Source organism: Bradyrhizobium sp. Leo114 (assembly GCF_055229415.2).
In genome coordinates this window covers 113,353-228,695 of the sequence record NZ_JBUYEN020000002.1, presented here as the reverse complement: position 1 = coordinate 228,695, position 115,343 = coordinate 113,353, and the positions used below count along the sequence as shown (strand labels likewise).

At 62.0% G+C, this 115,343-nt stretch carries 92 protein-coding genes and 2 pseudogenes (2 of these 94 only partly in view); 64 read left to right on the top strand and 30 right to left on the bottom strand.

Features of this window, described 5'->3' with window-relative positions; genetic code table 11:
- From ACZIRK_RS03350 to ACZIRK_RS03310, 9 genes are all read left to right on the top strand, one after another.
- Nucleotides 1-365 carry the 3' portion of a hypothetical protein gene (locus tag ACZIRK_RS03350; RefSeq protein ID WP_463326959.1) on the top strand. The gene continues 175 nt to the left of window position 1, outside the view, so 365 of the gene's 540 nt are visible here — the last part of the coding sequence; the start codon falls outside the window, past its left edge; it ends in the stop codon at nt 363-365.
- A 75-nt stretch (nt 366-440) separates the two neighbouring features.
- Nucleotides 441-1,058, top strand: a complete 618-nt coding sequence (locus tag ACZIRK_RS03345) for a LysE family translocator (protein WP_028163796.1) — start codon at nt 441-443, stop codon at nt 1,056-1,058.
- Nucleotides 1,059-1,424: 366 nt separating this feature from the next.
- Nucleotides 1,425-1,556 carry a hypothetical protein gene (locus tag ACZIRK_RS03340; protein ID WP_456643856.1) on the top strand — a complete coding sequence of 44 codons (132 nt, stop codon included), beginning with the start codon at nt 1,425-1,427 and terminating at the stop codon, nt 1,554-1,556.
- A gap of 617 nt (nt 1,557-2,173) precedes the next feature.
- A complete protein-coding gene (locus ACZIRK_RS03335) occupies nt 2,174-4,363 on the top strand; it encodes an alkaline phosphatase family protein (protein WP_463326958.1) in 2,190 nt (729 codons plus the stop codon).
- A gap of 656 nt (nt 4,364-5,019) precedes the next feature.
- Nucleotides 5,020-7,224, top strand: a complete 2,205-nt coding sequence (locus ACZIRK_RS03330; RefSeq protein ID WP_463326957.1) for an ATP-binding protein — start codon at nt 5,020-5,022, stop codon at nt 7,222-7,224.
- Nucleotides 7,225-7,444: 220 nt separating this feature from the next.
- Nucleotides 7,445-8,644, top strand: coding sequence for an adenylate/guanylate cyclase domain-containing protein (locus ACZIRK_RS03325; RefSeq protein WP_130226567.1), 1,200 nt, complete (start codon nt 7,445-7,447; stop codon nt 8,642-8,644).
- A 69-nt stretch (nt 8,645-8,713) separates the two neighbouring features.
- On the top strand, nt 8,714-9,421 hold the full coding sequence (locus tag ACZIRK_RS03320) for an ABC transporter substrate-binding protein (RefSeq protein ID WP_130226561.1): 708 nt from the start codon (nt 8,714-8,716) through the stop codon (nt 9,419-9,421).
- A 306-nt stretch (nt 9,422-9,727) separates the two neighbouring features.
- Nucleotides 9,728-9,904 carry a hypothetical protein gene (locus ACZIRK_RS03315; protein WP_165421322.1) on the top strand — a complete coding sequence of 59 codons (177 nt, stop codon included), beginning with the start codon at nt 9,728-9,730 and terminating at the stop codon, nt 9,902-9,904.
- A 1,077-nt stretch (nt 9,905-10,981) separates the two neighbouring features.
- Nucleotides 10,982-16,225 carry a DUF4082 domain-containing protein gene (locus ACZIRK_RS03310; protein WP_463326956.1) on the top strand — a complete coding sequence of 1,748 codons (5,244 nt, stop codon included), beginning with the start codon at nt 10,982-10,984 and terminating at the stop codon, nt 16,223-16,225.
- A gap of 9 nt (nt 16,226-16,234) precedes the next feature.
- Here ACZIRK_RS03310 and ACZIRK_RS03305 read toward each other — a convergent pair whose 3' ends face one another.
- The 3 genes from ACZIRK_RS03305 to ACZIRK_RS03295 form a co-directional block, all read right to left on the bottom strand.
- A complete protein-coding gene (locus ACZIRK_RS03305; protein WP_463326955.1) occupies nt 16,235-17,677 on the bottom strand; it encodes a DUF5107 domain-containing protein in 1,443 nt (480 codons plus the stop codon).
- Between the two features lie 37 nt (nt 17,678-17,714).
- On the bottom strand, nt 17,715-21,050 hold the full coding sequence (locus ACZIRK_RS03300) for an adenylate/guanylate cyclase domain-containing protein (RefSeq protein WP_463326954.1): 3,336 nt from the start codon (nt 21,048-21,050) through the stop codon (nt 17,715-17,717).
- Nucleotides 21,051-21,450: 400 nt separating this feature from the next.
- Complete coding sequence (locus tag ACZIRK_RS03295) at nt 21,451-22,293, bottom strand: alpha/beta fold hydrolase (protein WP_130226558.1); 843 nt, start codon at nt 22,291-22,293, stop codon at nt 21,451-21,453.
- A gap of 315 nt (nt 22,294-22,608) precedes the next feature.
- Between ACZIRK_RS03295 and ACZIRK_RS03290 the strand changes: the two genes are divergently transcribed.
- The gene (locus ACZIRK_RS03290) at nt 22,609-24,219 is read left to right on the top strand and encodes a B12-binding domain-containing radical SAM protein (RefSeq protein ID WP_130226557.1); all 1,611 of its coding nucleotides are present in this window, start codon (nt 22,609-22,611) and stop codon (nt 24,217-24,219) included.
- A 444-nt stretch (nt 24,220-24,663) separates the two neighbouring features.
- A complete protein-coding gene (locus ACZIRK_RS03285) occupies nt 24,664-25,956 on the top strand; it encodes a patatin-like phospholipase family protein (protein WP_245474766.1) in 1,293 nt (430 codons plus the stop codon).
- A 68-nt stretch (nt 25,957-26,024) separates the two neighbouring features.
- Here ACZIRK_RS03285 and ACZIRK_RS03280 read toward each other — a convergent pair whose 3' ends face one another.
- The 3 genes from ACZIRK_RS03280 to ACZIRK_RS03270 all read right to left on the bottom strand — a co-directional run bounded on the left by ACZIRK_RS03280 (nt 26,025) and on the right by ACZIRK_RS03270 (nt 31,751).
- Nucleotides 26,025-29,384 (bottom strand): AAA family ATPase, encoded by a 3,360-nt coding sequence (locus tag ACZIRK_RS03280; RefSeq protein ID WP_130226555.1) that lies wholly within the window; start codon nt 29,382-29,384, stop codon nt 26,025-26,027.
- Between the two features lie 326 nt (nt 29,385-29,710).
- Nucleotides 29,711-30,040: a hypothetical protein gene (locus tag ACZIRK_RS03275; RefSeq protein ID WP_130226554.1), complete on the bottom strand. Its 330-nt coding sequence runs from the start codon at nt 30,038-30,040 to the stop codon at nt 29,711-29,713.
- A 316-nt stretch (nt 30,041-30,356) separates the two neighbouring features.
- Nucleotides 30,357-31,751 carry an aminotransferase-like domain-containing protein gene (locus ACZIRK_RS03270; protein ID WP_130226553.1) on the bottom strand — a complete coding sequence of 465 codons (1,395 nt, stop codon included), beginning with the start codon at nt 31,749-31,751 and terminating at the stop codon, nt 30,357-30,359.
- Between the two features lie 284 nt (nt 31,752-32,035).
- On the opposite strand from ACZIRK_RS03270, the gene ACZIRK_RS03265 reads away from it, so the two are divergent.
- The 7 genes from ACZIRK_RS03265 (at nt 32,036) to ACZIRK_RS03235 (ending at nt 38,875) form a co-directional block, all read left to right on the top strand.
- Nucleotides 32,036-33,340 (top strand): hydroxymethylglutaryl-CoA reductase, degradative, encoded by a 1,305-nt coding sequence (locus ACZIRK_RS03265; protein ID WP_130226566.1) that lies wholly within the window; start codon nt 32,036-32,038, stop codon nt 33,338-33,340.
- A 143-nt stretch (nt 33,341-33,483) separates the two neighbouring features.
- Nucleotides 33,484-34,722 (top strand): CaiB/BaiF CoA transferase family protein, encoded by a 1,239-nt coding sequence (locus tag ACZIRK_RS03260; protein ID WP_245474764.1) that lies wholly within the window; start codon nt 33,484-33,486, stop codon nt 34,720-34,722.
- The gene (locus ACZIRK_RS03255) at nt 34,722-35,480 is read left to right on the top strand and encodes an enoyl-CoA hydratase/isomerase family protein (protein ID WP_463326953.1); all 759 of its coding nucleotides are present in this window, start codon (nt 34,722-34,724) and stop codon (nt 35,478-35,480) included. Before ACZIRK_RS03260 ends, ACZIRK_RS03255 begins: the two co-directional genes overlap by 1 nt.
- 98 nt (nt 35,481-35,578) lie before the next feature.
- Nucleotides 35,579-36,811, top strand: coding sequence for an ABC transporter substrate-binding protein (locus tag ACZIRK_RS03250; RefSeq protein WP_130226550.1), 1,233 nt, complete (start codon nt 35,579-35,581; stop codon nt 36,809-36,811).
- Between the two features lie 107 nt (nt 36,812-36,918).
- Entirely contained in the window at nt 36,919-37,152 is a 234-nt protein-coding gene (locus ACZIRK_RS03245; RefSeq protein ID WP_130226549.1) for a hypothetical protein, read from the top strand.
- Nucleotides 37,153-37,274: 122 nt separating this feature from the next.
- On the top strand, nt 37,275-37,631 hold the full coding sequence (locus ACZIRK_RS03240) for an Mth938-like domain-containing protein (RefSeq protein WP_130226548.1): 357 nt from the start codon (nt 37,275-37,277) through the stop codon (nt 37,629-37,631).
- An 854-nt stretch (nt 37,632-38,485) separates the two neighbouring features.
- Nucleotides 38,486-38,875, top strand: coding sequence for a nuclear transport factor 2 family protein (locus ACZIRK_RS03235; RefSeq protein WP_130226547.1), 390 nt, complete (start codon nt 38,486-38,488; stop codon nt 38,873-38,875).
- A gap of 113 nt (nt 38,876-38,988) precedes the next feature.
- On the opposite strand, the gene ACZIRK_RS03230 is transcribed toward ACZIRK_RS03235, so the two are convergent.
- Nucleotides 38,989-39,786, bottom strand: coding sequence for an N-formylglutamate amidohydrolase (locus tag ACZIRK_RS03230; protein WP_130226546.1), 798 nt, complete (start codon nt 39,784-39,786; stop codon nt 38,989-38,991).
- A 103-nt stretch (nt 39,787-39,889) separates the two neighbouring features.
- Between ACZIRK_RS03230 and ACZIRK_RS03225 the strand changes: the two genes are divergently transcribed.
- Genes ACZIRK_RS03225 through ACZIRK_RS03215 form a run of 3 tightly spaced genes read left to right on the top strand, consistent with a single transcriptional unit; the run spans nt 39,890 to nt 42,026 of the window.
- Nucleotides 39,890-40,786, top strand: a complete 897-nt coding sequence (locus ACZIRK_RS03225) for a transglutaminase family protein (RefSeq protein ID WP_130226545.1) — start codon at nt 39,890-39,892, stop codon at nt 40,784-40,786.
- Nucleotides 40,786-41,595, top strand: coding sequence for a transglutaminase-like domain-containing protein (locus ACZIRK_RS03220; protein WP_130226565.1), 810 nt, complete (start codon nt 40,786-40,788; stop codon nt 41,593-41,595). The genes ACZIRK_RS03225 and ACZIRK_RS03220 overlap by 1 nt, the downstream gene beginning before the upstream one ends.
- Before the next feature lie 32 nt (nt 41,596-41,627).
- The gene (locus ACZIRK_RS03215; protein ID WP_130226544.1) at nt 41,628-42,026 is read left to right on the top strand and encodes a gamma-glutamylcyclotransferase family protein; all 399 of its coding nucleotides are present in this window, start codon (nt 41,628-41,630) and stop codon (nt 42,024-42,026) included.
- Nucleotides 42,027-42,032: 6 nt separating this feature from the next.
- On the opposite strand, the gene ACZIRK_RS03210 is transcribed toward ACZIRK_RS03215, so the two are convergent.
- Nucleotides 42,033-42,587: a chlorite dismutase family protein gene (locus ACZIRK_RS03210; RefSeq protein ID WP_130226543.1), complete on the bottom strand. Its 555-nt coding sequence runs from the start codon at nt 42,585-42,587 to the stop codon at nt 42,033-42,035.
- 169 nt (nt 42,588-42,756) lie between these two features.
- On the opposite strand from ACZIRK_RS03210, the gene dnaG reads away from it, so the two are divergent.
- Together dnaG and rpoD are read left to right on the top strand one after the other, a co-directional pair.
- Nucleotides 42,757-44,748, top strand: a complete 1,992-nt coding sequence (gene dnaG, locus ACZIRK_RS03205; protein WP_130226542.1) for a DNA primase — start codon at nt 42,757-42,759, stop codon at nt 44,746-44,748.
- Between the two features lie 357 nt (nt 44,749-45,105).
- Nucleotides 45,106-47,238 (top strand): RNA polymerase sigma factor RpoD, encoded by a 2,133-nt coding sequence (gene rpoD / locus ACZIRK_RS03200; RefSeq protein WP_028168456.1) that lies wholly within the window; start codon nt 45,106-45,108, stop codon nt 47,236-47,238.
- A 129-nt stretch (nt 47,239-47,367) separates the two neighbouring features.
- Here the strand turns inward: rpoD and ACZIRK_RS03195 are convergent, their stop codons facing one another.
- The gene (locus tag ACZIRK_RS03195) at nt 47,368-48,543 is read right to left on the bottom strand and encodes a DUF5677 domain-containing protein (RefSeq protein WP_463326952.1); all 1,176 of its coding nucleotides are present in this window, start codon (nt 48,541-48,543) and stop codon (nt 47,368-47,370) included.
- Nucleotides 48,544-48,687: 144 nt separating this feature from the next.
- Between ACZIRK_RS03195 and ACZIRK_RS03190 the strand changes: the two genes are divergently transcribed.
- The 3 genes from ACZIRK_RS03190 to ACZIRK_RS03180 are packed head-to-tail and all read left to right on the top strand — an operon-like array spanning nt 48,688 to nt 49,585.
- Nucleotides 48,688-49,059, top strand: coding sequence for a DCC1-like thiol-disulfide oxidoreductase family protein (locus ACZIRK_RS03190; RefSeq protein WP_463326987.1), 372 nt, complete (start codon nt 48,688-48,690; stop codon nt 49,057-49,059).
- The gene (locus ACZIRK_RS03185; RefSeq protein WP_130226540.1) at nt 49,060-49,326 is read left to right on the top strand and encodes a DUF4160 domain-containing protein; all 267 of its coding nucleotides are present in this window, start codon (nt 49,060-49,062) and stop codon (nt 49,324-49,326) included. It abuts the gene before it with no gap.
- Nucleotides 49,319-49,585: a DUF2442 domain-containing protein gene (locus ACZIRK_RS03180; RefSeq protein WP_130226539.1), complete on the top strand. Its 267-nt coding sequence runs from the start codon at nt 49,319-49,321 to the stop codon at nt 49,583-49,585. The genes ACZIRK_RS03185 and ACZIRK_RS03180 overlap by 8 nt, the downstream gene beginning before the upstream one ends.
- A 123-nt stretch (nt 49,586-49,708) precedes the next feature.
- Here the strand turns inward: ACZIRK_RS03180 and ACZIRK_RS03175 are convergent, their stop codons facing one another.
- Nucleotides 49,709-49,945, bottom strand: coding sequence for a hypothetical protein (locus tag ACZIRK_RS03175; protein WP_130226563.1), 237 nt, complete (start codon nt 49,943-49,945; stop codon nt 49,709-49,711).
- 889 nt (nt 49,946-50,834) lie between these two features.
- Here ACZIRK_RS03175 and ACZIRK_RS03170 point away from each other — a divergent pair.
- Nucleotides 50,835-51,134, top strand: a complete 300-nt coding sequence (locus ACZIRK_RS03170; RefSeq protein WP_130226538.1) for a hypothetical protein — start codon at nt 50,835-50,837, stop codon at nt 51,132-51,134.
- Nucleotides 51,135-51,255: 121 nt separating this feature from the next.
- Here the strand turns inward: ACZIRK_RS03170 and ACZIRK_RS03165 are convergent, their stop codons facing one another.
- Nucleotides 51,256-51,627 (bottom strand): hypothetical protein, encoded by a 372-nt coding sequence (locus tag ACZIRK_RS03165; RefSeq protein WP_245474763.1) that lies wholly within the window; start codon nt 51,625-51,627, stop codon nt 51,256-51,258.
- 225 nt (nt 51,628-51,852) lie between these two features.
- Between ACZIRK_RS03165 and ACZIRK_RS03160 the strand changes: the two genes are divergently transcribed.
- Nucleotides 51,853-52,659, top strand: a complete 807-nt coding sequence (locus tag ACZIRK_RS03160) for a lytic murein transglycosylase (RefSeq protein ID WP_463326951.1) — start codon at nt 51,853-51,855, stop codon at nt 52,657-52,659.
- Between the two features lie 988 nt (nt 52,660-53,647).
- Here ACZIRK_RS03160 and ACZIRK_RS03155 read toward each other — a convergent pair.
- The 3 genes from ACZIRK_RS03155 to gspD all read right to left on the bottom strand — a co-directional run bounded on the left by ACZIRK_RS03155 (nt 53,648) and on the right by gspD (nt 57,649).
- On the bottom strand, nt 53,648-54,586 hold the full coding sequence (locus tag ACZIRK_RS03155; RefSeq protein WP_245474797.1) for a hypothetical protein: 939 nt from the start codon (nt 54,584-54,586) through the stop codon (nt 53,648-53,650).
- A gap of 162 nt (nt 54,587-54,748) precedes the next feature.
- A complete protein-coding gene (locus ACZIRK_RS03150; protein WP_130227119.1) occupies nt 54,749-55,279 on the bottom strand; it encodes a tetratricopeptide repeat protein in 531 nt (176 codons plus the stop codon).
- A 12-nt stretch (nt 55,280-55,291) separates the two neighbouring features.
- Complete coding sequence (gspD, locus tag ACZIRK_RS03145; RefSeq protein ID WP_463326950.1) at nt 55,292-57,649, bottom strand: type II secretion system secretin GspD; 2,358 nt, start codon at nt 57,647-57,649, stop codon at nt 55,292-55,294.
- Between the two features lie 296 nt (nt 57,650-57,945).
- Here gspD and ACZIRK_RS03140 point away from each other — a divergent pair, with 296 nt between their 5' ends.
- From ACZIRK_RS03140 to ACZIRK_RS03095, 10 genes are read left to right on the top strand one after another with little or no spacing between them, the layout of a single operon-like run.
- On the top strand, nt 57,946-59,625 hold the full coding sequence (locus ACZIRK_RS03140; protein ID WP_130227118.1) for a GspE/PulE family protein: 1,680 nt from the start codon (nt 57,946-57,948) through the stop codon (nt 59,623-59,625).
- Nucleotides 59,626-59,629: 4 nt separating this feature from the next.
- A complete protein-coding gene (locus tag ACZIRK_RS03135) occupies nt 59,630-60,841 on the top strand; it encodes a type II secretion system F family protein (protein WP_463326949.1) in 1,212 nt (403 codons plus the stop codon).
- Between the two features lie 16 nt (nt 60,842-60,857).
- Nucleotides 60,858-61,373 carry a type II secretion system major pseudopilin GspG gene (gene gspG, locus ACZIRK_RS03130; protein ID WP_245474796.1) on the top strand — a complete coding sequence of 172 codons (516 nt, stop codon included), beginning with the start codon at nt 60,858-60,860 and terminating at the stop codon, nt 61,371-61,373.
- Nucleotides 61,366-61,830: a type II secretion system protein gene (locus ACZIRK_RS03125; RefSeq protein ID WP_130227116.1), complete on the top strand. Its 465-nt coding sequence runs from the start codon at nt 61,366-61,368 to the stop codon at nt 61,828-61,830. The genes gspG and ACZIRK_RS03125 overlap by 8 nt, the downstream gene beginning before the upstream one ends.
- Nucleotides 61,811-62,215 carry a prepilin-type N-terminal cleavage/methylation domain-containing protein gene (locus ACZIRK_RS03120; RefSeq protein WP_028168446.1) on the top strand — a complete coding sequence of 135 codons (405 nt, stop codon included), beginning with the start codon at nt 61,811-61,813 and terminating at the stop codon, nt 62,213-62,215. Before ACZIRK_RS03125 ends, ACZIRK_RS03120 begins: the two co-directional genes overlap by 20 nt.
- On the top strand, nt 62,212-62,937 hold the full coding sequence (locus ACZIRK_RS03115) for a PulJ/GspJ family protein (RefSeq protein WP_130227114.1): 726 nt from the start codon (nt 62,212-62,214) through the stop codon (nt 62,935-62,937). The genes ACZIRK_RS03120 and ACZIRK_RS03115 overlap by 4 nt, the downstream gene beginning before the upstream one ends.
- Nucleotides 62,915-63,826, top strand: a complete 912-nt coding sequence (locus tag ACZIRK_RS03110) for a type II secretion system minor pseudopilin (RefSeq protein WP_130227113.1) — start codon at nt 62,915-62,917, stop codon at nt 63,824-63,826. Before ACZIRK_RS03115 ends, ACZIRK_RS03110 begins: the two co-directional genes overlap by 23 nt.
- Nucleotides 63,826-64,899: a PilN domain-containing protein gene (locus tag ACZIRK_RS03105; RefSeq protein ID WP_130227112.1), complete on the top strand. Its 1,074-nt coding sequence runs from the start codon at nt 63,826-63,828 to the stop codon at nt 64,897-64,899. The genes ACZIRK_RS03110 and ACZIRK_RS03105 overlap by 1 nt, the downstream gene beginning before the upstream one ends.
- A 44-nt stretch (nt 64,900-64,943) precedes the next feature.
- Nucleotides 64,944-65,465, top strand: coding sequence for a type II secretion system protein GspM (gspM, locus tag ACZIRK_RS03100; RefSeq protein WP_245287616.1), 522 nt, complete (start codon nt 64,944-64,946; stop codon nt 65,463-65,465).
- The gene (locus ACZIRK_RS03095; RefSeq protein WP_463326948.1) at nt 65,465-66,097 is read left to right on the top strand and encodes a hypothetical protein; all 633 of its coding nucleotides are present in this window, start codon (nt 65,465-65,467) and stop codon (nt 66,095-66,097) included. Before gspM ends, ACZIRK_RS03095 begins: the two co-directional genes overlap by 1 nt.
- Here the strand turns inward: ACZIRK_RS03095 and ACZIRK_RS03090 are convergent.
- Complete coding sequence (locus ACZIRK_RS03090; RefSeq protein ID WP_245474795.1) at nt 66,094-66,510, bottom strand: prepilin peptidase; 417 nt, start codon at nt 66,508-66,510, stop codon at nt 66,094-66,096. The genes ACZIRK_RS03095 and ACZIRK_RS03090 overlap by 4 nt on opposite strands.
- Before the next feature lie 316 nt (nt 66,511-66,826).
- Here ACZIRK_RS03090 and ACZIRK_RS03085 point away from each other — a divergent pair, with 316 nt between their 5' ends.
- The 4 genes from ACZIRK_RS03085 (at nt 66,827) to ACZIRK_RS03070 (ending at nt 72,115) form a co-directional block, all read left to right on the top strand.
- A complete protein-coding gene (locus tag ACZIRK_RS03085; RefSeq protein ID WP_463326947.1) occupies nt 66,827-67,597 on the top strand; it encodes an EfeM/EfeO family lipoprotein in 771 nt (256 codons plus the stop codon).
- Complete coding sequence (locus ACZIRK_RS03080; protein ID WP_463326946.1) at nt 67,594-68,970, top strand: cytochrome c peroxidase; 1,377 nt, start codon at nt 67,594-67,596, stop codon at nt 68,968-68,970. The genes ACZIRK_RS03085 and ACZIRK_RS03080 overlap by 4 nt, the downstream gene beginning before the upstream one ends.
- Before the next feature lie 256 nt (nt 68,971-69,226).
- Nucleotides 69,227-71,335 (top strand): phospholipase C, encoded by a 2,109-nt coding sequence (locus ACZIRK_RS03075; protein WP_463326945.1) that lies wholly within the window; start codon nt 69,227-69,229, stop codon nt 71,333-71,335.
- A gap of 114 nt (nt 71,336-71,449) precedes the next feature.
- Nucleotides 71,450-72,115 carry a hypothetical protein gene (locus ACZIRK_RS03070; protein WP_245474793.1) on the top strand — a complete coding sequence of 222 codons (666 nt, stop codon included), beginning with the start codon at nt 71,450-71,452 and terminating at the stop codon, nt 72,113-72,115.
- 4 nt (nt 72,116-72,119) lie between these two features.
- Here the strand turns inward: ACZIRK_RS03070 and ACZIRK_RS03065 are convergent, their stop codons facing one another.
- On the bottom strand, nt 72,120-73,550 hold the full coding sequence (locus ACZIRK_RS03065) for a cytochrome c peroxidase (RefSeq protein WP_130227107.1): 1,431 nt from the start codon (nt 73,548-73,550) through the stop codon (nt 72,120-72,122).
- A gap of 291 nt (nt 73,551-73,841) precedes the next feature.
- Between ACZIRK_RS03065 and ACZIRK_RS03060 the strand changes: the two genes are divergently transcribed.
- Nucleotides 73,842-75,635, top strand: a complete 1,794-nt coding sequence (locus ACZIRK_RS03060) for an alkaline phosphatase family protein (protein WP_130227106.1) — start codon at nt 73,842-73,844, stop codon at nt 75,633-75,635.
- A gap of 222 nt (nt 75,636-75,857) precedes the next feature.
- Here ACZIRK_RS03060 and ACZIRK_RS03055 read toward each other — a convergent pair whose 3' ends face one another.
- A complete protein-coding gene (locus tag ACZIRK_RS03055; RefSeq protein WP_474417447.1) occupies nt 75,858-76,262 on the bottom strand; it encodes a response regulator in 405 nt (134 codons plus the stop codon).
- 99 nt (nt 76,263-76,361) lie between these two features.
- Between ACZIRK_RS03055 and ACZIRK_RS03050 the strand changes: the two genes are divergently transcribed.
- From ACZIRK_RS03050 to ACZIRK_RS03020, 7 genes are all read left to right on the top strand, one after another.
- Nucleotides 76,362-77,363, top strand: coding sequence for a chemotaxis protein CheB (locus ACZIRK_RS03050; protein WP_130227104.1), 1,002 nt, complete (start codon nt 76,362-76,364; stop codon nt 77,361-77,363).
- A gap of 9 nt (nt 77,364-77,372) precedes the next feature.
- A complete protein-coding gene (locus tag ACZIRK_RS03045; RefSeq protein ID WP_028162724.1) occupies nt 77,373-77,654 on the top strand; it encodes a hypothetical protein in 282 nt (93 codons plus the stop codon).
- Nucleotides 77,655-77,982: 328 nt separating this feature from the next.
- Nucleotides 77,983-81,150, top strand: coding sequence for a CheR family methyltransferase (locus tag ACZIRK_RS03040; protein ID WP_463326944.1), 3,168 nt, complete (start codon nt 77,983-77,985; stop codon nt 81,148-81,150).
- Nucleotides 81,151-81,897, top strand: a complete 747-nt coding sequence (locus ACZIRK_RS03035) for a Crp/Fnr family transcriptional regulator (RefSeq protein WP_463326943.1) — start codon at nt 81,151-81,153, stop codon at nt 81,895-81,897. It abuts the gene before it with no gap.
- Between the two features lie 306 nt (nt 81,898-82,203).
- On the top strand, nt 82,204-82,698 hold the full coding sequence (locus tag ACZIRK_RS03030) for a YciE/YciF ferroxidase family protein (protein WP_130227102.1): 495 nt from the start codon (nt 82,204-82,206) through the stop codon (nt 82,696-82,698).
- A 160-nt stretch (nt 82,699-82,858) separates the two neighbouring features.
- The gene (locus tag ACZIRK_RS03025) at nt 82,859-84,145 is read left to right on the top strand and encodes a molybdopterin-dependent oxidoreductase (protein ID WP_130227101.1); all 1,287 of its coding nucleotides are present in this window, start codon (nt 82,859-82,861) and stop codon (nt 84,143-84,145) included.
- Nucleotides 84,146-84,154: 9 nt separating this feature from the next.
- Nucleotides 84,155-84,487 carry a c-type cytochrome gene (locus ACZIRK_RS03020; RefSeq protein ID WP_130227100.1) on the top strand — a complete coding sequence of 111 codons (333 nt, stop codon included), beginning with the start codon at nt 84,155-84,157 and terminating at the stop codon, nt 84,485-84,487.
- A 51-nt stretch (nt 84,488-84,538) separates the two neighbouring features.
- Here the strand turns inward: ACZIRK_RS03020 and lon are convergent, their stop codons facing one another.
- The 3 genes from lon to ACZIRK_RS03005 all read right to left on the bottom strand — a co-directional run bounded on the left by lon (nt 84,539) and on the right by ACZIRK_RS03005 (nt 88,731).
- Nucleotides 84,539-86,914 carry an endopeptidase La gene (gene lon / locus ACZIRK_RS03015; RefSeq protein ID WP_130227121.1) on the bottom strand — a complete coding sequence of 792 codons (2,376 nt, stop codon included), beginning with the start codon at nt 86,912-86,914 and terminating at the stop codon, nt 84,539-84,541.
- 9 nt (nt 86,915-86,923) lie between these two features.
- Complete coding sequence (locus ACZIRK_RS03010) at nt 86,924-87,328, bottom strand: Hsp20/alpha crystallin family protein (RefSeq protein WP_130227099.1); 405 nt, start codon at nt 87,326-87,328, stop codon at nt 86,924-86,926.
- Nucleotides 87,329-87,642: 314 nt separating this feature from the next.
- Nucleotides 87,643-88,731, bottom strand: a complete 1,089-nt coding sequence (locus tag ACZIRK_RS03005) for a mandelate racemase/muconate lactonizing enzyme family protein (RefSeq protein WP_130227098.1) — start codon at nt 88,729-88,731, stop codon at nt 87,643-87,645.
- Between the two features lie 189 nt (nt 88,732-88,920).
- Here ACZIRK_RS03005 and ACZIRK_RS03000 point away from each other — a divergent pair, with 189 nt between their 5' ends.
- On the top strand, nt 88,921-89,979 hold the full coding sequence (locus ACZIRK_RS03000; RefSeq protein ID WP_130227097.1) for a catalase family peroxidase: 1,059 nt from the start codon (nt 88,921-88,923) through the stop codon (nt 89,977-89,979).
- Nucleotides 89,976-90,566 carry a cytochrome b gene (locus ACZIRK_RS02995; RefSeq protein ID WP_028162715.1) on the top strand — a complete coding sequence of 197 codons (591 nt, stop codon included), beginning with the start codon at nt 89,976-89,978 and terminating at the stop codon, nt 90,564-90,566. Before ACZIRK_RS03000 ends, ACZIRK_RS02995 begins: the two co-directional genes overlap by 4 nt.
- A gap of 7 nt (nt 90,567-90,573) precedes the next feature.
- Here ACZIRK_RS02995 and ACZIRK_RS02990 read toward each other — a convergent pair whose 3' ends face one another.
- Nucleotides 90,574-91,410 (bottom strand): alpha/beta hydrolase, encoded by an 837-nt coding sequence (locus tag ACZIRK_RS02990; RefSeq protein WP_207231057.1) that lies wholly within the window; start codon nt 91,408-91,410, stop codon nt 90,574-90,576.
- A gap of 197 nt (nt 91,411-91,607) precedes the next feature.
- Here ACZIRK_RS02990 and ACZIRK_RS02985 point away from each other — a divergent pair, with 197 nt between their 5' ends.
- The 9 genes from ACZIRK_RS02985 to ACZIRK_RS02945 all read left to right on the top strand — a co-directional run bounded on the left by ACZIRK_RS02985 (nt 91,608) and on the right by ACZIRK_RS02945 (nt 99,752).
- Nucleotides 91,608-92,393, top strand: coding sequence for an alpha/beta hydrolase (locus ACZIRK_RS02985; protein ID WP_130227096.1), 786 nt, complete (start codon nt 91,608-91,610; stop codon nt 92,391-92,393).
- Nucleotides 92,394-92,522: 129 nt separating this feature from the next.
- Entirely contained in the window at nt 92,523-94,169 is a 1,647-nt protein-coding gene (gene mdcA, locus ACZIRK_RS02980; RefSeq protein WP_456642542.1) for a malonate decarboxylase subunit alpha, read from the top strand.
- A 13-nt stretch (nt 94,170-94,182) separates the two neighbouring features.
- A complete protein-coding gene (mdcC, locus tag ACZIRK_RS02975) occupies nt 94,183-94,500 on the top strand; it encodes a malonate decarboxylase acyl carrier protein (protein ID WP_130228133.1) in 318 nt (105 codons plus the stop codon).
- Nucleotides 94,497-95,435: a biotin-independent malonate decarboxylase subunit beta gene (locus ACZIRK_RS02970; protein WP_130228134.1), complete on the top strand. Its 939-nt coding sequence runs from the start codon at nt 94,497-94,499 to the stop codon at nt 95,433-95,435. The genes mdcC and ACZIRK_RS02970 overlap by 4 nt, the downstream gene beginning before the upstream one ends.
- Nucleotides 95,422-96,144 (top strand): biotin-independent malonate decarboxylase subunit gamma, encoded by a 723-nt coding sequence (gene mdcE / locus ACZIRK_RS02965; protein ID WP_130228135.1) that lies wholly within the window; start codon nt 95,422-95,424, stop codon nt 96,142-96,144. Before ACZIRK_RS02970 ends, mdcE begins: the two co-directional genes overlap by 14 nt.
- A gap of 7 nt (nt 96,145-96,151) precedes the next feature.
- Entirely contained in the window at nt 96,152-96,799 is a 648-nt protein-coding gene (mdcG, locus tag ACZIRK_RS02960; RefSeq protein WP_130228136.1) for a malonate decarboxylase holo-[acyl-carrier-protein] synthase, read from the top strand.
- Complete coding sequence (gene mdcB / locus ACZIRK_RS02955; RefSeq protein ID WP_463326942.1) at nt 96,796-97,683, top strand: triphosphoribosyl-dephospho-CoA synthase MdcB; 888 nt, start codon at nt 96,796-96,798, stop codon at nt 97,681-97,683. The genes mdcG and mdcB overlap by 4 nt, the downstream gene beginning before the upstream one ends.
- Nucleotides 97,684-97,741: 58 nt before the next feature.
- Entirely contained in the window at nt 97,742-98,683 is a 942-nt protein-coding gene (locus ACZIRK_RS02950; protein ID WP_463326941.1) for an acyltransferase domain-containing protein, read from the top strand.
- Nucleotides 98,684-98,849: 166 nt separating this feature from the next.
- Nucleotides 98,850-99,752 (top strand): alpha/beta fold hydrolase, encoded by a 903-nt coding sequence (locus tag ACZIRK_RS02945; protein ID WP_130228138.1) that lies wholly within the window; start codon nt 98,850-98,852, stop codon nt 99,750-99,752.
- Nucleotides 99,753-99,792: 40 nt separating this feature from the next.
- Here ACZIRK_RS02945 and ACZIRK_RS02940 read toward each other — a convergent pair whose 3' ends face one another.
- From ACZIRK_RS02940 to ACZIRK_RS02910, 7 genes and pseudogenes are all read right to left on the bottom strand, one after another.
- On the bottom strand, nt 99,793-100,500 hold the full coding sequence (locus tag ACZIRK_RS02940; protein ID WP_130228139.1) for a hypothetical protein: 708 nt from the start codon (nt 100,498-100,500) through the stop codon (nt 99,793-99,795).
- Nucleotides 100,501-100,581: 81 nt separating this feature from the next.
- Nucleotides 100,582-103,425: an ATP-binding protein gene (locus ACZIRK_RS02935; RefSeq protein ID WP_130228140.1), complete on the bottom strand. Its 2,844-nt coding sequence runs from the start codon at nt 103,423-103,425 to the stop codon at nt 100,582-100,584.
- 339 nt (nt 103,426-103,764) lie between these two features.
- The gene (locus tag ACZIRK_RS02930) at nt 103,765-106,698 is read right to left on the bottom strand and encodes an ATP-binding protein (protein ID WP_463326940.1); all 2,934 of its coding nucleotides are present in this window, start codon (nt 106,696-106,698) and stop codon (nt 103,765-103,767) included.
- A 370-nt stretch (nt 106,699-107,068) separates the two neighbouring features.
- Nucleotides 107,069-108,124, bottom strand: coding sequence for an AraC family transcriptional regulator (locus tag ACZIRK_RS02925; protein WP_130228142.1), 1,056 nt, complete (start codon nt 108,122-108,124; stop codon nt 107,069-107,071).
- Between the two features lie 377 nt (nt 108,125-108,501).
- The gene (locus ACZIRK_RS02920; protein ID WP_474417446.1) at nt 108,502-109,311 is read right to left on the bottom strand and encodes a hypothetical protein; all 810 of its coding nucleotides are present in this window, start codon (nt 109,309-109,311) and stop codon (nt 108,502-108,504) included.
- A gap of 185 nt (nt 109,312-109,496) precedes the next feature.
- Nucleotides 109,497-110,218, bottom strand: a pseudogene (locus ACZIRK_RS02915) (CBS domain-containing protein).
- A gap of 16 nt (nt 110,219-110,234) precedes the next feature.
- Nucleotides 110,235-111,071, bottom strand: a complete 837-nt coding sequence (locus tag ACZIRK_RS02910) for a universal stress protein (protein ID WP_130228144.1) — start codon at nt 111,069-111,071, stop codon at nt 110,235-110,237.
- 167 nt (nt 111,072-111,238) lie between these two features.
- On the opposite strand from ACZIRK_RS02910, the pseudogene phbB reads away from it, so the two are divergent.
- A pseudogene (gene phbB, locus ACZIRK_RS02905) lies at nt 111,239-111,963 on the top strand (acetoacetyl-CoA reductase).
- A 35-nt stretch (nt 111,964-111,998) separates the two neighbouring features.
- Nucleotides 111,999-112,391, top strand: coding sequence for a hypothetical protein (locus ACZIRK_RS02900; RefSeq protein WP_130228145.1), 393 nt, complete (start codon nt 111,999-112,001; stop codon nt 112,389-112,391).
- Nucleotides 112,392-112,661: 270 nt separating this feature from the next.
- Here ACZIRK_RS02900 and ACZIRK_RS02895 read toward each other — a convergent pair whose 3' ends face one another.
- Nucleotides 112,662-113,066 (bottom strand): P-type ATPase actuator domain-containing protein, encoded by a 405-nt coding sequence (locus ACZIRK_RS02895; protein ID WP_463326939.1) that lies wholly within the window; start codon nt 113,064-113,066, stop codon nt 112,662-112,664.
- A 121-nt stretch (nt 113,067-113,187) separates the two neighbouring features.
- Here ACZIRK_RS02895 and ACZIRK_RS02890 point away from each other — a divergent pair, with 121 nt between their 5' ends.
- Entirely contained in the window at nt 113,188-115,005 is a 1,818-nt protein-coding gene (locus ACZIRK_RS02890) for a PHA/PHB synthase family protein (protein ID WP_463326938.1), read from the top strand.
- Between the two features lie 196 nt (nt 115,006-115,201).
- On the opposite strand, the gene ACZIRK_RS02885 is transcribed toward ACZIRK_RS02890, so the two are convergent.
- On the bottom strand, nt 115,202-115,343 hold the end of the coding sequence (locus tag ACZIRK_RS02885; RefSeq protein ID WP_130228146.1) for a bifunctional aminoglycoside phosphotransferase/ATP-binding protein. Its footprint extends 1,409 nt past the window's final position; only the last 142 of its 1,551 coding nucleotides appear in the window; its start codon lies beyond the right edge, outside the window; it ends in the stop codon at nt 115,202-115,204.

The following is a 115,343-nucleotide window of genomic DNA, read 5'->3' as shown; positions in this document are numbered from 1 at the left end:
GAGATATCGAGGTCTACATCCGGCCAAAGCTCGGCTTCTGCAACTGCACGACCGGCGTCGCCGACGATGATGAGGTCGACCGCGTCGCGGATGTCGACTTGATCAGTACGCAGTTTGTACCGCTGCAGGCAGGAAAAGCAGTGCGTGTCGCCGATATGCCCGGACGCATGAGGACGTACGATCTGAAGATTGGCGATGGCGTGCCGCATGGAGCGATCGGCATCGCGGTCTCGCACCGCTGCGATCTCCTGGTGGCGGCGGCGCAGGGCAGGGGAGATGCAGCGGTCGTGCAGCGCGCGGCACTGCAATTGCTGGCATCGGCAGAGACGGCGAGATGGGTAAAATTCGCGATGAACACGCAGTAAGAATGCGCATGCCCGGGCTTGTTCCGGGCATCCATGTCCTTATTATGCAACGAAAGCCTCGAGCCGAGTCCTCCCATGTCCCTGCAAGCCTATCTCGCCTATGTCGCCGCCTGCATTGCGCTCGCTTTGTTGCCCGGCCCGATCGTCACGCTGGTGATCGCCAACGGCCTGCGGCACGGCACCCGCGCAGCGCTGACCAATGTGCTGGGCGCGCAGGCGGGGCTGGCGATCGTGATCGGCGTCGTTGCGGTCGGTCTCACCTCGCTGATGGCGACGATGGGCTACTGGTTCGACTGGGTGCGCTTTGCCGGCGCGGCCTACCTGGTCTGGCTGGGCATCAAGCTGATCCGCTCGCCGGTTGCGGAGGTGAGCTCGGATGAACCGCCGCCGCCACCGCGCGGCGGTTTCTTCCTGCAGGGATTTCTGGTGCTGCTGTCGAATCCGAAAGTGCTGGTGTTCTTCGGCGCTTTCATTCCGCAATTCGTGGACCTGAACAAGGATCACTTCCCGCAAGTGGCGTTGCTGGGGGTGACCTTCATGGTGACGGCGGCGATGAGCGACATGGTCTACGCGCTGCTCGCCGGCCGCGCGCGAAAATTCTTTTCCAAGCGGCGGACGCGCCTGGTCTCGCGCGTCTCCGGCGGCTTCATGATCGGCGGCGGCATCTGGCTCGCGCTGACACGGGCGCGTTAAGAGCCGGCGTCGCGCTCAGGCGAATAAAGAAAAAAGACCGCTAATCGAGGTGGCCTCAAGTGCAGGTCCGTAATCGAAGCTTCGATAATTACTTCTTGCCGTGTTCCTCCATGTGGGCCTTGGCGGCTTCCTCGGAGTGATGCATGGCGTGAAGGGGGTGAGCTCTTTGCCGTATGTGCATGGTGCGTCGCTTTTTCGTGATGTCCGCCTCATGGTGCTTAGCGGCTTCGCGATCCCCGGAATGTCATATGCCTGTCATGAAACGTCGCCATGTCTCGTGGGAATGCCGACACAGGCCGACTGCCGCGACTGCGTTGTGAGCGACGTCGAGCCTGTCTTCGCCGAGATGCTGATATTGCGCGGCGCATGAGTGCAGAGACCGACAGCGAAGATCGCAACATCCTGCTGAGCGAACGCTTTCCCGGTGGATCGTTCAAGGTGGTCGTAGCCCGTGCGCCGCGCGATTTGCACCGCTACCATTTGCGCTCAGACTTCTAGATTAAGTTCCAGTCTGTGGCAGCATGCGGACACTGTGGCGCGTGCCAGAATGCGAACGTCGCACTGAGCCAGCTCAACGATGGCGCTGCCCAATACACAGTTTGTGCCAATGTCCACGCAGCAATATGCGGAGGCGATGGGTTGGCGCGAGCTCGATACCGAAAGCGCAGAAGGCTGCCAAATCCAGACGCGCACTTATTCGAATTGAGATTGTCAGACATCGTCAGAGACCTATCGCATGACCCTGCAGGCACGAACTTGCGGGTGACGCTCACTGGTTGACTGCACCATTGCTCCGAGACTCGCCACCAAGCGTTGCAGACGCGTTCGGCCTCGACGTACGTGGTTCCACTCGAAACAGATTGCGATCCGAACGCTTGCGTTCCCTCGCACGGCAAGGAGCGCTGGTTACTTCTAATATCGACGCGAAAGGCCACGTGCCGACATCATCGTAGCGTTGTCGCCACCACATTACAGGTGTCGCCGAAGCGTCACATGCGCGTCGTTAGCCAAGCCCGATAATCGTTGCGTCGTTTCCGACCAAACCCGCCTAGATTGCGCAGCGAAAATGGGGCGTCCATATGAACTTGAAGAGTTTTCTCTCCTTGATATTGGCAATGTCGCTCGCTGCATCGCTGACCGGCGTTGCGGCGCCGGCGCACGCCGATAACGACGGCGGCAACCGCGACCACGGCGACAACCGCGACCATGATCATGACGGCGATCAGGACGGGAACCATCATGGTCGCAAGTCGCCGCGGGTGGTGGTGATCTCGCTCGACGGCGCGAAGCCCGATTTCATCCAGAAGTTCATCGACGAGGGCGTGTTGCCGCATGACGGCGGCCTGGCGCGGCTGAGCCGCCGCGGCGCGGTGGCGGAGCAGAACGTGACGGCGTCGCCGTCGCTCACCGCGGTGTCGCACATCGAGATTGCCACCGGCTCGACGGCGGTTCACAACGACATCCCGTCGAACACCTTCCAGGCAATCGTCGGGCCGATCTCATCGAGCATCAGCGGATTTGCGGCACCGATCGGCGGCTATCGCGAGAGCCCGCTCGGGCCTTCGCCGCGGCCGACGGCGTTGCCGTTGTGGGTGCAGTTGCGCCAGCAGGGCAAGAAAGTGGTCACCGCGACCTGGCCGGGCGGCGACGGCGCCGACATCTCCATCAACAACACCGTGGTGCAACCGGCCCAGCCGATCCGCGTCACCGACTTTACCGTGCCGTTCGGGGCGTTCGGCGGTATCGGGGCTCAGGGCTTCTCGCTGTCCCGGGGTGATTTCACGTCCGATCCGGCTGTTGTCACGGCGCTCCAGGCGGCCGGCCGTTTCTCGTTTAGCCCGGTGCTGGTAACCTCAGCGCCGATCGAGACGTTCTCGTGTTCGTCGGCGCCATCGGCGACCTGCACCAATGCGGCGACGCTCGACGTTAAATATTCGATCCGGGTGGCGGCGCTCGACACCACCAATGACCGCAAGGTGAATTACGACACGCTGGTGTTCTTTGACGCGACGCGCGGCATTACGGCAGGACCGTTCCACGCGCCGTCGACCGGACCGGCCTACGTCAAGCTCGGCGGCGAGAATGCGCCATTCTTCTTCGAAGGCAGCGGGGCCAGGGTCGGCGCCGCATACTTGGTCTCGGCGCTGGCGCCCGATCTTTCGGTGGTGCGGTTCGCCCGCTACGGAGCCAACTACATCCCGCGCAACGCGGCGGTGCTGGCCGATGTCGATGACATCAACAACAATGTCGGATTCTGGCGTCCGCAGGCTGACTTCCGGATTCCGGAGCGGCTGAGCCCGGGCTTCACCAACTTCCCCGACCTCGAGATCGAGACGATGTTCGAGGACATGGTGAAGACCTTCGTGCGCTACCAGGCTGATATCGGCGAGCGCGCGATCCGGAACTATCCCGACGCTGATCTCGTGATGGTCTACATCGAGCAGCCCGACGGTTCCGAGCATCAGTTCCTGCTCACCGACCGCCGCCAGGGCACCAACCCGACCGATCCGAACTCGATCGGCGGGGGCCAGGATCCGGCCAAGGTCGCGCGGTATGCTTCATATATCCGTTTCGCCTATCAGACGGCCGACAAGGCGGTGAAGCAGATCGCCGATGCGGCGGTCCGTGACAGCAACGTCATCGTGGCGTCGGACCACGGCTTCGCGCCGTTCCACACCTCGGTCAACCTGACCAACGTCCTGCGCAACGCCGGCATCGACACCACCAAGATCGCGATCCGCACTTCGGGTCCGGCGGCCAACATCTACGTCAACCTGCAGAACCGCGAGTTGGGCGGCACCGTCGATCTGGCGGCCTACAAGGCGCTGGTAACGCAGATCACCGACGCGGTGAAGAACGCGGTCGATTCCAACCCGAAGTTCAACTACTCGCTCAAGGACGGGCGGATCTTCACCGTGGTCGAGACCCGGCCGCTGCAGTGCGAGGAAGGGACCGGGGAATGCACCAGCAAGACCATCGGACAGGATTTCGGCGATGTGTTCGCGCTGATGGCCCCGGGCTACAACTTCGACGGCATCCAGAACCCCGGCGTCGCCCGTCTCGGCGATGCGCCGTTCAATGCGACATCGACCATGCTGTCGATGCCTAACTTCTATGGTGCCCACGGCCACGATCCCGAGCTGCCGGTGATGAGCGCGACCTTCATCGCCGCCGGCCCGCAGATCCGCAAGGACGCCACGATCCGCCGCATGCGCAACACCGACGTGGCGCCGACCGTCATGCAGATCCTGGGTGTCACGCCCCACCGCGTCGACGGCGAGGTGCTGCGCGAAATCTTGCGCTGAAAAGTTAGCGCGCGATCCTCAAACTCGTCCGATGGGCGCTGACTAGCGCCCATCGGAACCGGCCTCGTTGTGTCCTGGCTTCTCTTCGCCAACTTTTTGGCCGCTCGCCTACAATCGCAATCGTTTCCCGGCGGACTGAAACAGCTCTGTAATGCGGCCGGTTCAGGCTTTTACGGCAGAAGATTGGTAGCGGGACAGAAGTCAATGAGAATCACTCTATCGCCCTGACGTGCCAAGGGCCAACCCGACCGATAGATCGGCCTCCCTCGTCCGCGCCGAGCCGTGGACCTGCGGGGCCAGTCGACGATCACTAGAGCTCCAGCGATGTCGAGCGCCCAGTCCGAGGACGCTGCATTGGGCCTTAGGGCTCAATGGTTCGTGAGGCTGTTGAATGCTACGCGTGCCGCCATAGGGTCACCTGCCGCCAGTCTTCTCGTCGCTCTGCCATCCCTGGCATCGACATGGGCCAGCCTGTCTTCACGGCCGTGGGTGCCACTTCTCCGCGACGAACTGGTCAATGAAGGCTCGGAATAGCGCCACCGCTTGATGGCGTCGTTTCCGATCGCAGTTCGGAGAACTCTTGATGCAATGGCGCTTGTCGGTGGACTGGGCACGGTCGGTCTGATGCCGCCGATCATGCGTAGGAAAAGGTCGAAATGAGCAGCCTGTTATCACGCTTGTTCGCGCTGGTGGCAGCCGCCATACTGCCGGCAATCGCGATACAGGCGTACAATGAGATCGACCTGCGTCGCACGCGCGAGGTCGAAGTACAGGACGAAGCGCTCGGCCTCGCCAAGCTCGCCGCCGCTGAGCAGCAGCAGATCGTCCAGGGAGTTCGCCAGGCTTTGATTGCGCTCTCGGAGGTTCCGGCGATAAAGGCCAAGGACGTCCAGGAATGCGATGCCTACCTGTCCCGGATCAAGCAACAATATCCGGAGTTCATCTCCTTTATCGTGGTCGACATGAATGCCAGTGCCTTCTGCTCCTCATTCACGGAGCATAGGGTAGCTCCCGTAGTGCATAAGCTCGCTCCCGCCACTGGACGTGCCTACTTCGCGAACGCCGTGAGGACCGGAAAATTCACAATTGGAGAGTTCGCGTTCGGCCGAAATACCGGTCGCAGCGTCCTCCAGTTTGCGCTGCCATTCTACGAGGACGAAAACCACATGGGTGGCGTCGTCATAGCATCTCTCAGCCTTGATTGGCTCGCAGACTATATCGCGAAAAAGGGCGTTCCGGAGGGAGCCGCGCTCGCCATCACCGACCGCAACGGCATCTGTCTCGCTCGCTATCCTGACAATGCCCTGTTCGTCGGCAAGAAGCTGCCTGCCGGCAAAGATCCGACGCTCTCCAACGGGACTGTAGCTGATATGGTGAACGTTGACGGCGTGCGAAGAACTGTCGCATTCGCCGCTGTGGGGGAAGATCTTCTTGTCAGCTACGGCCTCGGCAAGGCGCAGACTTTCACCAAGATCGAACATCGCACGCAGCGCGACCTGTTGTTCATCCTCATGAGCGCCCTGATCGTCTTGATCCTGACGGCGTGGGGCGCCCAACGGTTCATCCAGCGCCCGTTTGCGCAATTGGTTGACGCTGCGAACCGCTGGCGGCTCGGCGAATTCGGCCGGCGTCTGGACATCGCGGGCAATTCGGAAATCGCACGGGTCGCCAGGGCGTTCAACGCCATGGCCGATGCGCTGAAGCACCGTGAGCACGAATTGTCCGAAGCGAGCGAGCAGTTTCATCAGAGCCAGAAGATGGAGAGCGTCGGCCAGCTCACCGGCGGCGTCGCGCACGACTTCAACAATCTGCTCACGGTGGTCTCCGCGAACCTCGAACTCATCGAGGCCGGTGATGATATCGGCAAGATCCGGCACTCCGCCGCGGCCGCGCGGCGTGCTGTCGATCGAGGGGCAAAGCTGACCGCGCAGCTTCTTGCCTTCTCGCGCCGGCAGATATTGAATCCAAGACCGGTCAACGCAAACCAGCTTGTTTCCGAGTTCCAGGGCATCATCCGCAAGGCGGTTGGGGAAGCATGCCGGGTCAAGGTGTGGACCAGCGAAGGATTGTGGCTGTGCCATGTCGATCCGGCGCGGCTGGAGACCGCTCTCCTCAATCTGGCCCTGAACGCGCGCGACGCCATGCCCAATGGCGGCGTGCTCGACATCGAGATGAAGAACGTCGTCGTGGGCGAAGGAGCCGCGGCGGGGTGCTTGCCCGGATCGTATGTCAGGCTGTCCGTCAGGGACACCGGTTCTGGAATGCCTCCCGAGGTGCGGAACCGGGTGTTTGAGCCCTTCTTCACAACGAAGGAGGTCGGCAAGGGCACCGGGCTTGGCCTTAGCATGGTCTACGGCTTTGTCCGTCAGTCCGGGGGACACATTGCCATCGAGAGTGCATTGGGAAAGGGGACCACTGTCGCCCTCTACTTGCCCAAAGCCACGCAAACGCCTGACGTCGAAACTGAAGACGCCCAACCCCAAGCGTTTCCGACCGGTTCGGAGCGCGTCCTGGTTGTCGAGGACAACGACGATCTTCTGGACCTCACGTCGGCGATGCTGACCAGGTCGGGCTATCAGGTTCGTTGCGCTCGGAACGGCACGGAAGCGCTTCGGCTGCTCCGGAGCGAGGAATTTGACCTCCTGCTAAGTGACATCGTGATGCCAAACGGGATCAACGGCATTGAGGTTGCCCGCGAAGCGAGGAAATTGAACAAGGGCATCAAGATTCTGCTTGCGTTGGGCTATGCGGGCGACGCGCTGGACCGCCATCAGGCGGTAGGCGAATTTCCGATTATCGACAAACCGTTCCGCATGTCAGAATTGGCGGCGCGCTTGCGGTCAATCCTGCACGAAGCTTGAGCTGCTCTCGCGCCGTTGCTTCCGGATCGGCAACGGGCCGCTACGGGAGCAGAACGGGCGCTTTTGCGCTACCCTGCGGCCTCCCGCGCCGGACAGGGCGGCAACTCCCCAACAACCCGATGCGCGCGCAAGCAAATTGCGGCGGACTTCGTTGACGCCGCCGGGCAGGGACACGACATATCCTCTGCTGTCGATCCAGGTCACCACCGAGGAACAAGCTATGAACCCGCCGCCAAACATTGATCCCCGCACCGCGTATTCCGACGACGACGTTGTGCACTGGCTGACCAACGACACGCGCGATGAGCGCTTCATCGACAATATTTTCGCCGAGATGTGTATGCGCCTTCAGCGCGCGGGCATTCCCGTCAAGCGGGCGTCGCTTCATATCCTGATCCACCATCCTCAATGGCTCGGCGCCCGGATGATGTGGGTCGACGGAATGCGTGAGGCCAAGATTGAGAGAGTCGATTACGATGTCATAGGGCGATCCGAATACATCGGCAGTCCGGCAAACGAAATTCGCGATGGTGCCCTCGAGGTACGCGAAAATCTCGAACGTGATCCTTCGCTCGGCCGTAAGCACGCCATCTATGACGAAATGCGGGCCAAGGGCCTGACCGACTATGTCGCTTGGCCGCTATATCATACGCTCGGCAAACGGCACATCGTGACCTTCGCAACCGACCGGGTCGGAGGTTTCGACGACGCGCATATCGCCAGCCTGCTAAAACTGTTACCGATTCTGGCGCTGGTCAGCGAAATCCGTATCAAGAACCGGCTGGCGCGAACGCTGCTTGAAACCTATGTCGGGTCGCACGCCGGCGAACTGATTTTGGCCGGCGCCACCAGGCGCGGCAGCGGAACCACGGTACGCGCCGCCATCATGATCTGCGATCTGCGTGATTTCACCAGGATCTCCGATAACTGGCCGCGCGATGATGTCATCGATCTTCTGAACGGGTATTTTGACGCGATGTCGGAGCCGATTGCGCGACATGGCGGGGAAATACTGAAATTCATCGGCGACGGTCTGCTCGCCATCTTTCCGCTCAGCCAGCCGTCGGCCTGCGCAAATCTGTTGCACGCCGTCTCCGAAGCCCGTCAGGCGGTGATTGCCCTGAACGAAAAGAATGGCGAAACCGGTCGTGAACCGCTGAATTACGGTATCGGCGTCCATGTCGGCGACGTCATGTACGGCAATATCGGGTCGCGTACCCGCCTCGACTTCACCGTTATCGGTCCCGCGGTTAACATGGCATCGCGTCTCGAAACCCTGACCAAACAATTGGGTCGAAAGGTGCTGCTGTCCCGCGCGTTCGCCGACTTCGTCAAAAGCGATTTCGATCTCGAACGTGTCGGCGAATATCCGGTGCGAGGCTTCAGCGAGCCAATCGAGCTGTTTGCCTATCATGGCTGAATACAGAGCTATCGCCAGGCGCAAGTCGGCCCGCCTGTCCTTGAGTTTAGCGCAGCAAAGGTCATAGCCGTGTCAACCTTGAGAGTGGGAGCAGCGCTTCCCGATCCGCCATTCGAGTTCTTGACGAGCGATGGCCCGGCGGGATTCGACATTGCGCTGGTGCAGCGCATCGCCGGGATGCTCGGCCGCGAATGGCGGCTGGTCCCGTACACGGGCTCCGATTTCAACGGCATCTTCGCCGGTCTGGATGCCGGCAGATACGACTGCGTCGCCTCTGGCACCACCATCACGCCGGGCCGGGAAGCAAAGGCCGATTTCTGCACGCCCTATGCGATTTCAGGCCAATCACTTGTCGTCGATGTCATCCGCAATCCGGATGTACATGGCATCGCCGATCTCAAAGGTCTGGTCGTCGGAGTGCAGCAGGGGAATACCAGCCAGCCAGTTGCTGAGAAACTGGTCGCGGAAAATCGTGCTGCGCGGGTGCGCGTCTATGCTTATCACGAGATCGAGCAAGCGCTCGATGATCTGACAAGCGGAGGCTGCGACGCCTTCATGAAACTCGCACCCGTCACGGCTTGGTTCGTGCGCGGCCGGCCGAGGCTTGGGGTCGTTCAGACCGGCATCACTGTGGAGCACCTTGGCATCTGTGTCCGCAAAGGAGACATCGCGCTGCGCGATGCGATTGGCGGTGCGCAGGCCGCGCTTGCGGCCGACGGCACATTGGCCTCGCTGGTCAAACAGTGGCTTGGAGCCGGGGCGATGCTGCCATCATGAATATCGTCACATGCTCTCCGCTCGGCCGAGGCTCCCGCGTGTGCACGGCATAGGCGTCATGAACGTCGCGATCCACTGGAACTGGTGAGCTAGTTCACAATGCCCGAGATCATTGAGTGTTAGATAGGTTTCATGCGGAGCCTGACTATGCGCGCCATCATCGTATTTGCTATTCTTTTCGTCATCGTGGCTGCAACGCACCACGGTGCTTATCGACCGTATCCAACTGCTCCAATGCCTGCAGTCAATGTTCCTTGACCGGACTAGCCTGGGTTCGTAAAACATGGCTCTTGAAGAGGAGTTGTAATGGCGAAGAAAAAGAAAGCCACGCGCGTGTTATGGTCGAAGGACGACCTGAAGACGCTCAAGACCATGGCGAAAGAGAAGCGTGGTCGAGACAAAATCGCAAAGTCTCTCAAGAGGTCACCCGCAGCGGTGACCGTGAAAGCATCTGCCCTCGGCATTTCACTGAGCACCAAGTAGCTTGACACTCCTGCTTGCGAGGCTCGCGATGGGAATGCTTGGCCGATTCCGTCTCCGCGCGGTTCGGCCCATATCTTTAGATAGAATCTTTAGATAGATGGCTTCATCGCGTCGAGGCAAGGCGTTCGCGTTAGCGCGCATCCGCCTTGCCTCCGCAATGCACGTCGCTTCGGTCGCGACCAGCACGATCTGGATTCCGCATGCGAGACCCGTCACGCGTGACGGTGTTGTCTCGCGCGTCGAGCGGATCGGCCGGCGTCGAACTGATTAATCCAAAAGACGCACTGGTTCGCGCAGCGATGAGTTGCGCGACCATGCAGCGCATGCCGCCAAGCAGGCGGCGCTATGCAATTCGCATGCGGGCGCTTTGCCTGCTCCATTCAAGCGCAAATTGAATATCTCCTGATTTGAAATCCATTTGTGCCAAGAAGGGAAGTTCGGCTGGATTCAACCCATTAGAAAATCACGACTATCCACTGTCAGTTTGACGAAGATCGGCATCGGGTTGTTCAGCAAGGGCTGGGGTGCGACAGAACAGCAAATTGAATTAAACGGAGATTAATATTTAATTTGGGAGAATTAAATATTTTAAGGCGGTGTCATCGCATGAGGTCGTTATACGAAGATTTTGGTCTGGGCCGCATCGCTCTCGGATTGCAGACGTGGCCACGCACTCTCCTGCGAAGAAATGTCCGAGTTTCAGCTTCAGACCAAGACGAGTCGCTGTCGCTGCTCGCCGCGCGGAATTTGCAGGAGGGCCTGGGTCTGAGCGCCTCAGGTGCCGCGGCGTCGGCATCCGCTGCAACATCGGACGCCGGATTTGCAGCGTTGACGACAGAAGTCCGAGCGCCAGCCTCCGCGGCGGCCGAACCAGCGCCGCCAAATCCTGTGGTCATCCTTGGTCACGTGCCTTCGACTGCGACCCCCAACATTTTCGGATCTTCCACACCTCCAGCAGTCGCGCAGGTTTGCGGCTGCGGCTACTTCATTGCTCCAACACAATTGCTCGATCAGAGAGCAGCCAATGCGGCGTCGGCGCAGTTGCACGGCAGCCGCGTGTCTGGCGGAGCAGATTTCGTGTTGACCGGCCGCGCCGGGGCCATGGGCGCCTCGACCAGTGTCTCCATGTCCTTGGAGAACATTGCGCCGCTCGCAAATTGGAATGCACTACTAGGCGGAGGGGCGAGCTGGCGCACGCTGCCGGGAGGCGGCGAGACTGGTATCGGTACGGGGAAAGGTGAAATCGGAATTCTATCAGGCTCGGTGACGACTGCAGAGCTTTCTCCTGCGGGGCGGCAGGCCAACACAAGTACGTCGCCCAACGCACTCGCGGCCGCCGCGACTTCCACGAACCCAATCGTGCTCGAGAACCAGAAGACGGGAAATCCGCAAAGCGAATGGGATATCGAGGGTGCTGGCAGCTCGAATATCGAAGGTTTTGCCACCGATATCAGCGTGAATCGTGGCAACCAGATCGATTTCAAGATCAACACGGATTCATCGAACTATCGGATCGACATCTACCGCCTCGGCTATTACGGCGGCATGGGTGCGCGAAAGGTCCACACCATCCAGCACACCGGTGTGCAGAACCAGCCGGCGCCGCTGCGTGACGACACGACCGGCCTGGTCGATGCCGGCAACTGGTCTGTTTCGGCTTCCTGGGAGGTTCCTGAGGATGCCGTGTCAGGCGTCTACATCGCAAAGCTCGTACGCGAGGACGGTGTTGAAGGCGCCAATCACATCCCGTTCATCGTCAGGGATGACAGCAGCACCAGCGACGTCATCTTTCAGACCTCTGACACGACCTGGCAGGCCTATAACGGCTGGGGCGGTGCGAATTTCTATGGCGGCAACGGCCCTGCCACAGGTCAAGGTGCGGGACGCGCCTACGCGGTGAGCTACAACCGGCCGATTGCCACCCGCGGCAGCGTTGGAAGCTTTGCAGGTCCGCAGGACTATCTGTTCGGCGCTGAATACGCGGCGATCTACTGGCTGGAGCAGAACGGCTACGACGTCTCCTACATGTCGGGTGTTGACACGGACCGTTACGGCAGTCTGCTCCTCAATCACAAGCTCTATCTCGACGTTGGTCATGACGAGTACTGGTCGGGGCAACAGCGCGCCAATGTCGAGGCGGCCCGCGATGCCGGTGTCAATCTGGCGTTCTGGAGCGGCAACGAGATGTATTGGCGCACGCGCTGGGGCAACAGCATCAGCAGCGACGGCACGGCCTATCGCACCTTGATCTCCTACAAGGAGACCTGGTCACCGGACGCATCGATCGATCCAAGCGACGAGTGGACCGGGACGTTCCGTGATCCCCGCCTCAGCCCGCCGGCGCTCGGCGGAGGAAGCCCGGAAAATGCATTGATCGGACAGATGTTCCAGGTCGATGACGTCGGCCAAGGCAGCGGCCTGCAGGCAATCACAATTCCCTACGACGACGCCAATCTGCGCTTCTGGCGCTACACCAGCGTTGCGAATCTTCAGCCGGGGCAGACAGCGACGCTGACCAGGAACTACCTCGGCTATGAGTGGGACGAAGCGGTCGACAATGGATTCGATCCCGCGGGCCTAGTCCGGCTCTCCTCGACGACGGTTCCGGTCAACAGCTACCTCCTTGATTACGGCAACACGACGGGAAGCGCCATCTCGACCCATAACCTGACGCTCTACCGCGCGGCAAGCAAGGCATTGGTCTTCGCCGCCGGAACGGTCTACTGGGCGTGGGGTTTGAGCGACAATCACGACCTGACGCCAACGCCCACTGACTCGCGCGTGCAACAGTCGATGGTCAACTTGCTCGCCGACATGGGTATTCAGCCGGGAACGCTGCAGCCGGATTTGGTCGCCTCCACCGGCTCCACGGATCAGACCGCGCCGACCTCGAGCGTCAACGCGCTGGCAAACATCAGAGCCGGAGACGTGGTCACGATTTTCGGCACGGCATCGGATGTCGGCGGCGGCGTGATCGCCGGCGTGGAAGTATCGACGGACGGGGGCTTGAGCTGGCATCCGGCGATTGGTGACGAGACATGGTCCTATAGCTGGTCTCCGCAGGTCGCCGGGACCTACACCATCATGTCGCGCGCGGTGGACGACAGCATCAATCTCGAAACGCCTTCCGTGGGGCGCACCGTGACCGTCGAGGCTCCGACTTACGTCTCGCTGTTTCCGGGCTCGGCCACCCCCGACACCGTCAACACCACCGATGCAAGCGCCGTCGAACTCGGCGTGAGATTCCAGACGTCGGTTGCCGGCACCGTGAGCGGCATCCGTTTCTACAAGGGCAGCCAGGATACCGGCACCCACACCGGCCAGCTCTGGAGCAGCACCGGCACCTTGCTGGCAACGGCCACATTCACAAACGAAACCGCCAGCGGCTGGCAGAGCGTGACCTTCTCCAACCCGATTTCGCTGACGCCCGGAGCCACCTACGTCGCCTCCTATCATACGGATGTGGGCCATTACTCCGCCAGCGTGAACTATTTCTTGAGCAATGTGACGAGCGGTCCGCTGACCGCTCTCGGCAATGGCAATGGCGTCTATACCTACAGCAGCAATATCGCGTTCCCGACGAGCACGTTCGCGGCGACGAATTTCTGGGTTGACGTCATGTTCAATCCTTCGGTCACCAACAGCGCGCCCATAGCTGCCAATGACGACGGACCGATTGCGACCCGCGATCTGGCCCTGACGATTGCGGCGTCGTCCCTGACCGGGAACGACAGTGATCCCGATGGGGATGCGGTCAGCGTCATCGCCGTGAGTGCAGCAACACACGGCACCGTCGTGCTCAACGCGCAGCCCAATCCGCAGAACAACACCATCACCTTTACACCCGATGCCGGCTACACCGGTCCGGCGAGCTTCACCTACACGATCTCCGATGGGCGCGGCGGTACGGCATCGGCCACCGTCAGCTTCACCGTGGTACCGCCAGGGGCGGCTCCCGTCAGCCTGTTCAGCGCGTCAAGCACACCGGCTCTGACCGACCTCAATGACGGATCCCAGATCCAAGTCGGGATGAAGTTCACGTCCTCGGTCGCCGGGCAGATTACGGCGCTCAGGTTCTATCGCAGCGCGAGCGACACCGGCATCAACACCCTCGATCTCTGGTCGTCAACAGGCACTCGTCTCGCCACCGCCACCTTTACCAACACCTCAGCCAGCGGTTGGCAGACCGTCACGCTGTCATCAGCGGTTTCGATCGCCGCCAACACCACCTATGTTGCTTCCTATCACACCACCGGCGCCTATGTTGCGACCAACAACTACTTCACCGCGGCCGTTACCAACGGTCCTTTGACCGCGCTGTCCAGCCTTGCCGCCGGCGGCAACGGCGTCTACTCCTATGGCGGCACCAGCACCTCCGGCATCTTCCCGACCAGCTCCTGCAACGCCGCCAATTATTGGGTCGATGTCGTGTTCGCGCCGTCCGGCGGCGCCAGCAATCAGCCGCCGGTTGCCAACAACGACAGCGGCTACAACACCACGCAGAACACGGTGCTGACGATTGCGGCGGCGGCGCTGCTTGCCAACGATACCGATCCGGACGGCGGCACACTGGCAATCACGGGCGCGAGCGGCGCCGTCAACGGCACGGTCAGCTTCGACAGCCAGACCAATACGATCACCTTCACCCCGACCGCCGGCTATGCCGGGCCCGCGTCCTTCAGCTACGCCATCGCCGACGGACAGGGCGGCACGGCAACTGCAACGGTCAGTCTGACAGTGAATCCGGTAGCCAACCAGCCGCCGGTTGCCAACAACGACAGCGGCTACAACGCCACGCAGAATACGGCTCTGACCATTGCCGCATCGGCCCTGCTTGCCAATGACACCGATCCGAATGGCGATCCGCTGACCATCACCGGTGTGAGCGGCGCCGTCAACGGCACCGTCAGCTTCAACGCCCAGACCAATGTCATCACCTTCACGCCGAACGCCGGCTACACCGGGCTCGCGTCCTTCAGCTACGCCATCTCCGATGGGCGCGGCGGCACCGCGACTGCAACAGCCAATTTGACAGTGATCCCGCCGACGGTGAGCTTGTTCTCAAGCTCCGACACACCAGCGATTCTCGCCGATTCTGACACGGCCCAGGTCAATCTGGGGGTGCAGTTCACGTCCTCTGCGGCCGGCACCATCAACGGCATCAAATACTACAAAAGCGCCGGTGACACCGGCACCCACACAGGTTCGTTGTGGAGCAGCACCGGCACGCTGCTGGCGACCGCCACGTTCACGAACGAGACCAGCAGTGGATGGCAGACGGTGACCTTCAGCGATCCTGTCTCGATCACCGCCGGAACCACCTATGTGGCAAGCTTTCACAGCAACGGCCGCTACGCGTCGACCAGCAACTACTTCACGTCTTCACGTGTCAATGGCCCGCTCACCGCATCCGGCAGCAATAACGGCGTCTACACCTATGGCGCGGACAACCTGTTCCCGACCAGCACCTTCGGTGCCACCAACTACTGGGTGGACGTGCTGTTCAGTCCGGCGAGCGGCGCCGCCAATCAGGCGCCCGTCGCGGCCAACGACTCCGGCTTCAGCGCCACTCAGAACTCGCCGATCTCGATTGCAGCCTCCGCGTTGCTTGCCAACGACAGCGATCCGGATGGCGATGTCCTGACGATCACGGGCGTCAGCAACGGCGTCAACGGCACCGCAAGCTTCAACGCCCAGACCAACACCATCACCTTCACACCCAACTCCGGCTATACGGGACCGGCGTCGTTCAGTTACGCCGTCTCCGACGGCCAGGGCGGGATAGCGACCGCATCCGCGTCCCTGACCGTCAACCCAGCATCCGCGAGCATCATAAGCCTGTTCGGCTCCAATCCGACACCGAGCGTGGTGTCAGTCAATGATCCGCAGTCGGTGGAGCTCGGGTTCAAATTCCAATCGTCCAGCGCCGGCGACATCACCGGGTTGCGCTTCTACAAGGGCCCATCGAATACCGGCACCCATACCGCGAATATCTGGAGCAGCACCGGCACCCTGCTTGCCACCGCCACCTTCACCAATGAGACGGCCAGCGGCTGGCAGCAGGTCAACTTCGCTGCGCCGGTCACGATCACTGCAGGGACAACGTATGTTGCGTCCTATCACACCTCAGGAAACTACTCCGCCGATCCCGGCATGTTCAGCTCGGCGGTCAGCAACGGGCCGCTGACTGCACCATCATCGGCTTCGATCGGAGGCAATGGCGTGTATGCGTATGGATCGGGCAGCCTGTTCCCGACCAGCACCTACAATGCGACCAGTTACGGCGTCGATGTGTTGTTCCGTCCACAACTCGCGGCATGAGGAAAGAAGTCAATTTATTGTCGCCTCGGCTGCGATCAGTTCTTTTCCATTGGTGGTCCTGATCGTCAGCTTCACCTGTTCGCCGCTGCTGCCGTCAGGGATCGTTGCCGAAATGCGATTTCCATTTTTCGGGTCGGCCTTCACGATGTCGTCGAACAGTGCCGTGTCGCCGCGTTTCAATGTTACGCGGAGCGGGGCGGCCGGTTCGATGCTGAAGAACTGAACAGCGACGCTAGACGCCTTGGCCGAAAGATTGATCAGGATATTCTCATTCGCATGCGTCACGTTGCTCATGCCGACCGTCGGACTGTAGGTTTCCGGAATCGAGACTTCACCCAGCGCGGGAAAGTCAGCGCTATGGAAAAATTGGTCCGACACGCCTGCCCATAATTCGACGTATGGTCGCCACTCATTCGGCTCCTTGCGGGGATCGGTTTCGCCAGTGAACGAGGGAAATCCCCACGTCCACATTTTCAAGCCCGGCGTCAGCCTGTTGTCCGCGATGCGAAAAATTCCTTCTTCGTTGTCATGGTTGATCACGCCCCAGAAATTCCCGCCCTGCATATCGGGTGCCGCGTAGGCGATGCCCATCGTCGGCCAGTTCTTGAAGAAGCGCAGGTTTTCGAAGCGCCGCCTGCCCATCCCCGCGCTCTCGTCGCCATCTGCCAGATTGGCCGACCAGGCGGGCGTGCTATAAGTTCGGATCGGCGCGATGATTTCGGCGCCGGCGGTCGCTTTAGGGTTTTTCGGATCCGATCCCGGAGCGAGCGTCGTGCATGTCCAGTACTCGTACCGGATCGCCTTGTCGTGCCGATTTTTGAGCACCACGCGCGTATCGAGTGCGGTCCGGTCGGCTTTCAGTGTGACATAGTATGTGGCTTCGATCCCGGTTGAACTCCTGAATTTGCCAGGTCGCGCGGAATAGTCGAAATTGTCTTTAAGCGACATCGCGACCGTCACTTCGCCCGTGCTCTCCTTGACCACCTCAAAGGCCCACGGCTTCAGCCACGTTTTGCCGTGCTCGGCATCCGGGAATGTCGGGAAGATGCCGCCATACACCATCAGCCAGTCGTAGTAGAAATTTCCGGCCTTGATCCCGTAGGGTACGCCGACATCCGTGCGATAGAGTTGTTCGTGGCCGGTCGGCTTGTAGATGATGGAAATAATGCGCCCGCCGAATTCGGGCACGAGTGTTACCTTCAGATATCGATTCTCGAGCACGCGCGCCCTGAACGTGCGGTCGACGATCGTGTTCTTGTCGAGCGACCCGCTGAGAAATCCGTCCTCCGCATCGGTCGCATACTTGACGGTACTCCACGTCATCGCCGTCTCTGCGAGAGACACACTATCTGCCACCGGCGAGGCCGCACGCACGACGTGAAACGCACAGAGCGCCGAAAGTGCTGCTATTCCGAAACAAGAAAGAGCACGCAAGGGAATCCCGACCGGCATCTACGTCGCCTTTGAATGAGCCGAAATGGCAGGCTGACTAATGCGCATGCTCGAGCAGCCCTTCGGCTTCCTTGATTTCGGGGAGATCTTGCCACCCCGCGTCGAATTCAGCGAGGACGGGAGCGAGCACCGAGGATACCGCCTCGGGCCGGCCATTTGTATTGTGCAGGCGCGCAAGTCCAAGTGCGCTGCGTAGCTCGAACGTCCTTGCCTGTTGGTGTCGGGCGATTTCCAGGGCTCTGTTGAAGGCATCTTCGGCACTGGAGAGGTTCGCAGCGTCATGGCGCAACAAGAGCTCACCTTGGACGCGATGCAGTTCGGCATCAAGCCAATGCTGGCCGGATTGTTGCGCCCACCCGATCAATTCCCTCACAGTTTCCAACCCGGCCTCGGGTTGGCCCGCCTCTGCATCCGCCACGGCAACATGCATCCCCCAAAACGGCTCACAGAGGTAGCAGTCATTCTCGTGCAGCAACGTCCAGCCTCGGCGCATTTCCGTGAGCCCAACCATTCGCTCGCCCGCCCGCCACTTTGCTAGGCCGTTCAGATAGGTGCCCGCGGCCACATACAACGGCATCGTATGGTCGCGCGCCAGACCCAAGGCCAGGATCGTCTCTGTTTGCTCCAACATGCCCCCGCATAGCCCGTCGAAAACCGCCCGATGAACGAGCGCATTGGCTTGAGCAAGCGCTCGCTTCTCTCCTGAGCCACTTACTGCTTCTGCAGCGAGCCGGCGTGCGCGATCGATCGCTCCGAGCGGCCAAAGCACCAGGGCAAGAAACCTCATGATAACGAACGGCAGATCGAGCGCGGACGCCCTGAATGTCGCGGGATCCGGCTCGGCACCATAGATCGCGAGTGCCTGCTCAAGATGCATTCGCGCGTTCAAGTACTCGCCGGCGAACCAGCAGGTCACCCCGCTGGTCCAGTGTGCGACAATGGCGGCTATCGGCGACTCCGGTCGTCGGTCGGCGACACCAATGATTGCATCCGCCAACTCCCGCATCGGCGCGATCTCGCCGTGAGTGAGGCATGCATTGAACAAGCCCGAATGGATCGGCGCGAGTTCGACCGGATCATTGGTATCAGCCGCGAACTGTCGGGCGCGCGTCCAAGCGGCCACCGTCTCGGGAGCGCTGTGCCCGAGACTGCCTCGCAACGCGCGGCCATATGCGATTTGAAGATGGAGCCTGCTCAGCATCCGATCAGGCTCTTGAGGCAGTTCATCGGCAATGGCAACGGCCTTGCCCAGATGTGCAATCGCCTCGGAATAGGCCGAGCGTTTCAGCGCCTGCTGGCCAGCCTTTCGCCACCACTCAAGGGCTGTCCCGCTCAACCCCGCTTGGGTGAAGTGATATGCCACGACTTCCGGCTCGGTCTCGGCCATGCCCGGAAACTGATCGCGAAGGACATCGCCAATATGCTTATGCAGCAGTTGCCGGCGGCTCTTGAGCAAGCTCTCGTAAGCCGCTTCCTGGACCAGTGCATGCTTGAAGCTGTAGCTCGCGTCGGGTGGCGTCCCGCGGCGCGACAGAAGTTCGGCCTGTTCGAGCTGCGCCAGCGCCGCGCTCAGCGTCAGCTCATCCCGCCCCGCTACACATCGCAGCAGCGTGTATGAGAAGTCGCGGCCAATGGCTGCGCCGATCTGCGCAACCTCTTTGACCGGCGCCAGCCGGTCAAGCCGCGCCATGAGCGAGTCATGCAGCGTCGCGGGAATGGAGAGCGGCGGTAGCGGATTATCGAGGCGATAGCGCCCGGCTTCTTCCACGAGCAGCCCGGACTCCAGCACCATCTTGGTCAGTTCCTCAACGAAGAGCGGGATGCCATCCGTCTTGTTGATGATCTGGGTCATCATTTCGCACGGCACCTGTCGGCCGACAGCCACCTGCTCGACCAGTGCGCGCGTGTCCTGCCGGTCAAACCGCTCGAGCCGCAGCAGGCTGACGTTGGCAAGGCCCGCCCAAGGCGGCTCGAACTCGGGCCGGAATGTCATGAGCACGAGGATCGGCAGTCCCCTGATCCGATCGACCGCGAGGTCGTACAGCTCGAGCGTCGTGGCGTCAGCCCAATGCATATCCTCGCAGACAATCAGCACAGGTTGCTGCCGTGCCAAGCCCTCAAGTTGGTCGAGGAGCGCGGCGAATGTTTGTCGCCGCTGCTGCGCTGGAGTCAGGCCGAGCGGCGGATAGCGCTCGCCGGTTGCGATCGAAAGAAGCGCGGCAATAAGCGGCGTCACACTCGCCACCTGCCGCGTTCCGAGCGCCAGCATTGCCTCAAGCTTGTCGAGCGTTTGCCCGGGCGTGTCCCGTGGCGTGATGCCGGCGGCCCGTTCGAGCTGGGCGATGAAGGGATGAAGCGCACTGTTGGTATGGTAGGGCGAGCACTGATAGCGCACCCGGCGGTGCGACCCCAGCGCGAGGCTTTCGGCCAGCGTTGCCACAAGGCGCGATTTGCCGATTCCGGCCTCGCCGGAAATCAACACCACTTGACCCTGGCCCTGCCACGCCAGTTGCTGGCGCGAGAGCACGAATTCGATTTCTGCCTTGCGGCCGACAAAGCCGATCGAGCGCGCGGTGCGCACCGCCTCGAAGCGGCTCTCCGATGCGGCTGCACCTTCGACCGCCCAGACCGCGATCGGATCGGAGATACCCTTCACCTCGCGGTCGCCGACATTGCGAAAAGTGAATAGATCGCCGAGCAGCCGGCGCGTTGAAGCGGACACCACAACCACTCCCGGCTCCGCCAGGCTCTGGAGCCGGGCAGCGAGATTCGGTGTATCGCCGACCATCGCCTGCTCCTCCGACGCACCTCCGCTGATGAGGTCGCCGACCACCACAAGACCGGTCGAGATCGCGATCCGCACTTCGACCCGTTCTTCGACGCGCGTTTCGAGCTTTCCCATTGCGGCGGTGATGTCGAGGCCGGCTCGCACTGCGCGCTCCGCGTCATCCTCGTGTGCGCGGGGATAGCCGAAATAGGCGAGGATTCCATCGCCAACAAACCTGGCGATCATGCCGTCATATGCGGCGATGACCCTCGCGCAGGCAGCCCGGTAGGCTCTGATCACCTCCCACATGTCCTCGGGATCGAGGCGTGCCGAGAGCGCGGTCGAGCCCACCAGGTCGCAGAACATAACGGTGAGATGGCGTCTCTCGGCGCCATGCTGACGCGCGGACTGGGTGATGAGTTCGGCTTGATCGAGTTCGGCAATCGCACGGAGCATTTTACGGCGATGGCCGAGCAGGACTCCGAGCCTGTCGAAGTCCTCATCCTTCAGATCGGGAAGAATGCCAATATCGATCCCATTCTCGGCAAAACGCTTCGCGTATTGCCCAAGCCCAAGCTTATCAAGCCAGTCTGCAATCTGCTGCATTGGCACCACCCACCGTCTGGTTGGCGGTTAGCCGAGCTGAATTACCATGCTCCGACCACGATCTGCCTGCCGACTGATCCCGTCAAGTTTGATAGGAACGAAATGTGAGATCGCTGACAATAGGACCGAATTTTCTCTTGCCGAGGTAGAAAGAAAAACTGCCAGCGCGCCCCAGATGAGGGAGGAGGCCGGTCAGCGGGCTCAATCATATCTGTTAGTAGGTCTCGGCCCATTGGCTAAAGGTTCATGAGCGCAGGTGTGCTGAATGGGCGAACCTGAATCGGCTATGCGCAGCATCGTCGCGACCTTTCGAGAATTGGAGGGAACCTCCAGCTCAGTCCAATATCGTTGGAATGGACCGTCCCACCTCGGCGCCTGCGATCGACTGGCGCCACCGCCATCAGGTCTTCGCAATGAACTCCTCAAGGTCATCAAAGAACCGCTGCTCAAACCCCAGCATGCGATGGGGGTGATGGCCGCACTGTTTATATTGGACCACTTCAAGATGGGGGTTGGTCGCCAGCAGACTGCCGGCGTGTTCATCCGAAAATGCTCCTCCGAACCGTTCTTCGCCTCGGACGAGCTTTGCCGGGCACAGGAATGGTCGCTCGGTCGATATCGATGACAACGCCTCTTTCAAGCAGTCATCACGGAGACAACGCGGGTCGAGGCGCTGTATCGCGGAAGCATGGCTGAGCAAATGCCGAGCCGATATGTGGTCCTTGACCACACCTCCCAAGCGGTCAGGCCCATTCGAAAGAAACTCGACATAGGTTGTGAACGGCGGACGCTCCTGCTGCCATTTCGTCAGCCGCAACAGCAAGAGTGAGAACAACTTCGAGAATATCGAGTTGCTCCATTCCTCCAGACGCCCCAGGAACCACGGCGGGTCCTCAAGGAACACGGCTCGGATGTTCGGATTGGTTTGGCTGAGCACACCGGCCACGCATGCGCCCAGCGAATGCCCAACGACGATTGCCGGACGACCAATGGCCGCCAGAGCAGTCTCGGCATCGGAAACATAACCCGCAAGGTTGTAGTTCGGCGCGCGATCAGAGTAGCCGTGACCGCGAAAATCGAGCGTCCAAACGCAATATCGATTGGTCAATCGTTGCTTGGTTTCATCCCACGTATCGCGACTTACGCTTGCCCCATGCAGAAACAGGACAGGCACCGCATCTATCGGGCCATCGACTGATGCGGCAAGTCGTACATCGCCGTTCGCCAAGGTAAGGTCGGTCATGCATTATGCTCCGCGATGCGGATCGTGGACGGCAGATTGCCGCAGGAGAGTGCGAGTTCCAAAATTGAGCCTCAAGAGCTGCTGTATCAATCCTGCGCGAACACAAAAATCGCTCAATTGCGTGCCATTTCTGCCACGTCCTTGGAAAAAGGACCGTACCAATTGCTGGCTCCGGAGCTGGTTGTTGCACCCGTAAGAATCATCAGCTTAGCTCTAGTACGCCCCTGCCGGGGCTAGGTTCGTTTCGTAAGGGAATGGACCGAGACATGGGCTATCTTAGGACACGCCATCTTAGGACACGCCATCTTAGGACACATGGACACACAGCCCCCGTGCAACGTCCTTATGCTCTATCCGCGCTTCGTTGCGGACTCGTTCTGGAGCTTTGGCGAATCCTGCAAGTTGATGGGCGTTCGCCGCCCCGCGGCTCCCCTCGGCCTGATTTCCGTCGCCGCGATGTTGCCGGTCCACTGGACGGTGCGCCTGGTCGACTGCAATACGGCATCGCTCACGGACGATGATCTTGCCTGGGCTGACGTCGTCTTCACGGGCGGCATGTTGCCGCAACAGGCTGACACGCTGCGGCTGATCGAGCTTTGTCGCTCACAGGACAAGCCGGTGGTCGTCGGTGGCCCCGACCCGACGTCCAGTCCGCACATCTATGCCACAGCCGACTTTCAGGTGCTCGGCGAGGCCGAGGGTGTTATTGGCGAGTTCATTGCGGCTTGGGAGAGCGGTGCCCGGTCGGGTGTGTTCACAGCGCCCAAGTTCCAGGCCGACGTCACCAAGACGCCGGTGCCGCGCTTCGACCTGCTCAATTTTGAAGACTATCTTTATCTCGGTGTGCAGTATTCGCGCGGCTGCCCCTTCACCTGCGAGTTTTGCGATATCATCGAACTGTACGGACGGGTGCCGCGGAGCAAGACGACCCCGCAGATGCTTGCCGAGCTCGATGCGCTCTACGAGATGGGATATCGCGGCCATCTCGACTTCGTCGACGATAACTTCATCGGCAACAAGAAGTCGCTCAAGCTGTTTCTTCCGGAACTCGCGGCCTGGCAGCGCGCGCACGATTATCCGTTCGAGTTCTCGACGGAAGCCTCGATCAATCTGGCCGATGATCGGGAACTCCTGGAGATGATGGCCGCGGCCAACTTCTTCGGCATTTTTGTCGGCATCGAAAGCCCGGACCCGGCGACGCTGGCCGCGACCAAGAAGAAGCAGAACACAAGGCGCGATATCGCGGAGAGCATTCACAGGATATACCGCGCCGGGATGCTCGTCACCGCGGGCTTCATCGTGGGCTTCGATAGCGAGAAAGTCTCGATCGCGGACGCCATGGTCGACTTCATCGAGGAGGCCGCCATCCCCGTCTGCATGGTTGGCCTGCTCTATGCCTTGCCGAACACGCAGCTTACGCGTCGTCTTGCCCGCGAAGGGCGGCTGCACCCCAATCACGATATGGGGCCAACCATTGGCGGCGATCAGTGCACCGACGGCATCAATTTCGATCCGACGCGCCCGTTGCGCGACATCCTGATGGACTACAGACAGATTCTGGAGAGCGTCTATCATCCTGCCGCATATGCCAGGCGTGTCGACCGGTTGATGACGATGCTCGACCGTTCGAGGCAACGTCAGGAACTGCCCGTCGGTGACGTCCGTGCCAAGGTGCGGGCGCTGGAGACCGTGCATCGCGTGGTCACCGCCATTCCCGAAGCGCACGATCCGTTTTGGCGAACCTTCCTCAACAGCGCCAAGCGAGACTCGTCCTCGGCGCGGATCGCGGTGGCCATGATTGCGGCCTACGCACATCTTGGGCCTTTTTCGCGCCAGGTCATCAGCGCCATCGATCGTCGTCTGGCCATTCTGGATGGGCCACCAAATTCGACGGCTAACATCGCGATGGCTGCGAACAGAGCCTAACGCCAACGGGAAATGGCGTGATATTTTCGAATGACACGTTCTAGTTTTGGTTGTGTCAAGCGAAAAACGCAGGTAGTTTTACCAGAACATTTTGCAGCGGGTTCACCAGACATTGAGGTGCCCCATCTGTTTCAGTTTCGAGCCAACTGCGGAAGCCGCGATTGGATTATAGGTACTGCGTACTATCGTCAGCGATAAATATCTTGCGTGAACCGGTTCACAGATGGATGGGCCAGAGCGCGATACGCTAATCGCGGCTCCTGCCCGGCGTGCGCCAGTGCGATCAGCATATTCGAGAAAGCGTCGAACATCGACGTCCACCGCTTCGTCGCACACATTCGCAATTCTGGATCTATGAGCCTATCCAAGAACGACTAGTCTCTTCACGCAATTCAGAAATTTGATCGGAGAATAAGCCACACGACAAATTAGATGGAGGAACCAATGGTGAAGAGAGCGATAGCGCTCGGCGGTGGCGGTCCGGCAGCAGGGCTGCACATTGGGGTTCTGGAAGCTCTTGCCGACGCAGATATAACCTTTGATGTGTGGGCATTGTCCTGCATCGGCGCTTGGGTTGGGATCGTCTATAATCAGTTTGATCGAGTTGCGAATAAAGATAGGGCGGAAAAGACTTATCAATTCTTCAAGAATGGCGTGTTTCGGGACGATGAAAGCTATAGGCGCTTTCCCATAAACACCGTGTTCGGCCCGGATTGGGAGAGCATTGGCAAGGCGGTGACCAACTTCGTCACAGATCCCAATACCTACAAGGATTTATGGAGCCCATCCAGCATCATGAATGCCTACAGGGAGTCCATGTCGCTCTGGTTCGATCGACAGCCTGGCACGGACGGCGGGAAGAAGCTCGCGAACCTGGACAGTGGAGACATCAACGGATGGATTCTCAATCAGGTGCTGGCACCTAATCCTGTCGTTCGTTATCTCACGTCCATGATGTATCTGTCCCATGTCACTGGCCTTTCCAGGATCAACTATCCGCACAGCCAGTTCATGAAGAGCATCAATTTCGAGGCGCTGAAAAAGCCTGGAACGCCATGCATATTTCACAACGCCTGGAATCTTGACGCGCATAAGCTCGCGTTGTTTTCCAACCGTCCAATGACCCAGAAAGCCGACGAGAAGGAGTACAAGGGGCCTATCAGCGCATCCAGCCTATGTGCGTGTTCGGCCCTTCCGTTCGTCGAAGAAACCGTACGGATCGACGGAGTTACATACTGCGAAGGAGCGCTCGTCGATACGGTCAACTTCGAGAGCTTGCTCGAGGAGCACGATAAGCCAGACGATCCACTGCACGAAATATGGGTGAGCAGGATCGTCGATGCCAAGCAAGTCCGCAAACCGCAAAACCTTCACGATGCCCTGGCAAATCTCTGTCAATTGTTCGCAGCGACCGTTGGCGAAGATGACGTCAGGCTGTTCAAATACCACGTGCGGTACGACCCACCAAAATCCGGGAACAAGAAGTGGGAAGGCACCCTCGTCGAGATTCGGGTGCCGGGGCACATCAGCTTCAAATGGAATCACAGCAACCTGGATATGGGGCGAAAGTTGGGGAAGGTTGCTACGGAACAAGCAATCAAAGCATACAACAAACACCAAGGACTTCCGGCGCATGCCGGGCCACATTTCATAAATGAGGATCCGAAGAAGAACGACCCGCAGGGGTGGGGGGAGGTGCTGGATACGTATCATGATTGTCAAAAGCGAGCGGCTTAACGCCACGGTAAAGCAGCTTCACGGCCGACTTTCAGAGCCAGGCCACGATATCTGCAGTTCGAGCAGAATTACCGCAGTCGGTCGAGCAATGCCTTTGCTTGCCTGAGATCCTGCGTATCAAGGCCCTCGGTGAACCAGGCGTAGATGGGCGCGAGCAGCTCGAGCGCTTTCTCGCGCCTGCCCTGATCGATCCACAAGGCGGCAAGGTCTACGGCAACTCGAAGTTCGAGGGCCTTGGCGTGCTGGCTCCTTGCAATTGTCAGCGCGTGATCGAGCATTGATTGCGCCTCGGTGCCTGCTTCCGGCACGCCATGGAAGAGCAACACGCGCGCTTTCAGTCGACACAGTTCGGCCTCAAATATCCGTTCGCTGTTACGGCTGGTTGTCGCGAGACCCTGTTCGATAAGCTCCAGCGCAGCTTCGCGTTGATGGCTCGACAACAAGGCCGGACACAGCAGCACGTATAGTGCTGTGATGCCGAGCTGATAGCCCGCGCTGCGATGTTCCTTCATCGCAGTCTGGATTTCCGCGAGCGCGGCGGACGAAGGATCAAGAAAAGTGGCGCTTATCCCGCGGACGGCGCGCGCCAATCCTCGCCATTGCCGGAATCCATGTTCCTCCGACAAGGCGAGACAGCGTTCGGCATAGCGCTGTGCAGTCAGGAACTCGCCCCGAAGAGCGTGGAGAATGGACGCATAATAACATCCATAGGCCTGCGAATGGGGATGATTGATGGCGTCGGCACGCTGAATGGCTGCATTCAGGCGTGCGAGTGCCGTATCGGCGCGGCCCAGCAGCCAGAGTGCCCATGACATCAGAGCAAGGTCGGCCACGCCCGCATCCTGGCCGGCGGCACGTGCCGCCAATCTGTCCTGCTCGCTGCTCGTCTCGAAGGCTTCAAAGGCCCGTTCGATTACATCGTGAGCGCCCGTGAGATGTCCCATGAACAGACGAATCATCCCTTGCCCGCGCATCGCGTTGAGCAATGTCGGTCGATCGCCGCGCGCCTCCGCGAGATCGAGCAGCGCCGAGATCATTTCCTCGGCGGCCGGCAACTCACCACGCATGACGCTCGCGGTGGTCAACCAAAACATGATTTGTAGTTCCTCGGGGGGATCTCCGAGGCGCTGGCACAACTCGCGCGCACGGGCGAAGGTCGCCACCGCGTGTGGCGAAGTCGGCCCTTCGGTGGCGATCAGGCATGGTCCCAGCGCGAATTGGAAATCAAGCTCCCGCCTGTCCTTCGGTGCGCCGTCGGCGGAATGGGCCAAGACCTCGATGCCTTTGCGCAAGTGCGCGATGGCTTCGAGGTTGGCGGAGCGCATGGCCGCCTTCTTGCCTGCCTGGAGCCAGTATTCTCCTGCCTTTTCGAACAGTCCCGCCTCCGTAAGGTGGAGTGCGAGCGTCTCGGGTTGAGTCTCCACGATTTCCGGGAACCGTTGCTCGAAGACGTCTGCGATGGTGGCATGTAGTGCCGCGCGTCGGCTCTTCAGAAGTCCCGCTTCGGCAGCGTCCCGCACCAGCGCATGCTTGAAGCTGTAGACCGCGCGAGGTATCTCGCCTCGGCAGAATATCAACTCCGCCCGAACCAACTGGGCAAGCGCCTCCTCGAGCCTCTGTCTTGGCAACCCGGTAACGGCCCTCAGCAGTTCGTAAGAGAATTCGCGCCCCAGAACTGCTCCGATCTGAGCCACGTCCTTCACCGGGGCCAATCGATCGAGTCTGGCCATCAGCGATGCGTTCAATGTCGTTGGAATCGCCATCGAGGGTAGCGGACGGCTGAGCATGTAATGGTCGTCCCGCTCCTGCAACAGCCCGGTTTCGAGCACGGCCTTGGTCAGTTCCTCGACGAACAGGGGCACGCCATCGGTCCGGGAGAGGATTTGGTCCATGACCTCCTCCGGGAGCGTCTTGCCGGCCGTGATGCGCTCGACCAATACCGCCCCGTTGCGTCGGTTCAGCCGTGTGAGCGAGACCGTCGTCACATGCGCATGACCAGGCCAGGGCGGCGTGAACTCCGGTCTGGCGGTGATCAGCAGCAGCACGCGAAGCCGCGGCATCCTTTCCAGTGTAACCGCAAGCAACTCGAGCGAAGTCGGGTCCGCCCAATGGGCATCCTCAAAGAGGACAAACACTGGCTGCCGCGCCGCCAATGCGTCGAGCTGAGCCAGGAGCGCCGCCAGCGTCATCTCCTTGCGCTTCTGCGGGCTCAGCTCGGGCAGGCGGTAGCGGCCGCTGAGCGGCAGCGACAGCAGGTTGGCCAGAGCCGGCACCACACGGTCTGCGTCTGCGCCAGACCGCAAGAGCAGAGCTTCAAGCTTGGCAAACTTCTCCGTCGGCGTCTCGCCTCGCTCGAACCGGGCAGCACGTTCGAGGTTGGTGATGAATGGATACAGCGCACTGTTGGCGTGGTGCGCCGAGCAGAAATGGCGCACGGTAATGTGTGGTTCGGTCCGGAGCCGCTCTTGAAGCGCCAGCGCGATGTGCGACTTACCGATACCCGGCTCTCCAGTTAGAACCACCACGCAGCCTTCGCCTGACGCGGCGTGCTGCCAGCGCCGCAACAGCAGCTCAATCTCCTCGTCACGCCCGATGAGTGGCGTCAATCGAGTCTTGCGCTGCGCCTCGAAGCGGCTTTGCACTCGGCTTATCCCGAGCACCTGCCAGGCAGGTACTGGCTCCGCCCATCCCTTGAGCGCGATCGAGCCGAGATCGCGATATTCGAAATATCCGGCGGTGAGCTGGTGCGTACTCTCGGAAATCAGCACCGTACCGGGTTCGGCGAACTGCTGCAGGCGAGCAGCCAGGTTCGGTGTCTCACCAATGACCGCCTGCTCTTTGGCGGCACCTTCGCCGGTCAGATCGCCCACCACGACCATGCCGGTGGCGATGCCAATGCGGACTTGCAGCTTGGTGCCGATGTCTGTCTGCAGGTTGGCCACGGCATCGACCAGCGCCAGCCCCGCGCGTGTCGCCTGCTCGGCATCGTCCTCGTGCGCCTGGGGATAGCCGAAATAGGCCAGCACGCCATCCCCCATGTACCGCGCGATGACGCCCTCATTCCGGGTGATCACCTCCGCGATGCAGTCGTGATAGGCGCTGATGACCGAGCGCAAGTCCTCCGGATCCAGTCGGGCCGAAAGTGCCGACGAATCCACCAGATCGCAAAACATGACCGTGAGTTGACGCCGCTCGGCGCTGTCCCGCGGCGCCGGTTTGACGCCCGTTCGGGCCGTTACAGGGACTTCATTCTTGAGTTCTGCAATCGCGCGCAGGATTTTGCGCCGGTGGCCCAGCAGGACGCCGAGATCCTTGAGGTCCTGCTCCGTGAGATCGCTGACGACCGAGAGGTCGATCGCGTTCTCGGCGAAACGCTGGGCGTACTCTCCCAAGCCGATCGATGCTAGCCACTCTGCAATACCCGTCATGGCATACCTATGGCCTCTGCTATGAGAATAGCACATCGGAGAGGGCTGCGAAGGCACATCTGTCGACGGAAGCCCCGATCACCGGACTTCTCGGCCAGTTTAACGCAGTGGCCTGGGCGAATGGTGGACCTGCAAAGCGATGTCTGTGAGGGCAACAGGCGAGATTGAGGTCGCCGCCGCTCCGCAACTACTTCAGGAGGCGCGGCGGCAGCACAGTGTCGCGGTGGTAGAGCGTGCCGATATGCCAGGGACACGCGATCGCGTCATAGTCCGGCGTGAAGCCGTGTCCGGACCATGGCGACTGGCGGCGCAGCTATCCGCACGGATCACCTTCGCCGAGGCGGCAAGCCTCGATGCCAGATTGTCCCATTGTCGAACTGAATGAGCATGCCATCCGGAGAATAGACCGCGCCTTCGTTGAAGGCATCAATCCAGATCCGGCTCGCCGGCGAAAACAAGTCTGGCCATGCGCGTGCAGGCACGCCTGACTCGGTCAGAAGATTCAAGTCATATCCGTTCTGCGTGACATGGGCAGGCAGACTTCCCCGACACTTGTCGACGCACGTATAGATGCCGGTCAGATTAATCGATTGAGCCGATGCGCTGGGAGCCGCGAGCGCGACCAGCACGCCGATGACCAACGATAGACGTTTCACAGAACTCTCCCTTCGAATGGTCGGGCGGACGTGGAAGGGGCGCCGTCCTGTTGGGAAATTGCGCGAAGGGCCCTGCACGCGCTATGCACTTTCGGCAGGTTGATTAGGTATGCGCGGTTGACCTGCGCAGCAGCGATCTCGGCCGGCCTTCAACTCACGTCACATGACTGGCCGAATCTGCATAGTCAGAGGGACCGGGTTAGGCTGCATTTCAAAAGGCGCGGCGTCTGCTGGGAGGCACGAGCCCGCGGTGGGGAGCGTCGTGTCGAAGGCGGCCATGAATTCCACTCCGCCGTCGTGCTCGTGTTCTTCACACCTATCGCATTCGGCGCAACAAAAACTCGTAAAATTTCGGATTGTCGGCTCGCGAAACATTGATCCTTATCGCTTTGGCCAGAGAGCTATTTTTATCCAGGCAGAATAAACTTCCAGGCGCGATAAAGATGCTCTCCTTTGCTCCTTCACGCGCAAGCTTCATGTCGTCCACGCCTTCTGGAAGCAAGAGATAAAGATAATATCCCGTCTTGGTCCCAGAATAGATCTGGTGGCCTGCTCGCAATAGATCGGCTTCGACCCGGCTCAAAGCAGCTTCGGTCCGCTGCCCCAGTCGCTTCAAGTGTCTGTCGTAGTGGCCATCCGCGAGCAATCGATGGAGCAGGCGTTCGACATGCCCCGAGCTGTTTACAGTGGTGAGCATCTTGAGTTCTGCAAGCGTCGCGATGCGGTCGCTGCGGGCGGCGATGAAGCCGGATCGCAGGCTGGCCGACAGAGTCTTCGAAAATGTTCCAATCGATATGACGTTGTTCAGCTGGTCCAGCGTGGCCAATCTGTTGTTGGCAGTCGTCGGAAGGTCGACGAACGGATCGTCTTCGACGATAACGAGGTTGGATCGCGTCGCCGTCTTGAGGATGGCGTGCGCAACAGGAAGAGTGATTGAACCTCCGGTTGGATTATGACCGAGCGACTGCGTGAAGAACAGCTTCGGGCGCTCCGTTTGTATCTTGGCTGCGAGGTCGTCGACGTCGGGGCCATCAGGCATGCGTCGAACGCCCACGATCCGGGCCTGCGCGAGGGTGAGCTTTGCGAACAGGGGATAGTAGCCCGGTTCGTCGACCAGAACGGTGTCGCCAGGAGACAACATCGCTCGGATGATCAGATCGAGCGCATGGTTGGCTCCGAACGTGAGCAGCAGGCTGTCCTCCTTGATCGCAATCTGTTGCGCGCGTAGCCGCAAGGCGATCTGTTGCCTGAGCGGCAAGAAGCCAAGTGCGGACCCGTACGCGTCGGCGTCGGCCGGCAGCATCCGTCCATTGCTGCTTAGGTATCTCTTGATCTCCGAGTGCTCTGTCCACGATGCAGGTGGTCTTCCATCTCCAACGCGTATTTCGAAGTTCTGCGAGAGTTGCGCGTTCAGCAGCGAGGCGATGTCGACTGCTTCCGTGACGTGCCTTGGCCTTCCCTCAGCACCTCCACGAAATGTAATGACGAAACCAGATCCCGCCTTTGCAGTAACCAGGTTGTCCAGCACCAGTCGGTCATACGCTTCGACAATGGTGTTTTTGGAAACGCCAAATTCTGCGGCGGCTTTTCTGATCGAAGGCAGACGGCTGCCTTCCGGTAAAGCACCGGAAAGTATCTGCACGCGCAATCGATTGGCTAACCCGCTGGCGAGCGTCGCTCCGCGTTCGCGGTCATAATGTGCAGGCGCCACGCAATGCCTCCTGGCGGGTACGGTGCCGGACAATTCTTTAAAAGTGTACCTCGGCTTTTACAGTAACAAGATGAGCTCTAACGGTTCAATGGCAAGCTCGCGCAGCAGGAGCCGCCTCCAATCCAGATAACCGGATGCGCATATGGCCGCGCCAGCTACGTGGACCCTCGGTTTTCTGGGAAGGGTACAGTTACGGACAATATTTTGAAATTGTCCCTTTTGATCGCAGTGCGATGGTGCCTAACGTCGCGGCAATCGAAAAACTCTCGACGGGAGGCGCGGCGATGGCCGGAGTGGAAGAACAGCCCAGAAATATCAACTCCCGTTTGGAAAACCTGCGCAACCTTGCGCCCGCCGAGAGGATGGGGCGCGTTGCCAAAGCGACATCGCTGGGTGACGCAGAGAGAGCCGCCTTCAACGCCGGCGCACTGCCGATCGCGCTCGCCAATGGCATGATCGAGAACGTCATCGGTACGTTCGAATTGCCGATCGGCATCGCCACCAATTTCACCGTGAACGGTCGTGACTATCTCGTTCCGATGGCGATCGAAGAGCCTTCGGTGGTCGCAGCGGCGTCGTATATGGCGCGGATAGTCCGCAAATGCGGTGGCTTCCAGACGTCGAGTTCTGCGCCAATGATGCGGGCGCAGGTGCAGGTGCTGGGTGTGACCGATGTGTACGGCGCTCGCGCAAGGGTGTTGAAGGAGCGCACAGCGATCATCGCTGCAGCCAATAGCAGAGACAAGGTTCTGATTTCGCTTGGGGGCGGATGTCGCGACATTGAAGTTCATGTCTTTGAGCACACCCCAGTGGGGCCGATGCTCGCCGTACATCTCATCGTCGATGTTCGCGACGCGATGGGAGCCAACACGGTCAATACGATGGCGGAGACGGTTGCTCCGATCATCGAAAAGATCACGGGCGGCACGGTCCGTCTCCGTATTCTCTCGAACTACGCGGATCTGCGCATCGCCCGAGCCATGGTGTCCGTGACATCAGATGCGCTGCAGACCGACGAGTACAGCGGCGAACGTGTTGCTCAAGGCATCGTCGAGGCTTGTGCGTTCGCGATCGTCGATCCCTACCGGGCAGCAACACACAACAAAGGCATCATGAACGGCATCGATCCGGTTGTTGTGGCCACCGGCAATGACTGGCGGGCGATCGAGGCCGGTGCCCATGTCTGGGCAGCCCGGTCCGGCCGCTATACGTCGCTTTCCAACTGGGAGCTTGACGGCAATGGCAATCTCGTCGGCACGCTCGAAATGCCGATGGCGCTCGGCCTGGTGGGCGGCGCCACCAAGACCCATCCTGCCGCTCGGGCCGCGTTAAAGATACTGGGCGTTCAGAGTGCTCAGGAGCTGGCGGAGGTCACCGTCGCCGTCGGGCTGGCTCAGAACATGGGGGCCCTTCGAGCGCTCGCGACTGAAGGAATCCAGAAGGGGCACATGGCGCTTCACGCCAGAAACATCGCGATCGTTGCCGGAGCTGCCGGCGATGAGATCGAGAAGGTCGCCGCCGCGCTTGCAGCCGATCACGATGTTCGTGTCGACCGCGCCAAGGACGTTCTCGAGAAGCTGCGTTCGTAAAACGTTGAGACCATGCACGCCACTTTGTGCAGGCATTATGCCGCCTCGACGAGCGCGCATGAAAATGTACCTTCGGTGCTCAGGCTCTTGAACGAAAATCACTCGCTATGTCGGCGGGAATTCGTAAGGGATGGGAGGATAACGTGAACAAGGAAGAAAAGATTGGTAGAGCCGAGGAGCGCAGCGGCCCTCTCAAGAACGTAATGGTCCTCGATATAACGCGTGTCGTTGCTGGTCCATTCTGCTCGATGTTGTTCGCAGACCTGGGTGCCACCGTGATCAAGGTAGAGCACCCCGGCGAGCCGGACTATGCGCGGACATTCCCACCGTTCGTTGGCGCGGACGATGAGCAGCTCAGCGCCTTCTTCACGCAATTCAACCGCAACAAGCTGGGAATCACGCTCAATCTCAAATCCGATGACGGCAAGGCATTGCTGAAGAAGCTGGTCCGCAAGGCCGACATCCTTGTCGAGAACTTCCGTCCTGGCACGATGGACAAGCTTGGCCTCGGTTATGACGTCCTGCGGGAGGTCAATCCCAAGCTCATTTACACCGCTATCAGCGGTTTCGGCCGCACAGGCCCCAACTCGTCCAAGCCTGCTTATGACAACACAGGTCAAGCGGCAGGGGGACTGTGGTCCATGAACGGCTACGCCGACATGCCCCCGGTCCGCGTCGGCACGATCATCGGAGATCTCGCCGCCTCGCTCTATGCCGCCATTGGAACGTTGGCGGCGCTGCGCGAGGCCGAGACAACCGGCGTCGGCCAGGTTGTCGATGTCTCTCAGCAGGATTCCGTCCTGACATTGACCGAGAATGCAGTGGTCCGATACACGGCCCAGAAAGAAGTCGCCTCGCCACTGGGCAACGATCATCCATTTGTCCGACCCTATGGCCAATTTGCCTGTAAGGACGGCTACGTCTTCTTCGGTGGCTATACCGACAAGTTCTGGGCGATCACCTGTACCCTGTTCGGCGAACCGGAGCAGGCCACCGATCCGGAAATCGATACGATGGAGAAGCGGTTCGATCGGGTCGTGGCAGAAACCAAAGTCAAGCCGCTGCTGGAGCGTTGGTTCAGTCGCTACACCAAGGCCGAGCTCGAGGCAATGGCGGGCGACAAGATCCCGCTCAGCGCGATCAAGACCATCGCCGAAGTTGTCGAAGATCCGCATATCGCGGCTCGCAACATGATCGTCAACGTCCCGATCGCGGGGAAGCTGATCGGGATGTTCGGTCTCCCGATAAAGCTGTCCGGGACGAAACAGACATCATTCGAGAAAGCGCCGCTGCCTGGCGAACACAACGCGGACGTTCTCTCCCGGTTGGCGGATGTAACGCCTGCCGAGCTGGAGCGTCTCAGGGCGTCGGGAGCGGTCTGATGTCGATCGATTTTATCAAGGACGGAAGCGTTGCGACGGTCCGAATCAACCGGCCCGACAAGCTGAACGCGCTGACCCTGGCCATGTATGATGATCTCGGGCGCGCATTCTTCGAAATCAAAGCTGATGACGAGGTTCGGTCAGTCGTGCTGACGGGGGCAGGCGACCGGGCATTTTGCGTCGGCGCCGATCTCACGGAGTCCATTCCGGCACTTGCCGCCGACAAATTTGACATCTCGGCCTGGGATCCGGCCCACATCAAATTTCCCGGCTTCTACAAACCGGTCGTCAGCGCTGTTCGTGGCCTCTGCATGGGCGGCGGCTTCGAGATCATGCTGGCGACGGACATTCGCGTCGCCGCGCGTGGTGCGGTCTTTCAGTTACCCGAGCCGAAGCACGGCTTCGTGCCGGCCGGCGGCACGCTCGTGCGTCTGGTCAGGCAGATTGGCTACGCGCATGCCATGGAGATCATGCTGACTGCCGAGCGCTTTTCCGCAGACGACATGCTCGCCAAAGGCGTCGTTAACCGCGTCGTCGATGCGGATCAGGTCGAACCGCTCGCCTACGAGCTTGCTGCGAAAATCGCCGCGCTGAGCCCGACCGCGATCCAGACGATCAAGGAAGCCGCACTGACGCTTCAGGATGTTCCGTTTGCGGAAGCATTTCGCCTTGAGGCTGCGCTCGGTCAGCGCACTTTCACGAGCGAGGAGGCCAAGCGGGGTCTGGCCGCGTTCGCGAAGAGAGGAACCGAGAGGTGATGATGCAACCGGTCGTCTCGGAAGACCGTGGGGCAGCAACAAGAAGATTTCATGAGATAGGCGCATTGAGCCAATCGATATCTTGAAAGGTCGAGGAAATGAGACAATCCGAATTCGGTTTGCGTTGCTTTGCGACAGCGGTTGCCGGCCTATTGCTTTCCACAGCCTGCGCCGCTGCGCAAAACGAAAAGGTTTCGGATGGCGTTGTCCGCATCGGGCTCATTGAGGATATGTCGGGCGTCTACGCCGATATTACTGGCAAGGGAGCGGTCACTGCCGCGCAGATGGCGGTTGAGGATTTCGGCGGCAAGGTGCTTGGCCTGCCTGTCGAAATCGTGTCCGCAGATCATCAGAACAAGCCCGACATCGGCGCCACCATAGCGCGCAAATGGTTCGACACGGATAAGGTAGATGCAATCCTCGACGTTGCATCCTCGTCGCCTGCCTTGGCCGTCCTTGAGATCGCTAAAGAGAAGAAAAGGATCATTGCGCTCAGCTCGCCGGGGTCAACCAGAATCACCAATGAAGTCTGCGGACCCTACGTGGTTCATTGGGCCTATGACACGTTCGCGATCGCCAACAGTACGGGAAAGGCGCTCGTCAGTCAGGGATTCGATACTTGGTATTTCGTGACGGCCGACTATGCGTTTGGCCAGGGCCTCGCAAAGGATACGGGCGACATCGTCACGAATCTGGGTGGGCGTGTTGTGGGGAGCACAAAACATCCGGTTGGAACAGCCGATTTCGCGTCTGTCTTGCTCGCGGCGCAGGGGACGAAAGCGAAGGTCGTCGCGCTTGCCAACGCGGGCGGCGACACCATCAATTCGATCAAGCAGGCGGCGGAGTTTGGCTTGACTGCAGGCGGCCAGAAGCTCGCGGCACTGGCTGGTTTCATCAATGACGTTCACGGGCTCGGATTGAAGGAAGCGCAGGGGCTGACGATTACCGAGGCGTCGTACTGGGACATGAACGACGACACGCGGAAGTGGGCGCAGCGCTTTTACGTGACGATGAACGCCATGCCAAATATGCTTCAAACCGGCACGTATTCATCGGTCCTGCACTATCTGAAAGCCGTTCAGGCCGCGGGCACGGATCGAACCGACGACGTGATGCAAAAAATGCGCGAGTTGCCGGTCAACGACGTCTTCTACAAGAATGGAAAAATTCGAGAAGATGGCCGAATGGTTCATGACATGTATCTGTTCGAGGTAAAGAAGCCTCAAGAGTCCAAGGGGCCGTGGGACTACTATAAATTGCTTGCCACAATACCTGCCGATCAGGCATTTCAACCATTGGCTCAGTCGAGATGTCCGTTGATCAAGAAGTAGGGGTGGGCGCCGCTGGAAGATGACCGTTCCTGCTGCGGTCCAAACCCACACATTGCTTTCGGAATAAGGCCGACAGCAGTGCGCCTCTCATCGGCGTCGAAGGCTCGGTGCCGTTCGCCGGAAACGGGTCGTTCGATTATCTCGGCGATGTCGCCTTGCTGTTCGGCAGGCAGGAGCAGGTCGTGACGGCGACGGGGGGGCCATCGCCAGCGATGCGGCGCTCATCGAGGCGGGCCTCGGCGCTCGGCGCCAACACCTCGCCCTCGATCTTCTATGCCGGCCAGCTTGCCGAGACCGACACCAACAACATGCTCAAGGGACGCTTCACGCTGAGGGTCTGAGAGACCGATCTGGACCCGCGTGCGACATCGCAAGTACCCACGCACTGCTTGATACAATCAGGTAGAATAAGGCTCGTCTGCCGAGTCGGGGCCTTGTGTCGAGATCATGAGGAGGTCAGTCCATGAAGATCGAACGCACTACATTCGGCACCATCACGATTGACGGAGAGACTTATGAACACGACGTGATCATTCGTCTGTCCGGCGAAGTGGCAAGGCGGAAGAAGAAGCTGTCGAAGAAGTACTACGGCACCTCGCATGTCCTCTCGAAGGACGAAGCGAAGTTCGTCTTCGAGAAGGGATGTGAGCAGCTCATTCTGGGCTCGGGCCAGTTCGGCAATGTGCATCTATCGCCGGAAGCTGAGGCGTATTTTGCGAGAAAGGGCTGCACGGTCCTGCTGCAGCCGACGCCCAAGGCGATTGACACGTTCAACAGCTCGCATGCGAAGAAGATCGGCCTTTTTCACGTGACCTGTTGAATCGGGCCAGGCCGCCGACCGCGCTGGGGATGAGCATAAGTCCGAGAGCGCATCGATTCACCCTCGTACGTGCCGACCGGCGGCGGAAACGACCATCGCCTGGGTCGGCAGGTCCTGACCAATGTCCGCACTGACGTGAGCAGAGCCGGCCCCGAGAGTCGGCTTGCGGTCAAAGCGCGACTTGGCGTGGAGGACGGCTCCTGGCGCAAAGTGGACATTTGGTCGGACCCGCGACTCTGAGAAGGGCCAACAGGCGACAGTGTACGCGTAGTTTGATATGAAAGACGCCACCAACTGAGGCGGCCTAGGAGGATCGATTTGTCATGCCGCGGGTTCGATGCGCTACTCATGGGGACCAACCGCAAACCTTGGTCTGCCAGCATATCGTTCAAGGGTTGGTAGACCGACGGCGCGTCGGCTTCTTTTGGAGCGTAGACGATCCCAACAATCCAAGGGGAGACGCCTGGTGCTCCGATTGCAACGATAGAGTGAAGCTAACAGGCGAATGGGTTGGACTTGCGCTTGAACACCTTCAGCCAAAGGTTTTGTGTGGTGAATGTTATGACTTTGCCAAGGCATTTAACTTGGGCGCAAGTTTTAACTAGAAAAAAAGCATTCGGCTAAACACGTTGGCGAGTCCGCTACGGGTCAAAATGCGACCTGGCGGCGAGAACAGCTTTTGGCGCAAAGCGGACAGCAGCGCCAAGTCCCGAAGCGGCAACGGGCCACGTCTGGACATTGGGGGCTTCGCTCACGCCCCTTCCGCATCCCCGCCATAAACGAGGCAGAGCATACGGGTCGAGAGGGGCGGATGGATGCCGCAATGGAGATGAGCCAACACAAGGGAGAAGCCAATGACCAGATCAAATGCGATGATTATTCGCAAAGCCTACGAGGACTTCGCACAGGGAAACGTCCCTGCGGTCTTTGCAGCCTTCGATCCGGGCATTACTTGGCATGTTCCCGGCCATAGTCCGCTGTCAGGCGACTACACCGGGCACGATCAGGTCGGGAGCTTCTTTCAACGCACGATGGAGCTTTCCGGGAACGTGTTTGGCATTGACGTGCACAACGTATTGGCCGATGGCGATGTCGTGGTTGCGTTGGCCACCGTGAATGCACAAAGAAGCGGGGTATCCGAGTCATTTCCAGAGGTGCATGTCTGGAAAATGAGGGATGGGAAGGCGGTCGAGTTTCGTGAGTATCAAGGTGACGAGCAGCGAGAGGATCGCTTCTGGTCCTGAGACTCATATTTCGGTCTGCCTTTTGGTCATGAAGTCAGCGACGCGAAATTCCGCGGCGACCCCGCGCATGTCTGCTTTATCCGCCAAGCAGGCACCGTTGGTTTGGATGCGCGCTAGATCAGCTTCTCCGCACTTAACCTCGCTTCGATCTCGGCAAGGATCCGGGCCAGCCTGTCCGCCCATGCCTTCTGTCCGGCCTGATCGGTGATCAGGTCCTGGCGGATCTCTAGTCCCGTGTTCATCAGGCCGCGCCGCTCGCCATGGACCGGGATCGTGTAGTCGGTCTCGTCGCTGACCGCATAGGGCTCGTTGTTGCCGACCACGAGGTCGCCTTCGCTGCGCAGACGCTTCAGCAGCAGCGGCGGCAGTACGGTATCGCGGTGATAGAGCGTGCCGATGTGCCAAGGACGCGCGATGCCGGCATAAACCGGCGTGAAGCTGTGCATGGACAGCAGCACCGTCGGCTTGCCCGCGTGCAGCCGCTGGTCGATGATCTCGCCGATCCGCCGGTGATAGGGATCGAAGATCGCCTGCCGCCGCGCCTGCGCGGCTTCGCGCGTCAAACCCTCATTGCCGGGGATCGTGGTGGCTTCGCTGATCAGCGGAATCGAGGCTGCGACATGCGGGGGGCGGTTGCAGTCGATCACGAGCCGCGAATAGCGCTGCGCGATCAGATGCGCGTCGAGCTGCGTCGCAAGCTGCTCGGCGACTTCGGCGATCCCGATATCCCAGGCGATGTGCCGTGTCAGCTCGTCTTCGGAGAGGCCGAGATTGCCGAGCACGCGCGGGATCAGCCGCCCATAATGGTCGCAGGTGAAGAGGAACGGCGAGCCGCCTTCGGCATTATGTTCGTGGACCGGCGGGATGTTTTCGTCCGTGAGCAGGAACGTCGCGCCGGTCGTGGTGTCCAAGATTTTGTCCTCAACTTTGCCTATCGAAGTGGCACGCCGATCTTAAAAATGAGCAGCGCCCACTATAGATTAGACCGCCGAAAGTCACGATGATTGCCGCACGATGCCGCTACTCAAGATTCGTCACAAGACCGTATATCGCTACACCCATCCGGTGGCGTTCGGCGAGCACCGCATCATGCTGAGCCCGCGCGACAGCCATGACCTGCGCGTGGTCGAGAGCGATCTCAGAATCGAGCCGCAGCCGATGTCGCTGCGTTGGATCCACGATGTGTTCGGCAACAGTGTGGCGATCGCGGCTTTCGATGAGCGGGCGGACACGCTGTCCTTCACCTCGACCGCCACCGTCGACCATAATCCGGCCGAGGAGTTCGCGCTGACGCCGGACGACCCCGCTTATTTCTATCCATTCCTCTATGACGAGGAGGAATTTCCGGATTTGCTGCAATATATCAGGCCGCAATATGCCGATCCGGACGGCGAGCTTTCGGCCTGGGCGCGGCAGTTCCTCGATGCCGAAGCGCCGACGCCGACGTTCAAGATCCTCAGCGGCATGACCCATGGCATCCGTGAAAGTTTTAATTATCGCAAGCGCCATGAGCAGGGCACGCAGCATCCGCTTGATACGCTGCAGACGGCTTCCGGCTCCTGCCGCGACTATGCGCTTTTCATGATCGAGGCGCTGCGGCGCCTTGGCATCGCCGCGCGTTTCGTGTCCGGCTATCTGTCGACGCCTTCGGACAGCTTCCATGTCGGCGGCGGCTCGACGCATGCCTGGGTGCAGGTCTATCTGCCGAGCGCAGGCTGGATCGAGTTCGATCCGACCAACGGCATCGTCGGCACGCGCGATTTGATCCGCGTCGCCGTCGCCCGCGATCCGCGCCAGGCGATCCCGCTGCACGGCGTCTATCTCGGCGCGGCGGACGCCTTCGTGAACATGGAAGTTGCGATCGCGGTCGAGCCGGTCGGCGAGGAGGAGAGGGAGAGCGAGCTGGCATGATCGAGATCAAGGTCGGCTTCGAGATTGCCTATGCGGCCGCGCAGCCGACGCCGATGGTGATGATGCTCTCGATCCATCCCTCGCGCTTCCAGGACATCATCGGCACCGAGACAATCATAGCCGAGCCCAATGTCCCGATCGGCTTCTATCGCGACAGTTTCGGCAATGTCTGCGGCCGCCTGGTGGCGCCGGCCGGCGGCGTGACCTTGCGCGGCCACGCCTTGGTGCGCGATTCCGGCCTGCCTGACGTCGTCAACCCGAGCGCGCAGCAGATTGCGATCGAGCAATTGCCGGACGAGATGCTGCTCTATCTGATGCCGAGCCGCTACTGCGAGACCGACAAGCTCACCGACATCGCCTGGTCGCTGTTCGGCAACACGCCGCCCGGCTGGGCGCGGGTGCAGGCGATCGTCGAGTTCGTGCACCACCACGTCACCTTTGGCTATCAGCATGCTCATCACATGAAGTCGGCGCATGATGTCTACGAGCAGCGCACCGGCGTCTGCCGCGACTTCGCCCATCTCGCGCTCACCTTCTGCCGCTGCATGGGCATCCCCGCGCGCTACTGCACCGGCTATATGGGCGACATCGGCGTGCCGCCGGACCCCGCGCCGATGGATTTCTCCGGCTGGTTCCAGGCCTATCTCTCGGGGGAGTGGTACACCTTCGATGCCCGCCACAACGTGCCGCGCATCGGCCGCATTTTGATGGGCACCGGCCGCGACGCCGCCGACGTCGCGCTGACCACGAGCTTCGGCTGCATGACGCTGACCAAGTTCATCGTGATCAGCGAAGAGGTGGCGGCTTGATCCGGCTGCGGGCGGCAGGATAACAAGCGGCCATGATCTCCGACCGTCTCTTCGTCTACGGCACCTTGATGCGCGGTTTCGACCATCCGATGGCGCGGCTGCTTTCGGGCAATGCCGATTTCATCAGTGAGGCGCGCTGCCAGGGCCGGCTCTACCGGGTGGCGCATTATCCCGCGCTCGAGCTCTCCGACGATCCGGCCGACATCGTGCACGGCGAATTGTTTCGCCTGCGTGTCCCGGACGAACTGTTACGCGAGTTCGACATGTATGAAGCCTGCGGCGAGGGTTTTCCGCAGCCGACCGAATATGTCCGCCAGATGTTGCCCCTCACCTTGGCCGACGGCACCACAGCCGAGGCGTGGACCTATGTCTACAACTGGCCGGTCGCGCACCTGCCGCGCATCGCCTCGGGCCGGTTCTTGCAGGCGTAAGCTGCTTCACTCCTCGCGCACGAGGCGGATGTCGACCTCGCGCTCGACATAGCTCCATTCTTCGGTCGCGCGCAGCATCGCCACCATTTCGTCGAACAGCGCGGTGTGCTCGGGGGCGAATTCGAACCAGGTGAGGAAATCGAAGGGCTCGCCGAGGTCGCGGCTGTGGAAGAGCTGCCGCGCGATCGCGGGCAGATATTTCAGCGTGCCGGCGATGTGGTGCGACTTGTCCTCGAAGATCTCGCGCCGCTCTTCCGGCGTCAGATTCCACCATGCGACAGTCTTCCGGATCGGGATCAGCGCCGCGCAGCTTGCCTCGCGCCGGCCAAGCCCGGCTTGCTGCGCGTCGAGCTGTTCCTTCTCCGCGCGGTTCGTATAGTGCAGATAGCTGATGACGCCGGCGAGCCGCCAGGCCGTGGTCGACGGCAACAGCGGCAGCGCGATCGCCTCGCTCGCGATGATCGACAGCGCCGGCACGCGCGGCAATGTCTCGCCCTTCACCTTGGAGATCGAGGTGACGCGCCAGCCGCCGCTCTGTCCGCCTCTAAATGTCGTAAACATGCCACTATCCAACAGCGGAACCGGGCGGGGTGCAAGATGCCATTACCACCGAGGGCTCCAACGGAGCCCTGAGCGGCCTGTGAATACCGGGCGAATCGCCACAATCCTGATACTTTGAGCCCGCGCTCACTATATCGGTGACCCCTCACGCTGGCCCCAAATCCGCCCCATGCGCTTCACCCCACAATTCCTCGACGAGCTGCGCGCCCGGCTTCCGGTCTCGGAAGTCGTGGGCAAGCGTGTGCGGCTGAAGAAGGCGGGCAAGGAGTGGAAGGGGCTGTCGCCGTTCCAGCAGGAGAAGACGCCCTCGTTCACGGTCAACGACCAGAAGGGCTTTTATCACGACTTTTCCTCGGGCAAGCATGGCAACATCTTCGACTTCGTGATGGAGACCGAGGGCGTCTCCTTCCCCGAGGCGGTCGAGCGGCTGGCCTCGATGGCCGGCATGCCGCTGCCGGCGGCAACGCCCGATGCCGCCCGCCACGAGCAGCGCCGCAAGACGCTGTATGACGTGATGGAACTCGCGGCAAAATTCTTCGCCGATACGCTGGCCTCGCGGAACGGGGCAAAGGCGCGCGGCTATCTCGCCGACCGCGCGATCTCGCCGGCGACGCAATTGCAGTTCCGCCTGGGCTATGCGCCGCCCGACCGCTTCGGGCTGAAGGAATTCCTGGGCTCCCAGGGCATTTCGACCGAGGACATGGTCGAGGCGGGGCTTTTGGTCGCCGGCGACGGCATCCCCGTGCCTTACGACCGCTTCCGCGACCGCGTGATGTTTCCGATCACCGACCTCCGCGGTCGCGTGATCGCCTTCGGCGGCCGGGCGCTGGAGAAGGACGTCCCCGCCAAGTACCTGAATTCGCCGGAAACCCCGCTCTTCCACAAGGGCGACAACCTCTACAATCTCGCCACTGCCCGCCAGGCCGCCCATGACGGCGCTGCCCTGATCGTGGTCGAAGGCTATGTCGACGTCATCGCCATGGTCACCTCGGGTTTTGCCGGCGCGGTGGCGCCGCTCGGCACTGCGCTCACCGAGAACCAGCTCGCGCTGCTCTGGAAGATGGCGGACGAGCCGATCCTCTGCTTCGACGGCGACCGGGCCGGCCAGAAGGCCGCCTACCGCGCCGCGGATCTGGCACTGCCGCATCTGAAGCCGGGAAAAAGCCTGCGTTTCGCGCTGCTGCCGGAAGGCCAGGACCCCGACGACCTCGCCCGCTCGGGCGGGCGCGGCGCGATCGAGGAGGTGATCTCGGCCGCCCGCGGCCTTGCCGAGGTGCTCTGGTCGCGCGAGATCGAGGGCGGCAATTTTGCAACGCCCGAGCGCCGCGCCGCCCTTGAGGCCCGGATCGGCGAGCTCACCAATGCCGTCCGCGACGAGGTGGTCCGCCGCTACTACCGGCAGGATTTTGCCGAGCGCCTGCAGCGCAATTTTGCTCCCGCGGCCGCACGTAGCGGCTATGGCCGCGGCCCGTTCCGCTCAGCCAAAGGCGGCGAATCATCCCGCCGTTTTGCGCCCCGCGCCCCGGGTGGCAGCCGATTCGGCCCGCCAGCAGGCCCGGCCCAGGGGCTGCTCCCCGGCCCCTACCAGGCGGCGAGCCCGCAGCTCGCGAGTAGCCCGATCATGCACGGCCAGCGCAGCGCGCTGTCCCGCCGCGAGGCCCTGATCCTGCAGACCCTGATCAACCATCCCTGGCTATTGCACGACCATCTGGAGGAGGTCGCGGCCCTCGAGCTCGCCCACCCGGAGGCGCACAAGCTCCGCGCCGGCATCATCGCCGCCTTCGCCAACGATCACCACCATTCTCCCGACGAGGAGGAGCAGGCCGAAAAAATGCGGGCCGATCTCGAGGCGGGCGGATTTTCACAAATCCTTCAAAGGGTTGAGCGGGCGATCACGACCCAGGCGGTGTGGGGCGTCAAGGTCGGCGCGGCACGCGAGGATGTTCTTTCCACCTGGCGGCAACTCGTTGCCTTGCATCAGAAAACACATGCATTACTTAGGGAAAGGAAGGACGCCGAGCAGGCTTTGGCCGAGGATTCCAGCGAGGCGAACTTGGCGTGGCTGCGGGACATCCAGGCACGAATGGCAGAAGCCGAAGGCACCGAGGCCCTGATCGAGGGATTTGGTGAGCTGTCGGGCCGGTTCCAGCGCAGCGTATGATGAAAGAATCATGCGGACGGTTCGGGCCGGACCCGCAAAAAGACTCGCCAAACCCATGGTTTGGCTGCAAAAACAGGGTTAAGCGAAACTTAATAGGCACACCCTTATTTGGTGTGCAGACCGTCAGGGCGGACTAAAGCGGAATTATGGGGTGGCGACATGTTGCGCCGCCCTTTCCGTATCATGAGCATGGTCGGGGGAGGACGTAACGGTTTTCCTGATCCTGCTCAAGCGAAGAGATTGAGTGCGAATGCTTCTTACCAAAAGGAAGCTGTCGCGCTTGTGACGTCAGTGGATCATGAGAGGCGCGCGTCGCAACGCCGGCCTCACGTGAAGCGCGTTTCGGGAGCTTGATGAATGGCCACCAAGGCAAAGACGCTGCAGGTTAAGGACAAGGAAAAAGACGACAAGGCAGCGGATGCCCCCGAGAAGGAACAGGCGGATGCGCCGTCGCCATTGCTTGACCTCTCGGATGCTGCCGTCAAGAAGATGATCAAGCAGGCCAAGAAGCGCGGCTTCGTGACCTTCGATCAGCTCAACGAAGTGCTTCCCTCCGACACCACCTCGCCGGAGCAGATCGAGGACATCATGTCGATGCTCTCGGACATGGGCATCAACGTCACCGAGGCCGACGACGTCGACGGCGAGGAAGAGGACAAGGACACCGACGACGAGACCGATAACGAGCTTGTCGAGGTCACGCAGAAGGCCGTCACCGAGGTCAAGAAATCCGAGCCGGGCGAGCGCACGGACGATCCCGTGCGCATGTATCTGCGCGAGATGGGCACTGTCGAGCTGCTCTCGCGCGAGGGCGAAATCGCCATCGCCAAGCGCATCGAGGCCGGCCGCGAGGCGATGATCGCAGGGCTCTGCGAAAGCCCACTGACCTTCCAGGCCATCATCATCTGGCGCGACGAACTCAACGAAGGCAAGATCTTCCTTCGCGACATCATCGATCTCGAAGCAACCTATGCCGGCCCTGACGCCAAGGGCGCCATGAACACGGCGATGATCGCGGGGCCGGTCGCTGACGGCGCGTCCGCCGCCGAGGGCGAAGGCGAGACCGGGCAGGCCGCGCCGGCCCATGTCGCACCGCCTGCCGCACCGCCGTCGCCGACCCCGTTCCGATCAGCGCCCGCCGGCGGCGAGCCTGAGGGCGAGGAGAAGGATCCGGGCGAGGCCGCCGCCGAAGCCGACATGGACGACGACGAGTTCGAGAACCAGATGTCGCTGGCGGCGATCGAGGCCGAGCTGAAGCCGAGGGTGGTCGAGACCTTCGACAAGATCGCGTCCGAATACAAGAAGCTGCGGCGCCTGCAGGAGCAGGACATCGCCAACCAGCTCCAGAGCGAGTCGCTCTCGCCCTCGCAGGAGCGCAAGTACAAGAAGCTGAAGGACGAGATCATCGTCGAAGTGAAGTCGCTGCGCCTGAACCAGGCCCGCATCGATTCGCTGGTCGAGCAGCTCTACGACATCAACAAGCGGCTGGTCTCGTTCGAGAGCCGGATGATGCGGCTTGCCGACAGCCACGGCGTCGCGCGCGAGGATTTCCTGCGCAATTACCAGGGCTCCGAGCTCGATCCGCGCTGGCTCAACCGTGTCTCGAAACTCTCTGCAAAAGGCTGGAAGAACTTCGTCCACCACGAGAAGGACCGCATCAAGGATCTGCGCCACGACATCCAGCAGCTCGCAGCGCTCACCGGCCTCGAGATCGGCGAGTTCCGCAAGATCGTGCACGGTGTGCAGAAGGGCGAGCGCGAGGCACGCCAGGCCAAGAAGGAGATGGTGGAAGCCAACCTTCGCCTCGTGATCTCGATCGCGAAGAAATACACCAACCGCGGCCTGCAGTTCCTCGACCTGATCCAGGAAGGCAACATCGGCCTGATGAAGGCGGTCGACAAGTTCGAGTATCGCCGCGGCTACAAGTTCTCGACCTACGCCACCTGGTGGATCCGGCAGGCGATCACCCGCAGCATTGCGGATCAAGCCCGCACCATCCGCATCCCCGTGCACATGATCGAGACCATCAACAAGATCGTGCGCACCTCGCGCCAGATGCTCAACGAGATCGGCCGCGAACCGACGCCTGAAGAGCTCGCCGAGAAGCTCGGCATGCCGCTTGAGAAGGTGCGCAAGGTCCTGAAGATCGCGAAAGAGCCGTTGTCGCTCGAGACGCCCGTCGGCGACGAAGAGGATTCACACCTCGGCGATTTCATCGAGGACAAGAACGCGATCCTGCCTATCGACGCCGCGATCCAGTCGAACCTGCGCGAGACCACCACGCGCGTGCTCGCCTCGCTCACCCCGCGCGAAGAACGCGTGCTCCGCATGCGCTTCGGCATCGGCATGAACACCGACCACACCCTGGAAGAAGTCGGCCAGCAGTTCTCGGTCACACGCGAACGCATCCGCCAGATCGAGGCCAAGGCGCTGCGCAAGCTCAAGCATCCGTCACGCAGCCGGAAGCTGCGGAGCTTCCTGGATAACTGACGCACCAACACAGGTCGTCATGCCCGGGCTTGATCCGGGCATCCACGAAAACGGCGGGCGAAAGCCCGCCGTTTTTATTGAATAATCGCGCGCAGGTGCCTCCGTGTTCTGCCACTGCGTCCTTCGAACTTATGGTCTTATGATGAAACGCTTCACTTTCGCTGGCAAAACGGCTGCGCGGGCTTTCATCTTTGGAAACAGGTCTTCCAATTCAGAGCCATGCGGTACTGCGCTCTCCATAACTATGTGTCGGGTTGCGAAACAGAATAGAGATATGTCCCATCTCGAAACCTCTGAAATGTTTCGCAAAGAAAGAATACCTTGCATGGTCATAGAAGAGATCAGGCACGTTAGCATCAAGACAAATACTTTAAGATTCTCATCATTGTCGTGCGTAAGTGAGAAACCAGTACTGTTATCGATCCATGTCCTGGCGATGTGGCGTGACCCCGAGTGGACAAAAGAACTTAGGTATTCGTACAGAACTTCGAATAGCTCCCTATCTTCCGAAAACCTCGAGGTTGAAATGTATTCGTAGAAACTGCGCGTTCGAGGGATTTGCTTCCCCGACCTTCGGTTGACTAGGATGTGTCTCTTTGTCTTTCCGTCTTTTACCAGCACTTCATATACTCCGGAACTCAGTCCGAAGTCAGAGTCTAGGAGGTATTGGGCGTTTCGTTTGCTGCGTGTTGCGTAGACCAACTTGCAATAGATCTCGTACAAAGACCTGACTAAAACGAGCGCCTCTTCGCTGGTCGTATATTTTTGTGAGCGAAAGATCGCCCTCACAATTCTGTATGTGCGGACTAATAGGTACGCGCAAACGAACCGTTGAACGTCCACAGTGTGGCGTCCCGAGTTGACGTTCCGCTCAATGAAATTTCCAAAAATATAGAGGGCATTTCTTAGAGGATCGTCTTTCTCTCCCCCCATCTCATCATAGTCTGACAGCTTATAAACGTTATCTTGGCCTTCTTGAGCGAGCGTATCGTATTCCGGTCCTGCTCGTTGGATTTCCTCTTTTTCATCCTTTGTCAGGCGCTTGTACCCTTCTTTTGATACCATAAAGCCTGTTTTGTCGAAGATGTAGATCAAACGTTGAGGTGTGTTCGCTCGCAGCATGGTCGCAATCATGAGCGCACGAAACTCTGCGTCTGAATAGCAGTAGCTCCAATAGAAAAGGCGATCGCCGTCTCTAGGCGGTCTACGCATCGCTTCGAAGAAACTTTGCTCTACCTGCTCAGTAAGCTCCGACAGATTTGGACTGTCAGGCGTTCTTGATCTTCGTTTCGTTGAACGGTTCATATCCCCAGCTCTCTATTTCGGGTGAGGCCAGCCGCGCGTTCGTTCCAAAGGTCAATTTGTAGACCTTCATCTGTTAATATCACCGACGTCATGCCAATCGGCGACGTCCTCCTATTCCAGCAACTGAAGGTCAACTTACTGACCATGCCGTCCCAATATATCGTCTGGTACAACATGCGCTGCCCCGTTTGCTGCAATGGCGTCGACTGGCAGCGCAACAAGCTCCTCGCCGCGGTGCGCGTCGGCACCATCTGCTTCAAGGACATCAACGAACAACCGGATGCGCTCGCGTCCTACGGCGCAACCGTTGACGACGTGCGCCGCCGCCTGCATGCGACCGACGAAGCCGGCCGCCTGATCCTCGGTGCCGACGTCGCGATCTGGTGGCTGACACCCGGCGAGGGGAAGCTCGCGACGCTGCTCGGCAATCGCGTCATGCTGCCGGTGACGCGGCTTGCGTACGACTGGTTCACGGATATGCTGTTCGCCTGGAACAAGCGGAAGGGGCGCTGGTGAATGCCGACGATTGCCTACTTTTACGGAATAGCGATCCGAATGTTCTTCGTTGATCATCCCCCGCCGCATTTTCTAGCTTCGTATAGCGGGCATGAGGCGAATGTCTCTATCGAGACCGGCGAGGTTATCGAAGGGCGCTTGCCTGGCAATGCGGCGCGGCTCGTCAAGCAATGGACGCTGGTACATCGGGGTGAATTAGAGGATAATTGGCGGCGAGCGCGCGCCAATCAGCCGCTCGTCAAGATTGTGGGTCTCGACGATGATTAAGGTCGCAAAGATCAGGTACCTCGGAAGCTACCGCTTGCGTGTGTCGTTCAGCGACGGCATGGCGGGGGAGTATGATTTTACGCCCATCGTTCAGCGTGGTGGGCCGATGGTCGAGCCGTTGCGCGATCCGGCATTCTTCGGACGGGTCTTCCTGGAGGATGGCGCGCCGACCTGGCCGAACGGTTACGATGCCGCACCAGGCTGGCTACGGCGTGAGATCGAGGCCGGCGGGACGTTGGTACGCGACGTCGCCGCCTGATTTGCCTTCGCCGTCGAGCGCGAAACCGGACGTATGATTGGCCAGCCATCCACGAAATGGCGGACGAAGGCCCGCCGGTTTTGTCTCCCCGAATACGCTATACGAAGGACGCCGGGTGGCGGCTTATTTCTTCTTTGCCCCAACCCGCTCGATGGTCTTGATCGCCAGCGGTGGGCGGCCGGCTTTTTCGGCGATCTCGCGGTCCTGCTCGATGATGAAGCCACGTGCCGGCTCGTCGCCATCGAGGCCGCCAAGCAGCTCGGCGGGTACGCGGCGGTTGGAGCGCTGCGAGCCGTCTTCGTAAACGACATTGAAAAAGGCGAACTCGCCTTTGGGATTGGTGCCGGGTTTCTTGGCCATGGGCGGCTTGTCGTCGATCACGGTGCGCCTGTCAAAGAAATAACGCGCGTTGGTGTGATTGGCTGCCCTGCGCGAAAAACGCGCTCCCTTCATGCCGTCGCCTTCGAGGCAACTGCGAGCTGGAGCTTTTATGCCAATATGAGTATTCCGGCTGCGGGCGATCGGTGCGGCGGCATAGTCGTCAGCGCGTTGCAGCCTCGCACCGCGCCTGATTCACTCGTTCGAACGGGGTGGACTAGGATCCACAATGGTTTTCGACGCACCGCCAGGCGCAGGCTGCATCGGCGGCGGGGTGCCACCTTGCGGGCTTTCAGCGGGCGCGCCACCCGATTCAGTGTCAAGCGGTCCGGTCCGCCCCTGCGGCTGTTGCTGTCCCTTGTTATCGGGCAAAACCGTGCGGCCTGTACTCCAGGGGGAGTCGCCTGGTTTTTTCTCGTCACTCTGAGGCTGGGCTGCGGCGATTGAACCCCAGATGCCGACGCACAGCACCGTAAGAAGAATGCGCATGGACGCTCCTTCGCCAGCTTTCGGCTGGGCTCTTGGGATGGGTGCCCGAAGGCGGAGGATTCGACGCCCAACGAACCCATTGGTTCCAGTCGTCCTGGATCGCGCTTCAGCGGTAACCACGTTCCAAGATTCCTCACGAAATCCCGCCGCGGTTACCAACTGTCAGGGATTACGGCCTTTGCTCCTGGTCACATCAGCACGGTGACGAGAGATGGTTATGCCTGTCGGACGATACATCGCCTGGGTTGGCGCATCGCTTCTTGCGTTGCTGTACATCGCTGACTGGTGCTCGCCACAATCCTTAACAGTGGAGGCGGGTGAGCCGGTTGAGCGGCCGGCCATCCGGATCGCGTCGGTTGAGCGGCCGCCCGAGCTTGTCGTCATGGACACCAGCCTGCCCACCATTGTGCCGCCGCCGACGCTGGCCGAATCGGTGCCGCCAAGCGAACCGCCTCCGGTGCGTGCGCTCGCCGCAGCGCCGCCGCCTCCGCCGGCGGTCGAGGTCGAGAAAAAGACCAAGAAGGTCGTCAAACGGCAGGCGCCGAAGGTCGCGGCGGTGCAGCCGCCACTACCGCTGGCTCCCGCGGCCAGCCCGGCGCCGCCGCCCGCTCAGGGGATCAAGCTGTCGTTCGCGGATATCATTTCCGGGCAACTGGTGAAGGATCTTTTCAACCTGCATTGAGGTGCAGGCTTATCCTGCGAGCCTCGTAGCCCGGGTGGAGCGAAGCGCAACCCGGGGCGGCTGCGTCAACACTTATCGGCGGTCCCCGGGTTACGCTGGCGCTGCACCCGGGCTACGCGCTCTAGCTGCCGGACGCCGCCTTGCCCTGCGTTGGAGCCATCGCAGCGACGCTCTGTGCCACGAGTTGGCCGCGGCCGCGCCGCGGGCCGCTGTCGGTCTGCTGCTGGCCCATCGCCATGATCGCCGTGCCCATCGCGCTCGAGCCCAGCGTGACGATGAAGCCGAACAAGAGCAGCCCGAGCGCAACGCCGGGCGTATCGTCAGCCAGGATCAGGTCACGCAGGTGGCCGGGATTGAGCAGCAGCAGGCCGCCGACGAGCAGCACCGCAACCGAGACACCTGCGGCGAGGTTGATCGCGAGCAGCCGAAACAGCGGCGCTCCGAAAACAAGGGATTCGCGCGGCGAGGGCGTCTCTTCCTGCAAATCGTTCATGATGAAATCCTATCGCATTTTCCAAGCGACAGGGACGGCGGCTCAGCCGACAAACCGGCGAATTGAAAAGCCGGAGCCCGGTGCTCACCCATAACCGGCACGGCCCCAGCTTCGTTCCTAAATCCGCAGGCCGCTTCGCCATTTGCGCCGGTCTTTTGACGGGTCTGACTTTCACGGGCATGATCATCGCTCCCGCCCGCCGTTCTCTCTTGAAGGAAATCCGATATGCCGAGGCTTGTTCTGGCCGTCCTACTGCTTGCGCTGTTTGCTTCCGGCCCGGCCAGGGCTGCCCGCTGCGGCGGGGACTTCCACGCGTTCATCGGCAGCTTTTCGCAGGAAGCGGCCGCGGCCGGCATCTCGCAAAGCGTGATCTCGCAGGCGCTCGACGGCGTGCAGCAGGATGCGGGCGTGCTTGCCTTCGACCGGCGCCAGCGCGGCACGTTCCGCAAGAGCTTCGAGCAATATGTCGCGACCCGCGTCGGGCCCGGGCGGATCAACACGGGACGCGCAATGCTGCAGCGTCATGCGGCGCTGCTATCGAGTATCGAACAGAAGTACGGCGTGCCGCGCCAGATACTGGTCGCGATCTGGGGCTTGGAGACCGATTTCGGCAAGGGCGACATGGGCAAGCTGCCGGTCTTCCGCGTGCTCGCCACCCTCGCGCATGATTGCCGCCGCACCGAATTGTTTCAGGGCGAACTGCTTTCGGCGCTGCAGATCGTGCAGCGCGGCGATCTCCGCCTGAACGACATGATCGGCGCCTATGCCGGTGAGATCGGCCAGACGCAATTCCTGCCGTCGTCCTACATCAAATACGGCGTCGATTTCGACGGCAACGGCCACGTCAATCTGCGCCATAGCGTGCCCGACGTGCTCGCCTCCACCGCGAACCTCCTGCACACCAACGGCTTCAAGATGGGCGCGTCCTACGAGGAAGGCAGCGCCAATTTCGAAGCGATGCGCGAATGGAACAGGGCTGTCGTGTACCGCAAAACCATCGCCTATTTCGCCGATCAACTCATGGGCCGATGACATGCCCGGTGCCGTCATTCCGGGGCGCGCCTCTTGGCGCGAACCCGGAATCCATCGAGCCGCAGCACAGGTGGAGAAATGGATTCCGGGCTCGCCGCTTTGCGGCGCCCCGGAATGACGGAGGGATGCATTGCGCAATCCTCTCCTCCGTCATGGCCGGGCTTGACCCGGCCATCCACGTACAGTCCGCGCGATTTTCCTTAATCCAATCAACGTGATTTGGCCCGTCCACCCCAGCAGCGAAAAACATTCCGCTTTCGCCGTCGGGCAAATCAGTGATTTAACTCCGCGCGTCTCACGGCAGATGAGGGGCGGGTCGCGATCGTCACGAACGTTGCGGTGAGATGCGGTGGACGCGGGTGCTGTGAACGACGAGCGCAGCTATCCGTGGACGGCGAAGTCGTGTGGTCCTGGCGCCCCGACGCTGGCGCTAAGCTCGCGAGCAGCAAGAGCTGCCGCGGGTGACGGTGGCAAAAGAGCCCGGTCACCGGGGAGAGCACGAAGTAAGCCGTAAACCATCGCGCAGGGAAAGCCGGAGTGTTTTCGGTTGAACCTGTGGTCCTACCCCCGTGCTTTTTGTTGCACGGGACCCATGGGTGCAACCGGCACCCGGCTTTCCCTGCGCCCTCTGTTCAATGAGAGGGCGGAAAGTGAAGCAAAGCTCGGACGCAAAGCGCCGCGAGAATGCGGACTCATATCCTCACGCTATTTGAAATTTGAATCAGAACCCACCCCACGTCGTCCCGGACTTGATCCGGGACCCATAACCACAGGCCGTTGTCGTGTGCTCCGCTGCAACCGCTCGCTCGCGCCACAACACTTCCCTGTGGTTATGGGTCCGCCTTCGCGGGGACGACACTGATGCGAGGCGTGAGAGAATCGTAGGATGGGTAGAGCGAAGCGAAACCCATCATTCGTGCCGCTCGCTCCATCGCGATGGGTTTCGCTGCGCCCTACCCATCCTACAGGAGCTCCTACGTCGCCGCCCTCACTTCGGCGCGTAGGCCACACGAAAATATCGGTCATCGCCGGCACCTTGCGGCAAGCTGCATACCGCTGCAGGGCAGCTCGCAGCCGCCGCCTCGGTGCGATATTGCGGCAGATGACCGTCGAGCGAATAGACGACGCAAAGCGCGAGGCTGGCCCAGACGGCCGCGCTGAAATAAAGCGACATCCAGGCGATCTCGTCTTTCCAATGCTCGAAATCGCGCGTCACGACCCAGCGCGTGCTCACGTCGTGGAGCCCCTCGAGAAAACCGAGAAGCTTGCTGCCATCGGCAAGACCGGCCTGCCATCGGCTCAAATACATCGGGACGTCGACCGTAATGAGAAAGGCCAGATAACCGGCAATTCCCACGATCGCGACGATGAGGGCGATACGAACCGGACCGTTGAATTCAGGCAGCAGCCGGCAAAGACCAACCCCCACAACGAAGAAGGCGATCGCCCATATCGAGTTCTCGATGGCGTTGCCCAGATAGTTGGTGGACACCACCGCATACCACGAGAAGCACTCGGCAATGAGGATCAGGGGGACGATCAATTGCGCGGCGTTCAACGTGGTGTCCGCGCCGGTCATCCCGCCCAATTGATTGAGGATGATCGCCCACTGCACGGCAAAGCAGATCTCGGCCACGGTCGCGACCGATCGGCCAACGAAGACGCTCGATAGCCAGGTGTCGACCAGGCAGATACGCTGAACATCCGCGCGCGGCAGCAGCGACCTGAAGGCGCAGCCAAAGACATAGGCCGCGGAAAGCAGGAACATGGACTGGGTGCCGGAGCTGTTGACCGGGCCGCCCGAGGGAACTTGGTGAAACTCGCCGTACAGCAAGAACCAAAGCGCGATGTTGGCGCCGCTGATGAGGGCCAACAGACCCCACCACCGAACCACCGGATTTGGCCGCGCCCGCCACTCCATACTCATGGGGCCGTGCTCCCGCGTAGTCGAACTGACATTCGACGGTAGCAATTCTGTCACAAATCGCAACCTGATTGCGACGGTCTGACGGAGGCTTGACGCTTCTGTGACGCGGTCGACTGGGCGGCGCAACGCGCGCGGCCAGCCGGACTTAATGTGACGGAGACGCTACCTGCTCGCTCGCAGGGCGGGCGCAGGAAAAGCCGGCGACCAGTTGAGCGCAAGCCGCTGGCCGATCACGATCTCATCGGTCGACATTTTTGAAGCGACTGCGTTGCGGAACCGCGCATAGGTGTCCCGCTCGCGGCCGGTGGTTCGGGCCGCCGCGAGGTTGAGCCACTTATAGGCGAGGATGAAATCCTGCGGAACGCCGTGGCCCTTGTCGTACATCAAGCCGAGCATGGCCTGCGCGAATGGGTTGCCCTGGACGGCCGCGCGGCAATAGAGATCGGCGGCGGCGTCATAGGCCTGCGGCGCGCCAAAGCCATGCTCGTACATGAAGCCGAGCAGGCCGAGTGCGGTTGCATTCTCGCGTTCGGCCAGCGGTGCAAGCTCCCGGAACGCGCTGACGTAGTCGCCGCGATGGAACGCCGCGGTCCCGCGCGAAAGACTGCTGGCCGCGACCGGCGCGGCGGCTGCCGAAAGCGCAACGGCCAAGAGCGCTAGGAGAAATCGATGCCCGGCGCGGATGCTCAGCATTCTCTGTCCTGCTCAATGGAAGCTGGTCGTGATTGCGGCGTTGGTCGGGGTCGTGGCAATGCTGCCGCGTAATTTCGATCGGAGTTCTTCCGCCACGACGTGAGCGTCGGAGCCGTCGCGGATGATCTGCGGGCGGATGAAGATGATGAGTTCGGTGCGCTGGGTCGAGTTGTTCTGGTGTCCGAAGGCATCGCCGAGGCCCGGAAGCTGGTCGAGCACCGGGATGGCGCTGCGGGTGCCGTTCTGCTGCTCGCTGATCAGGCCGGCCAGCAGCACGGTCTGGCCGTTGGCGACCGAGATCTGGCTCTTGACCCGCCGCTCCGATACCGTCGGTGTCAGGCTGTTCGCACTGGCCGCGGGCACGTTGCTGATCTCCTGCTCGACGTCGAGCCGGACATTGCCATTGACGCTGATGCGCGGCGAGACGCGGAGGATGATGCCGGTGTTGCGATAGTCGATCGTGTTGACGACGGTGTTGTTCGTCGTCAACACCGTCGCGCTTCCGGTCGACACCGGGACGACGTCGCCGACCTGCAGCGTCGCCACCTGGTTGTTGATCACCACCAGCGACGGGTTGGAGAGCACCTTGACGCTGGTCACCGCATGCAATGCATCGAGGATCAGGCTGGGCTGGGTTTCAGATCCGATCAGGAAGTTGAAGCCAGGGAAGGCCCGATTGATGAAAGCGTTGGTGACCGATCCGGCGACGGTGGCCGCCCCGGTCGTCGGGTCGGTAATTGTCGTCGGCGCTGCGGTGGCCTGGGTGTTGAGAATGGAGCCCGTGTTCGGCTTCAACCCGACATTCCTGCTGGTCAGGTAAGCCTGCACGCCATAGGACAACGTATTGTTCAGCGTGACCTCAGCAATCGTCGCATCGATCGCAACCTGGAGCTGCGGCTGGTCGATCTGCACCAGCGTGGATTCGATGATCCGGTAGTTCGCCTGGTCGGCGTAGATCAGCAGCGTGTTGTTGACGGTGTCGGGTGTGATCCGCACGTCCTGCATCATCGGCTGGCCGTTTCCGGAACCGCGGCCGCTGTCGAGCGGAGCACTGCCGCCGTTCTGGTTGGGACTGGCCGGTTGCGCGCCAAGCCCGCCGTTGCCGCCGAGGCCCGCCGCGCCGTTCATGCTCAGATTGCCGCGCGAGGCAAAGCCGCCATTTGTGTTTGATCCCACATTGCCGTTGAGCGAGAGGCGATCCCCGGCGCTTGAAGTTGCCGCTATCCCGGACCCCGGCGCGATCTGGCTGTCGGCACTCTCAGTCAGGCTCGACGACGATCCGCCGAGGAACATATCCGTCAACACCCGGGCGATCTGGCGGGCATCGCCGAACTTGACGCGATAAACGTGGACGGTGGTTCGCGCGGTATCGTTTCGATCAAGCCGCTTGATCCAGGTCGCCGCGGTGCGAAGCATGTCCGGCTTCTTGGTCACCACCAACACTGCGTTGAGGCGGGCAATCGGCAGGAACTTGATGATGTTCTGACTAAGGCCGTTCTCGCCGGAATCGACGATCTTCTCCATCTCGGCGATGATTGGAGCGGGCGAGCCGCTCGAGATCGGGAATATGCCGACGGATTGGCCGCGCATCCAGTCGACGTCGAAGCTCAGCACCGTATCGACCGCGGTGCGGCGTTCGGCTCCGGTTCCCTGAATCAGGATGAGATTTCGTGTCGTATCCGCGCGCACGGCGCCGGCTTTGGTGGCGAAGCTGTCCATCAGCTTGAGCAGCGTTTGCGCCGACACATATTGTAAAGGCACGACCGAGACGCCGAAACCGGGTTCGGGATTGCCGCTTGCCGTATCAACCCGGCCACCGCCGACCGCATCGCCAAGTGGCGTGAGTCGGTAACCGGTCGTATCGCGAAGCAGCACGACGCCGCTCAATCTCAAAGCATTTTCCAGCACGAACACGATGTCCGACTTCGGCACCGGACGGACCGACACCAGGCTCACCGTGCCCTGCACTCGCGGATCGATGGTGTAGCCGACACGCAGTATGTCGCCGAGGACGACCTTGGCGACCGTTGCAACCGGTGTGTTCTCAAAGTTCAGATCGAAGCCGTTGCCGTTCGCTGTCGGCTGCAGCCGCTCGTCCGACACCGCCGTGACTTCGGATCCTTCATACATGGCCGCGCGAACGCTGCCACCTTGAGCGCCACCAGCACCCGACGCGTTCACCGGTTGCGATTGCCGCGGCAACAGATCGAGCGAACGTACCTTGTCGGAGATATCGACTTGAGCCGAATCCACGCCTCCGACCGTTGCGGAATTGCAGGACGCCAGCAGCCCCAGCGACAACAAAGCAAAGGCGGCTGCAACGCCGCCACGAATCCGTTGGTAGCGGCCCAGCTTGCCTACGCGCACCATTAGTCCTTGCCGTTTCCGACTGGAGGATGTTCGACGATCCGTCCCTGTCCCCTCGGATTATTAGCGAGCCAACATGACAGAAATAAATTGGTTGCGTGATTGTTGCCCTGGCGACCATTCTGCGATGGACGCCGAAGCATGAAAATGAGGCAGCAATTCAGATCAGGGAGGGGTAGTCTCAAAGTTTTCTTTAGCGATGAGCAGGCGCCGCATTCGTATGCCTGTCACACTTCGGATCGATAACAACACGCCTGACGTCTGCGCTGCTTCAAATCATGTGACGGAATAAAGACGACATGGCCAGCGATCCGTCCTCGCAGTTCGTCGACTACCTCCGTCAGAACAAGCATTTGACGCCGGTTGATGGCGAGGCTGATCCGGCGGGACAGAGCGGCTCCGATCGCCGTCACCACAAGATCTGGGAAATCACCAATCTCTCGCCCGCCGAGTTTGCCGATGAGGCTGCTCGTTTTTTCGAGCTCGGCCGCATGACTTTGCAGGAGATGATGTCGGCGGCGCCGCTGGTGGCGTCGTTCTCGCAGCGCTTCCTGCGCGAGACCATGGTCTATCCGTGCACCACCTCCGATGGAACAATGACGCTCGCGGTCGTCGATCCGACCGATCAGGCGACGCAACGCGCGGCGCAGATCGTGCTCGGCACCGCCGTCACGGTCAAGATCGCAACCTCGGAGGACGTTGCCGTCGTCCTCGATCAGCGACTGAATGTCGATGATACTGACGCGGCCGGACCGGCGGCAGCGCTGCCGCGCGAGGACGACATCGAGAGCCTGCGCGATCTTGCGAGCGGCGCGCCGGTGGTCCGCGCCGTCAATGATCTGCTTGAAAAAGCCGTCGAACTTCGCGCCAGTGACATCCACATCGAGCCGTTCGCTTCCAGCCTCGTGGTCCGCCTGCGCATCGACGGCCTGCTGCGGCCGGTGGCGGCATTGTCAGGCGTGCTGCCGCAAGCCGTCATCTCCCGCATCAAGATCATCGCCAATCTCAATATCGCCGAGCGCAGGTTGCCCCAGGATGGTGCGGCGCGATTGCGGGCAGGGCGTTCCGATATCGATATCCGCGTCGCGATCATGCCGACGCAGCACGGCGAGTCGGCCGTCATTCGCATCCTACCAAAGGATCGCGGATTGCTGGTCGTGGAAAAACTGGGCTTCTCCGCATCCGACGAAAGCAAGTTGCGGCAGCTCCTTGCGCTGCCGCACGGCATGATCGTCATCACCGGTCCGACCGGCAGCGGCAAGACGACGACGCTTGCCACAATCCTCTCAATCCTCAACGAGCCGACGCGCAAGATCCTGACGATCGAAGATCCGGTCGAGTACGAAATTCCCGGCGTCAATCAATCCCAGATCAAGCCTGCGATCGGTCTGACCTTTGCCACCGCATTGCGCTCGTTTGTGCGCCAGGATCCGGACGTGATCATGGTGGGCGAAATCAGAGATGCCGAGACCGCGCATGTTGCGGTCCATGCGGCTCTCACCGGCCATCTGGTGCTGACGACGCTGCATACCGAGACGGCGGCCGCGGCGGTGCCACGCCTGCTCGACCTCGGCGTCGAGGGCTATCTCCTGCGTTCGGTCCTGCGCGGCGTGATCGCGCAGCGTCTGGTCCGGCAGCTATGCGAACGCTGCAAATCAGGACGGACGCTTGGCCCTGCCGATTTCGCCGAGGATCCGCGGCTTGTCGCATTCGGGTTTCGCGCCGGTGAAACGATCCAGGAACCGTGCGGATGCGAACGCTGCGGCGGCAACGGCTATCGCGGCCGGCTCGGTGTGTTCGAGCTGCTAGAAATCTCCAACGAGTTGCGCGAACTGATCGGGGAGAAGACCGACGGGCTGAAGATCGATGCGATGGCGATCCGTGCGGGGATGACGACAATGCTCGACGACGGCATCGCCAAATGCCGCGCCGGGCTGACGTCGCCTGCCGAAATTCTCCGCGTCACGACCATGCGGTGACCACGTGCCGAATTTCCGCTACCGCGCCCTGACGCAGAACGGCGAGATCGTGAACGGCACGATCAGCGCGCCGACGGCCGCCGAGGTCGCGCGCCGGATCGAATATCTGCGGCTCTTGCCGATCGAAACCATTGAGGACAAACGAGCTTCTCCCGGTGCGGGAGGTCTCGGCCTGTTCGGCCGGCCGAGCGCCGCCGAGATCACCACGTTCACGCGCGACCTTGCACTGCTGCTCAAGGCCGGCGCCCGCCTCGACGACGCCCTTGAACTGCTGTCCGGCGATGCCGATGTCGGGCGGATGCGCCCGGTGGTGGCGAAGATCCGGGCGGCTCTCCTCGCCGGCGAGAGTTTCGCCGATGCGGTGGCAGATCATCCGAGCTTGTTTCCGCCGATGTATGGCGCCTTGGTGCGCGTCGGCGAAGTCTCGGGCACGCTCGATTCCGTGCTGGAAATGCTGGGCGCTGAGCGCGCGCGTTCCGAACAGATGCGGCGGAAACTCACCGACGCGATGCAGTATCCCGCCTTTGTATTGGTCGCGGCTTCGGGCGTGATGCTGTTCTTTCTTCTGTTCGTGCTGCCGCAATTCTCGACCGTGCTCGGGGATTTCGGTGCGAAGTCCGATACGGCGCTCGCCACCTTCATCCAGTTGTCGGATTTCCTGCGTGCCAATGCGACGGCAGCCATGTTGATCGCGACTGCGACCATTGCTGTCGTCTGGTGGTTGTTGCGCCAGGCGAGCGTGCGCGCTGCAATGATGAACGGGCTATCGCAGCTACCCCTCATCGGCAACATCTTTCAGTTCTATCGCGCCAGCCTGTTCTGCCGCAATCTCGGTGTCCTGCTCGGCAGCGGCGTCAATCTCACGGCCACCTTGCGTATCCTGGTTGACATCATGGCGGTGACAGGAAACGAAGCGAGCTGGACCGCTGCAGCCGACGGCGTCCGGCATGGCGGGAAGTTGTCGGAAGCCCTTGCCGTCGCCAACAGCCTGCCGCCGATGGCGGTACGCATGCTTCGGCTCGGTGAAGAAACCGGGCAGTTGCCGGTCCTGTCGGGGCGGGTCGCAGAATTCTACGAAGCAAAATTGCAGCGCAGCCTTGACCGCATTGTCGGCATCGTCGGGCCGCTTGCGATCATCACGATCAGCACAGTCGTCGGCGGACTGATCGTGTCGGTCATGACGGCGCTGCTGTCGGTCACGCAACTTGTCGGTTAAGAGCAAGGGTCACATCATGATTTCGCGCAAGAGTATCGCCGAACTGCTCGTCACTCGCTTCATTCATCGAGCCGCCCGCGAGAGAAAACAGTACGCCTATCGCGGTCAGGAGGGCTTCACGCTGGTCGAGATGCTGGTCGTGATTGCCATCATCGGCCTGATCATGGGCCTGATCGGCCCGCGTGTGCTCAATTATCTCAGCGAGTCCAAGGTCAAGGCCGCACGCATCCAGCTGCAAAGCTTCTCGAGTGCACTCGACCTGTTCTATCTCGATGCCGGCCGGTTTCCTTCATCTGCCGAAGGTCTCGCCGCGCTGGTGCAGCGGACGCCGGGGCTCGCCGCCTGGAACGGGCCGTATCTGAAGGGCGGCAATGTCCCGAAGGATCCCTGGAATCACCCTTACGTCTATCGGTCGCCCGGCGAGCACGGTCCCTATGACATCGTCTCCTATGGCGCCGATGGCCAGGAGGGTGGCAGCGGCAATTCCGCCGACATTTCTCTCGAAAAGACGACAGCCTCCCGAGATGAATGACGTCACGCAGCGCGGTTTCACCCTGCTGGAGATGGTGTGTGTGCTCGCCATCATCGCATTGCTTGCTGCCGTGTTGCTGCCGTTCATTCCGCGTCAGACATCGCGGTCGCGGCTGCAGGCCTATGCGTTGCAGACCGCGACGCTCCTGAAAGCGGACCGTAACGCCGCCATCAACCGCAACACCAGCATCGCGACGCTGGTCGACGCGCCAAGCCGCGTGATCCATTCCGGTTCGTCGCGATCGACGATCCGTATTCCCGAGGACGTACGGTTCGATGCGCTGTTGCCGCAAACCTGCCAGCGGCAAGCCGCGCTGTCGACCATTCGCTTCTTCGCCAATGGCAGCTCATGTGGCGGATCCATCGCGCTGACACGGTTCGACGCCGGCTATGAGATCCGCGTCAACTGGCTCACCGGAAGAGTCGAGGTTGTTTCCCGTGACACCGCCACCAACTGATCGCCCCGACGCGGGCTTCACGATCATCGAGGTGCTGGTCGCGCTGGCGGTGGTGGCCGTCTCCATCATCGCGATCGGTACCGTCATGGCCGGCAATATGCGCGGCGTGCGGGCATTGGAGCAGCACGTGGCGCTGATGCAGGCGGCGCGCACCTTGATGACGGTGGGTGTTCCGCCGCGCGCGGAATTGCAGCAGGGCACCTCGACAGGCCAGGCCGAGGGCTATCGCTGGACCATCGACGTCAGTCCGCTTGGTGACGATTGGAATGTGCCGGGTGCTAATGTGCCATGGACGGCCGAACTGGTGAGGATACGCGTCAGGTCGCCCACTGGCGCGCTATCCGATGTTCGAACCGTACGCTTGATGCCGAGGCCATCAGAATGAGCCCGGCATCGGCAACGCGGCGCGCCCATGAGCGCGGATTTACGTTGATAGAGACCATCGTCGCGCTGGCGCTGATGGGGCTATTGCTGTCGGCGCTCGCGAGCATCACCGCGCAATGGTTGCCGAACTGGAACAAGGGATTTGGCCGGATCCAGCGCAGCGAACTGGCTGGGATCGCGCTCGAGCGGATTGCCGCGGACCTGGCCGCAGCCGAATTTATTTCCGCCAACCGCGACTCGCGTCGGCCGCTGTTCGACGGATCGGAATTGTCTGTCACGTTCGTGCGGACGGCGGTAGGGCCGAACGCGGGGCCAGGGCTCGACGTGGTGCGTCTCGGTGAAACCAAAGATCGCGGCGAATTCGTCACGGTCCGCTCGCGGACGCGCTTCACGCCGTTGCCCGTTGGGCTGTCGCTGTCGGAACAAACGCATCTCGGCGACCCGGTGGTGCTGCTGCAAGCGCCCTTTCGACTGTCATTCGCCTATGCCGGTCCCGACCATGTCTGGAAAAGCACGTGGCGAAACGCGGACCGGCTGCCGGCAATGATCAAGCTGACGGTGCGTGATGCTGCGAGCCAGCGCGTGCTGTCGGTCTCGACGATCGCGCCAGTCCATGTGCAATTGCCGAGTGACTGCACGAAGCCGGACGGCAAATGCAACGATAACAACGCGCAAGGCGCGACTGAACCGGGGGGACGCGATGACAGCGATCGGCGCACGTAAACCCTCAGGCGAACGCGGCTTCGTCATCGTTGCCGTGCTTTGGATCCTGGCGGCGCTGTCATCGCTCGCGATGGTCTTCGCCGCCTATTTATCGGCATCCACGCGGGCGATCGCCGTTAACGAGACAGCGCTGCAGACCGAAGCCTTGGTATCCGCGAGTCTCGAACTGACGGCCTACCAACTGGCGCTGGCGGACGAACGTACCAAGCCTCCCCACGGAGCCTTCCAATTCCGCATGGATGATGCGAGCGTCCAGGTCGCTTTCATTTCCGAGGCCGCCCGCATCGATCTGAACTTCGCTCCCAAGGAAATGTTGGCCGGCCTGTTTGCCACGCTGGGCGCCCGCAAGGACGCGGCCCTTGAATATGCGGATCGGGTCGTCGGCTGGCGAACCCGTCCCGTTCCCGGTAGCGCGAACGAGGAGGAGGCGCGTTACAATTCTGCCGGCTACTCGCCGCGGCAGGCTCCGTTTGTCCATGTCAATGAATTGGCGCTGGTCGTCGGCCTCCCGGCCGCGCTGGTGGAGCGTGCACTGCCTTTCGTGACTGTGTTTAACGGATCTCCCGATGTCGATCCGGCGATCGCGGCGCCGGAGGTCATCCAGGCGATGCCTGACAAACCTGCGAACAAGCCCAATTCGTTCGGAGATAGTTCGGCCTCGCTGAACCGGCCCCTGCCGGCGTCGCCGTCCGATTCGGGGAAGAACGATGCTTCGACCGCGACGAGTCCTTGTTATCGCGTCGAGACCACGATCCGTTTCCGCAATGGCCGCCGCAGCACTTCGGAGGTCGTGATCGCCATGGGCGACAAGGTCGACCCCTATCGCGTGTTGTCCTGGCAGGATGACATTGCACCGCGAAACGCCGCTTCACGTCGCGGGAGCACATGATGGCGATGATCGCGCAGGGCAGGGAGTGGTTCGAGCAATGGATCGCGGCGGTCGCGGGTGCGGTTGACGGCATGACGGACAGGCTGGTGCGTCAGCGCCGCATCCAGCTTGACGAGAATGCTGACGGCGCCTTCACCGCCAGCATGACCGCATCGAAAGACAATCTGGCTCCGACGGTTCTCTCCTTCCGGATCCAGCACGGCGCGCCGGAGCCGACGTTGCCGGCGCAGTGGAGTGCGGCCTTCAAGGGCAGCCGTGTCGAGGTGCAGTTGCCGACCGATCATGTCATGACTCGTCTGCTCGACTTCCCAACGCGGGCGGCTGATTTTCTCGATGGCATGATTTGCTCTCAGGTCGACCGCCTGACGCCGTGGGCGGCAGGCGAAGCGGTGTTCGGCTGGAGTTCGCCGGTCCCGGTTGCTGACGATCGGATCGAAGTAGCCTTCAGTGCGACCTCGGCGTCGAAAGTCGATCCGTTGGTGCAGTTGGTGGACAGGTTGGGCGCTGCTTCCGTTGCCATCCATGCGCCGGCCGCCGGCGGCAGCGGCACGCCGGTCCGGGTGAAGCTGCTCGACAAGCGGCTGTGCAGCATGGCGGGACCGAACGTGCCGCGCCTGTTGCGCGTCGCCCTGATCTCCACGGGCGTCGCCGCCGCTGCCTCATTGTTCCTCAGCATCTATCTCGGCGGTTCGCTGCAATCTGAACAGGACGATATCCAGCGGCAGATTTCGCAACGCCGCGCGGCATTGCGGGTTGACGCCAATGGCGTGGCGTCCGGCATCGGTCTCTTGGCAAAGCGCAAGCAGACCACGCCATCGAGCGTGATGGTGGTGGAAGCGCTTTCGCGCGTGCTGCCCGACACGACCTATGTGACCGAGCTGCGCATCGAAGGCGGCAAGGTGCAGGTCGTCGGCATGACCCAGGACGCCCCCGCGCTCATCCGCCTGATGGAACAGTCGCCGCAATTCACCCGCGCCACATTCTTCGCACCGACCACCCGCGCGGCGAACGAGTCGGGCGAGCGCTTTCACGTCGAGGCCAATATATCAGCGTATTTTGGATCCGGCTCATGAACGCATCAGCCCGGTCATTGAAGGCAATCAGCACCTCGCCGTTCGTGGCGGCCGCGACCTATATCGGGCTGCTGATCCTGCTGCTGTTCGTGGCCATATCGTCGCTATCCGATCTTATCGGTCAGCGCAACGAACTCGCCTCGTTGTCGGCGATGCTGGCGCAGTTGGAGGGCCGCACGCCCAGAGCAGGCGGGGCGCCCGGTGAGACGATGCCAGCTGGATCGGCCTATCTCGAAGGCGCCACCGTCACGGTTGCCGGCGCGACGCTGTTGCAGCGCGTGGCGGGTTCGGTGACCAAATTCGGCGGCAATGTATTGTCGACCCAGCTCGATGTTCCCAATACACCTGCGAAGGCCGGCTTCATCAGCATGGTCGCGAGTTTTGAAATCGAGCAACAACAGTTGCAACAGGTGCTTTACGATCTTGAGGCCGGCATGCCGTTTTTGTTCATCGACCAGCTCGTCGTGCAGACCATCCTCGATGGGGCGAACACGAACACGGGCGAACGCCTGGGCAAGCTGCGCGTGCTGCTGGGTGTCTCCGGACAGTGGCGAGGGGCCAAGTAATGCGTTTGCCAGTCATCGTCATGTGCTGGGCGCTGTCAGTCCAATCCGTCGCCGCCGCGGCGCCTGACGCTGCTGGCGATGCATTGGATGCCGGACTATTGGATGACATGCGGCTCGGCGGGCCTGTCCTGACATCGCCACCGCCTTCCGAACCGGTCACGACAATGCGCGCGGTTCCACCACTGCCGGCACCGGTCCGGCCACTCAGTGCCAATCCGTTGTGGGGCATTCCGCTGACGCAACTATCCAACACACGCGAGCGTCCGGTGTTCTCGCCGTCACGCCGGCCGCCGCCCGTCGCTGTCGCCGAGCCTGTCGTCACCAAGCCGCCTCCGCCGCCGCGGAAGAAGGAAGTCGAACCTCCGCAACTGTCGCTTGTTGGCACCATTGCCGGAGACGACGAAGGCTTCGGCATCTTCCTGGATCAATCGAGCAATGCTGCGCTGCGGCTGAAAGTCGGCGAAGATTTTCAGGGCTGGAAGCTGAGTGCGATTCGCGGGCGGGAAGTCACCATGAAAAAGGACGAACAGGGCGCTGTGCTCACACTGCCGCCACCAGGCGGCGAGGGAGGAGGTGAGGTCCATCTCGTCCCGGTGAGCACGATCAAAGCACCACTGGTGACGCGGCGCTAGCTGAGCCATCGCTGGAAAGCCGGCGTGAGCAGCAGGCCGAGGGCCAGAAACGGGCCGAATGGCATCGATGTCTGGCGCTTCATCTGGCGTCCGGCGAGTTGCAGACCGCCCGCTGTCGCGAGCGCGGTCAAGGTGGCAATCAACAGCAACGTTGGAATGCCGGTGACGCCGATCCAGGTCGCGGCGGCTGCGAGAAACTTTACATCGCCAAGCCCGAGCCCCTCGGTTTGTCGTAGCAGGAAATAGAGGCGTCGCAGCAACAAGAAGATGACAGCAACCGCGGCGGCTTCACCGAGCGTCTCTAAGCCTTCTGTCAGGTTCCCAAAGACCATCGATTGCGCAACGCCAAGCATCGCAATCGTAAAATTCAACCCATCCGGAATGATACCGTGACGAAAGTCGATCAGCGCCAATGCGCAGCACACCACGCTAAGAGCGATATAGAATCCGAGGAACTGCACAGATTCATTGGCGATTGGCATGAGCGCTACGATGAATGACGAAATGTGTGAGTGCTTACCAGAATTTCGTTCACGATCAGCAGCTCAATTTTCAAGCAACCGCACAAGTACGGAGCGGCCTTTCGGGAATGTGATCGTCGAAAAAACTCTTCACAGCAGAAAACCGCAACGTGCAATCAGTCTGTCACAAAACCGCATAGGAAGCTGACAATATTTCCCGTCGCTGCGAGCGATAGCTGATGCGTGAATGACGGTGAATGAGATGCGAGTGGCGACATGCCTTGCCTTGCTGGTGACGTTGATCGGTGTGCGTTCCGCAGACGCCGGTGTCCTTGATGAAGGCGCCGATCGCTATCGGCCTTACATGATTGAAGGCATTGGCAGCGCGCTGGCGGGCGCGCGAGCGCTGCGCGAAAAGGCTGCAGCGGGGGATCTCGCGGGCGCGAAGAAAGCCTGGATATCGGCTCGCGCCGGCTGGGAGCGCTCCGAAGTCTTCACGACCGGCTTCGTACCCGAGCTTGACGCGAAGATTGACGCCTGGCCGAACGCCGACAGCGGGTTCCATGCCATCGAAGCGAAATTGTTCGGCGCCGGCCAGACCGACGTCGACAAGGATGCTGCCGTTTTGGTCGAAGATCTGAATAATCTGCACGTCAAGCTCAAGGATATGCAGCTCACGCCGCAGGGATTGCTGGATGGTACGGCGCGCCTCGCCTACGAAGTCGGGGAAAGCAAGGCCGATGGTGGCGAATCCCGCATCAGCGGCACCTCGCTCGATGATATGCGCAACAACATCGCCGGCATCGATTTCGCCTACCACACCATTTTCTCCGCCGCCCTCAACACGGCGGACGGCAAGCTCGATGAAATGGTGACGAATCGGATCGAGCTGCTTGAAGCGATTGTCGCGGCGCCCGACCTGCCGCATGTCGATATCCCGCGGTTGCGCCGCGCCAGCGAGGAACTGGTGGTGGCGCTGCAGACTGCTTCGGCAAAGCTTGGACTGCAACGGCCGACGCTGGAGGCCCAGGCGCGATGAACTCGCCTTGGTTGCGGCTGACGGCGCTTGCGTCCGGTCTGCTTGTCGTCGCGTCGCTTGGACGCGCGCTGGCTTTTCCCGTCGACGGCAATCAGACTGTCCTGCCGGCAAAAACCGAGCTGAACGAGGATGCGCTCGACAAGCCGCGCGAGGTGTTCCAATCGGAACGCGCCGGCGCGAAATCGTATATGGTGAATCTCGGCGACCTCGCGTTCAATTCGCCGTCGATCCTGGGCGAGGTGGCACGGCAAGCCGGCGTGAGCTGCGGCACCTGTCATGTCAACGGCGTCGGTAACGCCAAATTCTTCATGCCGAAGATGTCGACGCGGCCCGGAAACTTCGACGTCACCGGCCCCTTTTTCAATCCGAAGGCGAACAATCTCGTGCTCGATCCGGTGAGGATCCCGAGCCTGCGCGGTGCGCGCTATCTCGCGCCGTACGGCAGCGACGGGCGATCGGCTTCGCTGCGCGACTTCATCCGCAACGTCATCGTGAATGAGTTCGCCGGGCCCGAACCGTCGCCTGCGATCATCGACGCCATCGTCGCCTATGTTCAGGACATCGACTTCCTGCCCAATCCGAGCCTCGGTCCCGGTGGCCGGCTGGTTGGCGATGTCAGCGAGTCCGAACGTCGCGGCGAAGCCTTGTTCTCCAAACCATTTCCGCATGATCCCGGCTTGAGCTGCGCCGGTTGTCATGTCCCGTCGGCTGCCTTTGTCGACCACCAACAACATGACGTTGGCTCCGGCGGTCTGTTCAAGACGCCGACCCTGCGCAACGCGGATTTCAACGCACCCTATTTTCACGACGGCCGCTTCGACAGCTTTGATCAGGTCGTCGATCATTTCGACCGCGCATTCGATCTTGGCCTGTCGGCGCAGGACAAGCGCGACCTCGTGGCCTATCTCACGGCGGTTGGTGATGGCGTGCAACCCTATGAGCGCGATGGCGCGGGTGCGACGCTTAAGGAAATCAATGACTTCAACATGGTACTCGCGACCGCAATTCCTTCGGGCGACAAGGCCATCGTTGCGCTTGCCGTCGACACCATCGGCCAGGAGCTGCGTGAGCTCACTGAGCGATATCCCGATCGAAAGAACACCAGCGTGTCGGGCGGCGAGCAGCAGCGGGTTTCGGCGCGCAACAGTCTCAAGGAACTCGTCCTCATGCTGCGGCGAATCGACATCGCCGTAAGCGAAGGGCGCAATGCCGACGCCGCGACTGAGTTCAGGAACTATCGCTATCTCATGGCCGCGGCTGTCCCTGCGCTGCTGGCAGGCGCCGAGCCATGGTCGCTGTTCAATCAGGATGTGCATGATCAGCACTACGCGGCGCTGCGCCAGGTGATGCAGTCGAAACATCTGTCTCACTAGGTCGCTGCTGCGTTGCGCGAATTTGTCTCCGCAGAAATTCTCGCGCGATAGCATCGCGCATCACTTCCAAAACTCCTGAGCCTTTGTCGCGCGATGCGAATGCATCGGTCGCGATGCATGCATCGCGGCATTGGACGCTACGCAGAAAATTTTTGAGCGAGTCAAAATTTCTCGCGCGCTTTCACAGCAACGATAAGCGTGCGTCATGTTGCCGCATTAGACGATGTCTCGCCAACCACAACCTTTGGAGTCGATAATGACTTTCAATCATAAGAAGAACTGGCGAACCACCACGGCACTTTGCGTCATCTCAACAGTCGCTGTCGCAACAGCCGCTTATGCAGCACATTATCCCGGCGGACGAAGTGATTGGGACAAGCGCTCGCATCACAATCATTTCGGCCATGACAATCAGGGCAACGATCACGAAGGGAACGGTGACCACGGTGACAACGGTCACGACAACAACGGCCACCATGGCGACCACGGTGACAAGGACAATGATCCGGCAGACAAAGTGAAGACCGCATCGCCGATCAAGCACGTCATCATCCTGATCGGCGAAAACCGCGGGCTCGATCACACGTTCGGAGTGTACAAGCCGAAGGGCAGGGGACAGACGATCTCCAACCTGCTGTCGAAGGGCATCGTCAACGAGGACGGCTCGCCCGGACCGAACTTTGCGCAAGCCCAGCAATACTCGGTCGCCGCGCAGTCCTCTTTCTATATTGGTGCGCCAACGATCGCGAAGTCGCCCTACAGCGCGACCAACACGATGCCGCAGCCGAACACGGCCGGAACGCCCACCGCGCAGAGCGACACCGGTGCTCCGTTCAAAACGATCGCCGAAGCCAGCGTCGAGAAGGACATGGATTCGAGCGATCTGGATATCCTCACGACCGGCTTCAGCGGCCTGCCGACTGGCGCTCTTGATACCCGCGTTCCCGGCGCTGGTCACTTGACCGGACCGTTCGCGCTGCAGGGTGAGCAGATCAGCGACGACGACTACACCGGTGACACCACGCATCGGTTCTATCAGGACTGGCAGCAGGAGGATTGCAGCGCGGCCAGCGTGACCAAAGCCAACAACTCCGGTTGCCTCAATGATCTGTTTCCGTTCGTGATGGCGACCTACTCGGCGTCCAACAAGAGCATGGCCAACTCGATGGGCTTCTATAATGCCCAGCAAGGGCAGGCCCCGATCCTAAAGATGCTGGCTGATCGCTTCACGCTCGGTGACAACTTCCATCAGTCGTTCCACGGCGGCACCGGCGCCAATCACTTCATGCTCGGGACCGGCGACGCAGGCTTCTGGAGCGACGGCAAGGGCAACCCGACCACGCCTCCGGCAAACCAGATCGCAAACCCGAATCCGATGTCCGGAACGGTGAACCGCTATACGGTGGACGGCAACTTCAGCGATTGCTCTGATGTGGCGCATCCCGGCGTCAAGCCGATCGTGACCTATCTGAACAATCTGCCGTATGCGGCCGAGCCGAACTGCAAGCCCAACCATTACTACATGCTCAACAATACCGATCCGGGCTATCTGCCGAACGGTGCGCTGGCAGGCGGAAGCAGCATGCCGCCGTCGTCCGTGCGGACCATCGGAGATGCACTGATGGAGAAGAATATCTCCTGGGCCTTCTACGGTGGTGCGTATAATGACGCTGTGGCGCTTTCGAACGCCGCGGTTGCCGCCAATCCGAACAATCCGGATCTCAATGCGGCGGCGCTCGCCGATCCGGCTCACGCGCTCGGTGTGGCCTACTGCCAGATCTGCAATCCGTTCCAGTATGCGACCTCGATCATGGCCAACCCGACCGTGCGTCAGGCTCACATCAAGGACACTGCCGATCTGATCACGGCGATCCAGGACAACAAGTTGCCTTCGGTGTCGTTCGGCAAGCCGGACGGTCTGCTAGACGGCCACCCGCAAAGCTCGAAGGTCGATCTGTTCGAGGCCTATGTGCTGAATGTATTGAACGCGCTGGACAACAATCCGGAGCTCAAGGCGGAGACCGCGGTGTTCATCACCTGGGACGAAGCCGGCGGCTACTGGGACTCGGGCTACATCCAGTCGATCGATTTCTTCGGTGATGGACCGCGTATGCCGATCCTCATCCTGTCGCCCTATTCGACCGGCGGCAAGATCTACCACAACTACGGTGACCACGTTTCGCTGCTGAAGTTCATCGAACGTAACTGGAGTCTGCAGCCGCTGACGAACCGCAGCCGCGACAACCTGCCGAACCCGACATATTCGCGGAACAACGAGTATGTGCCGACCAACAGCCCCGCGCTTGCTGACATGTTCGATGCGTTCGATTTCAGCAAGCCGGTTGCACTGTCCTATACCGAGTAGCTGAGCAGCGTTCCAAGAACGACTGGTCTGAAGATGGTGCCGATCGAGCCAACGGTTCGGTCGGCGCCACCGCATTTTTGTGCCGCCGAGGTTTTGCCGATGGATCGAGATCGGATGCTGGGGAGCAAGAGGCTGCGAGCATGCCTGCTTGCCTTGGTCGGTTCGGCGCTTGCCGGCACCTCGGCCGCAGCGCAGCAGTTTTCCGCGGACCTTGTCGCGAGGCAAGGTGAGAAGGTCGTGCGTGTGGGAAGCCTGCGCGTGTCCGAAAGCAAGGTGAGGATCGAGACAACCGATTTCGCCGATGGCTTCTTTCTGGTCGATGGGGCGAAGCCTGCGGCCGCTTTCGTGCGCCCGCGCGCGAAGGTGTTCATGGACGCAAGGCAGTCAAGTCCGCTGACGCAAATGTTTGTCCCGGTCGATCCCGATGAACCCTGCCGGCAATGGTGGGCGATGGCATCGCTGGCGGCGCCGGTGGAGCCTGATAAGTGGCATTGCGAGCGCGACGGGGAGGGAACAGTCGGAGATCGCAAGGCGGACGTCTATCGGATCGTTGCGGCTCCCGGCGGCGGCTTTGTCGGGTGGATCGACCGTGAGCGCAAGTTTCCGGTGCAGATCAAGACTGGGGACGGAACGATGATCGCCATCGAGAACATCCGCGACGAGCTGCAGCCGGCGCAAACGTTCGAAATTCCCTCTGGCGCGCGCAAATTCGATCCGCGGGCGTTGATCGATCGTATCAGGCAGAGCGATGTATGGGTCGCTCCGCCCGCCTCGGAGTGAGCGGTCACCGCGCTTGCTTGGCTGTCGTTTGCAGCATCCGTCCAAGCGCCGCATAGTGCGACTGGTGGACATTGGCATTGAACAGCGACCACGGTTCGGCCTTTTTCAACGCGACGGGAACGTCGAAAGTGGCGAGCATCGAGAACGTCTCGTATTCGGCCATGGCCTCGTCGAGATGGCCGGCTGCGACCGCAAGATCAATCCGGCGCAGACTGAGAACCAGGTCTTTGACGGCGGTGCGCGCCGCAAGCCGCTCCTCCTGGCCTCCGACCGAAGCATACCTGATATCCGGAATATGCTCGGTCAATTCACGCAATTCAGCGCCTACGCCCGTGACGGCCAGCGACACCACGGCTGTATCCGCGGCGGGGATGGCGAGCTTCAGGACGCTCGCGAGCTCACGCACATCCTTCATCCGGATCGCCACGCCGTCCTTGTCGAACGGGCGGTCGCCGTCGCCGACCGCAGTCAGATAGGCGACGAGATCCTGCGTGTCCTGCGACGAGAGACCGAGCTCGAAGATGCGGTCGAAATGTCCGACCACTTCTTCATAGGTGTCGTAGCGGCCATCGTGGAAGTAGGGCGCGTTGAAATTGGCGTTGAGCAAGGTCGGTGTTTTCACCAGACCGCCTGAGCCCACGTCATGGCGGGCCTGGTCGGTGAAGACACCCGTTGGAACATGACAGGTGGCGCAGTTCACTTGGGGCTGGTGCGGAAACGGCTTGAAGAACAGTTGCTCGCCGTGGCGCTCGGCGGCACTTGCCTGTGCGCTTAGCATGCCGCCGGGCGAAAGCCTGGGGTTGGGGAGAAAATCGATGTCGGTGATGTAGGCGACAAGGCCGTCCAGGACGGCATCGCTCGGTCGCGGCCCCTGAAACTCGTTGACGATGACGTTATATATAAAGTCGCGCAGCGAGGTGATGCGGCCGTCGTGCCCGTATGGCGCCAGGAAGCGCGCGCCGCGCAGGCTGGGGATCCGAACCGGATCGAGAATGCTGTTGAATGCCTTCGGATTGAACATCAGGCTGGTGGTGTCGAAGGTGCCGGGGCGCGAGGAGGCACCGGGAACGAACAGCTTCGGATTCGATGTCCCGTTGACGTGACAGGTGCCGCAGCTCATTTCCGCCTGCCGCGCCTTGCCGCCCAGGATGGAAGGCGAGTTGAATGCGAGATCGCCAAGATTGACCAGGTAGGACTTGTGCCCGCCCACGGCTTCCGAGTGGAACAGTTCGCGCGGCTTCGCCAGCGCTTCCTCGGAAAATTCCGTCCCGGTCGGCAAGACCGTCTGATCGCCGCCCAAAGGAAACGCCTCTGTCCGCAAGGGAATGAGCGCTGCAACAAGCGCGATCAGCACGATCAAAGCGCACGAAGTGGTGCGATGCGCGGCAGCCGCGCCGTTTCGGCGCGAGCGGCACGCAAGAATGTCCCTGGTCATCACGACAAAGCCCCTGCAGCAATTTAGTTGGGCGGTCTGTGAACAGCAGATGTCGCACGGATGACAGTGTCCCTGCTGGCGAGACCGCAGCTGGACTGGATAGACAGAACTTGTCGTCGGTTTGATGACGATCAGATGGCAGAGCACACCTCGATATCCGTCTAAGCATGGCGCTGACGTCTCAGCGTGTGCGCGACTCCTTGCATTGTCGGAAAACAGTCATCGGATCGAAATGTGCGGCAGATAGCCTCACCTTGTTTCATTCCATCTTTGCTCTCAGGGGAGAAAACCATGCGGCTTTGGGGAGCCATTCCCGCGCTCACATTGGCTGTTGGTGCGATCGCTGTCGCGCCGGTGGCCAAGGCAGAGAATCTCGTCGACAAGATCGTCGACCAGTTCAAGCACGACAAAGGCGACGACTTCAAACATCATGACCATGGTCATGATCACGGTCACCATGACCATGACAGTCTGCTGAAGGCATACAAGCACGTCGTGATCATCTATCAGGAGAATCACAGCTTCGATAACCTCTACGGCCACTGGGGCGACGTCGGTCGTGACAACATCAACGGCGTTTCCGACGCCGATCAGCCGCACACGCTGCAGGTCCGCCAGGACAGCAAGACGGTCTACACCTGCCTGTTGCAGAATGACGTCAACCTGGCCTCTCCCTCGCCGTTGCCGACGAGCTGCACCGACAATGGAAGCTCGGTCGCCATCCTCAGCGCCTTCAAGAACAAGCCGTTCGAAATCAACGACTTCATTCCGACGTCGGCAACCACCTGCCCGAAACCGATCGGCGCTTTCGCGTCTCACGGCTTCCTCAACGGCACCGGTCTGCCCGGCGGCTGCACGGAGGACATCGTGCATCGCTTCTACAGCGAGCAGTATCAGATCAATGGTGGCCGGCAGAACCGCTACATGACCGGCAGCGATGCTGCGGGTCTCGTGATGGGCTATTACGACACCAAGAAGCTGCCGATCTACCGCTATCTGCACGATCGCGGCGCGCCGAATTACGTCATCGCCGACAGCTTCTTCCAGGGCGCCTTCGGCGGTTCGTTCCTTAACCACCAGTTCCTGGTCGCGGCCGCCGCTCCGCAATTCGTCGGCGCATCCAACGACGGCAGCGCCACCGACCTGCACTCCATCGTCGACGCCAACGGCATGCCGACCAGCACGCCGCTTTACGCCGCGCTTTCCACGGTGAAGGATGCGCAACTGACGGCCAAGTGCAGCCAGGCTGGTTTGCCGGCCGGGCTCGCCTGCGGCGACTATGCCGTCAACACCACCCAGCCGTTCTATCAGCCCTATTCGCCCGGCACGGCGGATGCCCGGCGCCTGCCACCGCTCAACACCCCCAACATCGGCGACAAGCTGTCAGCCAAGCACGTCGACTGGGCCTGGTATTCGGGCGGCTGGTCGAACGCCAATGGTGACGTCGGCGCTTCGGGCTGGACCAACGGAAACGGCACCACCTGCACCGACCCGAACCATCTGCCCACGGCGGTCTTCCCCAATTGCGCCGACGTGGACTTCCAGTTCCACCACCAGGCGTTCAACTATTTCGCCAACTACGCGCCCGGCACGAAGGCCCGCAAGGATCATCTGAAGGATGAGGCGGAGTTCATCCAGGCGGCAAAGAACGGCAGGCTGAAGGACGTCAGCTTCATCAAGCCGATCGGTGAAGAGAACGAGCATCCTGGCTATGCCAGCGAGGCCGAAGGCAGCCAGCATCTGGTTGACCTGGTCAAGGCGATCACCGAGGGGCCGGACGGCAAGGACACCCTCATCATCATCACCTATGACGAGTTCGGTGGTCAGTGGGATCACGTCCCGCCGCCGCCCCACAATCGTCGCGGCGATGACGCGAAGGCTGCGGACCAGTGGGGACCTGGCACCCGTATCCCCGCGCTCTTGATCTCCAAGCGCTTCGAGAAGTCTGGCGTCGCCCACGAGGATTACGACACCACCTCGATCCTCAAGCTGCTCGAGAAGCGCTTTGACCTCGATCCCGTCGTGACCCGGCCGGTGCGCAACCTCGCAGTGGCGCTCAAGGCCGGCGATTCCGATCGCCACTGAGGACAGTCTGGAAGACGAGCTGGCCCGCATCCACGCCGGATGCGGGCCAGTTGTTTCAAGTTTTGCCGGCGGATTCTGTCACGCCTCGCCATCCCGTAGGATAGGTAGAGCGCAGCGAAACCCATCCTACGATTAGAACCGCGCGTCGGTGTCGTCCCGGGCTTGACCCCGGACGACGAGGGGAAGAGATCACGTTATCAAACGTAAAATAGCTCTCCGCCGTCATCGTCCGGCTCGAGCGAGCATCAGCTCGCTCAGCCTGCGGGTCATCGCGGCAATATCGAGCGGCTTCTCCCATAGCTGGATGTCTTCATATTCCGGGCCGATCGCGTTCCTGTCATAGCCGGTCGTGAAGACGAATGGGATGCCGCGGGACCGCAACGCATGTGCGACCGGGAATATCGACGCATTTCTGAGATTGACGTCGAGCACTGCGCCGTCGACCGCCCGAACTCCAGTCAGGATGGCCAGCGCATCCTCGACATCGCCGAACGGCCCCTCGATCTCGGCGCCGAGCGCCCGGCACGCCCGCGCGATATCGTCGGCGAGGAAATATTCGTCTTCGACGACGAGGATGCTGCGTCCGGTCAGGACGCCGCGTTCGCGAAGAAGGACAGGTGCTGCCATCATACCTCGAGCCTCCTTCGCCGCCCGAATCCTATTGAAGTTAGGAACATGAGGCGAAGCCGCGCCTTGTCGTAAACACTCCAGAGTACGACGGGTTCCATGGTCAACCGCGACATTATCGTCATCGGGGGCTCTGCCGGCGCGACGGCGCCGCTGAAGGACATTTTGAGCAAGCTGCCGGCCAACCTGCCCGCCGCGCTGTTCATTGTGCTGCACATCCCGGCCCAGGGGATTGGAGTCCTCTCGACCGTGGCAAGCGCGGCCGCCAAGCTGCCCGTTCGCCAAGCGGAAAACGGCATGCTCATCGAGCATGGCAATATCTATCTCGCACCGCCGGACCATCATCTGCTGGTGTTCAGGGATCATATGATGTTGGGCCGCGGCCCGCGTGAGAATATGGTGCGCCCGGCGATCGATCCCTTGTTTCGATCCGCGGCGCTGCACTATGGATCCCGGGTGATCGGCGTTGTTCTCAGCGGATTTCTGTCCGATGGAGCGGCCGGCCTGAACGCGATCAAGCGCTGTGGCGGCTTCGCGCTGGTACAGGACCCCAAAGACGCGATTTCCGACGAGATGCCCCTGCGCGCGCTCGAGGCGACGACCGTCGACCTCTGCGTGCCCGGCGCACGGATCGGTGACGTGCTGTCCGACCTGGTTCGGGAGGCGCCGGGTGCCGCGCGACCGATCCCGCCGGAGATCCGGCTGGAAGTCGAGATCGCCGCAGGCGAGCGCATCGGCAGCGATAGCCTGCTCCCGATTGCTGATCCGGCGTCGCTGACTTGCCCGAGCTGCGGCGGCGTACTTTCCGAGCTCAAGGACAGTCATCCGCTGCGTTTCCGCTGCCAAGTCGGCCATGCCTTCACCGTCGACGTGCTGGCCAAGGAGCAGGAAGGCCGGGTTGACGAAGCCTTGCGGGTGGCGCTGCGGATCATCGAGGAGCGCGCCGAACTGGTTCACCGCATGGCGCTTGATGGCCGCCAGAGCGGCCGGGCCGCGGTAGCCCAAATGTACGAGGCGCGGGCGGCGGAATATCGCGAATATGCCGACATGATCCGGCGCGTCGTGCTAAAGTCGCTGGACCCGCGGCCTTCCAAAGCTTAGGCGGTGCCAATGGTCATATCGCTTGCCGAGCGTGCCGAAGAGCTCAGGGCGGAGCGGCGTGTTCTGCTCAAGGCCGACGGCGATATCGAGGAAGGCTTGAAACGGCTCCAGAACCAGCAGGATCTGCTGCTCGATCTGCAGGCTGCCGGTCACGATACGACGCAGGCCGAACGCCTGGTCGTTCTGCTCGAGCAGACCCTGCTGCAATGGGAGCACCATCGCACGCTGATCGAGCAGCGCATCGCGTATCTTGAGAATGAGATCTATCCGCTGTCGATCAAGGGGACGTGAGGCGTCCAGGCTTCGTGATCAGGCGCCAAGCCCGAGCGTACGTCGCACTGCTGCAGCGCGCTCTGCCTCCGGCGACAGCTCGCTGTCAGCCGCCGTCCATCAGGGCGGTGAGTTCTTCAAGGCATTTTGTGGGTTCCGGGGCCGTCTTCGGCGGTATGCGCGTTCTCCCGACACTTTATGCGCAAGGACCTCGTGGCGCCGGGCGACCAGATCGCACTCTCGCGCGTTATTTCGCCGTAATCTCTGTTGGGATAGTGTCCAATTCTGCTATGGGCGTGGTTTGGCAAGCTGAATCAGGCCCTGACAGAACAACGAGAGCCGCCGCCCCATGAGTGAACCCGGATCGGAACCAGCGGATGGCCGGCGTCGGGCCAAGGCGCCGTTGATCATCGGCGTCGGCGCGTCCGCCAGCGCGATGAATAGTATCGAGCGTTTCTTCTCAAAACTGACGCTGAATTCCGACCAGACCATCGTGTTGGTGTTGCAGCACCGTGAGGCGTTCGACGAACGGCGGCTGCGAGAGATGCTGGAGCGTTCGGAAGGCACCAAGCTTTCCGAAATCGAGGACGGCGCCGCGATCGAAGGCAGCACGATCTATCTCTGCCCCGCCAACAGGATCGTCAGCATCCATGGCCATCGACTTGCGATCCGTGCGGCCGAGCAGGCGCCGGGCGAACGCGCTACGGTCGACAGCTTCCTGGTATCGCTCGCGGAAGACCGGGCCGAGGAGGCGATCGGCGTCGTTCTCGCCGGAACCGGCGGCGACGGGACGCTGGGTGTGGCGACCCTGAAGGACCACGGCGGGCTGGCCATCGCCGAACGTGTCGCCAGCGATCATGCCGACCCACACGCCGACAGCAACAATGCGGCCGCAATCGCCGATTTCGTGCTGCCGCCTGACGACATTCCCGAGCACATCCAGGTTTATGCCCGCCATCTGCGGCGGCTGGAGGAGAGGCAGGGATTTGACGAAATCCTCGCCGCCGCCGCCAGTTCGCTGTCGCGTATCGCCGACATCCTGCGCAACAAGACCGGTAATGATTTTCACGGCTATAAGCAGAACACCTTCCTCCGCCGGGTGCAGCGGCGCATGCAGGTGGTGCAGATCGACGAGATCGCCGCCTATGTCGATCACCTAAGGCAGGACAAGGATGAGGCGCAGCACCTGTTCAATGACCTCCTGATCGGGGTCACCGAATTCTTCCGCGACAAGCGCGAATTCGAGGTGCTGGAAACCCAGGTGATCCCGAAAATTTTCGAGAACAAGGCTGCGGGCCAGCAGGTCCGCGTCTGGGTGCTGGGTTGTGCCACCGGGGAAGAGGCCTATTCGATAGGCATCCTGCTTCGCGAGTACATGGCCAAGCTCGACTCGCCGCCGCAGGTGCAGATCTTTGCCACCGATATCGATGGGCGCGCGCTTGCCGCGGCCCGGGTCGGTCGCTATCGGACCACTATCGACGGCGACATGTCGCCGGAGCGGTTGGCGCGCTGGTTCGTCCGCGAGGGCGACACCTATTGCGTGGTGAAGGACCTGCGCGAGATGTGCATCTTCTCGCAGCATAACGTCATCAAGGACGCGCCGTTCTCGAAGCTCGATCTGGTGTCCTGCCGCAACCTCCTGATCTACCTGAACGCCGAACTGCAGAATCGGGTCATTCCCCTGTTCCACTTCGCCTTGCTGCCGGACCGCTTCCTGTTCCTCGGCAACTCCGAGAACGTAACGCGGCATCCAAAACTGTTCGCGCCGGTGGATCGTCGGGCACGCATCTTCAAGAAGCTCGAGACCGGCACCCGCCTGCCGCCGGAATTCCCGATCACGACGGCGGCCGGGCGCGCGACCGTCGAAGTCCCTCCGGTGCGATCCCTCGGTCCCGATGTCGGGCTGGAGCGCCGTGCCCAGCGCATCGCCGAACGCTACGCGCCCGCCTATGTCATCACCGACGAGAATTTTCAGATCCTGCATTTCTCCGGCCGCATCGGCCGCTATATCGAGCCGACCGCGGGCGCGGCGACGCTCGACCTGCTCAGTCTCGTGCACCGCGATCTCCGGCTGGAATTACGGACCGCGCTCGGCCGGGCAGCCGAAACCAAGGAGACGGCGCATGCCGAGCAGGTGCAACTCGGCGTGAACGGCCATCGTATACTGGTCGATATCACCGTCGAGCCGATTCAGGAGGGCGCTGCCGGCCACCGCAATTTCGTCGTGCTGTTCAAGGATGGGCCGCTGCGCGTCGTCGATAGCAAGGAGAATAATCCCAATGCGCTGGTCAGGACCGAGCACGTCGAGCGGCTTGAGAACGAATTGCGGGCGACGCGCGAGCGTCTGCAGGCCACCATTGAAGAGCTCGAAAGCACCAACGAGGAACTGAAATCCTCCAACGAGGAATATCAATCGCTGAACGAGGAATTGCAGTCGGCGAACGAAGAGCTGGAGACCTCGCGCGAGGAGCTGCAGTCGGTCAACGAGGAGTTGACGACCGTCAATGGCGAGCTGGCGCACCGCGTGCAGGACCTGACGCGTGCCACCAGCGACCTGAAGAACTTCCTCGAGAGCACGCAGATCGCGACCGTGTTCCTGGACAATGACCTCAAGGTGATGAATTTCACGCCGGCGATCACCCAGGTGCTGCACCTGGTCGACACCGACGTCGGCCGGCCGATCGCACATATCAAGGCGCGGATTCCGATCGAGGAGCTCTATGACGAGGTTCGCCGCGTACTGCGCACGCTCGCCAGCGCCGAGCGCGAACTCAGCGCGCCCGACAGCGGCACGCGCTACATCGTCCGCGTCCTGCCGTACCGGAGCATCGACAATTTCATTGCCGGCGTCGTCATCACCTTCATCGACGTCACCGCGATCACGCGCGCGGAGGAACGGCAGCGGCTGCTGCTCGCCGAGCTTCAGCACCGCGTCCGCAACACGCTCGGCGTCGTCCGCTCGATTGCGCGCCGCTCGGCTGAAACCAGCTCGAGCGTCGACGAATATGCTGCGCATCTCGACGGCCGCCTGAACGCATTCGCGCGCACCCAGGCGCTGGTGACGCGCGACCCCGAAGCCGGCGTCGATCTTGAATACCTCGTCATCGAGGAGCTGCTCGGCTACAATGCCCATGAGGGCGAGCAATTGCGCGTCTCCGGCCCGCAAGTACGTTTCCAGGCAAAGCCGGCGGAGACTTTCGCGCTCGCCCTCCACGAACTTGCGACCAACGCGCTCAAATACGGCGCGCTGAGCCGGCCTTCCGGGCGCATCGAGGTCACTTGGCGGATCGACGACGCGGTCGATCCGCCGCGACTGGTTTTCGACTGGCGCGAGCGGGGCGGACCGCCCGTCACGCCGCCGCCGCGCAAGGGTTTTGGCACCGAACTGCTGGAGCGGACGCTGGCGTTCGAGTTCAAGGGGCAGACCATGATCATGTACAATGCTGGTGGCCTTCACTGTACCATTACCATTCCGTTGAGCCGGCGGACCATCCATACGCCCGCGGTGGACGGCTAAATGCATCCCCCAGCCATTGAGGGAAACCCGGCGCAGCCGGTGATCCGGCGGCTGAATGCGCTGCGGCGCTTGTCGGACGATGGGATCGCCGCGCTCGAACGGGCGATACGCGAGGGTATGCTGCAGCACGTCGGCCCGGGCGAGGACCTGATCAGCGAGGGGGATGCGGTCCATGGCGTCCGGATCCTGCTGTCGGGCTGGCTGTGCCGCTACAAGACGCTGGAGGATGGAAGGCGCCAGATCGTCAATTTCATCCTGCCAGGCGAAACTTGCGATGCTTATGCCCATCTGCTGCCGGTGATGGATCATTCCATCGCGAGCCTGACGCCAGTGGTCTATGCCGAGGTCAAGCGCGCGCAATTCGAAGCACTGGTGGCGCACGACAGCTCGGTCGCGGAGGCGTTCTGGTGCGAGACGCTGGTGAACAACGCGATCCAGCGCGAATGGGCGATCAATCTCGGCCGCCGGCTGGCGCTCGAGCGCGTAGCGCATCTGCTATGCGAGATCTATGAACGGCTGCGGCCGGTCGGCCTGATCGACGGCAATTCCTGCGCCTTTCCGGTGACCCAGATGGATCTGGCCGATGCGACCGGCCTCTCGGTGGTCCATCTCAACCGCACGCTGCAGGACTTGCGCAGCTCCGGCCTGATCCTGCTGCGCGAACGGACGCTGACGATCACCGACCTGGACGTGCTCAAGAGCACGGCGCTGTTCTCGCCGAACTACCTTCATCTCTATCGAGCGTGAGCGGCGTCGCTGGTATCCCATTTTAGGAACCGGGAACCGGTTCCCTTTGTTGAGTGCTCAGCTTGAGTATGCCGATCAGGCTGAATCTTCACCTCTCCCGCTTGCGGGAGAGGTCCGCGCGTTGCGCCGGGGTGAGGGCGCTCTCCACTCGGGGAGTCCCAATGCGGAGGCACCCCACCCCAGCCCTCCCCCGCAAGCGGGAGAGCGAGTGCAGCTTCGCCGGGGCTATCTTTCGACCCGATCGGCGATTGCACTTGAGGTCCGCGGCGGCCGGCTGGCCGGCGGTCCGCTCGAAAGGATACCATCATGGAGATCACGACATTCAAGGACATGTACCTTGCCGAATTGCAGGAACTTGTCAGCGTCGAGCAGCAGCTTGGCGAGGCGTTGCTGCGCATGGCCAAAGTGGCCTCGCATCCTTCACTAAGGGCTGCGCTCGAGCGGCACCAGCGGGAAACCATCATGCAGGAGGAGCGGCTGCGGTCGATCCTGGAGAAGCACGATGCCGCCGCCGAGCAACATACGGATCAGGCCATGCAGGCGCTGATCCGTGAGACCGAGAAGATGTGCGTAATCCTGAAGGATGGTTACCTTCGCGACGCCGGTCTGATCGCCTCGGCACAGAAGCTCGAGCATTACGAGATCGCAGCCTATGGCAGTGTGGCCGCGCTCGCGGGCCAGCTCAACCTTCGGGAGGACCAGCGGCTGCTGCACAACGCGCTCGATGAGGAAAAGCGCGCGGACGAATTGCTGACGACGCTTGCCAAGGGTGAAATCAACCAGGACGCACTGGCGGCCTGATCGTCCGCTCCCGCGACGTTGCGCAATTGCCGCCCCGATTGGCGGGCAAATTCGAAATACCCAGATGTCAGCTCGACATTGGGCGGGGTATGGTATTGTTCGGATTTGCAATGGGCGGTGCCGATGGGCTCGGTACCGCTTGCCCAAGGAGGATGCTCCGATGCGCAACGACAAGGAAGATGCGCTCAGCCAATCGCTGCGAAACCTGCATCCCGTTCGCTCCGCCGCCACTCAACGTCCGTCGCGCCGGACCGTGCTTCAGAACATTGGAATTGCCGGTCTGTCGCTCGCCGTATCGCCGGCCTTAGCCGACGAAATGGTCAAATTGCCGTTTGCGAGCGGGCCGCGGGAACGGCCGATCACGCATGCTTTTCCGCAAAAAGGCGATATGATCCTGCAGCGGGTACGGCCGCCGCTGCTCGAAACGCCGCTGGACGTGTTCGACCGCGGCGTCTTCACGCCGAACGACCAGTTCTACGTGCGCTGGCACTGGGCCGAGATCCCGAATTCGGTCGATGTGAACGCCTTCAGGCTTGCGGTGCGTGGGCATGTCGATCGGACGCTGTCGCTGTCGATAACGGACATCCTACGCGACCTGCCCCGGGTGGAGCTTGCCGCGGTCAATCAATGCTCCGGCAATTCGCGCGGCTTCTTCTCGCCACGCGTGCCCGGCGCGCAATGGGCGAATGGCGCCATGGGCAACGCCAGATGGGCCGGCGTACGGCTGAAGGACGTGCTGGATCGCGCCGGCGTCAAGGCCGGCGCCGTTCAGGTCCGCTTCAAGGGATTGGATGAGCCAGTGGTGCCGGAGGCTCCGACCTTCAGGAAGTCGCTTGCGATCGATCATGCCCGAGACGGCGAAGTGATGATCGCCTACGCCATGAATGGCGAGCAACTGCCGTTGCTCAACGGCTTCCCGCTGCGCCTGATCGTGCCGGGATGGTACTCGACCTATTGGATCAAGATGCTCAGCGACATCGAGGTGCTCGACAAGCCGGATGACAATTACTGGATGGCCGTCGCCTATACGATTCCCGATACGCCGCACGCCAGCATCGCGCCGGGACAGAGCGGCGTGAAGATGGTGCCGATCAACCGGATGGTGCCGCGCTCGTTCTTCACCAGTATCACCGACGGCGCGTCCTTCACCGCGGGCACGCGCGTGCCCCTTCGGGGCATCGCCTTTGGTGGTGACACCGGCGTCGCCAAGGTCGAGTTTTCCAGCGACGGCGGCAAGTCATGGCAGCCGGCCAGGCTTGGCGATGATTTCGGCAAATACGGCTTTCGCCAGTGGCAGACGGATGTTGCGCTTGCCGATAAAGGCGATCACGCGCTCATGGTCCGCTGCACCAATTCCGCAGGCGAGGTCCAGCCGGACGAACCGAACTGGAACGGCAGCGGCTTCATGCGCAACGTCATCGAGACCGTGCAGGTCAAGGCAGTGTAGGAGCTGATCATGCTGAAAGGTCTCGCTGCGATCGGCTGCTTCGGAACCGCGCTGCTGTGCTCGACGCCGGCCTGGGTTCAGGACCTGCCGGTGATCAAATCGACGACAGTGGAGCTGCCGGCAGGCGATGCCTTGTTTCCCGGCGGCTCCAGCGCCGAGGCGGTCAACAACAATTGCCTCGCCTGCCATTCGCCGGACATGGTGCTGAACCAGCCGCCGCTGCCCAAGGCGGCCTGGGAAGCCGTGGTGCACAAGATGATCAACGTCTACAAGGCGCCGATCGGCGAGGCAGACGTGCCGGCGATCGTCAGCTATTTGGTGAAGACCAAGGGCAAGGATTGAGGGCACGCGGAGAGCCGCGCGCCCGGTGCGTCCCTATTGCGCGCTGGCCGGCTATTTCGCCGGCTCGAGCGCCTGCGCAATCGCATCGTCGACGTGCTCGAGCCAGATGAACTCCAGTTTGTCGCGCGCGCCTTGCGGAATGTCGTCGAAGTCGCGCCGGTTGCGTGCCGGCAGCATCACCCTGGTCAGGCCGGCGGCTGCGGCCGCGACGACCTTCTCCTTGATGCCGCCGACCGGCAGCACCAGGCCGCGGAGCGATATCTCGCCTGTCATTGCCGTGTCGTGCCTCACCGTGCGGTTGGTGAGCAGCGAGGACAGTGCGGTGAACATGGCGACGCCGGCGCTCGGACCATCTTTCGGCGTGGCGCCGGCAGGCACATGGACATGGATATCGCTTTTCTCGAACAGCGACGGATCGATCCCGAGCTGCGTGGCGCGGCTTTTCACCAGCGTCAACGCGGCCTGCGCGCTTTCACGCATGACGTCGCCGAGCTGGCCGGTGAGGATCAGCCCGCCTCTGCCGGGCACACGCGTTGCTTCAATGAAGAGAATGTCGCCGCCGACCGGCGTCCAGGCGAGCCCGGTCGCGACACCGGGCACGCTGGTGCGCAGGGCGATCTCGCCTTCGAAACGCGGCTGGCCGAGCACGGTCGCAAGATCCCGCGTGCCGAGCGTCACCTTGGCTGAGCTGCCCTCCGCGATCTGCACCGCGGCATAGCGCAGCGCCTTGCCGATTTCGCGTTCGAGCGAACGGACGCCGGCTTCCCGCGTATAGCCTTTGATGATCGACCGCAGCGCTTCGTCTTCGATCGTGGCCTGGTCCGGCTTCAGGCCGTTGGCCTCGAGCTGGCGACGCACCAGATAGCGCCGCGCGATCTCGAGCTTCTCGTCCTCGGTGTAGCCGGGCAGGCTGATGATCTCCATTCGGTCCAGCAGCGGTCCCGGGACCGTATCGAGCATGTTCGCGGTCGCTATGAAGGCGACGCGCGAGAGGTCGAAGGGGACGCCGAGATAATTGTCGCGGAAGGTCGAATTCTGCTCGGGATCGAGCACCTCGAGCATCGCCGCCGACGGGTCGCCCTGGATGCCGCGACCCATCTTGTCGATCTCGTCCAGCATCATGACGCAGGCGCGGGAGCCGGCCTTCTTGATGCCCTGGATGATGTTGCCGGGCAGGGCGCCGATATAGGTGCGGCGGTGCCCGCGGATCTCGGCTTCGTCGTGGACGCCGCCGAGGCTGACGCGCACGAACGGCCGGTCCATGGCGCGGGCGATCGACTGCCCGAGCGAGGTCTTGCCGACGCCGGGCGGTCCGACGAAGCAGAGGATCGGCGCCTTGCCGTGCGGCGCCAGTTTGCGAACCGCGAGATATTCGATGATCCGGGCCTTGATCTTTTCCAGCCCGAAATGATCCTCATCGAGGATGCGCCGCGCTTCTCGGATATCGATCGGCTTTTCGTCCGGCAGCGCCCAGGGCAGATCGATCAGCCAGTCGAGATAGCTGCGGACCATGCCGCCTTCGGCTGCGGCTTCCGGCATCCGCTCATAGCGCCGCAGCTCCTTGCGCGCCTGGCTGTCGGCCTCGGGCGACATCTTCGCCTTGTCGATCGCCGCGCTCAATTCGGCGACCTCCTGCGCCTTGCCTTCGCCTTCGCCGAGCTGGCGCTGGATGGTGGCCATCTGCTCGCGCAGCAGCACTTCACGCTGCCGCTCGTCAAGGGCGGCCTTGGTCTTCTGGCCGATCTCGTTGCTCAGCCGCAGCACTTCGAGCCGCTCGGCGAGATAGCGCGAAACCTTGTCCATCCGGGAGGTGAGGTCGATGGTCTCGAGGATCTCCTGCTTCTCCTGCGGCTTGATGTCCATATAGGACGCCGTGAGATCGGCGAGCGCGCCGGGAGATGTCGTTGCCTGGAAGGCGCCGACCAGCTCGGGCGGCGCCTGCGGCAGGAGCTGAACCGCTTCGACGGCCTGCCTCTGCAGATTCAGAAAGCGCGCCTCGATCTCAGGCGACGTCGTCGCCGGCTCCGGGATGTGAAGCACCCGCGCCGCGGGGAATGGTGTGCCGGGCAGGAAATCCAGGATGCGGGCGCGCTGCACGCCCTGGCAGACGATGTGATGGGTTCCGTCCGGCGCGGTGATGTACCTGACGATATTGGCGATCGTGCAGACGCGGTGCAGGTCGTCAGGACCTGGATCGTCGACTTCGGCGTTTCGCTGCAGCAGGATTCCAATCGGCCGCTGTTCGCGCAGCGCCTGCTGCGCGGCGGCGATCGACTTCGCGCGGGCGATGGTGACCGGAGCGATCACGGCCGGAAACAGCACGATGTTGCGGACCGCGACGATGATCAGCGCATCCGAGGGAATCGCGACCGATTCCGTTTTCGCACCGGCTGCGGCGGAACCGGGATTTTGACTATCAGGCGACATCATGAATTCTCACACGGCTTTCGACAGGCGCAATACGACGCATCCATTCGAGGCGGTCCGGCTCACGCCATAGCGTCCGGCCGGCAGGGCAATGCGGCGTTCGAACCCGCCTTGCGGCAGCTCGAGCCGGTGGATCAGCGCATCACGGAGCTCGGCGGGCAATATCCGGTGCCCCTTGATGATGAGCACGCCGTTCTCGATGATCGCCACCACCTGATCGGGATCGACGCCGGGCAGCGCCACGAAGATCAACAATTCCCGATCGGTCTCCAACACGTCGATCGGAGGCTCCCAATTGACCTCGCGCGTGCCGCCCGGCTGCAGACTGAACAATCTTTGATGCAGCCGTTCGGCGCGCGCGAGCGATTCGATCGCTTCAGACAGCATCCAGTTGACCGGATCTTTTGTCGGCATTTGTCGTTCCGCCTCCAGTAAAATTCTCAGAGCTCGTCGTTTGCCTCAAACCTACCCCGAAAGCGCACGGCTTGCACAGGTACAATGGCAGCCGATCACCCTTGGTCTGCCGGAACCGTTGTCGGCTGCACTCAACAGCACTCTCGCCGTCGTCCCGGGTCAAGCCCGGGACGACGTGTGGAGAGTTCTGATTCAATTGTTTGATAGCGGGGATGATGGCCCAAATCACCCTGTCATCATAGTCCCATCGTGGAGACATCCTCACCCCAACCCTCTCCCGCAAGCGGGAGAGGGAGCGCAGTATCCATCGCGGCTCAAGCGGCGAGACTCTCCACCGCTGTCCAGTCGAAGTTGACGCCGTGGCCGGCGCGGCTCGGCGCCAGCGCCATGCCTTCTTCGAGCACGAGCGGATGCTCGATATAGCGATCGAGGCCAAAGCCGTGCGCCTCGAGATAGGAACGGTTCGGGCAGGCCGCGAGCAGATGCACCGTGATGTCGTGCGCGCCGTGGCTGGTGACGGGAAGATTGAAGGCTTCGGCAAGCCTCGCGATCTTCATGAACGAGGTCACCCCGCCGCAATTGGTGACGTCAGGCTCCGGATAGGAGACCGCGCCATTGGCGATGTAATTCTTGAACTCCCAGAGCGTGCGCAAGTTCTCTCCCGCAGCGATCGGCACGCCGCCGGCGGCGAGGATCCGGGCATGGCCGGCGACGTCGTCGGGAATGATCGGCTCTTCGAGCCAGGTGAGATCAAATGGCTGCAGCGCCCGCGCGGCGCGGATGGCTTCCTCCACCGTCCATTTCATGTTGGCGTCGGCCATCAAGGGAAAGCCGTCGCCGAGATGCTTGCGCATCGCCTGCACGCGCGCGACGTCGGAACCGAGATCGGGCCGGCCCACCTTCATCTTGATGGCGCGAAAGCCCTTGCCCAGATTGTCGTCGGTCTGCTTCAGCAGTGCCTCGACCGACAGATCGAGGTCGATGCCGCCGGCATAACAGGGGACGCGCTGATCGAATCCGCCGAGCAGGCGCCACAGCGGCAGTGCGGCGCGCCGCGCCTTCAGATCCCAAAGCGCGATGTCCAGCGCCGAAAGCGCGAGCACGGTGGGGCCGCCGCGCCCGCCGTAATGCAGCCCCCACCAGACGTGGTGCCACAGCGCCTCGGTATCGTCGGCCTCGCGGCCCTCGATCAGTTCGGGAACTTCACGCCGAAGAATGTCGGCGATGGCGCCGCCGTTGCGACCGACTGTGTAGGTGTAGCCCACGCCTTCGGCGCCGTCCGCATCGCGTACGCGAACGGTGATGAGTTCGAATGCCTTGATTTCGCCATGCGTGCTGTCGGACAGCGTGACCGACAGCGGAATCTGGTAGAGTCCGGTCTCGATAGTCTTGATCCGTGCCATTGCGTTTCCACCTGTTTTTTTCGGCAGGTTAGGACGGGGGCGGCGGATCGACAATCCCCTCCGCCGCGCAGCGCGTTCCCGATGCCTGCCGTGCGATTTTGAAAGAGTCTTGGCAGGTTCGGGAAGACCGGCCGAAGCGCCGGAGCGATACTGAGGGTCACAGGATAGAATTATTATCGTGAGGTCCGAATGCCCGAGCCGCGTCCATCTCCCGCACGTTCGGTGCTGGGATCACTCGTGCTGATCGGCGTCGTCGTCGCCGGCAGCGCGGCCGCCTTCGCCTACACCGCAGGATGGCTTTCGCCGGAGCGACTGACGCCCTGGAAGATGTTGGAGGCGCTGGCGCCGCCAGGCGGCCCGGCGCTCGGTCACCGCCGCAATCACGCCAAGGGCATCTGCTTCACCGGCGTTTTCGAATCCAACGGCAATGGCGCGGCGATCTCACGCGCCTCGGTCCTTGCCGCAGGCCAGCATCCGGCGCTGGGACGCTTCAATCTGGGCACGCCCAATCCCGATGCCGCGGATGCGTCGGTCCGGGTGCGCGGCCTGGGACTGCGGATCATGCCGCCGAATGGTCAGGAATGGCGCATGGCGATGATCAATGCGCCGGTCTTTGCTGCCTCCACGCCGGAAGGTTTTCACGAACTCCTGGTCGCAGCGGGCAGCAAGGACCCCAACGCCATGAAGGTGTTTGCCGAAGCTCATCCGGAGTTTGCGCCGTTCGGCGCATGGGCCAAGTCTGCGCCCTGGACCGGCAGCTATGCCGAGGATCGCTTCAACGGCCTCAACAGCTTCATCTTCACCGACAGTTCCGGTGCCGATCACGCGGTGCGATGGTCATTGCTGCCACAGGCACAGGTGGTTCCGGTGACGCAGGATGATCTCAAGAAGCTTGATCCTGACTTCCTTGAACAGGAGATCACGGAGCGCGTCCGCAGTGGCCCGCAACGTTGGACCATGACGGTGACCGTCGCCAACCCCGGTGATCCCACCGCGGATCCGACCAAGGTCTGGCCGGAGGATCGTCGCACCATCGAGGTCGGCACGCTGGTCGTGTCGCGGATCGAGGCCGAGGCTGATGGTCCTTGCCGCGATATCAACTTCGATCCGACCGTGCTGCCGCCGGGCATGCGCACGTCGGACGACCCGTTCCCGGCGGCCCGCTCATCGGTCTACGCCAAGTCGTACGATCTCCGCACCGCGGAGGCCAAGGATTATCCACGAAACGTAACGGGCCCGAAGCCATGAACGCTATCCGTCATCACTTCTCCCCACTTCAGCGCCTGCTGCATTGGGTCATGGCCGTCTGCATCCTGACGATGCTGTTCATCGGCGTCGGCATGGTATCCACGGTCATGCCGAAATACGTGCCGCTGGTCTCGATCCACAAGACGCTCGGCAGTGTCATCCTGGTGCTGGCGCTGATCCGCCTGGTCACGCGCTTCTATTACGGCGCGCCGCCGCTGCCGGCCGATCTGCCCGAGCCGATGAAGCTCGCCGCGGAACTGTCGCATTACGCGCTCTATGCACTGATGATCGGCATGCCGCTGCTCGGCTGGGCCATGCTGTCGGCATCGGCCTATCCTGTTGAGCTGTACGGCGGCATTTATCTCCCAGCGATCCTGCCGCAGAGCGACAGCCTCCGTACGCTGTTGTGGAACGCGCATTTCTATCTGGCCTTCGCATTCTTTGCGCTGATCCTGATGCATGTCGCCGCCGCGCTGTTCCACGCGCTGGTCCGGCATGATGGCGTGTTCGAGGCGATGGCGCCGGTGCCGATCCACGACGAAGCCACGCGGGCCGAGAACCGCAGCGAGCTGGCTGCACGGCCTTAGAGCGGGATCAGCGATGCTCGCTGATCCAGCGGGCAACGAGATCGACGATGCGCGTTTCGATTCCGTAATAGCCGTGCGGCGACAAGGATCCGCAAGCGTGCCGCGACCGGTTAATTCCTCCGCTGACGAATCGGACCTGGACCTCGGGGGAATGGCCCATCGCCGCAGCGATGCGCGGCGCGTCGCCGGGCGGCGCGACGTTGCACCGGTCGCTCCTGTTAGCGACGATGAGAAGCGGCACGCGCACGTTCTCCGGTTTCGCGCTGAAAACGGTTTCGCCGCTCTTGCCGACCCTGGACACGGATTCCGTGAGAATCAGACCCGAAACGCTTCCCTGCGGCGCGTGGGTGGCGCCATTCACCGCTGCGATCGCGCCCTGGCTCGTGCCGAGCAGGAACACGGGAACGCCAGCCTGCGATCGCGCGAACTCGGCGAGTTCGACAACGATCCCGCCATACTCCGGAGAGCTGCGATCGCCCCGGAGATTGGCGTGGTTGATCGTATCGGGAATGACCACGGCATATCCGCGCTGCACCCACAACTCGCGCGAACGGACGACAAAATTGTCGCCATGCCTGATATCACCATTGCTTTCGATGTCGATATTTCCGGCGCCGCCCGGCAGCATCACGATCGCGGCAAGCGGCTTGGGCGGTGATATATACAGCAGGCGTTGACGCAGGCCGCTGTGTAATCGCAGCTCGACGACGAGCGGCGGTGCTGCTTCGCTCGCGGCCTGATCCCGACGGAATTCCTGCGTCGAGCCGATCGATGGCAACAGCATCTCGACGGCGGCTGCTGCCGCAACCAGGCCGAGAACTCGAGTGAACTTGTGTCTACGCATGTTGATGAACCATATGAGGGCGCGTCCGGCCATTTCGGGAAGCACTTACAATAGTTGCGCTCCGCGGCCAGCGTGAGTGGATTATGGAGCCGATATCACTCGGCGGCGTGCAAAGTCGAAAACGCCTTTCGTTGCAGAAATACGCGAGACGGTTCCCGCCTCTATGTTTTGCGCGACGCAACCTGGAGTCTTCGGACATGAAGCACGTCAAAGCCTGCCTGGCCTTCGCGGCCGCTCTTTCGCTTGTTTCGACAGTTGTCCCTGCGCGCGCCGATCCGCTCAAGAACATCGTTCTGGTGCACGGGGCCTGGGTGGATGCGTCGGGCTGGAAGCCCGTGTATGAAATCCTCACCAAGGAGGGATTCCATGTCACCATGGTGCAGGAGCCGGAAACTTCATTCGCCGACGACGTGACGGCGGCGAAACGAATCCTCGATTTGCAGGACGGTCCGACGCTGCTCGTCGGCCACAGCTATGGCGGTTCGATCATCACGGAGGCGGGCGTTCATCCAAACGTGGTCGGTCTCGTCTATGTCGCCGCGCATGCGCCTGATGTCGGCGAAGATGAGGGCGAACTTGGCAAGAAGATGCCGAGCGTGCTGGCCAAGAGCGAAGGCGCGATCAAGAAGACGCCAGATCAATACACCTATCTGAACCCTGCCGATTTTCCCAAGCTCTTCGCGCCCGATCTGCCGCGCGAGCAGGCGGAGTTCGAGTCGCGCTCCCAGGTCCTGGCTGCGGCCCAGGTCTTCAGCACGCCGCTGACCGCGGCTGCCTGGAAGACCAAACCGAGCTGGGGCATCGTCGCCGAGAGCGACAAGATCATCAATCCTGATCTCGAGCGCTGGTACTACGCGCGGGCGAAGAGCCACACGACCGAGATCAAGGGCGCCAGCCACTCCGTCTACGAATCCCATCCGAAGGAAGTGGCGGCCGTAATCACCGAAGCTGCTCGCAACGCTGAAAAGTTGGCAGCCCGCTGACAAGACGGTTGCGAATGACGCATGGGCTCCGGCGGGACAGGGTTTTGACGCATGCCCGCCGGAGCGCCTCACTGATCCAGTCGGATCCGAAGCATATCGTTTCAAATGCCGGATCCAGGAGCATGGCGAATGAAGAATTGGCAACAAGGCCGGCAAGCGCGCGATGCCCGTATCGAAGCGGGCGCGAAACTGGCGAAGGGCAAGATCGTCGCAGCGAGTGATGCCACCCGCCTGATGGAAGCGGTGATCCGGCCGTGCGACCGGGTGTGCCTGGAGGGCGACAACCAGAAGCAGGCGGATCTTTTGTGCCGCGCGCTGCTTGCCGTCGACCTCGCCAAGGTGAATGGCCTGCATATGGTGCAGTCCGGCATCGTGCTGCCGGAACATCTGGACCTGTTCGACCGCGGTGTCGCAAAGAGGCTCGACTATGCCTATTCCGGACCGCAGGCGGCGCGCATCGCGCGCATGCTGTTCGGCGGCAAGATCGAGCTCGGCGCCGTTCATACCTATCTCGAATTGTTCGCGCGCTACTTCATCGACCTCACGCCGCAGGTTGCGCTGATCGCGGCCGTCAGCGCCGACCATGACGGAAACCTCTATACCGGGCCGAACACCGAGGACACGCCGACGGTGGTCGAGGCGACGGCCTTCAAGAATGGCGTCGTCATCGCCCAGGTCAACGAGATCGTCGACAAGGTGCCGCGCGTCGATATCCCGGCGGACCGGGTGCAGTTCGTGGTCGAGGCCGACAAGCCGTTCTTCGTCGAGCCGTTGTTCACGCGCGATCCCGGCGCCATTACCGAAGGGCAGATCCTGACAGCGATGTTGGCGATCAAGGCCATCTACGCGCCCTACGGCGTGCGGCGGCTGAACCACGGCATCGGCTTCTCCACAGCCGCGATCGAATTGTTGCTGCCGACCTATGGCGAGCGGCTGGGCTTGAAGGGCAAGGTCGCAAGCCATTTCGCGCTCAATCCTCATCCGGCGCTGATCCCCGCGATTGAATCGGGCTGGGTCGAGCAGATCCATTGTTTCGGCTCCGAGGTCGGCATGGACGACTATATCCGCGCACGCTCCGACGTCTTCTTCACCGGGCCTGACGGCTCGCTGCGCTCCAACCGCGCCTTCTGCCAGACCGCCGGCCTCTATGCCTGCGACATGTTCATCGGCTCGACGCTGCAGATCGACCTGCAGGGCAATTCATCGACGGTGACCACCTCGCGTATTGCGGGCTTCGGCGGTGCGCCGAATATGGGCGCCGATGCCCGCGGGCGGCGCCATCCGAGCACGCCATGGCTGCAGGCCGGCCGCGAGGCCGATCCCGACGGCTCGGCGCTGCTGCGCCGTGGCCGCAAGCTGGTGGTGCAGATCGGCGAGACCTTTGGCGAAAAGAACGTGCCGCTGTTGGTCGAGAAGCTGGACGCGCTCGCGCTCGCCGAGAAGCTCAAGCTCGAGCTCGCCCCGGTGATGATCTATGGCGACGACGTCACCCACGTCGTGACGGAGGAAGGCGTTGCCAACCTGCTGCTGTGCCGGGATGAGAACGAACGCGAACAGGCGATCCGCGGCGTCGCCGGCTATACCGATGTCGGCCGCAGAAGGGACAGGAAAATGGTGCAGCACTTGCGCGAGCGCGGCGTGATCCGCCGGCCGGAGGATCTCGGCATCGATCCGCTCGACGCCGACAGGAGCATGCTGGCGGCGCGCTCGATCAAGGATCTCGTGCGGTGGTCGGGCGGGCTCTACGCGCCGCCCTCGCAATTCCGCAACTGGTGAGGGGATACCCGCGATGGAAGATTTGAGCTTTCACCATCAAGCCCGCGCTCGTGCCGGCGGGACCAGGCAAATGGCGATCATCGGTGTTGTAGCTTCCGGAAATCTGGAAGTGCTCGCCGAACGCGTGCTGCCTGAAACGGAATGCCGACTGGAGATCAAGACCGCGGCGGAAGGCTTTGGCGAGGTGTGGAACGCCGTGGTCGCCGACTTCGTCGAGCGCTACTCGCCGGGCGGGCTCAAGTTCTCCATCAATGACGGCGGCGCGCGGCCGGACACCGTGTCGCTGCGTCTCGCCCAGGCTGTCCGGCTGATGGCGGAGAACGAGCAATGAGCGTCGCGGATCTGGAAAAGCCGTCGCTGGAGCAGGCGAGGGCGACGAGCTTCTACGAGGCCTCGGCGCGGGCACGGATCCGGCTGCTGATCGATCCCGGAAGCTTTGTCGAATTCATCGGCCCCGAACGGCGCGAGGTCAGCCCGCATCTGAAACTGTTCGACCTTCCCGAGCAGTTCGACGACGGCATCATCATCGGCCGCGGGCGACTTGCGGAATCGCCGGTCTTCGTCGCCGCGCAGGAAGGCCGCTTCATGGGCGGCGCTTTCGGCGAGGTCCACGGCGCCAAGCTGACGGGATTGCTGCGTGCGGCGAAGGAGCTCAAGTCGATCCCGGTAGTGATCCTGTTCGACACCGGCGGCGTCCGCCTGCAGGAAGCGAATGCGGGCGAGCTTGCCATTGCCGAGATCATGCGCGCGGTGATCGAGGCGCGGACCGCCGGCGTAAAGGTGATCGGGCTGATCGGTGGCCGCTCGGGATGTTATGGCGGCGGCGGACTGATCGCGGGCTGCTGTTCGGCGCTGGCAGTGTCCGAGCAGGGACGTATCGCCGTCTCCGGTCCCGAGGTCATCGAGACCAATCGCGGCGTCGAAGAGTTCGACTCGCGCGACCGTGCCCTGGTCTGGCGCACGATGGGCGGCAAGCACCGGCGGCTGATCGGCGGCGCCGAGCTCTTCACCGACGACACGGTGCAAGCCTTCCGTGAGGCTGCCCTCGAATTGCTTGAGACCACCGCGGGCTTCGGCATCGATACGTTAAATGCCGAACAGTCCCGCCTCGAAGATCGATTGCAGCGCTTTGGCACCTGCCGGGATGCGGTCGAGATCTGGGCGGCGGAGGGTGTTGCCGACGCTGCGTCCGTTCCAGCGCTGCCGGCCGATCAGTTCATCGAACTTGCCGACAAGGTCCGGAGGATTGCCCGTGACGCTCGATAGGATCCTCGCCTCGATGTTTCCCAACGGCCACGACGTCAAGAATGACGGTGGCGTTCTGCTCGGGTCCTGCACGCTGCGATCCGGCGACCGCGCGCTGGTCATCGGAGTCGCTGATCGAACCGCGCTTGGTGTCGACGAGGCGATCAGGCTCTCGGGCGCCGTTCTTGGCGCGATCAAGCGCGGAAGCGGTCCGATCCTGGTCATCGTCGACAGTGACAGCCAGCGCATGAGCAAGCGCGACGAGCTTCTGGGACTGAACGAGTTCCTGGCTCATCTCGCCAAGTCGCTCATCCACGCCGATATCCAGGGGCGGCCCACGATCGGGCTGCTGTACGGCCATTCGGCGGCCGGCGCTTTCCTCGCAACCGCGCTGGCGACCCGCGTGCTGGTGGGATTGCCGGGCGCGGACCCGGCGGTAATGGACCTGCCGTCGATGTCCAAGGTGACGAAATTGCCGATCGAGGTGCTCGAGGAGAAAGCCAAGTCCACGCCGGTGTTCGCTCCCGGCCTGCAAAATCTGCTTCAGCTCGGCGCGGTGCATGTCATCTGGGACGACGAGGCCTCGCTGGCCGATCAATTGGAAAAACTGCTGCGCAACATGGGCGATGCGCGCGACCGACGCGATGCACTCGGCAAGGAGCGCGGCGGCCGTATGAAGGCCGCTGAGATCGCGGAGCGCGTGCGTGAGCTTGCCATGCAAACCGGCTGAGGGACCGATGAGGCGCCATGATCTGATCTTCGTCCGCCCCGAGAGCTGGTGTGCGGCGCTTGCGATGCGGAGCGATCTGGCGGCCGATCCGCTGATCGCGCGATGGGTCGAGAACGGCTGGCCGTTGATCGGGCGGCGTGCCACGCCTTGCGAGCAGCACGGCGTGGCGGCGGCCCTGCCATTGCCGCCCTTTGCCGGCAAGCGGCGGCTTTCCTTCCTGATGCGGGCCGAAGACGTGCTCTCGATCGCGCCCCCACCCTCGTTAGGAGCGGCGGCTCGGATGGCGCCGCCGACGTGGCGGCCGACGCTTGAACGTCTCGATGAACTCGCTTCGCGTCATTCGGTGGAAGCAAGGGTGTTCGGCGGCTTGGCCTGGCGCGTGTTGACCGGACTGGATTATCTGACCGATCGCTCCGACCTCGATCTGCTGCTGCGCATTGATCGTGACACGGATGTTGCCGCTCTTGTCACCGGCATGGCCGAGATCGAGGCGCCGGCGCCGATGCGGCTCGATGGCGAACTGGTGCGCGACGACGGCGCCGCCGTGAACTGGCGGGAGCTGCATGCCGGCGCGGACCAGGTGCTGGTCAAGACCATCGGCGGCGTCGCCTTGCTCGATACGAATCTCTTCCTCGCCGGGGAGATGCTGTCATGACGCCGGCTCTGGCATGGAGCGCGCAGCACCGCGCGCCTCGTCCACAGGTGATGGCGCCATGCGCGCCCGATGCGGCGGCGATCGCGGCAAGCGCCGTCGATTGCCTGCTGCTGGAAGTGGAGACATGGCCGAAGCCCGGCCTTGTGAGCCATGTTGATCGTGGCAGTCACGAGGATATGGACGCCGAGACGCTGCGCGTCAGTGCCAAAACCATCGGCCCGTATTTTGCCGCGTTGGCGGAAGCAGGTGCCGGCGGCTGGGCGATGGAGCGGCTGAGGATCATCGGTCTCGAGGCCGAGGCGGCGATGTTTGCTGCGACCTCAGGCATCAACACCTATCGCGGCGCCATCTTCGGCCTCGGCCTGTTGTGCGCGGCGGCCGGCGCAAGGAGCAGCGGGCAGGTCGATCCCGCGTTGTCGCTCGGGGCAATCGTGACGCGACTGTGGGGCGGCAGCATCCTCGGCGGGCCTGTGCTGCTCCACAGCCATGGCATGAAAGCCCGTCATCGCTTCGGTGCCGGTGGCGCGCGCGTCGAAGCGGCCAAGGGATTTCCCAGTGTCTACCACGTCGGCCTCCCGGCCTTGCACAGGGGAGCTCTCGCTGCTGCCGACGCGGAGGCCGCGCGGGTTGAAGCATGCTTTGCGCTGATCGCCGCGGTCGAGGACACCAACCTGCTGCATCGCGGCGGGCTGGACGGCCTCTTGTTTGCGCGCCGTGTGGCGCGGCAATTTCTCGGCCGGGGCGGCGTAGGTGCGCCCGATTGGCAGGAGCGCGCCCGCGCCATCCACGATAGCTTCGTCGTCCGCCGGCTCAGCCCCGGCGGATCGGCCGATCTATTGGCCATGACCCTGTTTGTCGACGCCCACGAAAGGTCGTGTCCCTGATGTCCAATGCGATCCTGCTTGCGCTGGCGCTGGTGTTCTTCGTGATGCTGGGCTGGCCATGACTCTGGCAGTCCTCTGCTCGGGGCAGGGACGGCAGCACCGCGACATGTTCGCCCTGACCGGCGATGCGCCGGAGGCGGCCAGCCTGTTTGTCCATGCGGCGATGCTGCTCGGCGGCCGTGATCCGCGCGAGATCGTCCGCAGCGAGAGCGCTGAAGTGCTGCACCACAATCGCATCGGCCAGATCCTCTGCACGCTGCAGGCGCTGGCCGCAGCTTCCGTGCTGCGCGCCCAAATGCCTGACCGGCTCATCGTTGCCGGCTACAGCGTTGGCGAGGTCGCGGCCTGGGGCGTCGCAGGCCTTACGAGCATGACGGATACGCTCGACCTGGTGGCCTGCCGCGCGGAAGCGATGGACGCTGCCACGCTGCCCGGTGACGGAATGGTCTTCGTTCGCGGCCTTCCCCGCGATGCCATCGACACCTTGTGCGAGCGGCACGATGCCGCCGTCGCCATCGTCAATCCGGGCGACGCCTTCATTCTCGGCGGAAGCCGCGCAGCGTTGAAAGCGCTCGCCGATGACGCGAAAGCGATGAAGGCGGCCAGGGTCGTCGACGTACCGGTGGAAGTTGCCTCCCACACCCCGCGGCTTGCCAAGGCATCGACGGAATTCCGCGACAGACTAAGCCATGCTGCCGTGATGGTACTGCCAACCGGAACGCGGCTTCTGAGCGGGATCGACGCTGCGCCCGTCATCGATGTCAAAACCGGTCTCGACAAGCTGGCGGTCCAGATCTCGCAGACGGTGCAATGGGCCGATTGCCTGCAGGCGTGCATGGGGAGCGAAGCGACGGTGTTTCTGGAACTCGGGCCAGGCCGGGCGCTGAGCGAGATGGTGGCTGGCGCCTATCATGACGTCGCGACCCGATCTCTGGACGATTTCCGCACGCTGGACGGCATTCGCGCTTGGCTGACCACCCGTCTGGGTATTCGGTTCTGATTCAATCGGAACCGAATATTTTCGGTCGCCGACGCGCGGCTTCTCACGCAAAGATTATCGTCATGCCGGCATTACGACGGTTCGTCGTTGGTAGCGAACATTCGATGAGGCTTTTACATGACGTATATAATTGCAACTGACACCCGCGCATGAGGAGATCCGGCAAATGACGATTCCTGCGGCCGAGACGTTTGGTGCAACCTGGCCCTTTGCGCCGCACTATTTTGACGGGAACGGCTTTCGTATGCATTATATCGACGAGGGCGACGGCGATCCCATCATTTGTCTGCATGGTGAGCCGACCTGGGGCTATCTATATCGACACTTTATTCCGCCGCTTTCTGCGACGCACAGGGTCATCGTTCCCGATCATATGGGCTTCGGCAAAAGCGAGACTCCTCGCGATCGCGAGTATTCGCTGAAAGCCCATGTCGACAACCTTACGAACCTCATCGAAGCGATCGATCTGAGGAACATCACCCTGGTCATGCAGGATTGGGGCGGGCCGATCGGTTCGGCCTTCACGCTGCGACACCCCGACCGCGTCAAGCGCCTGTTCCTCGTCAACACATTGGCGGGCTATGGCAACGCGGAGTTCGACGCGCAGACGCCCTGGTTTCAGTTTGTCCGCAAGCATTACGAAGCCGGCACGCTTGGCGAGGTGTTGGGACATCTGGACGTCAACATTCTCAGCATCATGAAGATCATTGGTCTTGAGAATCTGTCGGCAGTGAATTCCGATTGGCTCGCGGCCTATGGTTCGGCCTTTCCTGCAAGGGAGGACTGTATCGGAGCGATCGAGTTCCCGCTCGATGTGCTGCTCGGTCGGATTATCCCATACGTCGTTGAAGGTTTTCCTCTCGTCGACAATCTGAAGTCAAAGCCAGCAATGCTCGCCGTCGGTATGAAGGACAGAGCTATCTCGCCGGCGGTCCAAATCGCCGACTTCAGGGGAATATGGCCGGACCGGCCCATCATCAAGCTGCCCAATGCCGGCCACTTCAGCCAGGAGGATGCGCCCGATGTTCTCGTCGCACTGATTCAGCTCTTTGTTCAGGGCAAGGAGTAATCGCACACGCGACGCGACGGTCGACACCGCTCGCTGGCTGCTACTCGAATGCCGCGTCGAAGATCTCGATGTCGATCAGTGCCGGCTTCGTAATCACCGTGCCGTCGGGCTGACGCGACAGGCAGCGCCGGAGCGTGGGAATGACGATGTCGTTGAACTTCTGATGCGCCCAGGTCAGGTGTGCGATTGGCGTGCCCGCGGCCTCGTAGTCCAATCGCCGCTGCAGCCCATCGCTATCGAAGTAGAATATCTGCTCCCGCGAATGCGTAACGATGGTCGGTGGAAACAGCGCGCGGAGACGCCGCCAGATCTGGCCGCCGGTGTTCCAGGGGGGCAGCTCTTCGGTCTCAATTTCAGGTTGCGCCAGCAGAAAGGGGGTCGTCAGACAGTTCCAGAGGGAGAGGCCGCAAAAATAGGCCAGGCGCAGATCGTCCCACGGCATTTCCTCGTGGTGATCCGAAAATGCTGTCTGCGGGTCGCCACACGAACGCAGGATCTCGCCTTGCAGACTCTGGATGGCGACCCAGTCGGGCTGAAACAGGCCGCATCTGTCGGGAGCGGTGAAGCCGGTGAATTGCAGCGTCTGGACCTCGGTCGAACCTTCCATGACCATGTCCTTGAGCCGCCCTGCATTGCCGATGCGGGAGAACAGCGCGCCATCGATGGAAAGGTGGACGGTGAATCTCTTCAACCGACGCCATCGTTCCAGCCCACCGCAGGCATCGAGGGCGTCATCAAGCAATGCCATTCGCAAATCCCGTCTTCGACCAGCCCCAAAATCGTGCAGGGAGCATGGCCCAGCGCGGGCGAATTTGCGCGTTAGATGTTGTTAGATACCCGGAGTCAGCTCATCGAGCAGTAATTTTACGGACCTGAGATCGGCGCTGTCGAGGCCTTCACTGTATCGTGCATAGAGCGGAGCGATCAGTGCATGTGCCTTTGCTGCATCGCCCTGTTCACGCCAGAGCCGTCCCAAGGTGGCGGCGGCCCGCAATTCCCATCCAAGTGCGCCTTGCTCGCGGGACAGCGTGAGCGACTGCATCAGACAGGTTTCGGCCTCGGATGGACGGGCCGAGGAAGCCAGGACATATCCCTTGACGCGCAGCATCTCCGGCAGGTCGAACGACTGCCCGGCGCTGTCGCGCTGCGCGATCGCCTCATCGATGATGCCGAGCGCCTCCTCGTATTGCCGCGCCTGCACCAGGCCTTCGGCGAGCGCTGCCGCGAACACCGTGCTCAGGATCTTGTGCCGGGTCTGCCGCAATGTTCCGGCGCCCTGACGCAGCAGTTCGATGCCGACCTTGGCTTCTCCGCGGCGGATCAACAGTTCGCCCTTCAGTCCGAGTCCCACGGCCTGATAGGGCCCGAGAAAATGCCTGGCCGCATGATTGATGAGACGTTCGATCAGCTTGTCGGCGTCCTCCCAATCGCCGACCCAGAGAAACACGTAGATCGACCATATCAGGCCGATGCCGATGGTGAGCGGCTGCTCTGTGCGCTCGGCCTCGCTGACCGCATATCTCGCCGCCGCGATGGCACGGTCGGGACGTCCCGTCAGCCAGAGGCTTCGCGCAAGGGCTACCAGCGCAACGATCCGGTCATCATATCCGAGCCGCTGCATGTTGATCTGCAGGCGAGACGGATCATGGGTCGTGGCGCTCTCGCATTGCAAGACGGCATCGTTCTGATTCCCGATCAGGTGGTTGGCGACTCCGAGCATCCACTCCGCGGTACGGATGGCACCGGCATCGTTCAATGTCCTGGCAACCACCGCGCCGCGCTCGCCCATCGCCAGCGCGCCATGATAATCGCCGATCCGGGTCAGATAGATATGAAGCTCTCGCAGCAGCCATAGCTGCCAGTGCAGGTCGTTGTGGGACTCTGCCAGTTGCAGGCTGCGGGTGAGGGCCGCATGGACTTCTTCGGTGTTGCCTTGCGTGAACATCAAGGACACGCCAAGCGCGGCCTGAAGCTCCATCTCCTGACGCGGGTCGGCAATTTGCGGATCAAACCCCGCCAGCGCCTGTCGCGCCCAGCGATGGCATTCCGTCAGCAGCGAAAGCTGCAGGAAGAATTGGGCGGCCGCCGCGGCAAGCCCGATCTCGATCGCGCGGTCGCCATGTTCGGAGAAGCTCCAATCCAACGCCGCGCGCACATTGGCAAGATGATCCGCATAGGGAGTGAAGCTGTCGCCCGTCGAGAATGCTGCTGCTCTCGCCGCGATGCCCGCAAGGAGATCGCGGAAATAGATCGCATGGTTGCGCGATATCCTTGTGGCTTCGCCGCTTTCCACAAGCTTCTCCGCGGCGAAGGCGCGCGTGGTGTCGAGCAGCCGATAGCGCACCGGCTGAGCCGTAGACGGCAGCGAGATCAGCGACTTTGCTACCAGGTTTGCGATCGCCTCAACCGCCTCGGCTTCGTCGGTTCCATCCTCGGAGGCTACCGCGAGGGCGGCTTCCAGCGTGAAGGTGCCGGCGAACACCGACAGCCTGCGCAGAGTGACGCTTTCGATGGGAGTCAATAGATCGTAGCTCCAGCCGAGCGCCGCGCTCAGCGTCTGATGCCTGGGCGCTGCGGTGCGTCGGCCCTGCCACAACAGCGAGAAGCGACTGTTCAGCAGCGTGGCGATGCCCTGGATTCCATAGGCGTTGACGCGACCGGCGGCGAGCTCGATCGCCAGCGCAATGCCATCGAGCTTGCGGCAGATTTCCGCCACCAGCGGCGCTTCGCCATCGCCAAGCTCGAACCCCCCGAGGCTCGCGGCGATGCGTTCGACAAACAATTGCGCCGCGGGATAGGCCAGCACGTCGGGAGCGGTGATGGCAGCGCGCTCCGGCGGGCAATCCAGCGGAAACAGCCGATGCACCTGCTCGCCTTCGGCGCGCAACGATTCACGGCTGGTTGCCAGGATGGAAACCTCAGGCGCCTCGCGGATGATGCTTTCCGCGAGCATCGCCAGGCTTTCCAAGAGATGCTCACAACTGTCGAAGATCAACAGCATCCGCTTCTCGCGCAGAAACGCCAGCATGCTGGGCACCGGATTGTCGGAGGAGACCGAAAGCCCCAATGCCGATGCCAGCGCGCTCGGCGCCAGGCGCTTGTCCCGCAGCGAGCCGAAGTCGACGAACCTGACCATTCCGGCAAAAGCGCCGAGCTGACGGTGCCCCACCGCCAGGGCAACGGTGGTCTTGCCGATGCCGCCCGGTCCGACCACCGTGACCAGGCGGTGGCGGGCGAGCTCGGCGGCAATCGTCTCGACTGTTTCGGTGCGCCCGATCATCCTGGCAATTTGCGCCGGAAGGGGAGGGCTGCCGGCCGGCGTTGCGGCAGGCTTCGTATCCGCGCGCACGATCGGCGCGGTGAAGCAATAGCCGCGACCAGGAACGTTCACGACATATCTCGCGCCGGACGCGCTGTCGCCGAGCACCTTGCGCAGCGCGCTGACGTGGAAGCGGAGGCTGCCCTCGTCGACGTTCACATCGGCCCACACCCGGGACACCAATTCCCGCTTGCCGACGACCTCGCCGGCGCGTTCGGCGAGGAAGATCAGGATGTCGAGCGCGCGGCCGCCGATATGAACGGGATTGCCGTCCTTTTCGAGCAGTCGCGCTTTCGGCAGCAGTCGGAACGGCCCGAATGCCAGTGCAGATTCGTCGCTATTGTCGCCCTGCACGCGGTACCTGCCTGCTGCGAGAGCCGTCTTTGGCCCAACTATGATTTGTGCCCGGATTAGGGCACCAGTTTGGACGGGATCCGCTCACGGGACAATGCATGGGGAGAGAAGGGGGCCGTCCCGGGGATGGGGCGGGGGATAGGACGGCCCCCGTGGGCTCGTTGCCTTGGGAAGGGCGCTGCGAGCCGATGGCGCAAGCTGGTGGCCTTGAATGCTTACGCCACGTACCATGCCGGATGGGATGGCTCGGGTCTTTCGGATCTGCACCTTCATTTCGAGTTCGCATGATCGCGGTTGCCGGATAGACGCAGATCGGCCCAGGCGGATGCGTTCGGTGCCTTACCCCCGAACCGCCAGTCTTGCGTCCGTCGATGAATCAGGGTGCTGCGAGCCGAGCTCATCCAATAGCGCCCGTGCCGCCTTCAGCGCGCGGCTGTTGAACCCCTCGGTAAAGCGGGCATAGGTCGGCGCGAGAAGCCGCCGCGCCTCGCCAGCGCGATCCTGCCCGAGCCAGAGTTTTGCGAGGCAGGTCGCCGCAACCAGCTCCATGGCGAGCGCTGATTGACGGCGGGCCATGTCAATCGATTCCTTCAGGCAGCGCTCTGCCTGCTCCAGGTCCGGGCTCCTTGCGGAGAGCAGAACTTCCGCCTTTGCGCGCAGCAGCTCGGGCATGCAGAACATATCCTTGTTGTGCCCGACACGGGCGATTGCCAGATCGATCGTATCAAGCGCCTCCTTTTCCTGCCCGATGGTGGCGAGCGCCTGCGCCAGCGCGATGCGGAAATCCGCGAGCGAGCCATATCGATGGCTGTGCATGACTTCGAGCGCGCCCCGCAGCAGCGCAATCCCGGTCTCGACCTGGCCCTGCGCCACCAGGACAACACCTTTTGTTCCGTAGCCAATCGTCTGGTACGGCCCGAGCGCGTGCTTGCTCGCTTCCAGGATAAGTCTGTCGGCGTATTCTTCGTAGCTCTCCGTCTCCGAGTTCCAGACAAAGATCGAGAATGCCCAAAGCATCGCCATGCAGAGCTTGGCAGGATGACCGATACGCATCGTGTCGGCGATGGCCCGCCGCGCCGTGTCGACCGCCTGATCGGGATATCCCTGAAGCCACAGAATGCGAGCCAGCGTGATTCGTGCGCGACTGAGGTAGTCGTAGTTCAGGGGATCATCGACATCAGGTTCCGAGCCCGGCAACTGCAACAACGCCGATTCCACATAAGACCGGGCCAGCCGCGCGTCTCCGACAAGATGGCAGGAGACGCCGAGCGCAATCCGCATATGCGCAAGTTTAATGCGGTCGCCGTGATCGGACGCGACGGCTTCGCCGCGTTTGGCGAGCGCCAGCGCTTCCGTGAAATTTCCTGCCCTCATCTGGAATACGTGAACCCGCTCGATCAGGCGAAGCTGGCTGGGAACGTCGCCGATCTCTTCGGCTATTCGAAGCGCTCGCGTCAGAAAAGCGTGAACGTCGTCGGTGGTCCCCTTCGTGAGCAACAGCGCCAGGCCCAGGGCGGCGTGAAGGTCGAGGTCGTATTTCAGGCTGTGATTTGCCACGTCAAGCTGTGCGATCGCGCGCTTGGCCCAGAGCTGGCACTCGGCGAACAGGGACAGTTTGAGGAAAAACGGCATGGCCGCAGCGGCCAGCGCGACGCCCGTTGCGCGGTCGCCGCGTTCGGAGAAGCACCAGGCCAGCGCCGCGCGTATGTTTCCGAACTGGTCTGCGATCGCCGCAAATCGGTTCGCTTCCGATGATGGGGCCGAGCCGCTACCGATCTCTTGCAGCAGATGCAGGAAATAGCGGGCATGCCGCCGCGCCGTCGCATCGGCATCCATGCTGGCGGCAAGCCGTTCCAGGGCATAGGCCCGTGCCGTGTCGAGCAATCTGTATCGCGTTGATGTGCCGCTCGCGCTTGCCGCAAGCATGGATTTCGCCACCAGGCTCGCAACGGCCGCGATCACCTGCCCGTCGTCGGCGTCCTCTGCGCCAGCAACGGAGCGCGCGGCTTCCAAGGTGAAGCTGCCGGCGAACACGGCCGCTCGCCGCAGCACCATGCGCTCGGGCTCCGACAGCAATTTGTAACTCCAGTCGAGCGTCGCGCGCAGGGTCTGATGCCGTGGCAGCACGGCATGCTGTCCCTCGCCCAGGAGCTTGAATGCGTCGTTCAAGAGCGCGACCGTGTCCTTGATATTGGAGGCACTGGCGCGGCTGGCGGCGAGCTCGATCGCCAGTGCGATGCCATCCAGCCTGCGGCAGATCTCGCCAACCAGGCGCGCGTCCGCGTCGCTCAGCTCGATGAGATGCCCGCCGCTCGCAGCCGCGCGCTCCACAAATAGCTGGACTGCGGGAAAGGCAAGTGCCTGTGCGGCCGTCAGGCCGGCGTCATCAGGCGGGCTCAAGAGCGGCTGCAGACGGTGAACATGCTCGCCCTCGACCCGCAGCGACTCCCGGCTGGTGGCCAGGATATGGAGCTGCGGCGCCTCCGCATAGAGCCGCTCGGCCAGCGCGGCCGATGTCTCGATCACATGCTCGCAACAATCCAGTATCAGCAGCATCCGCCTGTCGCGGAGCAGGTTCACCAGACTGTCCGATGGATCACCAGCCTGGCCGAGGAGGCCGAGCGCCGAGGCGACGACATTTGGAACGAGTGCGGGATCATGGAGTGTCCCAAAGTCGAGGAAGCGGACCGCACCGGCGAACGCTTCGAGCAATTCATGGCCGACGGAGACCGCCACCGTGGTCTTGCCGACGCCGCCGGGGCCGACGACGGTGACGAAACGCTCGCTCCTCAATTTGGCCGATATGTCGCGGACGGTCTGGTCGCGTCCCACCATCCGCATCGGCCGCGCCGGCAGATTGTGGGGCGGTTCGGAGCTCGGCCCGATCGAGGACTGCTCCTGATTATTCGGATGCGAAAGCCGTCCGACGAAACAGTAGCCCTGCCCCGAAACGGTGGTCAGGTATCTCGCGCCGGCCTCGCCGTCGCCGAGCGCTTTCCGAAGGCCCGCGATCTGCACCCTGAGGCTGCCTTCATCGACGATGATGTCGGGCCACACCTTGGCCAAGAGGTCATTCTTGCTGACCACCGTGCCGGCACGCTCGACCAGGGCGATCAAAAGATCAAGCGCCCGGCCGCCGAGCTGAATCGGAGTGCCGTCCTTCTCCAGCGTTCTTTGCCCTGCATGCAGCCGAAACGGACCGAAGCAAACGGTCTCCGGCGCGGCCGAATCCCGACCGGCCTCGCGGACGGCGCGTTGCGTGCGGTCGCCCATGTTCGGGACCTCAATCAAGCAGGTGGCCGACGCTCTCCGTCCTTCACCGCATCAGCTTGATGCGCACCGGAGCAACACGTCGCGGTGCCCGTCCGAACTCCAAATGACCTGAGATCGTCGAGGGACCAATCCAGCGCATCATATTGCTTTCCGAACGCCTAGCAACCTTAGCCAAAGGTGTTACAGGATAGCCAAAGGTGTTACCCGACAGCGCTGCGTCCGACAGATCGAAATAGGAATAATATCGCGCCGCGCGGCAAAAGCATGCGCGCGCGAGCTGCCACGGCGATGATGCCGATTTTCAATCGAGTGATTGCAAGTGACTATGGGGCGGCCGGTGTCGCAATTTGCGACACGGCCTCAGGTGCTGTCACAGCGAGGCGTGACCGCCGGCGGCAATGAGATGATCCGCGCGCCATACTTCAGCCCGTGGCCGGCCGAACGGGATCTTGGTCCGGACGCTCTGGTCGATCGGCGAGGGCGATGCGCTTCGGCTGGCGGTTCGCCAGCGCGCCGGCGTTTCCCCGGTGATGCGCTTGAAGACAGTCGAGAAATGCGCCTGGGTGCAGAAGCCCACTGCCAATGCGACCTCGGCCAGGGGCGTCTCGCCGTCGGAGAGGATCGATTTCGCGCGCTCGACGCGCCGGTGCAGCAGATATTCGCGCGGGCGGAAACCTGTCGCTGCCCGGAACTGGGCCGCAAAATGCATGCGGGACAGGCCGGCGGCCTTGGCCAGATCGGCAAGACTGACGCTGCGATGATAGTTTGCGTTGACGTACTCCTCGACCCGCCTGAGCCGCCATTTCGGCAGCGCGTTGACCTTGCTCCGCGGCGTCTCGAGTCGGGCGATATGCATGGCCAGCGTTTGACCAATGCAGCGGGTGAAAGCCGGGTCCCTGGCATTGCCGCGCTCGATCAGCGCCCTGCCGAGCTGCTCGGCAAAGGAGTCCCGCAGCAGGATGAGGTCGCCGAGATCCTCGCCGGTCGCACAGGGCTCGGCCGCGGCGCGGTGCCCGTGAAGATAGTCGGCCGAGACATGGAAGTGCAGGAAGTCGTAGGGGGCGTGAAACTGCGCACCAAGCTGGGTCGAAGGCGCCGTGACGTGCAGCGTGCCCGCCGGCATGACCCCGTCGAAAATGATCTGCCGCCCCCGTGTCAGGGTGAGGCGCGTGCTCTTCAGGGCGATCGCCACCACATATCGACCGGGCGGCGTTGCCGCCTCCTCGTATCGGGAGCCGGTTTGCGAACCCGCCCAGCGCGAAATCGCGATCTCCCCGATCGCAGCCGCATCATCCTCTTTCAGGTCGCGCCACTTGTGCTCCTGGCGGAGCCCTTCGGCATCAGGATGGACGTGGTGCGATTCCGAGCCGATCGGGAGGCTGACGTGAGGGTGGCTCAGCCTCTCGTTGATAGCCTGCGTAAGCATCGCTCATCCTTTCTAGTTTCGGTCGGCATCGCCTGCGACCGAGGAACTCTGCGAATGCAACAGTTGCAATGCTGAAGAGCATATGCCCTTCGCGCTATGATGCCCGTTATAGATGCTTAGCGGGTGTTAGATATTGCAAATGGCGGCAGCGTGCTCGCCTCCGCGTCGAGGCGAATTTGCTTTAGTTCTGAGAGAGTTGGCCGCGGATAAAGCCGTGAGAGAAGTCGTTAGTATGCCCGTTCTATACCTTCGTATAGCTTTCGGGTTATCCGCCTCAACGCATGGGCCGCCAGAAAATTTGCTTCGCTTCTGAAGAAAAAATATCCGACCATATTGTAGGGATTGTCAGGCATCCCTTGCGATACCGCCGCTTGGCGTCACATCGACAATAGCGTGGTCGTCGTCATCTGTGTCTTGCGCATCCAGGCGATCGGCAAGGTGAATTGAAGCGAGCTGGAAATGCGGGATGTGACCTGATCCTGCAACTTCAATAAATCGGCCGCGCTTCCGTCGAAGCGATCCGCCCACAACTGCTCGCCGTTTTCAGCGTCGACCAGCCGCGCATTGATGCGAAGCTGGTCGGCGGAGCGAAGCACCGAACCGAGCAGCAGGTAGCGGACATTCAGCTCCTGACCGATCCGTTTGGGATCGATCCTCTGGTTTCTGTCTGTCAGTGCCGAGCCGCCGGTGATGACGACAAGAGCCGGGATGTTGACGGATAAGTCCGTCGTCAGGTTCTCGACGACGGCGTCGCCGAAATAATCCTGCGCCGGATCGCCGCTGAGATTCTCGAAGGGCAGCACGGCAATGGAGAGGCGCGGCGCCGGCATCACCACTTGCCTGCGGCTGATCCAGTCGTTGAGCGCCTTGTAGGTCGTCCAATAGCCGGTCAGGCCGCCCAATACGGTGCCCACCGCGGCGAGCCCGGCTATTCCCGTGACGATGCGCCTTGTGCGTTGATGCCAACGCGGCGCAAAGCGCCATATATGCGCGATACCCAGCGCTCGCTCCGACGAGATGTTCGAGCTGCCGGCCGTTGTCGTTGTCTCGCGGTCAAATGCTCGCCCATCGTTGAGCATGGCGATAGTCCGATCCTGAACGAATTTCCGTGTGGCGATTGTATTGAAGCCGCACCCATATCTACACGAACGGTACGTCAGCCGATAAGGCTTCGCCAGAATGCGCAAGAACTTTTCGTTCGATCCGGAATGTCGGCCGTACTTTTTCGATATGCGCTTGCCGTCGATCCCAGACGATCGATCCTGCAGCGCCCCCGTTGCGTGCATTTCCGAAAGAGATCGGCCGCTTTCGAAAGATCGCTTCACGAGGCGTAGTTATATATCACGGAATCGGCAGCGCTCCCGGGGGCGGTTCACCTCGCCGCACTGACGTCTTCCGGCGGCTCCACATAGTACCCCGAATAAGTATCCACGAAGCAAAGGTGATCGTGGACCGCTTTAACGCCGGCGGTGTTCTCGGCGAGAACGATGGCCGCCTTGCGCGTGCTGTCGTCGAAGATGACACCATGGAGATGAGCGACGCCGTTGCGCACGGTGACCTGGAGGCCGGCGGGCCGCCAGTCTGTGCCCTGGATCTGACGCAGGATACGATCGCGGATATGCTGGTCATCAGCGGTCGGGTCGGGGATTTCCTTGGCAAGGCTCGCGACCGCCTGAAGGATGTTGGCGCGCGTGATGATGCCGACGAGCATCTTGCCGCTCATCACCGGCAGGCGCTTCACGCGCCTCTTTTCCATGATGCGCACGAGCTCGTCCAAGGGCGTCTGCTCGTCCACCGTGATCGGATCCGGCGTCATGACGTCTTCGACGCGACGCCCGCGTTCATGCACGAAATCGATCGCGGCGCGTCCGGGCCCGGCGAAGAACTGCAGCCAGCCCGGGCGCCGGCGGCCGGTGCCGATCTCGCCGCGGCAAAGGAAGTCGCTCTCGGAGACGATACCCTTGAGCATGCCGTCTTCGCACATCACCGGCAGGCCGCTCAGGTGACAGCGCAGCATGATGTTGGCGGCATCCATGATGGATGCATGGGGCTGACGGTGATGACGTCCCTGGTCATGATCTGGTGGGCGCGCATGGCATGTGTCTCGAATCTAATGCGACATCAGCGTCGGCACAGTCATCGAGCGCAGCATGTCGCGCGTGACCCCGCCGAGCACGGTTTCCTTGAGGCGCGAATGCCCGTAGCCGCCCATCACGAGGAGATCGAGCGACTCGTCGGCCGCGAGCGACAGGATGCCCGCCTGGATTTCGGAATCGTCCATCCTGAGCGAGGTCAGATGGACCGCGACGCCGACATGCGCCAGGTACCGCGCGAGATGGGTCGGCGAGGCCTCGCTCGGCACGTTGTCGTCTTCGTTGACAGTGATGACCGTCAGCCTATCTGCCGCCATCAGAAAGGGCATGGCGTCATGCAAGGCGCGCGCCGCAACGCGGCTGCCATCCCAGCAGATGCCGATCCGCTTTGCCCTCAACGCGCCCTTGAATGTGTAAGGCATGAACAGCACCGGGCCGCCGGCCTCGAACAGGGTTTTTTGGGCGAGGTTGTTGTCGAAGGTGTCGCGATCGACCTCGGGCTGCGACACGATCGTCAGGTCGTGCAGCCGCGCGGCCGCGCCGACGATCTCGACCGCCTCGCCCGGAAGCGCGCTGAGGGCGCGACAGCGGTAGGTGATACCTGCATTCCTGGCCTGCGCCTCGAACATGCGCAACGCGCCGTCAGCGCGCTCGAACGCGCGCTGACGCTCGATCTCATAGATCGAGCCGACCGCGGCGCCACCTTCCGCCGTCATCGGTATGCTGCTGGCCTCGTAGCCTATCGCCAGCGCTTCGAGTTCGGCCTTGGACGTGGCCGCGAGCGATATCGAGCCATCGGCGACTGGACGCGTCGACAATTCCGTGGGCACCAGCACCAGAATGTTCTTGTACATGAATCTCTCCCTGATGACGGACGAAAGCCGCCTGCGGGCGCTTCCCGTCGTTGGCGAACTCACTATGTCAGCGCAGTTTCCTCCCCTTGTTGACCCACATCAAAGGGCGTTCGGCCTCCCTTCTTTATTGGTTCACGGCCAGGTTGCAGAGGCAAGAGAGGATCGACATGGCACGCGTTGCGTTGGTTACGGGCGGCGTTCGGGGCATTGGCGCCGCGATCGCCCGGGCGCTTCAATCGGAAGGTTACCGCGTGGCGGCGACCTATGCCGCCAATACCAAGGCGGCCGAGGCGTTTCACGCTGAAACAGCTATACCGGTGCTTCAATGGGACGTCGGCGATTTCGCCGCCTGCGGCGCCGGCGTGAAGCAGGTGGAAGCCGCGCTCGGTCCGATCGACATTCTCGTCAACAATGCCGGCATCGTGCGCGACAGCAGCCTGCACAAGATGACGAAGGCGCAATGGGACGCGGTGATCAATACCGACCTCAACGCCTTGTTCAACATGTGCCGATCCGTGATCGAGGGCATGCGGTCGCGCAAGTTCGGCCGCATCGTCAACATCGCCTCGATCAACGGCCAGAAGGGCCAGTTCGGACAGACCAATTATTCGGCCGCGAAGGCCGGCGAGCTTGGCTTCACGCGGCGCTTGCGCTCGAGAGCGCGAAGGTCGGCATCACCGTCAACGCGATCTGTCCCGGCTATACCCACACCGAGATGCTGGGTGCGGTCTCGCCGGAGGTCATGAAGGATGTGATCCTGCCGCAGATTCCGGTCGGCAGGCTCGGTCGGCCCGAGGAGATCGCGCGCGCCGTCGTCTTTCTCGCCGCCGACGAGGCCGGCTTCATCACCGGCTCGACGCTGTCGATTAATGGCGGCCAATATATGAGCTGAGCCATCGAACACCATCACTGACGCAAGGAGAAGCAATGTCCAGCTCTGCGACACGAACTACGACCGCGACGCATGCGCATGCGGTCGTTTGGATCGATCATCTCACCGCAAAGATCTTCTCGATGGGCCTCACGGGCGTGGATTCCATCGTGGTGCCGGCGCATCTGTCCTCGACCCATCTTCACCACAAGGCCAACAGCATCGGCTCAGGCAAGGTCGAGAGTGATCCCGCTTTCCTGGTCAGCGTGGGGCAGGTGCTGCAGAATTGCACCGACGTCCTGATCATGGGGCCGGGGAACGAGAAGACCGAGCTGCTGCATCATCTGCAGGACACCTACCCGAACATCATCCTTCGCGTCGAGGCGAGTGATCACCCGACCGACAAGGAGATCATCGCCCGCGGCAAGGAATTTTTCGGCTTCGCGTGAATTTGGAGCGCGCTGCGGACCTCACCTCTCCCGCTTGCGGGAGAGGTCGCTGCGCCTTGGCGCAGCGGGTGAGGGCTCTCTCCACTCAGGGAATCCCAATGCGGAGACACCCTCACCCCAGCCCTCTCCCGCAAGCGGGAGAGGGAGTGCAGCATCCATTGCGGATGCAATTCATCACGCTCCCGTCGAGCGCCGTCGGCGGCGCGTTGGTGGCGAGCTCGGCAGCAATCATGCCGAAGCGCGTTCGATGGCCGGTTTCGACGATCAGCATCACGGCGTTGCCGCTGACCACGCTGGTCCCGGCAAAGAGCGCGTTGCTTGCTTCAGCGGGCAGGGTGCCGCGCATGGCGCGGTGGTCTTGCTCGCCGGAAACGGCTCGCCCGTCATCAAGGCCTCGTTGACCTGCAGTTCGTGTACGTCCAGCACGATCCCGTCCGCGGGCACGAGGTCTCCGGTGCGGAGGTGAACGACGTCGCCCGGCACCAGCTCGGTGACGGGAAGGGAGACGATAGCCCCGTCGCGCACGACGTCGGCCTGGATCGCCACCGACGGCCGCAACGCTTCGGCGGTCAGTTCGGCGCGGTGCTCCTGGACGATGTCGAGCGTTAAGGACATGCCGATCACGAGCACGATGATGACGAAACTGCCGATGTCGCCGCTCATGCCGATACCCATGGGCGCTCGCTGCATGCGGTTCGGACCGCCCGATCCATGCGGGAGGCCGTGGCAAACCAGTTTGACGCAGCTCAAACCGTTGCTGGCGGCACTAGCGTAAATGGAGTCAATGGAGGTTGGTATGACAAGCGAGGCCATGGATTTCAAAGTCGTTCCATTCGAGCCGGTCAAGCCGCCGTTGCAAGTCGGCGCGGCGGTCCCCGCGGTACCAGCACCGTCCGAGCCGGTATCGGCGTTCGACGTGATCGATCACCTCGCCCATGCCATGATCGCCCGCTGGACTGGTGGCCTGTCTCCCGCCGCGCTTACGCTGGCGCTGCTCGACTGGCAGCTCCATTTGGCGATCTCGCCGGGCAAGCAGTTGACGCTTGCACGGGATGCGATCCGCGACGCGATGCAGTTTTTCGAGACACTCGCGAACCCGCATCCGGTCTATCGCACCTGGGGCCTGATCGCGCCGGCGCCGACCGACCGGCGGTTTTCCGAGCCGGACTGGGAATTGCCCGCCTTCAACATGCTGGCGCAGGCGTTCCTGCTGACCGAGCAGTGGTGGCAATCGGCCACCACCGATGTCCATGGCGTGGCGCGGCAGGATGCGGCGATTGCGGATTTCGCGATCCGGCAGTGGCTGGACGTGCTGGCGCCGACGAATTTCGCGCTGACCAATCCCGAAGTGCTGCGCAAGATCATTGAGACCGGCGGCGGCAATTTCGTCGGCGGCTTGCACAATTGGCTGGAGGATTGGAAGGCGCTGGTGACCGGTCACGGGCCGGAACATAGGTTCGTCGTTGGACAGAACGTCGCTGTCACCAAGGGCAAGGTGGTCTACCGCAACGAATTGATCGAGCTGATCCAGTATTCGCCGACCACATCGCAAGTCCGGCCCGAACCGATCCTGATCGTGCCGGCCTGGATCATGAAATATTACATCCTCGATCTGTCGCCGCACAATTCGCTGGTGCGTTTCCTGGTCGAGAGCGGCTTTACCGTGTTCATGATCTCCTGGCGCAACCCGACGCCCGAGGACCGCAACGTCAGTCTCGAGGACTATCGCCGGCTCGGCGTCGATGCCGCGATCGAGGCTATCGGCCGGATCGCCCCCGGCCAGCCCATTCACGCCACCGGCTATTGCCTCGGCGGCACGCTATTGTCGATCGCGGCGGCGCGGCTGAGCAAGGAGAAGCCGGACTGCCTGCGCACCGTGACGCTGCTGGCCGCGCAGACCGACTTCACCGAGGCCGGCGAACTCACGCTCTTCATCAACGAAAGCCAGGTCTCGTTCCTCGAGGATATGATGTGGCAGCGCGGCGTGCTCGAGACCACGCAGATGGCCGGCGCCTTTCAGATGCTGCGTTCCAACGACCTGATCTGGTCGCGGATGATCCGCGACTACCTGATCGGAGAGCGGCAGCCGCTCAGCGACCTGATGGCATGGAATGCGGATGCAACTCGCATGCCCTATCGGATGCATTCGGAATATCTCCGCCAGCTCTTCCTCGACAACGAACTTGCCGAAGGGCGTTATCGCGTCGACGGCAAGCCGATCTCGCTGTCCGATCTGCATGCGCCGATGTTCGTCGTCGGCACGCTTCGCGATCACGTCGCTCCCTGGAAATCGACCTTCAAGATCCATTTCCTCGCCGATGCCGATACGACGTTCGTGCTCACGAACGGCGGACACAATGCCGGCGTCGTCGCGGCTCCCAACGAGCCGTGGCATTCCTACCAGGTCCTGACCGAGCTGAAGGACGGGCTCTATATCGGGCCGGATGAATGGCTGAAGGTCGCGCCAAAGCGCGAAGGCTCCTGGTGGCACGAATGGGTCGCGTTCCTGAATGCCCATTCCGGCGAACCGGTTGCGCCGTCACCCATGGGCGGCGCCGGCAAGGACGCCACCGCGCTGGAGGATGCGCCCGGCCGATACGTGCTGCAGCACTAGCGCTTTCGTCCACGATGCGGGCCCCGCGTCACCTCGCCCCGCTTGCGGGGAGAGGTCGAAATTCAAGCTGAGCTTGAATTTCGGGTGAGGGGGAGTCTCCGCGAGTCCGTCTATCACCGTCCGCCTGGAGAAAGCCCCTCACCCGACCCTCTCCCCGTAAGAACGGGGAGAGGAGAAGGACCGTCATCGTTTCGATCTAATCCTCTGGCGCGGCCCGCCGCGGAAGACATCGCACGCTCCGCTCCAGCGTTTCCTCCGGAGTCCCCGACGCATCCACGAGCGCCCAATCGACGACGCCGGTGTCGATGCTGTCCTGAAACAGCGCCACGTCCTGGGTT

What these genes read in the sequence shown, in the direction of transcription:
- ACZIRK_RS03185 (WP_130226540.1), top strand. Translation starts at nt 49,060, where the DNA reads ATGCCGACGATTGCCTACTTTTACGGAATAGCGATCCGAATGTTCTTC.
- ACZIRK_RS02950 (WP_463326941.1), top strand. Translation starts at nt 97,742, where the DNA reads ATGACTCTGGCAGTCCTCTGCTCGGGGCAGGGACGGCAGCACCGCGAC.
- ACZIRK_RS03180 (WP_130226539.1), top strand. Translation starts at nt 49,319, where the DNA reads ATGATTAAGGTCGCAAAGATCAGGTACCTCGGAAGCTACCGCTTGCGT.
- ACZIRK_RS03140 (WP_130227118.1), top strand. Translation starts at nt 57,946, where the DNA reads ATGGCCAGCGATCCGTCCTCGCAGTTCGTCGACTACCTCCGTCAGAAC.
- ACZIRK_RS03170 (WP_130226538.1), top strand. Translation starts at nt 50,835, where the DNA reads ATGGACACCAGCCTGCCCACCATTGTGCCGCCGCCGACGCTGGCCGAA.
- ACZIRK_RS03255 (WP_463326953.1), top strand. Translation starts at nt 34,722, where the DNA reads ATGTCGATCGATTTTATCAAGGACGGAAGCGTTGCGACGGTCCGAATC.
- ACZIRK_RS03060 (WP_130227106.1), top strand. Translation starts at nt 73,842, where the DNA reads ATGCGGCTTTGGGGAGCCATTCCCGCGCTCACATTGGCTGTTGGTGCG.
- ACZIRK_RS03110 (WP_130227113.1), top strand. Translation starts at nt 62,915, where the DNA reads ATGACAGCGATCGGCGCACGTAAACCCTCAGGCGAACGCGGCTTCGTC.
- ACZIRK_RS03335 (WP_463326958.1), top strand. Translation starts at nt 2,174, where the DNA reads ATGTCGCTCGCTGCATCGCTGACCGGCGTTGCGGCGCCGGCGCACGCC.
- ACZIRK_RS03165 (WP_245474763.1), bottom strand. Translation starts at nt 51,627, where the DNA reads ATGAACGATTTGCAGGAAGAGACGCCCTCGCCGCGCGAATCCCTTGTT.
- ACZIRK_RS03035 (WP_463326943.1), top strand. Translation starts at nt 81,151, where the DNA reads ATGCATCCCCCAGCCATTGAGGGAAACCCGGCGCAGCCGGTGATCCGG.
- mdcG (WP_130228136.1), top strand. Translation starts at nt 96,152, where the DNA reads ATGAGGCGCCATGATCTGATCTTCGTCCGCCCCGAGAGCTGGTGTGCG.
- ACZIRK_RS03295 (WP_130226558.1), bottom strand. Translation starts at nt 22,293, where the DNA reads ATGACCGACCTTACCTTGGCGAACGGCGATGTACGACTTGCCGCATCA.
- ACZIRK_RS03300 (WP_463326954.1), bottom strand. Translation starts at nt 21,050, where the DNA reads ATGCAGCAGATTGCAGACTGGCTTGATAAGCTTGGGCTTGGGCAATAC.
- ACZIRK_RS03305 (WP_463326955.1), bottom strand. Translation starts at nt 17,677, where the DNA reads ATGCCGGTCGGGATTCCCTTGCGTGCTCTTTCTTGTTTCGGAATAGCA.
- ACZIRK_RS03010 (WP_130227099.1), bottom strand. Translation starts at nt 87,328, where the DNA reads ATGCCGACAAAAGATCCGGTCAACTGGATGCTGTCTGAAGCGATCGAA.
- ACZIRK_RS02925 (WP_130228142.1), bottom strand. Translation starts at nt 108,124, where the DNA reads ATGCTTACGCAGGCTATCAACGAGAGGCTGAGCCACCCTCACGTCAGC.
- ACZIRK_RS03280 (WP_130226555.1), bottom strand. Translation starts at nt 29,384, where the DNA reads ATGACGGGTATTGCAGAGTGGCTAGCATCGATCGGCTTGGGAGAGTAC.
- ACZIRK_RS03150 (WP_130227119.1), bottom strand. Translation starts at nt 55,279, where the DNA reads ATGCTGAGCATCCGCGCCGGGCATCGATTTCTCCTAGCGCTCTTGGCC.
- ACZIRK_RS03020 (WP_130227100.1), top strand. Translation starts at nt 84,155, where the DNA reads ATGCTGAAAGGTCTCGCTGCGATCGGCTGCTTCGGAACCGCGCTGCTG.
- ACZIRK_RS03070 (WP_245474793.1), top strand. Translation starts at nt 71,450, where the DNA reads ATGCTGGGGAGCAAGAGGCTGCGAGCATGCCTGCTTGCCTTGGTCGGT.
- ACZIRK_RS02940 (WP_130228139.1), bottom strand. Translation starts at nt 100,500, where the DNA reads ATGGCATTGCTTGATGACGCCCTCGATGCCTGCGGTGGGCTGGAACGA.
- ACZIRK_RS03155 (WP_245474797.1), bottom strand. Translation starts at nt 54,586, where the DNA reads ATGAGTATGGAGTGGCGGGCGCGGCCAAATCCGGTGGTTCGGTGGTGG.
- ACZIRK_RS03250 (WP_130226550.1), top strand. Translation starts at nt 35,579, where the DNA reads ATGAGACAATCCGAATTCGGTTTGCGTTGCTTTGCGACAGCGGTTGCC.
- ACZIRK_RS02895 (WP_463326939.1), bottom strand. Translation starts at nt 113,066, where the DNA reads ATGGGTATCGGCATGAGCGGCGACATCGGCAGTTTCGTCATCATCGTG.
- mdcA (WP_456642542.1), top strand. Translation starts at nt 92,523, where the DNA reads ATGAAGAATTGGCAACAAGGCCGGCAAGCGCGCGATGCCCGTATCGAA.
- ACZIRK_RS03000 (WP_130227097.1), top strand. Translation starts at nt 88,921, where the DNA reads ATGCCCGAGCCGCGTCCATCTCCCGCACGTTCGGTGCTGGGATCACTC.
- ACZIRK_RS02945 (WP_130228138.1), top strand. Translation starts at nt 98,850, where the DNA reads ATGACGATTCCTGCGGCCGAGACGTTTGGTGCAACCTGGCCCTTTGCG.
- ACZIRK_RS03240 (WP_130226548.1), top strand. Translation starts at nt 37,275, where the DNA reads ATGAAGATCGAACGCACTACATTCGGCACCATCACGATTGACGGAGAG.
- ACZIRK_RS03195 (WP_463326952.1), bottom strand. Translation starts at nt 48,543, where the DNA reads ATGAACCGTTCAACGAAACGAAGATCAAGAACGCCTGACAGTCCAAAT.
- ACZIRK_RS03005 (WP_130227098.1), bottom strand. Translation starts at nt 88,731, where the DNA reads ATGGCACGGATCAAGACTATCGAGACCGGACTCTACCAGATTCCGCTG.
- ACZIRK_RS03125 (WP_130227116.1), top strand. Translation starts at nt 61,366, where the DNA reads ATGAATGACGTCACGCAGCGCGGTTTCACCCTGCTGGAGATGGTGTGT.
- ACZIRK_RS03190 (WP_463326987.1), top strand. Translation starts at nt 48,688, where the DNA reads ATGCCGTCCCAATATATCGTCTGGTACAACATGCGCTGCCCCGTTTGC.
- ACZIRK_RS03065 (WP_130227107.1), bottom strand. Translation starts at nt 73,550, where the DNA reads ATGACCAGGGACATTCTTGCGTGCCGCTCGCGCCGAAACGGCGCGGCT.
- ACZIRK_RS03235 (WP_130226547.1), top strand. Translation starts at nt 38,486, where the DNA reads ATGACCAGATCAAATGCGATGATTATTCGCAAAGCCTACGAGGACTTC.
- ACZIRK_RS03330 (WP_463326957.1), top strand. Translation starts at nt 5,020, where the DNA reads ATGAGCAGCCTGTTATCACGCTTGTTCGCGCTGGTGGCAGCCGCCATA.
- ACZIRK_RS03040 (WP_463326944.1), top strand. Translation starts at nt 77,983, where the DNA reads ATGAGTGAACCCGGATCGGAACCAGCGGATGGCCGGCGTCGGGCCAAG.
- ACZIRK_RS03045 (WP_028162724.1), top strand. Translation starts at nt 77,373, where the DNA reads ATGGTCATATCGCTTGCCGAGCGTGCCGAAGAGCTCAGGGCGGAGCGG.
- lon (WP_130227121.1), bottom strand. Translation starts at nt 86,914, where the DNA reads ATGTCGCCTGATAGTCAAAATCCCGGTTCCGCCGCAGCCGGTGCGAAA.
- ACZIRK_RS03075 (WP_463326945.1), top strand. Translation starts at nt 69,227, where the DNA reads ATGACTTTCAATCATAAGAAGAACTGGCGAACCACCACGGCACTTTGC.
- ACZIRK_RS03285 (WP_245474766.1), top strand. Translation starts at nt 24,664, where the DNA reads ATGGTGAAGAGAGCGATAGCGCTCGGCGGTGGCGGTCCGGCAGCAGGG.
- ACZIRK_RS02990 (WP_207231057.1), bottom strand. Translation starts at nt 91,410, where the DNA reads ATGCGTAGACACAAGTTCACTCGAGTTCTCGGCCTGGTTGCGGCAGCA.
- gspD (WP_463326950.1), bottom strand. Translation starts at nt 57,649, where the DNA reads ATGGTGCGCGTAGGCAAGCTGGGCCGCTACCAACGGATTCGTGGCGGC.
- ACZIRK_RS02930 (WP_463326940.1), bottom strand. Translation starts at nt 106,698, where the DNA reads ATGGGCGACCGCACGCAACGCGCCGTCCGCGAGGCCGGTCGGGATTCG.
- ACZIRK_RS03340 (WP_456643856.1), top strand. Translation starts at nt 1,425, where the DNA reads ATGAGTGCAGAGACCGACAGCGAAGATCGCAACATCCTGCTGAGCGAA.
- ACZIRK_RS03265 (WP_130226566.1), top strand. Translation starts at nt 32,036, where the DNA reads ATGGCCGGAGTGGAAGAACAGCCCAGAAATATCAACTCCCGTTTGGAA.
- ACZIRK_RS02985 (WP_130227096.1), top strand. Translation starts at nt 91,608, where the DNA reads ATGAAGCACGTCAAAGCCTGCCTGGCCTTCGCGGCCGCTCTTTCGCTT.
- ACZIRK_RS02890 (WP_463326938.1), top strand. Translation starts at nt 113,188, where the DNA reads ATGACAAGCGAGGCCATGGATTTCAAAGTCGTTCCATTCGAGCCGGTC.
- dnaG (WP_130226542.1), top strand. Translation starts at nt 42,757, where the DNA reads ATGCGCTTCACCCCACAATTCCTCGACGAGCTGCGCGCCCGGCTTCCG.
- ACZIRK_RS03175 (WP_130226563.1), bottom strand. Translation starts at nt 49,945, where the DNA reads ATGGCCAAGAAACCCGGCACCAATCCCAAAGGCGAGTTCGCCTTTTTC.
- ACZIRK_RS03050 (WP_130227104.1), top strand. Translation starts at nt 76,362, where the DNA reads ATGGTCAACCGCGACATTATCGTCATCGGGGGCTCTGCCGGCGCGACG.
- ACZIRK_RS02970 (WP_130228134.1), top strand. Translation starts at nt 94,497, where the DNA reads ATGAGCGTCGCGGATCTGGAAAAGCCGTCGCTGGAGCAGGCGAGGGCG.
- ACZIRK_RS02900 (WP_130228145.1), top strand. Translation starts at nt 111,999, where the DNA reads ATGTCCAGCTCTGCGACACGAACTACGACCGCGACGCATGCGCATGCG.
- ACZIRK_RS03080 (WP_463326946.1), top strand. Translation starts at nt 67,594, where the DNA reads ATGAACTCGCCTTGGTTGCGGCTGACGGCGCTTGCGTCCGGTCTGCTT.
- ACZIRK_RS03030 (WP_130227102.1), top strand. Translation starts at nt 82,204, where the DNA reads ATGGAGATCACGACATTCAAGGACATGTACCTTGCCGAATTGCAGGAA.
- ACZIRK_RS03105 (WP_130227112.1), top strand. Translation starts at nt 63,826, where the DNA reads ATGGCGATGATCGCGCAGGGCAGGGAGTGGTTCGAGCAATGGATCGCG.
- ACZIRK_RS03225 (WP_130226545.1), top strand. Translation starts at nt 39,890, where the DNA reads ATGCCGCTACTCAAGATTCGTCACAAGACCGTATATCGCTACACCCAT.
- ACZIRK_RS03215 (WP_130226544.1), top strand. Translation starts at nt 41,628, where the DNA reads ATGATCTCCGACCGTCTCTTCGTCTACGGCACCTTGATGCGCGGTTTC.
- ACZIRK_RS03115 (WP_130227114.1), top strand. Translation starts at nt 62,212, where the DNA reads ATGAGCCCGGCATCGGCAACGCGGCGCGCCCATGAGCGCGGATTTACG.
- ACZIRK_RS02910 (WP_130228144.1), bottom strand. Translation starts at nt 111,071, where the DNA reads ATGTACAAGAACATTCTGGTGCTGGTGCCCACGGAATTGTCGACGCGT.
- ACZIRK_RS03025 (WP_130227101.1), top strand. Translation starts at nt 82,859, where the DNA reads ATGCGCAACGACAAGGAAGATGCGCTCAGCCAATCGCTGCGAAACCTG.
- ACZIRK_RS02995 (WP_028162715.1), top strand. Translation starts at nt 89,976, where the DNA reads ATGAACGCTATCCGTCATCACTTCTCCCCACTTCAGCGCCTGCTGCAT.
- ACZIRK_RS03315 (WP_165421322.1), top strand. Translation starts at nt 9,728, where the DNA reads ATGGCGAAGAAAAAGAAAGCCACGCGCGTGTTATGGTCGAAGGACGAC.
- mdcC (WP_130228133.1), top strand. Translation starts at nt 94,183, where the DNA reads ATGGAAGATTTGAGCTTTCACCATCAAGCCCGCGCTCGTGCCGGCGGG.
- gspG (WP_245474796.1), top strand. Translation starts at nt 60,858, where the DNA reads ATGATTTCGCGCAAGAGTATCGCCGAACTGCTCGTCACTCGCTTCATT.
- ACZIRK_RS03095 (WP_463326948.1), top strand. Translation starts at nt 65,465, where the DNA reads ATGCGTTTGCCAGTCATCGTCATGTGCTGGGCGCTGTCAGTCCAATCC.
- ACZIRK_RS03290 (WP_130226557.1), top strand. Translation starts at nt 22,609, where the DNA reads ATGGACACACAGCCCCCGTGCAACGTCCTTATGCTCTATCCGCGCTTC.
- ACZIRK_RS03210 (WP_130226543.1), bottom strand. Translation starts at nt 42,587, where the DNA reads ATGTTTACGACATTTAGAGGCGGACAGAGCGGCGGCTGGCGCGTCACC.
- mdcB (WP_463326942.1), top strand. Translation starts at nt 96,796, where the DNA reads ATGACGCCGGCTCTGGCATGGAGCGCGCAGCACCGCGCGCCTCGTCCA.
- rpoD (WP_028168456.1), top strand. Translation starts at nt 45,106, where the DNA reads ATGGCCACCAAGGCAAAGACGCTGCAGGTTAAGGACAAGGAAAAAGAC.
- ACZIRK_RS03055 (WP_474417447.1), bottom strand. Translation starts at nt 76,262, where the DNA reads ATGGCAGCACCTGTCCTTCTTCGCGAACGCGGCGTCCTGACCGGACGC.
- ACZIRK_RS03160 (WP_463326951.1), top strand. Translation starts at nt 51,853, where the DNA reads ATGCCGAGGCTTGTTCTGGCCGTCCTACTGCTTGCGCTGTTTGCTTCC.
- ACZIRK_RS03325 (WP_130226567.1), top strand. Translation starts at nt 7,445, where the DNA reads ATGAACCCGCCGCCAAACATTGATCCCCGCACCGCGTATTCCGACGAC.
- ACZIRK_RS03345 (WP_028163796.1), top strand. Translation starts at nt 441, where the DNA reads ATGTCCCTGCAAGCCTATCTCGCCTATGTCGCCGCCTGCATTGCGCTC.